Raw genomic sequence first — 115,343 nt, 5'->3', positions numbered from 1 at the left:
CGGGGGAGGGAGAGGTGTTGGCGTAGAGCTTCCAACTGTTGCCGGTGTGGCGGTAGATGATTCGACTGGGGCAGGGGTTGGCGTTGATGTACCTGTTGCGGTTGCTGTGGCAGTGGAGGCAGGTGCATTGCCTGAGATCAGGATCTGCCATGCAATTTCCAGGTCGCCCGATGCAACCACAGGGAATTCCGGCAAATTGCTGAGAGCCAGGTCTAGCCGTTCGAGAGCTTTTGCCAGAACCACATCTTCTTTCTCTGTTTGCAGTTCAACGAGCAGATCACGCGCGGTTTCCACATCCGTTTTTGCGAGCCCAAAGTTGCTTTGTGCCAGATACAGCCGCGCACGGGCAAGGATATCGAGTGCGCGGGCAAACATCATTTCATGTTTCAGTTCGAGCAGAACCGCGTCGTTATTTTCCTGCATTTGGGTTTCAAGTGCGGCTTGCATCTCTTCCAACTTCGCGATCGACTCTGTATGTGCTTCGATCGAACCTTCAAGTGCGGTCACACGCGAGTTCATTTCGTCGAGCTGGGCTTGCAGTGTGGCGATCTCTGTTTCCATTTTTTCGATCTGCGCGGTATTCTTTTCCACCGGCGCAATGAACGTGTTTTGCATGTAGGGCAGTCCGTAATAGAACATGGCGCCGACTGCCGTGAATAAAATTGCCAGCATGATCAACCGCAGCAAGGCGATCATAAAGGCTTTGAATGCCCGCCCCAACCGCTTGAGGAGTGAGTCCTGCCCTTGATCTGCATCTTGTGCAGGCGGAGTCCTCTCTATCACTGCGGGCATCGCCTCCTGCTCCACCGGAACCATGGCGCTGCTTTCTGAGACGTTTTCCTGCGCCTTGGCAAAGGACTCCAATTTCGCGAGCAGAGATTTGCCCATACCTTTGACCTTCAAGCAATCTTCCGGCGCATCGAACGGACGCGCCGAAATGAGATTCCCTGCAAGTTGGCGGGTTACACCCGGAACTTGCGTCAGTGTGTTGAGGTCTGCAGTATTGAGAAATTCTAGAAAGCGGCTCATGGGATCTCCTGTGAGGTCATTGTACAACAAAAGGCATCGGTGAGATTCGGGTTCAAGGCTCAGGAAACAAGCCAGGGTGGGGAAAGAGACGGGCAAACCTGTTATTTGAACAGCCCGTTAAAGATCCATGTCAGACGTTGGACGAAGTCGGGGTTTAAGATGCGGAATGATTCAAGGTTGCCGGAATATGAAATGACCAGGCTGACAGTAATAGTATGGAGCAGGAACAAAGTCGCAATAATGATAAAAGCTTTTTTATTTTTGATGATTTCAAAACCGTGCCAGAAGCCGACGACGGTTAGCAACACAAGGCTGGGGAGGGCATCCAACAGATAGCGCATGGCAACGAAGAAAAATGCTTGCAGTGTGAAAAATACAGCGACAAAGGCAAGGGTGATGGATGCCGTGACCCAGCGTAACTCCTGCCGTGGTTTGATGAATGCCAGCAAGGCAAACAATATAAATGGACTACTGATAAATAACCCCGTAATGTTCTCGGTGAAGGTCAGGTACATTTTGGGTTTGTAATTTGTCAGCCATTCGGGACCTGCCCAGCGTGTGGGAAAGATGCGGGGAAAGACCTCGCGCTGTTCGAGCGGATTGAAAAGAGTCTTGTATAAATTCGGCGGGATGTACTCAACAGCGAAGGTTTGATCCATCTTTTCGTACAGGTTGTAGCTGGTGAGTTGATAGCTATAACCGAATTCTGTAAAAGAACCGAAGCGGGCGTAGTTGTACCCGGCATAGGCGGCGCCGCCCATTGCAATTGGGATTGCGAATGCCAGTAAAACAGGCAGCATGCGCTGGCGTTGAGTCTGAAATGCCCAGATCAGTATAACGATCGAAACCAGCCCGACCGCAGGCAGGATGGTCGTGCGTGAGCCGATCGAGAGAACGAAGAACGCCCCGGAAAGTGTCAGGCGTGGAAGGCTGGGTTGCGCAAAGGCGGGCAGTAGAAAATAAAAACCGCCCACCAGAAAAAATTGCGCGGCAATGATGGCGGCTTCATAGACGCGCCCTTCGACGAGCACATACGGCATTGGGTTGACCAGTCCGGCAAAGGCAACTGCTGCAAGCACTGCCCAATGAGGTATGTGTGGGAAGTGTCTTCGCCAAAGCTCGAGGATGGTCAGGTTAAGGAAGAGGAGTGTGCCGACTAGAAATAGCAGCCCAAGGAGTTTATCGCCGACATCCGGCTTATGGAAAAGTTTGACTACTGTTAGCACAAGCGCAGGGGTGGGTCCCCAATAGAGGTAGTATTTTCCGTTATAGAGTGTGGCATCCCATAGCACAGGAATACCGATGCGGTTTTCAGGTTCGTACAGGCTGGTGTCTGTGAATGCAAGCAAGGCGGGGTCAGGTTGAATGTCTAATTCCAACTGACCTTTGGCGAAGGCATTGGCTTGCAGGTCAAAGTAGTTGGTCTCGCTGGGCATGGACTTTAGCATTCCGGTGGTGGCGAACCACAGGTAGATGAATACCATGCCAGCATTCAGGATCATGAGGGCAACGTAGAAGCGCCCATCTGCCGAATGGAGGATTTTGCCGATGAAATTATCTTCGCGGTAGAAGAGGGTTGTCACCAGCAAGAACGCGCCAATGAGTAAGATCGCCGACCGACGTACCCCCCAGGAAGGGAAACTTTCCAACCCCAATTGATTTGCAAATATCATCAGAAGAACGGCGGCAGTGCCAACAAGCCCGCCTGTGATTCTCAGCCAGTGAGTACGCATAGGTTGATTTTATCATTCTCGAATGTGAGGCGCGGCGTCGCCTTTGTTTGCTATAATCCCAGCCATGATCTATCTTGATTATGCCGCCACCACTCCTGTTGACGAACGTGTGCTCGCGAAGATGATGCCTTATTTCCGCGAGGCGTTCGGGAATCCGTCCTCCATTCATCGCTTTGGTCAGAAAGCCGAATCCGCAGTGGACGAAGCGCGGGAGAAGGTTGCTGCAGTGTTGGGCTGCCGCCCGGATGAGATCGTTTTCACCTCCGGCGGCTCTGAAGCGGATAACCTTGCTTTGCGCGGGGCTATGCTGGCACGCAAAGAGTCCAGTAAGTGGGTGCTGACTGCCAGGACGGAGCATCCTGCCGTGAGTAAGACGGCGATCCAGCTCGAAAAGGAATATGGTTTCCTGCTCGAATGGCTGGATGTGAACGAGTACGGTGCCGTCACAGTTGAGGCGCTGGCGAAAGCGGTTTGCAACAACACGACCATGGCGTCGGTGATGTATGCCAATAACGAAATCGGTACCATCAACCCGATCGCGGATCTTGCCGAAGTGGCAAAGACAAATCACATCCTGATGCATACCGATGCAGTACAAGCTGCAGCATACCTTGATGTGAACGTTTCAACACTTGGCGTAGACTTAATGTCGCTTGGCGGGCATAAATTCTACGGACCTAAAGGGGTGGGGGCGTTGTACGTTCGTAAAGGCACGAATGTGTTGCCTCACCTCACGGGTGGAAGCCAGGAGTTCAGCTTGCGTGCCGGGACGCACAACGTGCCATATATTGTTGGCTTTGCTGAAGCGTTGCAGCTTGCTGCACAGGAACGGGAAGCACGCATTGCGCATGTCAAACCGATGCGAGATCATATTATCGGTACAGTCCTTGAAACCATCTCCGATTCGCGGCTGACAGGGCACCCTGAACAGCGTCTGCCTAACCATGCTTCGTTTGTGTTCAAAGATGTCGATGGCAACCTGCTCTTGCAGTTGCTTGATGCGGCAGGCTTTGCCTGTTCTTCCGGCTCTGCCTGCAAGACCGGCAACCCCGAACCCAGTGACGTTGTGAAAGCCCTCGGGTATTCCGACGACTGGGCATTAGGTTCATTACGCATCACCCTCGGGGCGGGGATAACTCCGGAACATGTCGATTCATTCTTGAAGACCTTACCCTCATTAGTTTCAAGAGCCAGAACCTTGAATCACTAGTGACCATTCAATCAACCTTTGAAAACTAAAATCATCACCCTCGAGTCTCACGATGACCTCATCTCTGTCCGCGATAAATTGTCGTGGGCAAAGACGCCGCGCATTTTGTTGGTGTGGCCCAAATATGAAAAAGTGACCCTGCGTTTGCTGGATTTAAAAGTCTTGCAGCGCCACGCGGATTCACTTGGGGCGCAATTGGGGCTTGTTACCAGAAGGATGAAAGTGCGGCGCGATGCGGAATCGTTGGGCATTCCGGTCTTTTCCACCACCGCCTCGGCTCAGAAGGATGTTTGGGCTGAAGCAGCGCCCAGAACCCAGCGCACCCCGCCGCCCCCGCGCCGCGACCTGCGCTCTGTCCGTGACGAGATTTACCTTAAAGAAAGCCCCTGGCGCACATCCCTTTTGGGGCGGGTGCTCACATTTACAGCGGGGGTTATGGCTGTTTTGGTCATGGCAGGCTTGTTCATCCCGCGTGCGGCGGTGGTTTTGAATCCTGAAGCGCAAGCTGTTTCCATCGTCATCCCTGTTAATGCGAATCCGGCAACCACTGCAGTGTCGTTGAGCGGTGAGATCCCTGCGCAGGAGATGTCCATCGTCGTGAATGATGAGCAGACTGTGACGATATCCAGCCGGGTTCCCATTCCCAAAACGAAAGCGACCGGTGTGGTGCAATTCACGAATTTAGGTTCAGATGAACTCCTCATTCCGGCAGGGACGCTGGTTGCCACCAATACACTCATCCGCTTTATGACCTTGAATGATACGCGCCTGCCAGCGGGCGTGGATGAGATCGTTGAAGTTAAAGTGGAGGCGGTTGAGATGGGGGCGAAGGGCAACGTCCGCGCGGGTGAGGTGAGTGTGATCGAGAACGCATTGGGGCTTTCTGCCAAAGTGAGCAACCCAGACCCCATGATCGGCGGCAGCGACGAAGATGTGATCGGCGCTACCGAAGAAGACCGCATCACACTGCGAGACAAAGTGATGATCGCGCTTTACGAAAAAGCCCGTGGACAGTTCCAATCTAACATTGGGGCAGATGACCTGCTGATCGCGGATACCTTGTTCATGAAAGAGATCAAACGCGAAGAATTTTCTCCATCTGCGGGGCAGGCAGGCGCTGAGCTGGTATTTTCCGTTGAAGCGGAGTTTACAGCGCGGTATGTTTTGGCGGAAAACCTCAAAGCCTTGGCTGTTTCGTCGGTCACGGCGTCCATTCCGCAGGGATTTTCTCCATCGGGCGAAATGACCTTTAGTCCGTTGGAAGCGCCCATCACAGATGCTTCGGGGATTACCCGTTTTCCATTACAAGCTACACAAGCCACTTTACGCAACATCGACAAGTTACAACTCTATAACCTCATTCGCGGGCGTACTGCGCAAAGCGCCGCCGCTGCTGTAAAAGATACCCTGTCCTTGCAAAATGAGCCGCAGGTAACGGTGACTCCATCCTGGTGGCCCTGGCTGCCGTTGATCCCTTTCAATATTTCAGTGGAAGTTAAGTAGACGATATGATATCGTCATGAATCACTATGAGAATTCTTGCAGTTGACCACGGTGAAAAACGCATCGGTCTTGCCTTGAGTGACCCGACTGCTACGATTGCCAGCCCGTTGAAAGTTATTCAGCATGTATCACGTATGATCGATGCCGCCCAAGTAGCGGATATTGCCGCACAGAACGAAGTCGGTTTGATCGTCGTTGGGCAGTCCTATGATGAAGACGGCAACCCCAACCCGGCTGGGCGCCGGGCCGGGCGTTTTGCCGATGAACTTCGCAATCAGACAAATATCCCCATCGAAATGTGGGATGAATCCCACAGCACTCAGATCGCCCGTGCTGCCCGGATTGAGCTTGGCGTCTCCCGCAAAAAACGTGCCGGGCATCAAGATGAATTTGCCGCAGTGGTTATTTTGCAGTCGTATCTTGAAGCACGGCGTAATGTGTGACCATACCAAAAATAGAAAATCCAAAATTGTAAATTGAAACCCTGATGCCAAAATTTTTTCGACGTTATCAATATTATTTTCTCCTCGCAGCCCTTGTTCTTATTGCCTTTGCCTGTGTCTTCGCATTCTTCTATTACCTCCCCGCACGGGCTTCATTGTTGTATGGTCCACCTGCAAAAGACCTTTCGATCCCAAACCGCATCGAATATTCCACCCGTTTACTTTCCTATGGAGATGAACTAACCACCCCGTTGGATGTGAACGGCGCCGAACAGCCCTTTCGGGTTGAGTCTGGCGAGTCGGTTGCATCCATCGCAGATCGGCTGGAAGGCTTGGGCTTCATTTCCAATGGGCAGGCTTTCTTCGATTATGCTGTGTATACTGGCATCGATCTCACCATTCAATCCGGCGATTTCACCCTCAGCCCGGCACAATCCATTATTGACATTGCTCGGTCACTCCAGAATTTTTCCCCCAGCGATGCCACACTCGTGATTTTGCCCGGCTGGCGGATGGAAGAGATCGCCGCTTCGCTCCCGACCTCCGGCTTGACCATTGCTCCCGAAACGTTTCTCGCTGCTGCAAACACCCCGCCCCAAGTCCTTTCCTTCGCTGCACCTGCCACCATGGAAGGCTTTTTCTTCCCTGATACATATACCCTGCCGCGTGAAACCACCCTTGATCAGTTGCTGGATATCATCGGACGTAACTTTGCCGCCAAGCTAACCCAAGACCTTCAAAATGGATTCGCCGCCCAGAACTTGAGCATCTATCAAGCCGTGACCCTTGCCTCCATCGTTGAGCGCGAAGCTGTGCGCAAGGAAGAGTCTGCAACCATCGCATCGGTGTACCTCAATCGCATTGCCCTCGGCATGAAATTGGATGCAGACCCCACCGTCCAGTATGCGCTTGGCTATCAATTTGATACCGGTTCATGGTGGAAGAGTCCGCTCGCTTTGACAGATTTGGAAGTCATCTCTGCCTATAACACCTATCAGAATATGGGGCTGCCGCCCACGCCTATTTCCAACCCCGGTCTCGAAGCATTGATGGCTGTGGCGTATCCTCAGACTACATCCTTTTATTACTTCCGCGCGGCTTGTGATGGCTCTGGCTCACATGTCTTCGCTGCCACCTTTGAAGAGCAGATCGCCAACGGATGCCCATAACGTGAACGTTCAGGAATTGGAAAAACGTCTCGAAGAAGAAGCTTGCAGCCGGTCCCATTACTCTCTCGGCAAGCGTTACCCCGGCGGCGCATATTGCCTGGTCCATGAAGATGGAAAATGGCGTGTCCTTTACAGCGAACGTAACCTCGACGACGAGCCTCTCTTCGAAAGCGAAAGCGAGTCGGAGGCGTGCGCCTTTTTCTTCGAATACATGACCACGCGCATCTTACATACACATTTGGTGGGGTATTTTATTTCGTTAAATAATGCCGAGGCATTGGCTGAGAAGTTGGCGCAGCAAGGCATCTCTACGCATCGTAATGACGTTCCCTATCATGGCTGGCATGACCCGCGTTTTCGTGTGTTCGTAACGGGTAAGGATATTTTCAAAGCGCAGGAACTTTTAGGTGAATTACCCGTCCGCGACCACCGGGATTAAGGAGAGGAAGTTCTAAAGCCATCCCAAAGCGCAAGAGCAGGTTTGGCTGTCCCATCGAATTCGCGTAAACCCGTGTAGGCAAAATTACCCAGCATCGTTGCGTCGTTGCTGCTAGTCATGCCTTTTGTGTATGAGTCCAGGTTGAAGTCGCTCAAGAGAGTATTGACCCAGAACACCATGCGTGACCCAAGCTGGGTGTGAATTGCATTGAGATAGGCAACTTGGTCTTCAGGCGTATGCGTGAACTGGTTGAAGGCAACCGTAGAGAATCCACCTTCAGCAACCGCGACCGGTTTCAAGGTCCGCGAGAGAAGCGGGGAATAATAATCTGCAGGGATGTCTGTGCCAGTGGGGAAGATAAAGTACGGGTAGGTCGAGATCACCCAAACATCCAAGTTGGGCTCAAAGGCTTCCATTTGTTCCCAATTGGGTTGAAGTTTTTGCCGATTGCCTTCTTCGGGCTGGGGAAACATATTGTTTAGATCATCCCATTGAAAGGTGACAAAGACCTGGGTTTTTGGCGATTCTGCCTTGATCAGCGCATAGATCTCATGATATAGGCTGATGAAATTCGGTGCATCTTCGGGGTGAGCATCCATATATGTATTGATCTCAGATGCAAGACCAAGATAGCGCGGTTTGAAATTTTGCGCGACCCAAATGGCATAATTCTTGTATGCCATGCGGACATCCGGGTTGGCAAAACTTGCCTCCCAGCCAAAGGGCAAACCATCAAATTCGCGGCGGTTGAGTCCATTTAATGCATCGAGCACAAAGATGGTGTCCAGGTCATTTTGACGCGCGAGAATGACTTGATTGATGAGGTCTGTGCGTATCTGAGATTCGCCATCTACGCTGTTGACGAAACTTTCCCACTCTATATTCTTTTGAATGAGGACGAAATCACCGTGCTGGGCAATGTCTTTGAAGGTTTGAAGAACACTTTCAAATGTCACTTCAGGCGGGGCAGGGAAAAAACCGTAGGCGGTCTGTGTTGAATCAAATATGGATGTCTCTGGTGTAGGCGGTGGGGTGGGGGCTCCGCCACAAGCCAGAGATGTGATGATCAATATGGAAAGGAAAATAAAAATTCGCCGCATGTGTGCCTCCATAACATAGTACATGTAAGAAGGACAAAAAGTTGCGGCGAATTTTTCGATTTTATTTCTTTTTATTTATAAAATATCCGGCTGCGAACATTCCGCTGTCGATAATCGCGAGGGTCAGTCCTTGCCATAAAACCGGGGTGAGCTGTGCCCGAACCATGACGGCGGCAAAGTCACCAGTGAAATCTGCGAGGAAAGACGGCAGGTAATTCGGCAGGCGTTTTGTCAGGACACTCTCCAACACTGCCCTCAATATGGGCGTACCAAGAACGCCCATCAAAAATGTGATGAACCCCGTGATCCCCAGTGCAATACCCCACCAGGTCAGCCAATCGTTGGGGGAGCGTACGGCAACGAGTGTCAGCCCAAGCAGGAATATCAACGGCAGGATCGGGCTGAGGCGCATGAAGAATCGAATGGTTTGCAGCCGTTGGCGTGGGTCGTTTTGAGGCGGGGCGGTGACGAGAGTCAATCGATCGGGGATGATGGTTGCGGTGGCTTGCATCTGTCCTTGAATGATTGGCATCAACATCGGCAGTACATTCTCAGGTGGGTTGCATAATTGGACCTGATCGCCAGTAAACATGCCGAACATGATCAGCGCAGATTGTTCAAGGGTACAGGCAGGCAGGGTTCTCAACAGGGCAATCGCCGCTTGTGTGCCCGTCTCACTTCGCATGCTTGTTTTGACCGGGGCAAGATCGACCTCGATTGAATCGCTTTCCATGTTGATGTATGCAAAAGTCGAAATAAGTACGTCATCGCCAAGAGGTTTTAGCACCTCCGGTGGAAGCAGCGTGCGCATGAAACTTTCCCATGTTTCTGTGCTCATGCCTTGCATCCCAAGCGGTTGTTGAGCCGGGTCTGTGCTGGATGTGATCGACTGCGCCAGAAGGCTGGGAATTTTGTTATAAAAATCTTCGCGGGCAAAGGCTTGCTGATAGGTCTCAGCGGTGAAGGCACGCCGGTCAAAGTTAAAGAACAGCAAAGCCATCACGGCGGTGACGACGAATGCAATGGTAAATAATATTGCGATAGGTTTTCGATAAGTGGTCATTGGATTTATTGAAGTGGCAGTCACCTTCAAGGTGACTGCCACTTTGTCTATTACGCGGTCAGGATCTCAATGTAATCCTGTGTTACAGGTTCGGCATGCCCTACACCAAGCAGGTCCAGCAACTCACGAACAAGGTCTGCTTTAAGATCGGCATCCTTACGGCTCCAGGTGCGGCTCTTGATCTCAAGGAAGGTTCCCATTGCGGGTTGTTTCATTTCATCCAGATTAATGAAGAATTCGGTGTTCTTGTATTTGATATGCCAGCGCAAGCGGTCTTTTTCCACAGAAACTTCCTGCGTCGGTTTGAAGTATTCACGATAGAAACGCAGCGATTGTGTGGCGGGCGCCAGGAAGCGGCTGCGCGAGAGCAATACTTCTCCCATTTCGTCCTCACGTTTGACGCCGAGCAGGGTCAGGCGTGAGCGTACATTTTCTATGTCCCCTTTTTCGTTGATTAGACTGTCTTCACGATAGCGCAGCCGTCCTTGATTGGGATCATCGAAAAGGAAATATTCATCAAATTGACGATAATGCTTGTGGGCATTGATCTCGATCTCTTCGCGCTTCACATTCTGGACGATGAGACTGGGGTCTTCGACCTTGACCTTAACCTGCACCTCGAACGATTCCTCTTCCATCGAGCCGCCGAGGGCAATGAGCTTCGAGAGTACAGACTGTTCACGCTCGGTCAGGAAGGCGTCGATCTTGGTGGCAAGTTCGCGGGCTTGAGCAATCAGTTCTTTTTCGTTCAAAGTCAACAGGTTGTGATCGCGCATTAACCATTTGCCGTTAACCATCACGTCTGTAACATCGGTGGACTTGGACGCATACACGAGTTGGGAGTACGCATTTAGCGGATCACGTTTGAAACGCGGCGTGTTGTGCAGGGGATTGGTATCCACGAGGATCAGGTCAGCGCGTTTGCCAACTTCCAATGAGCCGGTGATATGACCGAGATGTAGTGCCTGTGCGCCGAGGCGTGTAGCCATTGTCAACGCGGTGGCGGCGGGGATAACGGTCGGGTCGTTCGAGGCAGCTTTGGCGACGAAAGAGGCGAGGCGCACTTCTTCGAACATATCCAAGTCATTGTTGGATGCGGGTCCATCGGTGCCAATACCCACGTTGAGTCCATCCGCGAGCATTTTGGCAACGGGTGCAAAGCCCGAAGCGAGTTTGAGGTTTGAAGAGGGGTTGTGTGAGACGCCCGCATTGGCATGTTGCAAGGTGCGGATCTCGCCCGTGTCAATGTGAACACAATGTGCGGCAATGACCTTGGCTTCGAACAGACCAAGTTTCTTGACGTACGGAATAACCGGCATGCCCTGTTCCTTGCGCATGTTTTCCACTTCGAATGCGGTCTCTGAGATGTGGATATGCAAGGGCACATCGAACTCTTTGGCAAGGTCCACGCAGGCACGAATAATTTCGGGGTTGGTAGAGTAAGGCGCGTGCGGTGCAATGGCGGGGACGATGAGCGGGTGCCCCTTCCATTTTTTGATGAACTCGCGCGCATAGGCGAGTGAGTCGTCGTAAGAGGGCGCATCAGGTGCGGGGTATTTCATGACCGACTCGCCGCACACAGCGCGCATGCCTGCATCCGCAGTGGCTTGGGCGATATCGTCTTCGAAGAAGTACATGTCGTTGAAGGTGGTCACGCCGCTGCGGATCTGTTCGGCGCAAGCGATGAGCGTGCCGAGGCGCACAAATTCCGGCGAAACGAATTGACGTTCCACGGGCAGCATATAGCCCATCAGCCAGACATCGAGGCGCAGGTCGTCGGCGAGACCGCGCACGAGAGTCATGGGTACGTGGGTGTGCGCGTTGACCAGACCCGGCATGAGCACCTTGCCGCCGCAGTCGATGGTTTCGGTTGCAGAATATTCTTTTTTGAGTTCGGCTTCACTTCCAACCGCGACGATGGAATCACCTTGGACGGCGACCGCGCCGGGGTCGTATTGAGTTAGTTTTTCATCCATCGTCAATACGATGGCATTGATAAAGAGGGTATCTATTTGTTGGGTCATTCAATCTCCTTTTTCGTTTTGTTATTGTCACCCTGAGCGGTAGCGAAGGGTCTCTGAGATTATCGTAGAGATGCTTCGCTATCGCTCAGCATGACATAGACCGAGTCGATTATCTCCAATTCAACAGGACTTCCAATGCTTTTAAATTCTCATCGAAATCAGTGAACTTGTGGGTCGAGAGTTCCATATCCACAGCGGTGATGCCGAGTTCAACGGCGTAATCAGCAAGGGTCCCGGTATAAACACAGCCCGTGTCAATGGGGGGGTAAGGGTAGCCGGTTGCCTTGGCAAGTGCTTTCGAGAATTTCTTCGAATCTGCTTCCCACGGCACACCGCCAGGGAAAACGCCCAATGCTGCACTGTGATAGCTGATAAGCGTCTCTACATTGTGCGATTGCAGGAAATACATAACGGTGCGTGTTTCTGGTTCGGAGCCGGGTCCTGTGCCGCCGGTAGTGGCTGTGAGACTCCAGCAGCCCTCACGGTCCCAAGTCTTTGCCCAGTTGGCAGGGAAGTTGCGGTTCAAGTCCACGCCGTGGTCGTTGACGCGTCCGTCGATGCCATGGTCACGTGCGTCACCGTCCGGGTTCATGTTGCGCAGAATGTAAAGGGTTACGTCATCTGGAACGATATCAGGATTATCAAAAATGTGCTGGATCAATTCGTCTGCCAGTGCAATGGTGTTCCATTCGTAGCCGCCGTGAATGCCTGCTACGATCATCTTTTCATGCTCGCCGTTTCCAAATATATATACTTCAATGGGCCTGCCGGAGACAGAGTATCCTACTGTGGCTACGCTGGCTCTTCCCGCTGAACCTACATTTTGAAGGACAAAGGGTGTTGGAGATTGTACGACGATCATGGTAGAGCGCGGGTTGGGCGTGATGGTCGGCAACACCAGCGATGGCGGATTCGGGGTGAAGGTGGGGGGCATGGTGGCCGTGAACACGACTCTAGGTTCCTGTGGCGCAGCATGTGCGGGTTTCAATGCCAAATAGGCAACTGCTACAAGTGCAACGGCGCATAAACCAAAGATGTTCAAGCCCCAGGCAAGGATGACTAATGGTGTGTCATTCTTTTTACGCGGCTTGGGTTTCGCCATTAGTCCATTTCCTCAAGGGTGGTGCGCAGCCAATTCAAGGCGAGGTTCATGCTCCAACGCGGCAGGCTTCTTGGCGGACCACCGTATGTAATACGGTGGGTCTTTTCGCCGCCGGGTGTGATCAACACCATTTCTGCGGCACGTTCATCCATATAAACGGAGACACCAAGCGCAATATCTTTTTTTGAGTCGGCTCGAGCGGCACGCAAAGCGTGGGTCAATGCATCAAGCGTGAGGTTGGGAAGTGAGGCGCTGTGTGGGATCTTACGTGCCAGCAGCCCGTCCAGTCCGCTTTCGATGGCGGTCAGGGTCAAGCCGCGTTTGGCAAGCAGGTTGAGCACCACATCTTCAAGTTTGTCTTCATCGGCGCCAAATACGATCGTACCAAGACGTTCGCGCACCTGTGCTTCAACCTCGGCGATCATTGCACTCGCTTCGGCTTCGCTTTTTGCTTTTGCCGTGATGCGCACATCCACCACTCCTGTATGCGCTGCAAGACCCACTGTGGGGTTGCTGAGCGTTTCGAGGTCGGCGATCTTTTCGTCGATCATGCCCTCACCGAGACCTGCACAATGCAACACACGTACTTTGATGATTTCATCAAGCCCAAAGCGCTTTTGCAAATACGGAATGACCGATTCGTGCAATACATGTTCCATTTCAGCTGGAACGCCGGGCAGCGAGATGACCGCGTTCTTTTCGGTTTCCACAATGAAGCAGGGTGCCGTGCCGACCGGGTTTCTTAACCCGATCGCACCCTGCGGAACATAAGCCTGTCGCTTTTGATTCTCAGAAGGCTGACGTCCATAACGAGCAATGGTTTCAACAACTTGCTGCCAGAGGTCTTCGCGAAACTCTGTTTTTACACCCACGGCAAGCGCAACGGCTTCGCGGGTGGGGTCATCGATCGTGGGACCCAGCCCGCCAGTAGTGATGACGATGTTCGCGCGTTCCATGGAATCATGGATGACGCCCGCAATGCGCTCGACATTGTCGCCGATGGTGACGGTGCGATACAGATCCACGCCCAGCCCGCGCAGGGTGAGGGCGATGTGACGGGTATTTGTATCCACGATCTCGCCGAGTAATATTTCTGTTCCGATTGTGATGATTTCTGCTGAGGTCATATTCAATTCCCCCCTCTCTGTTGGGAGAGGGGTAGGGGTGAAGTTAAACTACATTGTACTCTTTTATCAAACGACCCTCTGCGAAGCGTTTCAGGTCAAGCATTGAAACATCCACGCTTGAAAATTTGCCATCCAAAATATATTCGCTCATTAACTTCCCAGAGATCGGTCCATGCATAAAGCCATGCCCCGAAAATCCCGTGCAAAGCAGAAAGCCCTTCACCTCGGTCGCGCCATAGATCGGGTGCGCATCTGGAGTCACTTCGTAAAGCCCTGCCCAATGGGAGGCGCGGCTTGCGCGTTCGATCAAAGGCATGCGCTCGATCGCCGTTTCTAAATTTACCAGTTCAAAGTCTTCATCCACGTTCTGGTCGAAGCCCGGCTTTTCGTTCTGGTTGCTCATGCCGATCAATAGACCTTCCCCTTCGCGATGATAGTACAGCGACTTCGCAAAATCGATCACGAACGGGAAATCCTCAGGTACTTCTTTCAGTGGATTCGTTGTGAACATTTGCCTGCGCAACGGCGTGACCGGGATTTGAATTCCCGCCATGGTACCGATCAGACTTGACCACGGTCCCCCTGCATTCAGAACCATACGCGTCTCGACCGTGCCCAGGTTTGTTTGCACTTCCCGAACCTCTCCGCCGCCGACGGTGACTCCCGTCACCTCCGCGCCTGTGAGCGCGATCACACCCATTTTTTGCGCCGCGTTGACATATCCCATCACCACGCTGTTCGGGTCCACCGTGCCGTCCTTTTGGTTGAAGGTACCTGCAATGGCATCGTCGAATCGCATGAGCGGCAAACGCTTGCGGACCTCGTCACCGCTGAGCAGTTCGGTTTGCACACCGAGCCGGTTTTGCAAGGCAACGTTCCACTTGAATTCCTGCTCATCTTTTTCGTTCGTAGCCACCAGTAAATACCCACACTTGCGGTAGCTCACATCCTGACCAAGCTCTTCTTTGAAGCGTTCGATCATGGGCAGGCTTGCCATGGAAAGCTTCACGTTGACTTCAGTGGAGAATTGGTATCGTACTCCACCGGCACATCGGCCCGTCGCGCCGGTGCCGAAATGGCTTTCTTTTTCAAGCAGGAGAATATTCTTTACTCCGCGTTTGGCCAGGTGATAGGCGGCACTTGCACCCATGACCCCTCCGCCAATGATGACAATATCTGCTGATTTTGGGAGTGTGTTCATAATGTTGTTATTTTACAAAAAAACCCGCTTTCCGCCAAAGGCGTGAAAACGGGTTTTTCGTTTATCACGATCTTGTTTATTCGATGCCCAGGTAGGTTTTTTGAACCATCTCGTTCTTTTTGAGCTTGGCTGCGTCATCGGTAAGAACGATGCCGCCGGTTTGCAGCACATATCCACGGTGTGCAATGGAGAGCGCCATAAGGGCATTCTGTTCCACAAGCAGGATGGTGGTGCCTTTGTCGTTCAAGCGTTTGATGGTATCAAAGATCAGATCTACCAGCACAGGTGCGAGACCCATCGAGGGCTCATCCAGCATGAGGATGCGCGGGTTGAGCATCAGTCCGCGCCCAATGGCGAGCATTTGCTGTTCACCGCCGGAGAGCGTTCCGCCGAATTGGGTGATGCGTTCCTTCAAACGTGGGAACAACTCAAAGACCAATTCGAGGCGTTCTGCGATCGCCTTCTGATCGTTCACAGTGAAGGCGCCCATTTCCAGGTTTTCGTACACGGTCAGCTTCGGGAAAATACCGCGCCCTTCGGGGACGTGTCCCAGCCCCATGCTTACAACAGTGTGGGGTTCAATGTGAGTGATGTCTTTTCCGTCAAAGTTCACGCTGCCTTCGCGGGCGTGAATGATACCGGAGATGGTACGCAGAGTGGTGCTTTTGCCTGCACCATTGGAGCCGATCAATGTGACGATCTCGCCTTCATTGACGTACAGGGAGATGCCTTTCAGGGCGTGGATATGTCCGTAATAGGAATGGACATTGGTGAGTTCAAGAAGTTTTCCCATGAGAGATGCTCCTATGCCTTTTGCTCGTGCGCAACCGCCGCGCCTCGTCCGAGATACGCTTCGATCACGCGCTGGTTCGAGCGGATTTCCTGCGGCGAGCCTTCTGCGATCTTTTCGCCATAATCCATGACGGAGATATGTTCAGAAATACCCATCACCACGCGCATGTCGTGCTCGATCATCAGGATGGTGATGCCTTTTTCGTCGCGGATGCGGCGGAAAAGTTTGATGGCATCTTCAGATTCATTTGGGTTCATGCCTGCGGTGGGTTCATCCAACAGCAGCAGGGTGGGGCTGGCGGCAAGGGCGCGGGCGATCTCGATGCGGCGTTGCCCACCGTAAGGCAGGTTGCGCGCAAGTTCATTGCCGACGTTCTTTAAGCCAACGTATTCCATCAATTCCTTGGCTCGCTGTTCGGCGTCCTTTTCTTCCTTGTGGAAGTTTCTGGAGCGGAACAGGGTGTCGAAGGCATTCTGCTTGAGCTGAATGTGCATGCCGACCAGGATGTTCTCGATCACGGTCATGCTGCCAAACAGGCGGATGTTCTGGAATGTACGGGCAATTCCCGTCGCCGCCACTTGATCCGGGCGCAGCCCGATCAGAGGTTTATCTTTGAACAAGATTTCCCCTTCTTCGGGTTTGTAAATGCCGGTCAGGCTGTTGAAGAAAGTGGTCTTGCCTGCGCCGTTCGGACCAATGATGCTAACGATTCGCCCTTCATCGACAGAGAAGGTCATCTTGTTGACGGCTGTCAAACCGCCAAAGCGCTTTACAACGTTTGTAGTTTTAAGTAAGGACATGGTTGCAGCCGCCTATTCTTTGTCTTCAACTAATTCGCGTTTACGGCGCTCGGCAGGGATCAAGCCGGAGGGGCGGAAGATCATCATCACGATCAGGATGATACCAAAGACGAGTTTTTGATATTTCGCCGGATCCAATTGATTGGAGAGGTTCTTCCATGCAAAGTTGATGACAGGGATGACCGCGTCGCTTTGACGAAGTTCACTCAAGTAGAGCGAGAAATTCTGAAGAACCTGGATGTTCAATAGCACAACTGCGGCTGCGCCAAAGATCACGCCGGGGATGCTTCCCAAGCCGCCGAGGATGACCATGGTCAACACACCAATGGATTGCAGGAAGGAGAAGGTTTCAGGGCTGACGAAGGTTCGGTTCGCAGCGTAGAGCGCTCCCATAATGCCTGCAAAGGAGGCACCAGCGGCAAAGGCAGCCAGCTTCATCTTGACGAGGGGAACGCCCATGGCGATGGCAGCGGTTTCATCTTCACGAATGGCTGTCCATGCGCGTCCGATGCGGGAGTCTTCCAGGCGGGTCGCCACTATGATTGCGACCATGATGATGACCAAGGCAAGGAAGTAGAAGAAAACGTTATAGAACTCAGCATCTGTTGGCACATGCCCCACCACTGGAGCCAAAATATTCCTGAAAAATTGCAGGATGGGTTCAGGTGGCAAAGACGGTCGCTGAATGGGGGTGATCCCTTGAGGTCCGTTCGTCAGGTTGAGCGGTTTGTCCAGGTTAAGTGCCAGCACACGAATCACTTCACCGAAACCAAGGGTAACGATCGCGAGGTAATCGCCTTTTACGCGCAAAACCGGAAGACCCAGCGTAATGCCAGTAAGAGCTGCAAGCCCAACACCCAGGAAGAGGAATAGCCAGAACCAATCAGGTGCAAGTGTAAATTGTGCATCTGCTGGCGCTGCCCCAGGGATGGAATGCAGCAGGGATAACTGTTTTGAACCAAAAATCGCCCAGGCGTAGGCTCCAACAGCGTAAAACGCCACATATCCCAAGTCCAACAAACCTGCCATACCGACCACGATGTTCAAGCCCAGTGCAAGAGCTGCGAACACGGCCATCTGGAAGATGACTTCAAGATAGAAAATGTTGCGGATGCCAAGGACCGGGAAGATCACGACGATCAAAAGCAGACCAATGAAGACCTTGACCTTCATGTTCATTTTCATGAAGTAAAGAAGGAGCGGGCAGATCATCAAAGTAAGGAAGGCAGATAACGACCTTGGGCTTTGGTAAACGCTTAACGTTCCAACGAGCAAAAATGCGAGTGAGATGACAATGGGCCAGGAACCTGTATTGGCTTTCTGGAAAAGATCGTTGAATAATTTTTTCATGGGTACCCTTTCCTGAGAAGGCTAAGCCTTCTGCCCAACAGTTTGTCCGAGCAAACCGGACGGCCGGAAGATAAGTACAATGATCAGGATGGCGAAGGCAAAGATATCTTTATACTCTGCACCAAACGCGCCGTTTGTGAACATCGAAAGATAGGACGCGGCAAAAGATTCAAGCAGACCTAGAACCAACCCGCCGAGCAATGCGCCAGTTAGGTTGCCGATACCGCCGAGAACCGCCGATGTAAACGCTTTTAAGCCGGGGAAGAAGCCGACGAATGGATCCAACTTCGTAGCTTTCAACGCGAACAATACACCTGCTGCTCCACCGAGTGCGCCGCCGATCAAAAATGTAATGGAAATGATCAAATTGACGTTGATTCCCATCAGGCTTGCGGAGGGGCGATCTTGAGCAACCGCGCGGATCGCTTTACCGATCTTCGTGCCGTTAACCAGAAAGTTCAACGCTACCAGCATCAATACCGCAATGCCCACGATGATGACTGATTTGATCTGAATGCGTAGCGGATCAGCCATGCCGGGGACTGCCAGTTTCCAAAACTCATCGAAAGTTCCAAATTTTGGAAGAATGACATTGAACTCGCCGGTGGTGAGGCTGAGGATCAAGCGGACCGCATCTTGAAGGAAGAATGACATACCAATGGCAGAGATGAGCGGTACAAGTTTTGGTGCTCCACGCAACGGTTTGTAAGCAACCCGCTCCACAGTGACGGCAAGGGAGCCGGATATTACGATCGCTAATAGAATGGCAAGACCGATCACCAAATATTGATTTAGCGTTGCAAGGATCCCAAGATGCTCGAAATATGCCATCAACTGTACGCCTACAATACCGCCCACCATAAAGATCTCACTGTGCGAAAAATTGATGAATTCCAAAACACCATACACCATGGTGTACCCGAGGGCGATGGTGGAATATACAAAGCCAATGGTCAAACCGTTGATGATGACCTGCGGCAAGATCAGAGCTGACCTTTCCACGAGGTCATAATCCGTTACATTGATTTTAAATACTAGAGAAAGGAGCATGGTGACCAGCGACAGGATCACGCTCGCCCCCAACGCAAATATAATGATCTGCCCGATTGGAAATAGGATGAATTTATAAACGGGATTTTCGGTGAGTTGCTTCATTTCATCAATCCTGTCCTTTTTGAAAATGAGCCTCTCTCCCGTACGGGAGAGAGGCTTGTAGAGCAGTTTAGGATTATTTGCCGGGGGAGGCGAGATCGAAGGAATCGATGATTTCGTTGGTGCCCCATGCATCCTTGGTGGAAGCGTTCACCTTGATGATGAAGTACTTGGCGAGGGGGAGGTCACCGATTTCATCGAAGGTGATGGTGCTGGTCAGACCTTCGTAGCTGACAGCGCGGACGGCTTCAGCAACCTGAAGGCGGGTGGGCTTGCCACCGGCAGCTTCAGCAGCAGCCTTGATCGCGGTCAAGCAGACGCCCATGGAGTCGTACGCCTGAGCGGCGTAAGCTTCAGGAGCACCACCGAACTTGGCGGTGTAGTCAGCAACGAAAGTGGCAGCCTTGGGGTAGGCGCCGGCAGGTCCTGCAACGGTGGTGTAAGCCATGCCGCCGCCGGTGGTGAGAGCATCACCAGCGATGTCAGCGAGGTCGGAGGAGTCCATACCATCGGTGCCGAGGAAGGTGCCTTCGTAACCGGCATCGCGAGCCTGCTTGAAGAACACACCAGCCTGGTTGTAGATACCAGCGAAGAACACAACGTCGGGGTTGGCGGCGATCAAAGGAGTAACGATCGCATCGAAGTTAGCGGTTTCTTCGGTACCTTCGAAGCCCATCACCTGAATACCATCTTCTTCAGCAGCAGCGCGGAAGAATTCAGCAACGCCCTGACCGTAAGCGGTCTTGTCGTGGATGATGTAGACGGACTTGGCGCCGAGGGTTGTGAACGCATATTCTTCAGCGGCAGGAGCCTGGACATCATCGCGACCCACAACACGGTTCACTTCGAGGTAACCACGGGTGGTCACAACGGGGTTGGTGTTGGCGGGGGAGACGAAGGCGAGGTTGGCGGTGTGATATTCCTCGGAGGAGGGGATCATAACGCCGGAGTTCAAGTGACCCACACCGCAGAGGATGTCGGTATCAGCAACGATGTTCTTGGCATTCGCAACGCCGACGTCAGGGGTGGCCTGGTCATCGTACGGGGCGAGCTGGACATCATAGCCCATGGCAACGAGGTCGCCAGCGAGCTGTTCGAGAGCCAATTCAGCGCCCTGCTTGATAGCAACGCCGAGCAAGGACTGACCGCCGGAGAGAGGGCTCTGGGTAGCGATCTTGATGGTGCCCATGGATTCGGCAGGGGCAGCTTCGGTAGCAGCGGCTTCAGTAGCGGCAGCTTCGGTAGCAGCAGGGGCTTCGGTGGCGGCAGGGGCGCCGCAGGCGGCGAGTGCCATGCTGGCAATCACCAACAAGGACAGTAAAGCGAGTAAACGCTTGTTCATTATCTTACTCCTCCAAAATTTACAATTTTTTATTTGATTCCCGCAAAATGCGGGTGGCGACAAACAGAGCAGACCATGCGCGCTTAAGTCGGCATCACCTCCTTTTAAAGGATTTAGTTTATATACAAAGAAAGCCTAAAAACCCTGACGTATGGATTTTTATGGCTTGATTGATGAAACTTTGACAAATACCAATACACTCAACGCGAATAGCTAATGATACGTCGAATTCTAGCTTCGGTCAAGCATTTGTGTCTATACGTTTCAAAAAAATTAGAGGAAATTTGTCCTTATCAAGAATATGGCTACTTGTTTTCCGCAGGTTTATAAAGAAGCTGTTCACGGATGCGCAAGTCGGTGTTGCGGATCTTCATGGCAAGGTCCGCAGCCAGGTTATACATCAAACGATATCCAAGCTGTGGGTACGTCTCGCATAACATCACGATCTTATCGCGTGGGATAACAAGCAGGCGTGTATCCTTCTGTGTTGCTCGTGCCGATGCAGACCTGAGCCCTTCATCAACCAATGCCACTTCGCCAAACGATTGCCCCCGTCTCAGCCGTGCGACGACTGTTTCTGATTTACCGAGTGAACCTGTCATACCGCGATTGATGAGGATATCCACCTCCCCCTGTACGATCACATACAGTTCCTTACTACTACTGTTCTCTTGAAAAACGACCTGATTCGCTTCAAACTCAACTTCCTGGCACAGATTGGCGACCAGCTCAAGTTGGGTGGGCGTAAATTGATAGAAAATATCACTCTGTTTTAGGAAGTTAACTAGGTTGCTCATGTCAGAAAGTTTAGCATAATCACGGATGAAGTGCAACGCCCCATTCTTCTTAAGGGTAAGGCTGATTTAACCAATCAAGCGGATCCACCTGGACGCCGTTTACCCATAACTCCCAATGCAGGTGTGCCCCGGTTACACGTCCGGTCCCGCCCACCAACCCGATCACATCCCCTAAATTAACAGACTGCCCCACCTCCACCTGCATCGCAGACTGATGCCAGAAGCCGCTATACACTCCCCAGCCATGATCGATCACCGTTGCGTTTCCGCGCACAGTTAAGGGTCCCGCGAAGATCACTATCCCAGAAGCCGGAGCCGTGATGGGCAAACCGTCGCCGCCGCCGAAATCCAATCCCGTATGAAAACCCTGTACAGATAACTCAGTACCCTGACCAATATAGGTGCGGCGGTTACCATATCGGGAAGTGAAATAGGTTGATTCGGCATATGCAATGGCAGGCGAAATAAAATCACCGACCCAATATTTGGTGGGAGTGGCAGGCGTTGTAAGGGAAATTAATTGTTGAGACTCAGGTTCAGTCGAAGCTGGGTCGATTGTGGCGGGATCTACATAAAGGAGCGGATCTTCGGGGTAGTTGCCTGAAACGATCAGAATCAGCTGTTCGTACGATTGTGTACTGCCATCGGGAAGAGTTGCATCCAAACGCAGAGGGTAAACCCCAGGCTCAAGCAATGCATGCACACCCTGTAAAGCGACCAGAGTCCCACCCTGACTTGGAAAAAATTGAAGTTGGTGATCCACCAACAAACCACCAAGTTTTACCCCGGGCTGCGCTGTAACAGTGATCACGCCTGTGCCGCCTTGTTTGATCGGAAGGTCCCGTATCTCAGCGCTGATGAATGCCGAAGGCAGCCCACTGGCATTATTTTCACTGGATTCGCCTGGAGCATATAAAGTGTCTCCCGGCAATGCTGCCCATGAACCGTCCAATTGGTTGATGCTGTTGAGTGACCAGACATCCGTATTATTTTTTACCGCCAGCTCCAACATAGACTCGCCCGTAGCAGGAGAAACACGTTTGCTATATTGGGTTTGATCCTGAAGGGGAACGATCATGTTCGTGCCCACATAAAATTCACTAGGGCTGACAACATGGTTGAGTTTACGGAACAGAGCATCAGGCACCTGGGTCTGGCGCATCAGCCCACGATAGGAATCGCCGAAGTTGATGAACTTCGTATCAAGGATGCCGGAGACGCCATCCAAGCCGGGGATGATCAATTGCTGCCCGGCTGCCAGAGAGTTTGGGTCGGCAATGCCGTTGGCTGCCAGAAGGTCATCCAGACTGATGCTGAAACGAGCTGCAATGGAATATAGACTGTCGCCTGGCTGCACAACATAGACAGGACCCGTATCTTGGGCAAGCGCAGGTTTGAAAGGGATTAGAAGCGTTACGGATAGTAGAACTGTCAGAACAAGTTTACGCATTTTTGAATTCAACTTTGTCGCCAATCTCATAGTCCCCCCAGCGGTCTGGGTGTATTTCGAGGGTATAACGTGCTGCTGCTTTGGGTGCATACGCCGGCTTCCATGACTTGGCGATGACCTTATCCACCACTACCATGTCGGAGTTGATCCAGAATACTGCCAGATCAAAAGGGACGAAGAACATATGGATGGATGTGTCGAGGCGTGAATCACGCTTTTCAACGAGGAGCAATCCATCGTCCGGGTCGAGGCGGGGGCGGAACATCAGTCCGCGCAGTTTAGATAGGAATGTATCGCAATACCCCACCAAGGCGGGCTTTGCGAGAGGTCGGTTTAAATTGGCAATAGTGATGGAGTCGGGCATGTTATTTATGAAAATGGGCGGCGTATTCGCCGCCCGCATTAAAAATTTTACTTTTGTTGACTTAGGACTTTTTCCACGCTGTCCATTAATTCCTGCGGACTGAAGGGTTTGGCGATGTAGTCATCCACTTTGGCGATGTGTAAGCCGAGAACCTTATCAATGTTCTGCGCTTTGGCGGTGACCACGATCACGGGGATGTCTCGCGTGGCGCTGTCGGCTTTCATTTGTTGGTATACTTCCCAGCCATCCATATCCGGCATCATAAGATCAAGCAAGACTAGGTCCGGGGGATTTTCGCGAATAAGGCGGATGCCTTCCACGCCCCCTGCTGCACCTCGTACATTAAACCCTTTCCGAGAAAGGATCAACCGGATAAGGTCGATCATTTCGGGTTCATCTTCAACGCACAAGATGTTTTTTGCGATTGTTTCATCCATAATATTTTGCCTTCCGAGCAAGTTTACCATAAAGGGACGGGTCAACTTCGTATGAATATCATTACGTGGAATGTTAATGGAATCCGCGCTGCGCTAGGTAAGGATGCACTTGATTGGGCGTTCGCGCGCAATCCCGCAGCATTGTGTTTGCAGGAAGTAAAAGCACGCCCTGAGCAATTGGATGAAGAGCAGGCGGCTCAACTTAAACTGCCATATATCTGGAATCCCGCTGAGCGGGCAGGGTATAGTGGAGTGGCTACCTTTTTTAAAGACAAACCTGATGAGGCTAAACTTGGTTTGGATGCGCCTGAATTTGATGTGGAAGGGCGAGTCGTTCAAACCCGTTGGGGGAATCTGCGGCTCTTCAATATATACTTCCCGAACGGTCAACGCGGTCATGACCGCGTTGATTACAAACTTCGCTTTTATGCGCGTTTGCTTGAATTGTGTACCACACTCCATTCAATGGGGGAGCTGGTCGTAATTACCGGCGACTTCAACACATCACACATGCCCATTGATTTGAAGAATCCCAAAGCCAACGAAAAAACTTCCGGTTTTATGCCGGAGGAGCGTGAGTGGGTTCAGAAATACCTTGATAACGGCTTTGCAGATGCCTACCGACGTTTATACCCGGAACGCGTCCAATATACCTGGTGGACGTACCGCCTCAACGCTCGCGCCCGTGGCATAGGCTGGCGCTTGGATTATTTCCTCGTCTCTGAGGCGCTCATGCCCAGGATAAGGGACGTCATCATTCACGATGAGGTTCTGGGGTCCGATCACTGCCCGGTGGAACTAGTGCTGGATTAAGGTGTGATAAATTCCGGGCAGAAAAAGGCTGGAGGTCTTTTTGACTAGGTTTCGGCTAAAAATTGAGGCGTGTTAGAGAATCATAATAATAAAACCCCAGTTCATCGCGTCTAGGTGGGTGGCTTGGTATAATGCCATAGTTCGTCAATTTTGGAGGATTCCGTGAATTCCCGTAGTCAATCAGTTTTTGTGTATTTCTTGTTGCTTGTTGCCATCGGAGCTATGATCTACGTTGGCTTAAAGGACAATTCCAGCGCGACCGAACCGCTCACTATTAGTGAAGTGGCTCGCATGATCCAGGGCGGACAGGTGGCGCGCATTATTATCGATAGTGACAACACCATTCGTGTGGTAAAGGTCAATGGGTCTGAAGAAACCGCGCTCGAATCACGTAAAGAGTCGGATACAACCCTGATCGAACAACTCCGCGATTATGGCGTCACCCCTGAACAGCTTGCCGAGATGAATGTCGAAGTGAGCGCTCCTTCTGTGTGGGGCGGCGTTTTGAGCGGCGCGTTGTACCTGTTGCCGGTTCTGTTCATGGGTGGTTTGTTGTGGTTCATCTTCCGCCAGGCGCAGGGCAGCAACAATGCTGCCATGTCGTTCGGAAAGAGCCGCGCGCGCATGTTCAGTGGGGAGCATCCCACTGTGACCTTTGCCGATGTGGCGGGTGCAGAAGAAGCCAAGCAGGAACTCGCGGAAATCGTCGAGTTCTTGAAAGAACCGCAGAAGTTCATCCAACTTGGTGCCCGTATTCCGAAAGGCGTTTTATTGGTGGGTCCTCCTGGAACCGGTAAGACCTTGCTCTCCAAGGCGGTTTCCGGCGAAGCAGGCGTGCCTTTCTTCTCCATTTCTGGTTCTGAGTTTGTGGAAATGTTTGTGGGTGTGGGTGCAAGCCGCGTGCGCGATCTGTTCGACCAAGCCAAACGCCATTCCCCTTGTATTATTTTCGTAGATGAAATTGATGCTGTGGGTCGCCAACGTGGTGCGGGTCTCGGCGGTTCACACGATGAACGTGAACAAACCCTTAACCAAATGCTCGTTGAAATGGACGGTTTTGACACCGACACCAACGTCATCATCATCGCTGCCACTAACCGCCCCGATATTCTGGACCCGGCTTTGCTGCGCCCCGGTCGCTTTGACCGCCGCGTGACGCTTGACCGCCCAGATGTAAAGGGACGCGAAGCCATCCTCAAGGTTCACGTCAAAGGTAAGCCGTTGGAACCTGCTGCCGATCTCGCCTCTGTGGCGCGTGGCACACCCGGTTTCGCAGGTGCTGACCTTGAAAACCTCGTCAACGAAGCGGCGATCCTTTCTGCCCGCCGCAATAAAAAATCCATCGGTCAATCCGAATTGGAAGAAGCCATCGAACGCGTCGTGATGGGACCGGAACGCAAGAGCCGTCTCATTTCGGATGAAGAGAAGCGTATCATTGCCTACCATGAGGCTGGTCATGCCATCGTAGCCAATGCCATCGCGGAAGCCGACCCCGTCCAAAAAGTGACCATTGTTGGTCGCGGACAGGCTGGCGGTGTGACGTGGTTCCGCCCCGATGAAGACCGCATCCTCATGTCTCGCAAGAAGATGCTCGCAACCCTTGCCATGGCACTGGGTGGGCGCGCCGCCGAAGAATTGATCTTCGACGACATCACCTCTGGCGCATCCGGCGACATCGAACAGGTGACCCGCATGGCTCGTTCCATGGTCACCCGCCTCGGTATGAGCGCCGAAATGGGAACTCTTGTGTATGGTCAGAAGGAAGAGTTGATCTTCCTCGGACGCGAAATTTCCGAACAGCGTGATTACTCCGAAGCTGTGGCTGAACAGATCGACCGTGAAGTCCGCAAGCTTGTCGAAGACGCCTACAAGCAAGCCAAGGCGACCGTGAAGAAATACCGCAAGCAGCTGGATCTTGTTGCCAAGAAACTGCTGGAAGTGGAATCCATCACTCGTGAAGAGTTTGAACAGCTCTTCCCGCCGCCCTTCGGCAAAAAGAGCGGTACTCCGCAGTTGATGTAAGCAAGTAAATCACAATCTATATATGAAAAGAGCCTCTCGAAAATCGAGAGGCTCTTTTTGTGCAGAGTTATTAATTGACCCTTACTTCGCGCCTTCTTTATGCTGCCTTACCAACTCACGGCGTAGGATCTTTCCAACCGTGGTCTTGGGCAGTTCACCGCGGAATTCAATGTAACGCGGAACCTTATATGGTGCGAGGCGCTCTTTGCAGAATTCCTTTAATTCGTCTTCGCTCAAGCTTTCGCCGGGTTTGAGCACCACCCAGGCTTTGACCGTTTCACCACTCTTCGGATCAGGGATGCCGCCCACGCCCACTTCCAAAACCTTGGGGTGATCCATGATGGCTTCTTCCACTTCACGCGGCCACACCTGGAAACCGCCCGGTTTGATGAGTTCTTTCTTGCGGTCGACAATATAGAAATAACCGTCTTCATCCATGCGGGCAATGTCACCGGTGAAGAGCCAGGTCTTGCCATCCTTCAACTGGCGCAGGGAATTGGCAGTTTCGGTTGGCATATTGTGATAGCCCTTCATCACCTGCGGTCCATTGACGACGATCTCGCCAATCTCGCCGAACGGAACTTCTGTTTCGCCGTCGTCAAGGCTGATGAGTTTCATATCCACATCGGGTAGGGGCATGCCGATCGAGCCTGTCTTGTTCGCGCCATTGAGCGGATTGCAAGACACAGCGGTGGGTGCTTCAGACATGCCGAAGCCTTCGAAGACCTTGCCGCCTGTCAAACGTTCGAACTCTTCCTTTGTTTCACGCATCAGAGCCGCCGAACCGGAGATACAGGCTTTGATCGATGAGAGATCATATTTACCGGCTTTCACATCCGGATGATTGTTGAGCGCGTTATAAAGCAAAGGTACGCCGGGGAAGATGGTTGCCTTGTACTTGCTGATGTTGTCGAGCACGTCCTTAAAATCACGCGCATTCGGTATCATCACCATCGTCGCACCAGATGCCATGGCAAAGCTCATGCCCGCTACCATGCCATACACATGGAAGAGCGGAATGCCCATCAACACCACTTCTTTGCCTTCTTCCAAACCGGTCATCCATAACTTGATTTGTAAGGTGTTTGCCACGACGTTACGGTGCATGGCAACTGCACCTTTCGGTACACCGGTCGTACCGCCTGAATATTGGAAGAGTGCCGTATCGTCAGGTTGAATATCAATGGAGGGCTTGGGAGAACCGGCATGTTTCTTGAGCAGGTCCTGCATCCAGACATCGGAACTTTCAAGCTCATGCAGGCGGTCGCCACCCTTCTGTTCTCGAAGCAGGGTATACAGCACACGGGTGACGGGAGGTAGGGCTTCCTTCAAATTCGAAACGATGATCTTCTTAAGGTTCGACTTGTTTCGCACTTCCTTGAGCGTGTTATAGAAGCGCGTCAGAGTGAACATGACTTCGATGCCCGCATCGTTCACAGGAGTGAGCACTTCTTCCACTGGGTAGGTGGGGTTTACAGCAACCACAACACCGCCCGCTTTCAAAATACCGAAAAAGGCAGCTACGAATTGCGGCAGGTTCGGCATGAAGATGCCAACCCGGTCGCCTTTTTTGACTCCCATTTCCACCAGTGCCGCAGCCATGGCGTTCGACTGCTCATTCATTTCCCGATACGAAATGACCGCACCCTTGAATATTGTACAGGCGCGGTCAGGATACTTGCGCGCAGCTTCTTCCAAAAAGTGGAACAGCGGCGCTTTCGGGTAGTCAATCGTTTGCGGCACACCCTTATCGTAATGTGCCAGCCAGGGTTTGTTGCTCATACTTCCTCCATTGGTTTGTTGGACTTTTGAAGCTGAAACTTAAAAAGAAGTATATACGTGAAGATATTAAAAGTCAATTACAACACCCCATTTTTAATTGAGTTACGGATTAGAGTTTCAATTTCATTGAGTAAATTTTCACTTGCTGGATGGAACCAATGAATGCTTGGGTCAGACTCTTTGAACCAATTGGACTGTCTTCGCACAAAGACGCGTGTAATGCGCCTCATTTCGACTTTGGCTTGCTCCACAGTCATGGAGCCTTGTGCCACACTGACACATTCCCTGTACCCGATCGCGGACATGCTTGGCAATGTGGGGGCGTAACCCTGTTCAAGCAGATCCTTAACCTCATTCACGAATCCATCTGCGAACATCTTATCGATGCGTTCATCCACACGTTGATACAGCTCGGCACGTGGGCGGGTCAAGCCGATGGTGATCAAATGATACGGCGAATCACCCACGCCGCGCTGCGCTGAAAACTTTTTCCCTGTTGTGAAGATCACTTCCAGCGCACGGATCGTCCGGCGGACATTTCTCAGGTCAATGGCTTGAGCCGCTTGCGGGTCAAGTCTAGTTAGTTTTGCGTATAGCCATTCTTTGCCGTGAGTTTCTGCCAAATGTTCAAGGACAGAACGTAAGGCATCATTTGGCGTTACTTCTGGCGGACTCCACCCTTGCGTCACTGCGCGGATATATTGCCCCGTACCTCCAACCAGGAGGGGTAGGCGTCCACGCTCGTGAATGCCTGCAATAATCTCTTGTGCCATTTGTTGAAAGACTGCCAGGCTTAGTGTCTCATCCGGGTTGACGATATCGATCATGTGGTGCGGGACTCGCGCCATTTCTTCAGTGGATGGTTTGGCGGTGCCAATATCCATGCCGCGATAGAAGAGGCGTGAGTCGACGGAAATGATCTCACCTTGCATTTTTTCTGCGAGGCGAAGCGCCAATTCTGTTTTGCCGACGGCGGTGGGACCTACGATGAGGATGACGGGAGGTTTGGTCATTCTGTGGACTATTTCTTTTTCCTATTAAAGAAGAAACCTGTTCCCATTGCGATCCCCAAACCAATGACCAGATCAAGGATGAGGAAAGGCGGGTTAAGGGTACTGTGATATGCGAATCCGCCTTGCTCAAAGAAGACAAATGGGAATCCGAGACGCGAGATGGCGTCGGCGCAGCCACCCAGCCCAAAGAGTGCTGGCAGACCGCAGTCAGAGAAAAGATGCGCGGCAAAGATGTTTATCAAAATAACGACCAAAAGACCGATCAGGAAGCCTTTGAAAAAGTGTTTATTTAGGGTCATATCAATTCTGTTTCCATTCCGGTTCAGGCTTATGTTTCTGGTAAACTTTTGCAACAATCCAATTTTAACACTACCGAGGATGTCTCTATGATCAATTGGCAGGAACTTACCATTGATATGTTCGTGGAACAATTACGCACGGCATATCACCGTTCGTATGGCGATATCAAGCCGGAGTATGGGAATATTGTCAGCTGGGTGGGGCGGCTTTCCTTGGAAAATATTTCGAATTCAGATGCGTTGTACCATGATATTGACCATACCATCATGGTTTCGCTGGCGGGGCTATCGATCATTGAAGGCAAGCATTTGCGCGAAGGCGGTATAACCCCGGCGGATTGGATGCGTTACATGGTGGCGGTTCTTTGTCACGATATCGGGTATGTGAAAGGGGTTTGCAAGAACGATACAGAGAACATCTTCGCCACCGGGGTGGGGGATGAAATGGTGAGTATTCCGCCCGACGGAACCGATGTGGCACTGACTCCATATCATGTGAATCGCAGCAAGTTGTTTGTGCAGGAAAGATTTGGTTCCGGCTTGCTTGAAGATATGGAAACCCATCTCAATGCTGATTTGATCTCTTCCTATATTGAGATGACGCGTTTTCCCTCACCCAAGGATGATTTTTATAAAGACACCAAAGGACTGGGCGGATTGGTTCGCGCGGCTGACTTTGTCGGTCAGCTTGGCGACCCGGATTATTTCCGCAAGACACCGGCTTTGTTCTATGAATTTGAAGAGTTGGGGGTGAATGCCCGGCTTGGCTATAAATCTCCGAACGATATGCGCAAGAACTATGCCAGTTTTTATTGGGAGCAGATTAACCCTTATTTGCAAGATGCGCTGGTTTACCTGCGCCTGACGGAAGATGGAAAACAATGGGTAGCGAACATGCACTCGCATGTATTCGACTCGGAGCATGCATACCGATAAAAAGACTGCCGCAGGGTTAACCTGCGGCAGTCTTTTTATAAATTTTGAGCAAACTTCGTTCACCGCAGTTGGAACAGCGGCGGTAAAGTGCTTTTTCTCCATACGCTTTCCAACGGATGCCCCCCATACCCCAGACCGAGCGTTCGTGCCCGCAATTATTGCATTTGACCTTCCATGCCCTCGATTCTGTTTCCATTGAAGAGAAAATCTTTTCGGAAACAAAAAACTTGGTCAGTTTTTGTATGCTGGAAAGTTCGTTCATTGCGTTTCTCCGTTTAATATTCCCGGATGTGGTCGGTTACTTCATCCAGCCGGGCGACTTCGTCCTCGGTCATGCGCCAGCTTGCGCCGCCTGCATTATCTTCTGCCTGTCTGGCGTTCTTGGCGCCGGGAATAGGCAAAGCACCTTTGCAAATAGTCCAATTCAACGCCACCTGTGAGACGGTCTTTCCGTGAGTTTGCGCGATTTCCTGCAGGGTTTTGATGACGGGCGGCAATTTCTTGAGAAGCTCGGCGTAGTTCGAACCGCGCACACCTGGAGGGGGATTTTCGATGGAATACTTGCCGGTAAGAAGACCCTGAGCAAGAGGGGAGTAGGCAATGAAGCGAATGCCGAGCTCTTTACAGCGCGCCAGTGTGCCATTCTTTTCCGCATCGCGTTTTAGCAGGCTGAATGGCAATTGATTCGAAGCCAGAGAAATCCCTTTTTGAGCCAGTGCGGAATATGCGCGCAACATACGCGTTTCCCAAAAGTTTGAAACGCCCACAGTACGGGTCAAACCTTCTTTAACACATTCTGCCATGCCTTCCATCAAGGTTTCCGGGCTCATGATCGGCGAAGGCCAATGGACTTGGTATAAGTCAACTGAATCCAAGCCCATACGTTCGAGGCTTGCTTTCAAGGCGCGCGGAATGAAGCCCTTGCTAAAGCGCCAGGGCCATGGGAAGAATTTGGTTGCCACCAGAACGGGTTGATCAGTTTCTTTTATGAACTGTCCCAGAAGTCGTTCCGAGCGACCACTGCCGTACACTTCCGCTGTGTCAATAAAACGAACACCCATGTTGAGTGAAATATCGAATGACTCTCGAATGCCTTTGTCTGACTCCCCCGGCTGGTATCCCCAAACTACACGGTCTCCCCATTGCCACGCACCCAACCCCATCTCGACTGCGTGTAAGAACCTGTTTTCATTGCTGACCTCGTTCATTTCGTCTCCTTTGGGGAATTTGGACGATTTTATCTTAAAATATCACTCCCTAAAAAGATTCGGGTTACAATTCGGCTCGCTAAAAATCTAATAGGAACTCATGGAACGAGATCTCCTCACTTTGGAGGTAAGTGGATATCGCTCCCGGAGTTCCGGGAGGTTCCCGTGACAAACAATGCACAAAAGCGGGAAGTGGAATCCGCTGCCAGCCTTAACGACAGGCTGGGCTTGTCCTTTTCCAACTTTTCCCTGCTAACAAGAGCCCTGACCCATCGTTCGTACGCCAATGAACATCAGGATGGGACCATGGACAACGAACGCCTGGAGTACCTCGGTGATGCTGTGTTGGATTTCATCGTAGCGGAATGGGCGTATCGTCATTTTCCAGAACTGCCTGAAGGCGACCTGACCAAGATCCGCGCCCATCTGGTGCAGAACGATCATCTTGCCTCGTTCGCGCGGCAGATCAACCTTGGCGCGGCGCTCGCCTTGGGCGCGGCGAGAAGACCACGGGCGGAAATCACCGTGATAGTGTGCTTGGCTCCACCTTCGAAGCCCTGCTTGGCGCGATCTACCTGGACTCGAATTTTGAAAAAGTAAAAAACTTTGTATTACCTTTTGTCCACCCGTCGCTGGATACGATCCTGGAAGAGATTAACGATCCGAAAAGCCAGCTTCAGGAACAAACACAAGCAATGAAGCTAGGGGCCCCAGTCTATCGTGTAGTCGGTACGAATGGACCTGATCATGCCCGTACCTACGACGTGGAAGCCGAGATTGCCGGTCAGGTTAAAGGGCGTGGCACAGGCTCCAGCAAAGCCAATGCCGAACGTGAAGCCGCAAGGGATGCCCTGAAGAAAATTTGAAAACGGTCCTGAGCGTCGATTACCAAAAATCTGAAATCATCAATCGAAAATCTGAAATCACCACATGCCTCTTCGTCTAAAATCACTTGAACTGCAAGGATACAAAACCTTCGCCTCGCGCACAACCTTTGAGTTTGCCGCGGGTGTGACTGCCATTGTCGGACCGAACGGTTCGGGCAAATCGAACATCGCCGACTCGCTGCGCTGGGTGCTGGGCGAACAGTCCTATGCCTTGTTGCGCGGCAAGAAGACCGAAGACATGATCTTCTCCGGTTCTGAGCATCGTGCTCGTGCGGGTTTGGCGCAAGCCACCATCAACTTCGACAACACCGACCAATGGCTGCCGCTCGACTTCACCGAAGTCTCGATGGGGCGCGTCGCCCACCGCGATGGTCATAACGAATACATCATCAATAACCAGCAAGTCCGCTTGCGCGAGATGAATGAATTGCTCGCCCAAGCCGGTTTGAGCGAAAGAACCTACACCATTCTCGGTCAGGGTTTGGTGGATGCCTCCCTCGCCCTCAAAGCCGATGACCGTCGTCGCCTTTTTGAAGAAGCTGCCGGTGTGGGCTTATACCGCGCCCGCCGTGATGATGCGCTTAAACGTCTCAACGACACCGAACACAACCTCGAACGCGTGCTCGACATCATGTCTGAACTTGAGCCGCGCATCCGCAGTTTGGAACGGCAAGCAAAACGCGCCATTGAATTTGCCCGCTCCCAAGCGGACTTGAAAGTGATCTTGCGCGAGTGGTATGGCTATCACTGGCATCGCTCTCAACGCGACTTAACCGACGCACGCGAATCCGTCCGCACTCAGGAAGTCCGCGTGAATGAAACGCGTGTGATGCACGAGAAGTCACAAGCAGAGTACAACTCTTTCCGCGAACGCCTCTCTGGGTTGCGCGCGCATTTGAATGAATGGCACCGCAAAGCTGCTGAGTTGCACACCCAACGCGAGTCTCTTAGCCGTGACCTCGCCGTGCTCGAAGAGCGTCGCCGCTCACTGACTGCGCAACAGGCATCGATTCTTTCTGATCAGGAAAGCGCGATGAATGAATTGCATCTCGCGCGCGAACGCTATCAAGCCGCCGAAGCGGACATTGCCCGTGTGCAGACTGAGTTTGACGAAGCCAAAACGCAAAACGAGAATGCACAAAATGCATTGTCTACTCGTCAGTCGGAACGTTCGGGCATCGAAGAGCAAATTAATTCGATCCGGAATCAGATCGAAACGCTGACTCAACAACGCGCCGAAAACAACGCCCGCCTCGATGAACTTAAGTCTCGCATTGAAGCGCAGAGTCAAAAGATTGCACAAACTCAATCTGCGATTGCCAATGCCGAATCACAAACTGAAAAGGCAAAAGCGCAATACGAATATGCCCGCAAGAATCGCGAAGGTATTGCCGAAACCTTGCAACGTGCCGAAGATAAAGCCCTCGCCAAACGCGCCGAAGTGGATCGCCTCGATGGCGAACGCCGCGCCGCGCTTGAACGCCGCACGAAGGAAGAATCTGAACATTCGCGCTTGAAGGCGCAGCTCGAAGTGCTCGAACAGTCCGAGCAGTCGCTGGCGGGGTATGCCGAAGGCGCGCGCTTCCTGCTCGATGCCGCGCGTCAGTCACGCCTCAATGGCGCACGCGGTGCGCTCTCGTCCGCGCTGGATGTGCCTGCCGAACTCGAAACTGCCATTGCCGCCGCGCTCGGTGACACGCTCGATGCGGTGCTGATCGATGCAAGTGAATTAGAAAATGCTTTGCAGTTACTCGAGTCCGATGAAGCTGGTCGTGCTGCTTTATTGCCAGTCGATCAGATTTCCGAAGTCTTTAAGACTTCGGAAATCTCTGATGATATTTTAGGTGTTGCCTCCGAACTCGTCAACGCGCCGGAAGAACTTCGCAGTGCGGTGCGACTCACGCTTGGTCAGACTCTCATCGTCCGTGACCGCGCGACGGCCCGCAGATTGCAAGCGGACCTGCCGACTCATGCTCGCGCCGTGACTCTGCGTGGAGAAGTCTTCCGCGGTGACGGTTTGGTCATCGCTGGCAAAACCGCCTCTTCCTCAACCTTGAGCCGGGGACGCCAGAAACGAGAATTCGACTCCGCCTTGAGCGGACTCGTCTCTCGTCTCGCCGAGTCGAATGACTTGGTGGAACGCTTGTCGAACGAATATACCGAAGCGCAACGCGAACTGATGCAAATCGAATCGGATGCGCGCGAAACCCGCGTCAGATTAGGGGAAGCCCAGGAGACTGAGCAACAGGCTGGGTTGGAGTCTGAGGCGATGGCTCGGACGTTGGAATGGCAGAAGAGTCAGTTAAGTCAACTGCAGGGAGAGGCTGAAGAGTCGACATCCCTTCAAGGAAAGATCAGTGAGTCGTCGGTGGAGGTTGAAGAACAATCTTCGCAGGCTCATGCGGAATTGAAAGTGGTTGCGGCGAAACTCGCGGAACTGGAAGCGGGGGAGTTGCAGGAACAAGTCTCGTACTGGACGATGCGCGCGGCGGTGGCGGAGCAAAGCCTGAGCGCGGCGCAAACGAAATTGAAGGAACGCGGTGATGAGATCACGCGTTTGGATTCGCGCCGTGTGGAATTGGCGAACCGCCTGACGGAGTTGGACGGCGGCTTGCATAGTTTGGATGCCGAGAAGGCATCCCTGCGTGAACGTGAGTCTGCGCTGAACGTGCAGATCGAAGAGATGCGCATTCAGATCGAACCGGCGGAGAAGGAACTCGCTGCGGCGGAACAGGAAGAAGCGCGTTTGCAGGAATTGGAAAATAATGCCCAGCGCGGCTTTGCAAATGCCGAGCGCATGTTGGGGCAGGTGCAGTTGGAGCAAACCCGCAAGCAGGAAGCGCTCGATAATTTACAACAAAAGATCAGCGACGATTTTGGTTTGGTGATGTTTGAGTATGCGGCGGATATGACCGGACCCGTGCCGCTGCCTATCGAAGGCATGGTGGAGCAGTTGCCGATCGTCACCGAACTCGCGCCGGACTTGGAAGAACAGTTGACGCATAACCGCGCGCAATTGCGCCGCATGGGCGCGATCAACCCGGATGCGAAAGCGGAGTTTGAGCAGGAAAAAGAACGCTACGAGTTCATGAAGACGCAGGTCGAAGACTTGCACAAAGCCCAGGCAGACTTGAAGCATGTGGTGGCGGAACTCGATGAGTTGACCAAGCAGGAATTCGTGAAAACTTTCGACGCTGTCGATAAGCAATTCCGCGAAACCTTCGTGCGTCTGTTCGGCGGCGGCTCGGCGAGACTTGCACTGACCGACCCCGAGAATTTGGTCGAAACCGGTATCGAAATTGAAGCCCGTCTGCCGGGGCGACGTGAGCAAGGCTTGGCATTGCTCTCCGGTGGGGAACGCAGTCTGACCGCGATCGCGTTGGTGTTCGCCTTGTTGAAAGTGTCGCCAACCCCCGTCTGCGTGATGGACGAAGTGGACGCCATGCTTGACGAAGCCAACGTGGGGCGCTTCCGTGACCTGCTGGTGGACTTGAGCAAGGATACGCAGTTCATCGTCATTACGCATAACCGCAATACGGTGCAAGCCGCAGATGTGATCTACGGCGTGACGATGGGGCGCGACTCGGCGAGTCAGGTGATCAGTTTGAGACTCGATCAGGTGACGGATGATATGTTGAAGCGGGGATAGGGGACGACTGACCGCGGACGATTGACGATGGAAAGCCCTGTCCCAGTTTTGGGGCGGGGCTTTTTTGTTTTGGAGTAGACGATATAATTTGTACTACCTAATATTGAAACCTTTTATGTTCTGAATAATATATTCCCCCCTGTGTTTTGAGAATCCTCATGCCTAATAAATTAGAAGTGCTTCTTTCCCAGTTACAAGAACAAATTGAACCGGCGCAACGTTTGCAGTTGCTCAATGATCTGAGCGAGGAATACGCAGACATTGATTATCTTAAAGCGTTTGAAACCGCGGAGGAGATGTATCAACTTGCGTTGAGTCATAATATTGACCATTTCGTTGCACAAGCACTTAGTCAAAAGGCGTGGCTTCATACCAGTTTTGGAAATGTACATGAAAGCTTTGCATTTGTTTCTCAAGCTCAGCGGATTTATACCCGGCTCGGCGATGAAAAAGGACTAGCGCAGACTTCTTTACATGCATCGGCGGTCTTGCGGCGTTTGGGGGATTATCCAGGTGCTCTAGAGGAGGCATTGACCGCTTTGGATCTTTATCAAACATATAGAGATCGGCAGGGTGTTGCGGAGACAATGGCGAGGCTGAGTTACTTATATGTTCATCTTGGGGATTATGAACAGGCAGAAATTTATGGATTGAAAGCGTATAGTGAGTTTGAGGTAATTAAGGGATCAGGTGGAATTTATAAGTTTTCCATTCCTAATAGTTTGGCTATGGCGTATTTTCATCAAAATAAACCCATCGAAGCGATGAATATCTTTTTAAGAGAAGTCGAATTCCTTCGAAGACAAAATAATAAATCGGATTTGGGAGTTGCTCTTAACAATCTAGGCACGGTTCTTTTAGAACTTGATAGATTGGCAGAAGCAGAGGAATTAGTTGCTGAGGCACTACTGTTGGATGTGGAAACCAATCATCGGTATGGCGAAATTAATTGTTTATTTACCTTGGGTGAGATTGAAGAAAAAAAGAAAAATTATGAAGGAGCAATTTTATATTATAGCCAGTCTTTAGAGAAAGCCATTGCAAATCATGTCGAACAGATCGTTTATGAATTACATGATCGCTTGGCTGTTGTATATGAATGCGTTGGGCAAGTCGAAATGGCATTTGATCATCTTAAGAAGTATCGAAAAATAAGAGAGCCTCTTTTTAAAACAGAGTCTTTGGATCGTATACGTGGTTTGAGGATTGTTCATGAGACGAAACAGGCAATAGAAGAAGCCCGACGTAATGCTGAAGTTGTGTCACAACGAAATCGTGAAATTGAATTATTGCAGAAGACACTGACAACTACGAGCACATATCCTGAAAGACGGCATATTTTGGATGTTGTCTGCATGGAAATGTTAAGCACACTTAAATCTACTCTGAGCATGGCGATCACTATTGATAGCGATCAGCAACACGGAACCATTGAGGCGGGGTTTCATGGAGATAATAAACTTGATTTACTAGATCTTAAACTAAGCGAATTAATAGACCGAGATTCTCAATTAGTTATTAATATCCTTGATAGTGGGCGAATCGAAATGATCCGCGATGTCGATTCTTATTTTGGAAGTACATCCCGCTTGGCTGCTGTTGTAAAGAAAATGGGTATTTCTAGTTTGATTGCCATGCCCATCATAGTTGATAAAAGAACTGTCATGGTTTTGGTCGTCGGATTTGATACCAAACGAGAATTCACAGACGCGGATATCAACCTCGCCACCACCTTGGCTGCCTCACTTAGTCAGATTTTCGAAAATGCACATCTTTATCAAAGCCTGGTAGCGGCTCACGATACCCTGTCCAAAGCATATGACGCCACTATAGAGGGATGGGCAAAAATACTGGAATTGCATGATCTGGAGACAGAGGGACATGCGCGTCGTGTTACTGAGCAAACCATCAAACTTGCCCAAGCCTTTGGTGTAAGCAACGACGAGATCATCCATATTCGACGTGGCGCGCTTTTGCACGATATTGGCAAATTGGGCATCCCTGATCAAATTATTCTTAAGAATGGAAGTCTAACTGAAGAAGAATGGGAGATTATGCGTAAGCATCCACAGTTTGCTTATGAAATGCTTGCGAATATTGAATATTTAAAACCTGCCTTGGAAATTCCTTATTGTCATCATGAAAAATGGGACGGAAGCGGGTACCCACAAGGGTTAAGGGGTGAGCAAATTCCCTTAGCGGCACGTCTTTTTTCTGTGGTTGATGTGTGGGATGCGCTTCGCTCTGATCGCCCATACAGAAAGGGATGGAGTGATGAAGAAGTGTATGAATATATTCGATCATTGTCAGGCAAACAATTTGACCCCAAGGCGATGGAAGCTTTTTTGACTATGATGGGACAATGAAAGTTTAATTGGAATACTTATTCTTTTAATAAAGGAATGTTTAATGACTATAACTTACCGCTCTTTCCTGCAAGACCAAGATAAGCAATTGATGATCGACCTTGCTGGTCAATTCCAGACAGACCACTTGCACGTAGTTGACCTGCCGTATCGGCTCAGTTCGTGGGGATTGGACGATAAGGAAAATGTCCGCTTGTGGTTTGATGGGGAGAATCTGGTCGCTTGGGCGGTGCTGCAAAGTCCGTTTTGGGGGATCGATTATGCTTGCGATGCTGACTATCAAGACTTGTTCAAGGAAATCCTTGCATGGGCAGATGGACGTGCTCGAGCCGTGATCGGTACGCCGTACGAGCGTTCGGCTTGGTTCGTCAATGTGTTCTCGGGGCAAGAGTCTCGCAAAAAAGATTTGGAGTCGCTGGGCTTTGCCTGTCAATCTGACGTGGGGGAGGATTCATGGTCGAAGGTGTTCATGAAGCTTTCACCTGAGCCCAAGCTATATGAACCGCCTGCTGGGTTTACTGTCCGCCCGCTGGGTGGGGACGTAGAGAAGTATGTGGCGTTGCATCAGTCTGTGTTTGAGAGCAAGAACATGACGATTGAATGGCGCGGGCGCACGCTGCAAAGTCCGCTTTATAAGCCGGAACTGGATCTCGTGGTCGAGTCACCGACGGGTGAGTTGGCGGCGTTTTGCATTTGCTGGTTCAACGAGAAACTGTCTGCGGGTCAGGTCGAGCCGTTGGGTGTGCATGCGGATTATCGTCAACTCGGGTTGGGCAAGGTGGCCTTGTCGCATGGCGTGAGTCGACTCCGCTCACTGGGGGCGAAGGATATTTTTGTCGAAACCGATAATTATCGCAATGAGGCGTTTAATCTCTATCAGTCTTATGGATTTGAAGTGATTCAGGATGTGCTTGTGTATCGGAAAGATTATTTATAGTGATAATGATAGAAGGAGAGAATATCATGTTAGCGACCACACAGAACCAAGTCAAAGATGGTGATCAATGCGAAGTCATCAAGGGAACCCATGCGGGCAAATCGGGAACTATCCGCGATATCAAAACGAGTAAGACGGGTCAAGTCACCATTACGGTGGTACAGTCAGATGGGGAAAGATTTAAGACCCTTGCTAGAAATGTTGTTGTCAAAAAAAGATAGGAGCCCATATGACAAACCCGGAAGAAGCAGTCATCATCAACTCGCTTATGCGGCAGGCGTTGGTCTCGATGCAGGAAGTGATGGGGGAAAATGGCTTGAACGCCGTTTTGAAATCGTGTGGCTTGGAAAGATTCGCAGGGAATTTTCCCCCGAATAACCTTGAGCCAGCCATCAAGACTTCACAGTATGCGCAATTAAACCAGGCAATCGAAGATTTTTATGGGCGCGGCGGCAGGGGCATGTTGCAGCGAATTGGCAGGGCGTCGTTCCAATATGGTGTGCGGGAACAAGCGGCATTACTGGGAATTGCAGGGGTGGCGCTCAAAGTGCTGCCAGAAAAACAGCGCATCAAGTTCATTTTAAATGGAATGGCAGATGCGTTGAAGAAAAGCAATTCGCAAGTCAAGGCATGGCTGGACGAAAGCGGTGATAAACTCGCCTATGTGGATGCCACTTGCGGCGTTTGCAACTCGCGGCATAGCGACCATCCCATTTGCCATCTCTATATTGGGTCCGTTTCTGAGGCGGTGAAGTGGGCGACCGGGAAGGATTATGAAGTTACCGAAACACACTGCACCGCGAAAGGCGATGAGTATTGCCGGTTTGAGGTTGGGGAGTTAAAAGAACAGGCGACATAGTTCCTTCTCATTGGAACGATCCGTTTCACGGCAGAATGAAAAAAACATAATTAACCCCGAACATAATTTGGACGCAGAAAAGGCAAAGAGAGTGTTTCTTAAAAGTTGCCGCCTTCAAGGAGTACGCGTTAAGAACTTAACGCAAAGATGCAAGGTCGCAAAGAAAACCCTTTAAATCTTAGCGACTTTGCGTTAAACATCTCGACCAATTTCAAAAGAATATGCAAGGTAGCAACCAGCGTTTACACCGCACTTGCATTCGGGGCAAGTGTCCGCGCTCTATTGCTCTTAAAAATAAACTCACCCGCGAATCCTTAAATTCGGGGTGAGTCATTTTTTTGTTCTTAATGTACTTGTACTTTGTTATTACGGTTTCGGCGTTTCTGTTGCATTGTTGGCCGCATCGAGGGTCGAAACTGATTTTGCCTGTGCAGTCTTTTGGGCATCGGCGGCGGCGGTGGCGGCAGTGATGAAGTTCGGTTCGGTGGGAACACGCTGCTGCCAGACATCGAAGGTTTCAACGCCGTATTCATCATGGAGGGAGGTGAGCCATTCCTGGAAGACGGTGTCTTTGGCAGTTTGGAACTGATCTTCGGTAAGCGGGCGTTCCTGGCGTGCGATCAACTGAATGATGTGAAAGCCAAAGCTGGATGCCACAGGTTCGGTGGTGAAGTCGCCGGGGGTTTCGAGCGCGTAGGCTGCGGTTTCGAATTCAGGCACCATGGCGCCTTTGCCGAACCAGCCGAGGTCGCCGCCCTGTTGACCAGAGCCAATGTCGGTGGAATTGTCGAAGGCAAGGGTGGCAAAGTCTTCACCAGCTTGCAGGCGGGCGATCAGGTCTTTGGCCGTCTGTTCATCCGCAACAAGGATGTGGCGCGCGCGGATCTGTTCTTCGAAGGGGCGCACGTCGGCGGTGATGATCTCCTGCATTCTTTCACGCAGAATGTTGTTGGTGAAGAATTCACGATAGTACTGTTCATCAAAGCCGTATTTGGTTAGGTTTTCATTCGCATCCGTGAGCAGACCTTCAAATGCCTCGCGGGTGAAGGGGGTGGCAGTAGGCAGGGGAGTGGATGTGGGTCCTGCGGTGGGTGTTGCTGTAAGTTCGAGTGTGGCTGTGGCGGTCGGCTCGAGTGTGGCGGTTGTTTGGGCGCTGCCATCCGTTGTCGCCTGGGCAGCAACCGTGGCGGTGGAAGCAGGCGTCGCCGTGAATTGAGGCGTGTTCGTCGCTTCGGGGGTGGCGGTGATGAACTTCAGCAATTCCGCGGGGTCGGTCGGCATGCTAATGGCGGTTGGTGTGGCGGAGGGGATGGGGGTGCCATCCGGAAAGAAGTTGAAGCCTTCTTCGACCTTGGCATTGAGTTCTTCTTCGCTGACGGTGATGCCGCGTTTTTCGGCTTCGAGGCGGATGAGCTGTTCGTCGATCATTGCATCCAGTACAGATTGACCAAGCACTTCCGGCAGGTTGAGCTGTGCATCAATGTTCTGCAGTTGGCTGCTCAGATCCATGCCAAAGTATTGCTGGTATTGCAGGTACTGGTTGTAGTTGTCGATCAATTGCTGGCGGCGCAAACGCACGCGCGGTTCAAGGTCTTTGACGAGGATCTTGGTTTCGCCGACCTTTGCAACGGTGCGATTGAGCTGCAGGTAGTTGATGTCGAGCCAGCCATAGATGAGCAGAAGCACGACCGCGCCAATGATGCCAAAAAAGGTATACATGATGAGGCGGGTCTGTTTTTGCTCGCGTTCGAGGCGGGCGACATGCTTTTTATGCAAAGCGGGCTTTTTGCCCGATTCGTTGGTCATGGTCATACTCCCTTTTACCGCAGCCTTCACATGGAAGGTTTAAGATTCTCGCGGTAATTTTTTGCGGTGATGGATAGATAAAATTTCGGGGCATGGAACCTGCCCATGCCCCGTGCGTTTTTGTTCGATGCCTAATCAACGCCGCGATTGGCGAAGGGCAGGAGCGCAACGTGGCGCGCCTGTTTCACCGCTGCCGCCACCAAGCGCTGGTGTTTGGCACATGCGCCGGTTTGGCGGCGCGGGCGTAAGTTGCCATCTTCTGTCACGTACTTGCGGAGAAGGTCAACTTTCTTGTAATCGATGGTCAGGGTCTTGTCGGCACAGAACTGGCAGAACTTGGGTTTCGCAAAGAATTTGCGATCACCGCGCTCGCCGCCTTCGCCGCCTGAACTGGATCGTTCGGGTCGTTCGTCACTCATGGTTTACTCCAATTTTGTCACTCTGCTTGCATATAGACGTGCGTTCTTCCATCCCTTTTCCATATTTCAAAAGGCTCTTGCACGCCGCCTCTCAGAGTGACATTAAGTATTAGAGGGAAATTCCTCTTCTGTTGACCCGTTCACGGGTTCAACAGCGGAGGTTTCTGTCTGGTTATTCGCTTCACGCCGGTCGCCGAGCATCATCATTTCATTGGCGACAATTTCCACGCTGGTGTGCTTTACGCCTTCCTTGTCATCCCAGCGGCGGGTTTGCAGGCGTCCTTCCACATAGACCTGCTGACCCTTTACGAGATACTGCTTGCATATCTCTGCCAGCGTTCCCCAAGCCACGATGTTGAACCATTCGGTTTCATTGTGGCGTTCGCCGTCTGCGCTGTTCCAGGTGCGGCTGACCGCCACCGTGAAGGTGGTTACCGGTTTACCGGAAGGGGTATAGCGCATCTCGGGGTCTTTCCCTAAATGTCCAATGATCTGAACTTTGTTAAGTCCTCGGCTCATGATTCACTCCTAAATAAGAATGCCGGGTAAAACTAGTTGCCAACTACAGAAAGCATATGGCGCATGATCGACTCCTGGTAACGCAGGTTGCGTTCCAGTGTCGATATGGCGGCGGGGCTCAAGGATACATTCATGAGAACGTATTGACCTTCGCGGTGCTTGTTGATCGAGTACGCCATACGGCGGCGACCCCAAACCTCAGCCTTATCAATGCTGCCACCAGATTCGGTGATCCAACCCTTCACCTTATCGAGCACGCCATTCATGGCGGTCTCATCCAGGTCGGGCTGAATGATGCACATCAGTTCGTAATTACGCATGTGGGAAAACCTCCTTTCCATGGGTTTGTTCCTGTTCAAACCGTGGGTTTGCCGGGAACGGAAAGGCACGTATATATGAAACGTACCTAAATTGTAGCGGGCGAAAGTTTACCACAGGATTTGGATTCAGGGGATGAGCCTTGCCGCTCTGACTCGTACCTGGGCTTGATACAGTTCTTCGGCATTTTCTACGCGGTATATTTTTTTCCTAACAAACCTGTAAATTCCGTAAAGAAAAATTTGCAATAAAATCTAAAAAATAAAAGCATAGGAGTGGGACATGCGAAATAGACACACCCCAAGATTCGAACCTGTAAAAATACTACTGCCTTGCTATTTATCAGATCGGTCATCTCCAGAAGGAAACAGGCTCACCACCCCGCGAATTGCCGGGCTTTGCTCAAAAAGAAAGGCTATCGTATCGTCGTCCGGGCTAATGACTGATCAGTTTACAGGACAAGGTCGCCAAGAAAAAAGGCAGAAAAAACTGCTGGAAGAGATGAAAAAGAGCCTCCGGAGACGATTTCGGAACTCCTCTTTGTGGACGAAGTCAGCCTAGATCTGGATCCTCCCTTGCATGCTTGCTGGATGAAGCGAGGACAGAAGGTTGTTCCGGCTTTACAGCCTGGCACCAAGCAACATCGCCATATCTTTGGAGCTTATTCATGGAATACAGATCGGATTTCTTGGCGATGTGCAGATTGGAAGAATAGTCGACGTTTTTGGGTTTGTTGAGTATTGTTGGTTGAATGTTATCCAACTGGACGCATTGTTTTGGTCATGGATAACGTTTCATATCATAAAGCGCTTCTGTTCTGGCGGCTTTGTCGTTATTCGAACATCGTCTTTTGGTGATTTGGCTGCCTCCTTATTCTCCAGAATTGAACTTGATTGAACGGTATTGGAAACACTTGAAAGAACTTGCTTGTGTGAATAAACTGCACGACTCAATTGAGGATGTTCTTGCTTCTGCTGAATATATGCTGACGCAACAAAATGATCCAACCAGCATTTTTAGAATGTCTTTTTCTAAACTATTATGAACGACTACTTAACAAACCTGTAAATTCCGTAAAGAAAAATTTGCAATAAAATCTAAAAAATAAAAGCATAGGAGCGGGGACATGCGAAATAAACACACCCCAAGATTCAAACCTGTAAAAATACTACTGCCTTGCTATTTATCAGCTCCCATCTCCAACGCGAACATCCTGTGGGGTGGGGCAGCGACCGCCCTGCTGGGAGCGACCCTGGCGGAGTGGCAGCGCAAGCGAGCGGAGGAAGAGATGGCGGTGGCAGGACGAATGCGGGGCGCAAGGCGTACCAAGCCATGATACAGGAGAAGCGCATTGTGGGGTCCTTGCAGGCAGAACAGAATGCGAAAGCGGCATAAACGCATTACCTGCCTGTTCGAATGCGAGAGCTTCTGGAGTTAAAAAGTTGGATTTACTGCTAGCTTTGATAAGATTAGTAATTCATATATCATAAAGAAATAATAGAAAGGTATAGCTGTATGAGTTCAACCGATGAAAGAGATGTTAATCCAATTCAAGAAATAATTAACTTGGTTGAAAATGTTTCATGACTAAAAACTTTCGGCTTTCTTAGAAATTTTCAAAAAGTAGAAACCAATATTGTTATATATAACTCAGAGCAATGCCGGGTGAAAGTAGTTTGGGGAGGATGGGATCCCTCAGCGGGTAATTCAATAAGCATCTATTATGGCAGACTTCACGTTTTAGATGAAAATATAAAAATGATATGGAATGAAGAGGAATGCCATTGTTGGCATAGGTTTGAGCATGTTATTCACTTTCTAAACGGTGTTTCTCCAGTTGAAGCAGCCAAACTAGATTATTCCACACCTATAACAAGTAATTATTTTATTGATGAAGTTAGAAATAAATTTCATCGCCGCCAACCGGAATGGTTGATGCACATGCATATGGATGTATGGAAACATTATGGCGCTAATTTTTTTGAATTATTTGACCTTCGCCGACCAGATTTATGGGAGAGCTATAGAAAATTTCTTAAGGAAATGTATGATATTCAAGGGCGTATTCCATTCATCAAACCGCCGATGGATAAGGTCTGCTAAACCTAATGTTCTTAAGGTGACAGTCACTTTTAAAGTGACTGTCACCTGGCTGGGGAGGAGCAGAGATTACGATAAATCCACCGCTGCCAATGGATAGCCCATATATTGTTGAACAAATTATTGTGGAGGTTTTACCATGAATAACTATAAACAATCTGTCTCATTGCAAAATCTAGTACGCCTGATTCAGGATCACAAAATTTTTTTAGATAGACTTTCGCCTCAGATTATCGAAGCTGTTAAAAAACTTGGTGCTTATAGAGAATTAATAGCAACCGAATTTGTATGGGTAATGAATTACGATGATAAGGATGAATTAGTCAAAAATCTACAGGAATTGAATGAATTGGGTTTTCTTTTTGCAGGGGGAGGAGTGGGCTGGACAGCAGCTGATGTTTTTGGCGACTTAATTGAGAAACAGGGAGTAAATATAAACTTCAAAGAAGTTAGATGGCGCGGACCCAGCGACTGTTTCATTATTGAGAGGTAGTTGGGTTTGGTTTGCTTGGTGACTGAGAAATACCACAGTGGATACAAATTCTATTTGAAATGAAGTTGATTCAAGTTCATCTTAATAAATTTATTGTAGAATTAATTTACAAAGGAGATGGGAAATGAAAATAGGTTACAAAAAAGTATGGGGAATTCTATGTCTTATGCTGAGCGGTCTTTCTTGTTGTTTGGTAGTGGCATTCAACCAAACAGGTGAAGCAATTCCCCCCGCTATTGTGGGTGTCTTTTGGTTGTTTTTTGTCTTGGGAATATTACTTCTGACACGCAGTTATGTTGAAGTATGGAAAGAGATTCTGATTATCAAACCTTTGATCGGGTCAGGTGTGAAGCGTTATAGCTACCAGTCTTCAAAGGATTTTTCCATCGAAGAGGATGAAGTGCTTTTGATCAATAACGGTACTCGTCAAAAATTACCTGTTTCAAAATGGCTGGTAGACAAACGCGGCTGGACATCCTTTCTTGAGTGGATCAAAGCTGGTCAATAGGGTTGAGGGTAAAATGCAAAAATATTTACCAACTATTTCCATTTTGCTCTTGGGCGTCACGCTGATTTCATTTGTGGTTTATCCAACAATCAGCCCGGTTTTAGCGATAACTTCCCTACTCCTCAGCCTCACCTCTCCACCTACACCATCTCCACTAAACACAAAGGGACCGAACACGCCCGCGCCAAAATCCTCAAAGAGGTGGGCGTGATGGTACTCACACTCGTTATCATATTCTTCATCGGTGGGATAGCGTCCATGCTGGCGAATGTCCAAGTGGGGATGCGATGGGGCACTATGGCGGGACTCGTGTCCGCGATTGCGGCGAGCTTTGTGGTGGGATACCTTGTCCGCGTGGGGATGGGGGCGGGTATAAGGTAGCCCATCCCAAGAAATGGTGGCCCACTCCATGCGAGCATCCTGTGGGGCGGGGCAGCGACCGCCCTGTTGGGAGCGACCCTGGCGGAGTTGTTTTACTTCACATAAATGGGATTGCTATAGATCCAGCCGCGTCGTTTGCCTAGGTAATTGTGATAGGCTTCCACACGGTAGACGCCGGGCTCGGTAGTGATGTGAGTGCAGGCTTGCTGGTTCTTCCAGCTTTGGAGGGGCAGCCCGTCTTTGTAAAGAATGATCTCGGCGGGGAAGGGCAATTTGGTTTGCAAGGTCACACCCCCTCTGGCGGGAATCTCATCCCCCATGATGACGGAGTCATCCCGTCCCTGGGCGGTAAAACGGAATCCCTTGGTGGGGGCGGGTAGGTCATAGCCCACAAAACAATGCCCGGCGGCAAACGCTTTATAAATGAGGGCACGGTCACTGGTCACGTCCCCAGTGAGCGGTTCAGGAAGAAGCGCGTGAGTGTTTACGGTGCGGAAGTGGAATTCATAAGGGAAGATGATGCGGTGGATGGGTCCCATATGCATGTCCAGCGCGTGCGCATCCGAGCCGCCGATGGCGACCACCTTGTTGCCTGTGGCAAGAAGCTCATCCCATTTGGCGAGCGTGTTGGGAATGGGCTGGTTGGCAACAAAAGCGGGGAAGAAGGCATAGAATGCGCCGTGTAATTTGGTCGGCACCACGGTCTTTAGTTCACTGAGAGCATTCCACAATTCGATGCCGGTGTAGTTCTGAACCGACCAGTCTTCCCACGAAATGTCGGTTTCGTTGAAGGCTTTAGCTTCGGGGTCGTCGGGGTGGGCAAGGAAGGCGAGTCCGCCGGTTTCGCGCACCTGATTGATAAGCTGTTGCGGATTCTCGGCAAAGGTTGCCATCTCGCGGTTCGCCCCGAAGACCAACAGGTGATTCTTTTGCGGGTCACGTGCCTGGTCATGCACTTCTTCCCCGATCAACATCAGAAGCTTTTTGTTCTTATCTTTGTAATAGCCTTCAAACCCCTGCACAAGAATATTGTGATCGGTAACGATGACCACATCCACACCGGCTTTGAGCCCGGCGGCGGCAATATCTTTGTGAACGCCGCTGCCATCAGAGTAGCGGGTGTGCATGTGCAGGTTAACGATGACTTCGTGCATGAGTTTCCTCTTTTGTAATAGACCTGACGGGTTTCTAGAACCTGTCAGGTCTAAAGTTATATTCAGTGTGAGAGCTTTTTAAGCTCGTTTGACGATTCACTTCACGAACAGGTATAATTTGCCCGCTAAATTCTAGGAGGCACATTCGCATGTCAAACGTTTTGAATATCGCATTAATTATAACCTCAGTGGGTTTGATCCTCAGCGTGATCCTGCAGAGCAAGGGTGCAGGCTTGGGCGGTCTTACCGGCGCGGACACCGGCGGTGTGTTCACTGCCCGCCGCGGCATTGAGCGAATTCTTTTCTGGGTGACGATCGGACTGAGCGTTATTTTCTTCGCGCTCGTCATCACCATCATCATTCTTGGACAATAATTCCACCACCCTTGAAAGGTCCGCCTGGATAGTTTGCCCGGTCTTCGGGCGGGGCGGTCCTTTCTTTTTTCCCCAAAACCAAACATTATGAAACGATTACGCTGGCAGATCCTGGTCGTAGCAGTGACCCTTGTGATCGTGGCATTGCTGCTGCTCAGCCAACAGCCGGTGACGACCATCACCCTGCCCGAAGCGGCACCCGGCGGCATTTATACCGAAGCGCTCATCGGTTCGATGGGACGCCTCAACCCGATGCTGGATTGGAACAACTCCGCTGACCGGGATGTGAACCGCCTCATCTTTAGCGGGCTGGTCAAATTCGATTCCCGCGGCTTGCCCCAGCCAGACTTGGTAGAATCCTGGGGCGTTTCTGCAGACGGCAAAGTGTATAACTTCTCCCTGCGTCAGAGTGCGGTCTGGCATGACGGTCAACCCGTGACGAGCGATGATGTGATCTTTACCATCGAAGCCATAAAAAGCTCCGGCTCGCTCTTCCCGCAGGATATCAAAGACCTATGGACGCAGATCGAGATCAAACGCCTCGACGACAAGACTTTCCAGTTCACTCTGCCTGAGCCTTTTTCTCCCTTTTTAGATTACGTCACCTTTGGCATTCTACCCAAGCACCTGCTTGAAAATATTCCCGCAGACCAACTTCCCAATGCAGAATTCAACTTGAAGCCAGTGGGCACCGGTCCATATAAATTTGACCGGCTGCTAACCAGCGGCGGACAGATCACGGGCGTGGTGCTGACCGTCAATCAAGAGTACTTCCTCGGTCCGGCATTTGTGGAGCAGGTGGTATTTCGATATTTTCCCAATTCTGCCACTGCCCTGGATGCCTACCGTCAGGGTGAGGTGATGGGCGTCAGCCAGTTGACGCAAGATGTGCTGGATGCCGCCCTTCAAGAGCCGGGTCTGTCTGTGTACACCAGCCGCCTCCCGCAAATGGGCATGATCTTCCTTAACCTGAACAATCCCGCCGTTGCCTTTTTGCAGGATGCGAACCTGCGCCGCGCGTTGATGTTGGGCGTGAACCGTACCGTCATTGTCTCGCACATCCTCAAAGGGCAAGCCATCATCGCGGATAGCCCCATCCTGCCAGGCTCGTGGGCTTATTACGATGAGATCGAGAAATTCCCCTACGATCCTGAAGCCGCTACCCAGATCCTCAATAAGGAAGGCTATGTTTTCACTGCCGGAAGTACGGTCCGCTCAAAGGATGGGCAGCCGCTGGCATTCACTCTCGTTCACCCGGATGATGCGATCCACACTCAGATCGCTGCCGCCATTCAAGCAGATTGGGCATTGATCGGTGTGCAGCTTAATTTACAGCCCGTCTCCTATGACGCCCTGGTCAATAACCATTTGGCAACCCGCAGTTACGAAGCTGCCCTGGGTGACTTGAACACCTCGCGCACACCCGACCCTGACCCCTACCTCTTCTGGCATCAAGCCGAAGCCACCGGCGGACAGAACTATTCCCAATGGGATAACCGCACTGCAAGCGAGTTCCTCGAAACCGGTCGCACCGCCGCGGATTTTAATGAACGCGCACGCTTGTATAAGAACTTCCAGGTGGTCTTTGCCAAGGAATTGCCTTCACTGCCCTTGTATTACCCCGTTTATTCCTACGGTGTTGATGCGCAGGTTCAGGGAGTGCAGGTCGCTCCGATGTATGACGTCAGCGACCGGCTTGCCTTGATCAACGAATGGTATCTGGTCACCCGCCGCGCCCTCGAAGAACAGCCTGAAACTGCCCCGACGACCGCTCCATAAGACGACAACAGCCTCCCGGGGTCGGGTCGAAAATAACCTTGTCATTACATTGTTAGGAGTACAACATGTCCAACTCACAGAAAGCGCTCGAATATGTCCGCTCGAACCGAGAGCGTTACTTAAACGAACTGAAGGAGTTCGCAGCCATTCCTTCCATTTCTACGCTGAGCGAGAATAAAGGCGATATGCAGCGCGCCGCTGAATGGGTCGCTGCACAGCTTCGTTCCATTGGCATGGATAAGGTTCAGATCATGCCCACAGCTTTGCACCCGGTGGTGTATGGCGAATGGATGGGGGCGGGCAAGTCCGCGCCGACGGTGATGATCTATGGGCATTATGACGTCCAACCCGTCGACCCGATCGAGCTTTGGGAGTCCGATCCGTTCAAGGCGGAGGTCCGAGGCGAGTATTTGTTTGCGCGCGGCACTTCTGATATGAAGGGTCAGGTGGTGGCATCCATCAAGGCGGTGGAAGCCATCATGAAGAATGACGGCAAACTTCCGGTCAATATTAAATGGCTGGTGGAAGGCGAAGAAGAGATCGGTTCTGAGCATCTGGGGGATTTCATCAAAACCAACAAGAAGTTGCTTGCTGCAGATTATTGTTTGAATCCTGATGCCGGCATGATCGGTTCTGATAAGCCGACGATCACAACGGGTTTGCGCGGGCTCGCCTATTTTGAGCTGCGCGTCTTTGGTCCGAATAAGGATTTGCATTCCGGTCTGTTCGGCGGCACGATCCACAACCCTGCTCAGGCATTGATAGAACTTGTAGCTGGCATGCACGACAAGAATGGAAAGATCACCCTGCCGGGCTTTTACGACAAGGTCCGCAAGGTGAGCAAGAAGGAACATGAGGATTTCAAGCGCCTGCCTGTGAAGGATAAAGATCTGATCAAAATGACCGGCGTACCCGCGCTGTGGGGGGAACCGCAATTCCTTCCAGCCGAACGTACCGGCGCCCGCCCGACATTGGAGATCAACGGTTTGCTTTCTGGCTTCACGGGACAGGGTTCAAAGACGGTTCTGCCTGCCTGGGCTATGGCAAAGATCTCCTGCCGCCTTGTGCCAGACCAGACCCCGGAAGAAACCGAAAAACAAATGCGCGCCTACCTCAAGAAGAACGCGCCCAAGACCATCAAATGGGAATTGACCAACCTGCACAATGCCGGTGCGGCTCTCACTGAAACAGACTCGGCGGGAGTGCAAGCTCTGGCAAAGGCACTCGAAACCGTGTGGGGCAAGCGTCCCTACTTCAAGCGCGAGGGTGGCTCCATCGGTTCGGTCGTTTTGCTGCAAAAATACGTCGGCGCGGATTCGCTCTTAACCGGTTTCGGCTTGCCAGATGACAATGCCCACTCACCGAACGAACACCTGCACTTGCCGACCTGGTACAAAGGCATCGAAGCCTTTACACACTTTTTTTATAATTTCTAACAAGGAAGAAAGAAACCTGACAGGTCTTCATGACATGTCAGGTTTATCAAAAATTATGGAAGATCGAATTATCACTTACGGCGGTCAAGCCGTGATCGAAGGCGTTATGATGCGCGGGCAGAAAGCCTATGCCGTTGCCATGCGCGCGCCTGACGGCAGCATTGCCGTTCACACTGAAAAACTGGCAGAGGTGTATCGATCCGGTATCACCAAAGTCCCGTTTTTGCGCGGCGTTATTTTGTTGTGGGATGCACTTGGTCTTGGGATGCGCGCCCTGACCCTTTCCGCAAATACCCAATCTGGCGAGAATGAAAAACTGGAAGGACCGGCTCTTTACCTTACTCTGGCTTTTTCGCTCACAGTCAGCATTGGTCTTTTCTTTCTGCTTCCGGCAGGGATTGGCGGCTGGGCAGAGCATGCACTGGCACAAACCACCTCCGCGCTTTGGATCGGGAATTTGGTCGAAGGACTCCTGCGTCTGCTAATTTTGATCGGCTATATCTGGGTGATCGGTTTCATGCCCGATATCCGCCGGGTATTCCAATATCACGGCGCGGAACATAAAACCATCAACGCTTTTGAAGCCGGTGCAGAGTTGACCCCTGAGGTCGTGGCGAACTATCCCATTGAACATCCGCGCTGTGGTACGGCATTCTTGCTGACGCTGGTTCTGCTATCCATTCTGGTCTTCACCGCTCTGGGACCGATGTCCATCGTTTGGCGTTTGGTTACACGAGTCCTATTCATTCCCATTCTCGCGGGCATTGCTGTGGAATACATCCGCTGGACGGCGAATCATTTGGGGAACCCGATCGTTAAGATGCTGATCAAGCCGAATCTGGCATTACAACTTCTAACCACCCGCCCGCCCGATCTTGCCATGCTTGAGGTGGCGATCGCATCGTTCCAATCCATGCGCAAAGCGGAGGCAGAGATCGCGTAACTGATCTTTTGATCGATCTCAAAAAGAGACAGGCAGCCCCTGTCTCTTTTTTGTTTCCTATCGGCTGATATAGGGGCGAATCTCATTTATTCAATCGCAACTATTTTGCAACATCGCGGCAACTCACCTGCAACGCTTATTTCATCCTCGTAACAATAGAATGTAACTGGCATAAAAATTATTCATTGACGCGTGTGCGCCGCACTGCGGCAGTCTGGAGGACATACGAAAAATAGATGCTTTGTTTTGGGCTGTCTAAGTCCATATCTAACACCTTGATCCAATAAAGGAGAACACAATGAAATTCAAGAACTTCATCCGTGTTGCAATGCTGCTTGCAACACTAGCCAGTGTCTTTGGCACAGGCTCCCAGGTGTATGCCCAGGGAAGCTCCACCAATACCCTTGGCGCGCAGATCATTATTCGCAGTACTACGTTTTGGGATGCGGTCTTCAACGGAACCGTGAATGCGAACCGTTATGAACGCTGGTCGCTCCAATTGGTTGAAGCTGAGAACTTTACCATTTCGATCATCACCACGTCTGGCACACTCACCCCCGATATCTACCTGTTGGATGGCAACGAGAACCAGATCGCTGTTGCCAATGGCACCCTTTCAAGCGCCGCATTAACCACCAATCAGCTTGCGGGGGATTACTTCATTCAGGTTCAGCCGCACTCTGGTGACGGCACCTATCTGATGGAGATCACCCGCGTGGAACAGGTCGTGGAGCCGACTGCTTCTGTGGTCTTGAATCCTGCGGTTGTATCGGTGGGGGGAACGTCCACTGGCACGCTCATGCTGAGCAACATCCCGGCTCAAGGCTATGCCAGCGCTGAATTCACCTGTACCTATGACCCCGCTTTGGTTCAGATCAGCAACATTGCCGACTCGGGCCTCTTTGGCTCCGACCCCGCCATTGCCGCGAATGGACCTGCGAACGGTTCCTTCGTTTTCGCAGTCGCTGGCAGCAACGCTCAACGTGCCACCTCTGATGGTGCGGTCTTCACCTTTACTGTCACTGCACTTGCGGCAGGACAGGCAGAGATCAATTGTACGGCGCGTGTTTCTGCAGGCGGTTCCTTGAGCACCATTGCCTCCGCCCCGGCATCTCTGGCCATCGAAGAATTGACCTCCACTCTCAACGGCACCGTTCAAGCCACCAAGACGGTCACTGTCACCCTGTACAAACAGGACACCACCGTTGAAACCACCGCCACCGCTGACGCAAATGGAAATTTTACGCTGACAGCTCCGGCAGGCACATATACCGCTGTCGCATCGGCACCCGGGTTCCTCAAAGCCCAGGGCACCCCGGTCCTCAGCGCTGGTGCTACGAAGACCATGCAGACCATCTCGCTCCTCGCCGGTGATATTGACGGCAATGATGTGATCGACCAGTTCGATGCCCTTACCATTGGCATGAACTATAACCTCGCCGCTCCCGCTGCAGCCGACCTCAATAACGACGGCACGATCAACGTCCTCGACCTTGAACTTCTCGCTGCGAACTACCGCGAGGCGGGTGCGCTCGCCTGGCAATAACGAAAGACGGCAATGCAAGGACGCGTCGGTGTCTCCCACTGGCGCGTCCTACCTTGGAGACTACAATGAAAAAAATTGCACTGACCTTTTTGGCACTCATCTGTTTTTTTATTGCCGCCCCCGTAAAGGCGCAATCTGCGGAATCCATTTGGATTACCGCCAGTACGAACAGCTTTAAGACCGGCGAGACCCTCATCGTCACCGTCAATGGTGCCTCGGCTTCTCCCATTCAGGGGCTAACGTTTCAGATTAAGTTTGACCCGGCTTGCTTACAACCCGTTAATGCCGCCAGCCCCATCTCCGGTATGAATGGTTTATCCCTTCCGCAGATTACCGGACTTGTCGATGCGTCTTTTGCAAGTACCACTCCCCAAGTCGCCAACGGTGTTCTGGCGGAAGTTCGTTTTATCACTCTTGGCGCCTGCCAAACCAATGTGACCCTCGAAAGTGCTGCGCTTGTCATCAAGAATGAATCCGGTTTCGCAGCACCGCTGCCCGGAGTTGCTCTTGGGGAAAAGACGATCGCACTTGCCGTCAGCGCCGAAAAAGGATCTTCGCAAGATGCGCCTCTTTTGGGCACTCCGCTTCCTCTCGGTACCGAGCCTGATCCGGCGGCTTCATCCCCTGTCTCCACTGGAACCACGGTCATGTTTGCTGTGATCGGTATTCTCCTGCTTGCAGGCATCGTCATTCTGATCCGAATCCTGCGCGGAGAGAACACGCGCGGTTAATCCATACTTTGTTGAGCATCGCCGCCTAAATAGGACATAGTGCCATGAAATTAAAAACGTCAAGCAGGCTGTTTCTGATCGTCGCGATCATCCTCGCTGCCATTCCAGCGGGCGTATCCGCAGATTCCACACCGCCGGTGGATATGTTCCAGCTCCCTTGGGAACAGGGCAAAGCCTGGGTTTCATACGACGGACTTGATAACGGCTTTCGACGTTCCAACACCAGTCCGCATAACTATAATCAAGGCGGCGCCATCGATTTTGCCCCACATGCCAACATGGTCGTCGGGGAAGATACCTCGAACGCCTGGGTGACAGCTGCGGCGGCCGGAACCATTTCTCAAGTTGGTTCCTGTTTTATCAAGATCGACCACGGGAACGGCTGGATCACGGAATACTGGCACCTCGATAAGATCCAAGTTACAACGGGCAGCAAGGTTAGCCGTAATCAAAAGCTGGCGATCATTCATAACAACAAGACTCAACAAGTTTGTATCGGCAATGAATATCCCGGTCCGCACTTGCATTTTGTTTTTCGCCCCAAAGTTCTGGATACCCGCTTTGCCGGTTGGACGGTCAACTACAATGCCTTTACCAACCGCACTACCTATACCAAGAATGGCGTTACGGTTCCCATTCTCCAGCCTTTGATGAATATTCCCGACCTACAGACCGTTTCACGCGGAATCATTGACTGGAACGTGAATTACACTGGCAGCGTAGATACCTACCGCCGCGAACGCTGGACGCTTATGCTGATCGAAGAAGCAAAATTTGAGATCAACGTCAGCCCGGCAGCGATCGGGCTTGTGCCAGTCATCGTCCTCTTAGATTCGAGCGGAACGGAACTCACCCGTGCCAGCGGTACGCTTAGCACCACCCAGCCTGCTGGTTTTTACTATGTGGAGATCCGTTCTGAAGCGGGGACGGGTTATTACAACATGATCGCGACGAAACAGGAGTCGGGCGGAGCAACGGTCACCCCTTCTCCAACGGGAACGCCCACCCCAACCGGCACGTTGGTCGGCTCTGAAACGCCTACTCCAACCGGTACATTGACCGGCTCCGAAACGCCCACCCCAACCGGCACATTGACTGGCTCTGAAACGCCTACCTCCACACCAACACCGTCACTGTTTACCGATACTCCGACGGCTACCGAGACGCCCGTTGCAACCTTTACACCTACACCCTTCAATGCCAACACCGATACGCCAACCGTAACAGCGACTTCAACACCAGATCTGACTCAAACGGCGAACGCAGCCACTCTCACTGCGATCTCCAATGACACAACCCAGACTGCCATTGCCACAACACTGACCGCCATTGCGGACTCTGGTACACAAACGGCAATAGCCGCCACGCTGACTGCCAATGCTGCCACGCAAACTGCCAATGCCGCTACGTTGACCGCCATGGCAGACTCTGGCACACAGACCGCGATCGCCGCCACACAGACCGCAAATGCAGCAACGCTAACAGCCATCTCCAACGACACAACCCAGACTGCCGTCGCCGCGACCTTAACTGCCAACCCAGTGATTCTGACCGCGATTGCCGCCACCCAAACCGCAAATGCCGCGACCCTGACTGCCGTCTCAAACGATACAACCCAAACGGCGATCGCTGCAACTCTGACAGCCAATCCCGTGATTCTGACGGCAATCGCTGCCACACAAACTGCGAACTCTTTAACTATGACCGCAGCAGCAGCCACGCCGACTTCTTCCGCGACGGCTGTTGTTACGCAAACAGCTGTTCCAACACCCACCGGACCTTATGTCCTCGTGGATGTGATCCAATCCACGCTCACGGCGAACCAGACCAGCCTTGTGAACGTCAGCTTGAATAACGTGCCGTTGGAAGGCTACACAAGTGCAGAATTCGTTTGTAGTTATGACCCCGCCATTGTGGAAGTCAGCGGCATTCTTGCAGCCGAACTCTTCGGTGCAGACCCTGCTTCTGCATTGAGTGGACCTCAAAATGGACAGTTCATTCTTGCCATCGCGGGCAGTAACGGTCGGAAAGCCACCTCAAGCGGAACAGCCTTCACTTTCAGCGTCCGCGGATTGCAGGTTGGTCAGACACCGGTTCTGTGTACGGCGCGTGTATCGATGGGGCAGGGCAGTCTCCAGTCGATCGACTACATCCCAGATGTGGTTACCGTCTTCGATGCGAGCGTCTCGCCTACACCAACACAGCCTGTTTCATCGATAGTGTCTGGTCAGGTTATTGCAAGTAAGCCGGTGACCATTCAATTATTTGATGCGAATAACTCGTTGGTCGTGTCTCAAACTGCTGATCCAGATGGAAAGTTCATCCTGCCTGTGACCGGTGGTACCTATACCATTATCGCTTCAGCGCAGGGCTTCCTCAATGCGCAAGGGTTTATAACCCTTACTAATGGAGGCTCCACCGTCATGCCGACCATCAGCCTGCCAGCCGGTGATATTGATGGGAACAGTGTCATTGACCAATTTGATGCCCTCACGATCGGGATGAATTACAGCGCCGCCGCCCCCACTGCAGCCGACCTCAACAACGACGGTGTGATCAACGTCCTTGACCTTGAGCTGTTGGCGGCAAACTATCGATTATCTGGCGCGCTTTCTTGGTAATAAAAAACTGTAGGGGCGACTCGCGAGTCGCCCCTACTCGCGAGTCGCCCCTACTACAAAATTTAAAATTCAATTTCCCCAATTTGCTCAAAGTTGATATCGAACAGCTCTTCGACTTCTGTCTCTAGTTCCACATCCAACCCATCTCCTGCGCGGACTCCGCGGTTGCAGTACGATCTATAAGGGCAGTAAAGGCAGCGGTTGGAATCTTCAGTTTTCGGGTAGGAGGAAGCGGAATTAATTTCCTCTGCAAAACGGGTGAGGGCATCCCAATCCCGTTTGAATTGATCTGCATGGTAGGGGAAGCGTGCCGGGTCGTTGGGAAAATCAGAGAACCAGTAGATCATCTCGATCTGTTCGGGGGCAATGGGTTTGCCGTTGTTGAGAAAAGCACCCGCTTGAACCAATAAGGCACGGTACACACGGGTTTGCAAACGTATGGCGAGGAACTCGCTCTTGGGTCGTTTGCGGTAGGTCTTCCAATCGTAAATGTAGAATTTTTGCCCATCCGTGGCGACTAGATCATATTTGGCGACGAGACGAAACCCACCCAGCGGTGCGGACAACGTCACCTCAGTCCGGATGCCGGATAGATTTTTTAGACCCGTCACATCTTTATTTGTAATGAAATTATTCCACCAATTTTCAATCGTATCGGTATTGGCTGTTTTTGCAATTTGCTGTTCTGGAATGCCGATGAAGTATTGCTGAACCAGTCGATGAAAATATTCGCCTTCACGCTGATGCTTCTCATTCTCAAGTGCAGGTTCTGTTTCAATGGCAGGATATGCCAGGTGTTGAAGATAGCGCAGTTCAAAACGACGCGGGCAGTCGTTGTAATCCTGCAAGGACGATTGGCTGAGCGAGTTCAGTTCAATGGGCATGTCTTATTTTGCCACAGAATTTTGTCCCTATGCTATACTTTTGCCAAAATACGAGGATGGATAGGGAGCAAAACCCTACCATGCTCATTAGAATTTGGAGTTTTATGGGACAGGAAACACAGGTAGCCGTCTTTATCGACTACGACAATATAGAAATAAGTGTGGAAGAAACCTTTGGCAAAGGCACCGATGTGGATTGGGGGCGTGTCTTCAATTATGCTTCACAGATCGGGCGCGTGGTTTTGCGCCGCGCTTATGCCGATTGGGCTGAAGCTGCCAGCAAGCAGCGCCAACTACTGAACATGGGTGTGGAGTTGATCCACGTCAACAGCAAACGCGGCAAGAACGCCGCCGACATCCGCATTGTGTTGGATGCGCTCGAATTGTTCTACAACGAAAAAGAATCCTTTTCACACGTCTTGCTGGTCTCCGGCGACGGCGACTTCACCGAATTGGTGCATCGTCTGCGCGCACACGGCAAGACGGTCATTGGGTTGGGGGTCAGCGGTACAACAGCTGACTTCCTCGTGAGCGCCTGCGATAAATTCGTTTATTACGATAAGTGGCAGGGGGTTGGCAAGTTTAAGAAAGAAACGCCGTCGAATGGTGGGCAGAAACAGCAAACTGCCAAACAGAATAACCCGCCTGCTCAGAAACAGGAAAAGCCTCAACCACAAGAGAAAGCGCAGCCGCAAGAAAAACCTGCACCCAAACCCGCTGTGCCGATCTCGCCTGAAAAGCGATTGGAGCGTTATCTCAATATTCTCATCGCTCATAAGATCCGCATGACGCCCAGCACCCAACGTCCGTTGGTGATCTATAAACTTTATGACCTCGTGAAAGAAAACCCCGGGATCACCTTCAATCAATTGAAGGAAAAATCGCAGACCTTTTTTTCGACCGCCGCACCTCAGATCGAAGCCCAACTTGCGCTAGACACGGTTCATCAGCTTTTTCACACCTTCTGCTTCGAGTTTGATCAAAGCTCCGGGGCGCGCATCATGGACTGCCCCATGACCCTGCCCGAAGATACAAAAACACCTGCTGACCTGCTCAACAAATGCGATGGAAAACTTCTTCACATGATCGCGGGTGACCTGGGTGCTTCTGAAGTGCTCGATAAAGAAGCCGCTGCCAAAATTCTATATGGCGGCATACGCAACCCCAAAGTGCTTGACCATATTCAAGAATTGCTCGAAGCGGAAAATTAGGTATAATCACGACCATGCTTTACATCATCAGCGTAGGCAAACCCCTTTTTGCAATGGCGATCAATGGCTTCGATAACGCCGTTCCTTGTCGTATTGCGCCTGTACGCTGAAAGTTTTTACTTTCACACGCCGCAGGCATCGCCTGCGGCGTTTTTATTTAATTTTTACCAATTACGGAAAAAACCATGATCCAAATTCAACTCTCCAACATCACACTCGTCCTCGGTGCCAAACGCATCTTTGAAAATCTCAACTGGGAGATCCAGCGCGGACAACGCATCGGTCTGATCGGTGCGAATGGCGCGGGAAAGTCTTCGCTGTTCAAACTCATCGAAGGCGAACATGCTCCCGAACTGGGCGGAAGCATCACCCGCGCCCGCCCTTCGACAGGCTCAGGACAACGCCTCATCACTACGGGATACCTGCCTCAACACCCCGAGCTTGACCTCACACTGACGGCGCTCGACGCCGCGATGGCGGGCAATCCGCGTGTGGGGGAGGTGCATGCGGAGCTTGAAAGAGTTGAAGCCAGTTTGGGTGACCCTGAAGTCTATGGCAATGAAAAGAAGTTGGAGCGTGCGCTGGAGCGACAGCATCAACTCATTGAAGAGTATCATGCCCTGGGCGGTGACTCGTACCCGGAGCGGGTTAAGAGCATTCTGCTCGGGCTGGGACTCGCTCAAAGCGAATTGGACAAGCCTCTCTCCGTGTTGAGCGGCGGGCAGAAGAAACTGGTCGGGTTGGCGCGGCTGCTGTTGCTGAATCCAGACATCTTATTATTGGATGAGCCGGATAATCATCTCGACCTGCCCGGCAAGATGTATCTTGAAAAATTGATCCGTGAATACGATGGCACAGTTGTTATCATCTCGCATGACCGTTATTTGCTTGACGCCGCGGTGACACATATCGCCGAACTCGAAGATGGCAAATTAACTGTTTTCACCGGCAACTATACAGATTTCATGATCGACAAAGAAGAACGTTTGGCGCGGCAGGAGGAGCTATATCAGATCCAACAGCGCAGCCTTGCCCGTATGGAAGTGGCGATCAAACGCTATAGGTTGTGGGCGCAGTTCAACGATAAATTTGCGACGCGCATCCATGCCATGGAAGCGCGCATGCAGCGTGTGGATAAGATCGATAAACCGGTCTTGGATCGTCGTCGCATGGAGATGCAGTTGAATGGCTGGCGCGGCTCGAATAAAGTTTTAGAGTTGGAGAATATTTCAAAATCATTTGGCGAGCGTACCGTCTTTTCGAAGGTCAACGAGATCATTTGGCATGGCGAGCGTGTGGGCTTGATCGGTGCGAATGGAGCGGGTAAGTCGGTGATGCTGCGTATGATACTCGGTGAAGAGACCCCTGATACTGGCGAAATAAAGATCGGACCCAGCATCTCCATTGGGCATTACGCACAGGAACATGAGACACTCGACTTCAACCAGACCGTTTTGGATGCTGTCCGCTATGCGGGCGAGATGAGCGAATCAAAAGCCACGGCATTTTTGTTGCGCTATTTATTTACGTACAAGCAGGTCTCGCAGAAGATCGGTGAACTCTCCGGCGGGGAGCGCAGCCGTTTGCAGTTGGCGTTGGTCGTTCTCTCTGGCGCGAACTTCTTGTTGTTGGATGAACCCACCAACAATCTCGACATCGCTTCTGCCGAAGTGCTGGAGCAAGCCCTTGAAGATTTCGAAGGGACGGTCTTGGTCATTTCGCATGACCGTTATTTCCTTGACCAAACCATGCAGCGGCTATTGGTGATCGAGAATGGTCAGCTTGCCGGGTATGCAGGTGGATACAGCGATTACCTGACGGCGCGAAACCCGAAGTCCGCAGGTTAAGCGACAAACTTATAATAATAAAAAAACCATCGAAGGAGAGAGAGAATGATAAACCGACGTGACTTTTTGAAAGCCGCAGGCATGGGCATTGCTGCCACAGCACTGGCAGCCTGTGCCGAGCCTGCCCCCGCTGCGGAAGCATCCGCTTCTGCCAGCGATTTACCCGAACTTGATTGGCAGATGGCAACCAGTTGGACCCAAGGCTTGGACGTGCTTTTTGGCACGACGCAAGCCTTTGCGGACCGTGTCGCTGCACTCACGAACGGAAAGTTCAAGATCACCCCGCGGGCTGGCGGTGAGCTTGCCAAAGCCACCGAAGTGTTGGATGTAGTTTCTTCAGGTGCGGTGCCCATTGGGCATACGGCTTCGTATTATTACATTGGCAAGAGCTGGGTGATGGCGTTCGGTACTACCATGCCCTTTGGTCTAACATCTTCCCAGCAGAACGCCTGGCTGTATTCCGGCGGCGGACTTGAACTCTTGCAGGCTTTCTATGCCAGGACCTTCAATGTCATTCAATTCCCGGCGGGCAACACCAGCGCGCAAATGGGCGGCTGGTTCCGAAAAGAGATCAACACCGTGGCAGACTTGCAGGGATTGAAGATGCGTATTCCCGGCTTGGGCGGGCAAGTCATGTCTGCATTGGGTGTGCAGGTGCAGAACATTCCCGGCGGCGAGATCTTCCAGTCTTTGGAAACAGGCGCGATCGATGCGGCAGAATGGGTGGGTCCGTATGATGATGAAAAACTCGGTTTGAACAAGACTGCCAAATATTATTACGCGCCGGGCTGGTGGGAGCCGGGTCCGACCGTGGAGTTGCAGATCAATCTGGATGAGTGGAACAAACTGCCCGATCAGTATAAAAATGCCATTCAGGCAGCGGCAGCGGAAGCAAATCTCAGCATGGCGGCAAAGTATGAAGCGGCAAATGGCGAGGCGTTGGAACGGCTGGTGGCGGGCGGCACGGAACTCCGTGCATATAGCGATGAGATCATGCAGGCAGCCCGTGAAACAGCAGCGGAATTGTTCGATGCCAAAGCTGCTGAAGATGCCGATTTCAAGGCGGTCTACGAGCAGTGGAGTACTTTCCGCGCTCAGGTGCAAAAATGGAGTTTTGCGAACGAGTTTGGGTTGATGAAGTTTATGGAGAAGTAGTTCGATCGTCGCGTAGTCTGATAGTTGGATAGTCAAAACCCCAGCCGATGTATCTCGGCTGGGGTTTTTGTTACGGCAATGTTTTTGCCGAAAGGTCTATGAGCCACGTCACCGTTTGCGGAAAGGCGAGGACGATAAGGAGTGTAATCAGCTGCAACGCCATGAAGGGCAATGCGCCTTTGTGGATGTCGGAAGTGGGAACTTCTTTTGGCGCAGTGGTTTGTAAATAGAAAAGCGAGAAGCCAACAGGTGGAGAGATGAAAGCGGTCTGCAAGTTAATTGCAAAGACGACGGCTAACCAAACCATGTCTATGCCCAAGGCTTGCGCGGCAGGGACAACCAGTGGCAGGGCAATGAAACAGATCTCTACAAATTCCAGAAAGACGCCAAGTAGGAAGATGGCGATGTTCGCAACGATGATGAACGTCCAGTAGCCGCCGGGGAGATTGACCAACCACTCGGTGATGAGGCGTTGTCCGCCGAGCCCATCGAAGACCACGCTGAATAACGACGAGCAAAAAAGGATCGTGATGACGAGCGCCGTCAGTTGCGCTGTGGATTTTGCCGCATCTTGGATTAGTTTGACGCTGAAGCGTTTGTTCATCCACGCCAGCAGACAGGCACCTGCTGCGCCAACACTGCCTGCTTCGGTGGGGGAGGCAAGCCCAAAGAAGATGCTGCCCAGCACCATGAACACCAGCAAGCCCGGCGGCAGGATGACACGCACGGCTTGGCGAAACATGTCACTTCCAGAGCTGCTTAAGGCTTCAGGCGGCAGAGCAGGCGCGAGGTCGGGTTTGAGGCGGGTGATCACAATGACGTAAAGCATGTAGAGTCCGGAAAGTAAAAGTCCCGGAATGATCGAGCCGACAAATAGATCCCCAACTTGTACGCCGATCTGGTCACTCAACACAACCAATACGAGGCTGGGCGGAATCATTTGTGCCAGCGTACCAGATGCCGTGATGACGCCGGTTGCAAGTTTTTTATCGTAGCCTTGTTTAAGCATTGCGGGCAGGGCGATCATACCCATCATGATGATGGTGGCGGCGACAACGCCCGTGGTGGCGGCAAGGAGTGTCCCAACGAGAATGACCGCCAATGCCAACCCGCCTCGGACTCTACCGAGCAGCCTGCCGACTGTTTCAAGAAGCTCTTCTGCCAGCCCTGAGCGTTCGAAGACCGAACCCATGAAGATGAAAAATGGGATCGCCAGCAGGGTAAAGTCGGACATGGTGCCGAACCAGCGGCTGGGCATGAGCTTGAGCAAGTTAAGGTTGAACGCGCCAAGAGCATAACCAATACCGCCAAAAAGAATCGCTGTGGCGGCAAAAGAGTAGCCGACGGGGTATCCGCTCATGATGAAGGCGAAGAAGCCGACGAACATGAAGATGGCGAGCCATTCGTAATGCGTCATGCTTCACCTTTAATGATCGCAACGTTTTTGATGATCTCAGAAATGGTTTGCAAGAACAACATCCCAAATGCAGCCAGAAGCATGGATTTGATCGGGGCGCGGGGCAGACCGTCTGGGTCGGGGGAGAGTTCCCAGGTGCCGAAGGAGCCATCTGGCAGCAGGCCCCACGATTGTAAGACAGGGTGTGTAGTGACGTACATGCCGATGATACAGAAGATGCTGAGGAAGAGGGCATGCCCGATCAGGTCAACCCCGGCTTTGGTTTTTGGTGACCAATTGGCGTAAAGAAAATCCACACGGACGTTGAGTCCGTGTTTGAGGACGTAGGAAAACCCGAGCAGAAAGGTGAGGGAGAAGAGATACCACTGTAATTCAATGAAGAGGTTGCTGGTGAGTTTGACTTCGATGAACCTGCCAAGATAACGCGCCATCACATTATAGAATCCGACCGCGACGGTGAGTATCACGCAAATGGCAGAGGCATGACCAAGCTTGTCTGTAAGCGCATCAATGGTGCGGGAAAATTTGAGAAAGGTCTGCATGGATTGGCGGATGATAGCATAAAAACTTAATATTGCTTGTGCTATACTGGGTACTATATTTCACAAACATGAAAGGGAATCTACCATGGCGAAGAATATCGTGTTAACTCTGACGGGCAAGGATAAGATCGGGTTGGTTGATCATGTCACCAGTCTGGTGGTGAAGCGCAGCGGGAATGTCGAATCCAGCCGAATGGCTCATCTTGGCGGTGAGTTCGCCATGTTGATGCTGGTCACAGTATCAGACGCGGAGTTCTCGGGTCTTGATAAAGATTTTCAGACCTTACGCGGCGAGGGATATCAGGTGGCACTGGTGCAAACCGAGGGGGATGCGAAGAAATATGCAGGCTGGCTGCCCTACGAGATCGAAGTGACCGGTGCCGACCACGAAGGCATCATTCATGAAGTGTCACATCACCTGGCTTCGCAGGGTATCAACATCGAAAGCATGGATACCAGTGCAACGCCCGCGCCGATGAGCGGCACGCCGCTTTTCATGATGAAAGGCGTCGTGCTTGTTCCTCCCAAATTGAATTTCCATGAATGGAGCGACGCGTTGGAGGAAGTTGGCGATAAATTGAACGTGAATGTCAAAGTGGAAGTTGTGAAGTAACAAAAAAGGCGGGCAGCGCGGGACGCTCCCGCCTTTTTGATTCTCTTTTATAAAGATCCACCTTGCAATTGAAAAACATTTTTTTTATTTTTCGTAACAGGGTGATAAATTCGGGGTTATCTACCTCATGAAAATGCAATTCCAAGAGCAATTGGATCACGCCTGGCATTCCCCGGCGTTTTCTTCTTTACTAGCCAATCGCCGTGACCTGATGTTTGTTGCGGCGTTTGGGGTTTTGCATATTGGTTTCAGCATGGCTGGAATCACGTTTTGGAATTGTCCGATCCGGGCGGCTACGGGAGTTCCATGCCCTGGCTGTGGTCTGACGCGTGCCAGCCTTGAGCTTTTGCACGGCGACGTTTCCGCCTCTTTTCAAACTCATGCCTTTGCCTCGGTTGCTCTGGCAACCGTCTTTCTGATGCTCCTTATTTTAATTTTGCCTGAGAGTCTGCGTGAAAAATGGGTGACAGCGATCAGGAACTTTGAGACCCGTTCTGGCTCCACAGCATGGATAATATCTTTTCTTTTTTTCTATTGGGCAATTCGGTTGTCGGGCATTCTGCCTTTTCCAACCGATTTTTAATATCTATCGATAATTACAGGAGAGTGAAACATGGAATTTCTTGGACCAATTGTGATCTATATTGCGGGTATCGCAGTCGTTATTAAAATGTTCCAAAAAGAAGGCTTGCTTAAGGGACTTTTGGGGCTTTTCTGCCTGCTGTATGCTTTCATCTGGGGCTGGCAGAACACCAACGAAACAAGCCTTGGTCTTCCCGTTAAGACCTGGATGTATATCTGGACAGGTGCCTGGATCCTGGGTCTTGTCTTGAATTTCGCTGCTTCCAGCGGCGGGTAATTCTTTCATTATTGCTCTACAACCGAATTGCACAAAAACAGCCGGGAATATTCCCGGCTGTTTTTGATATGAGGAGATATTTCCTCATACCTGAATCTTGCAAACCCAATAGAGAAGAACAAGATCGCAAAACCAAGCAAGACATCTAATGACGGAAAACTATGACTGCCGTCCGCTATTTTATTTATGCTATTCTTCCGTATTTCTTCAGCAACTCTTTCACGTCTGCTTGTGGTAAAGCCTTGGCGCTGATCTCATGACCGGTCATATCTTCCGCAGCGACCAGGGCATTGAGGATGGCTTCTTCGGTTGCGTATGCAGTGGCGCCGAAGATCGGGTCGAGGTGATCGTTAGGCAGTACCTCGAGCTGCATTATTTTTCCACCACGTGCGGCATCGGCATTGGCGGTCGAAAATGCAAGGAAGATATCACCAGAACCATTCCCGCCGATGGAGCCGGTTCGTGCCATCCCAAGCGAAACCCGTTTCGCTACGCGTTTAAGCTGATGCGGCATAAGCGGAGCATCAGTCGCAACAATGACGATCAATGAGCCATCGTCCTGCCGAAAGGGATTTTCTCCATTGGTGGCAGGCGAGTCGTCCTTTAGATGATTGCCGATGGGGACTCCTGCGATCGTTAATTGATAGCGCCTGCCAAAATTGCACTGTGCCAGGACGCCGACGGTCCAACCGCCTAATTTTTGCGGCAACTTGCGGGAGGAGGTTCCTGTGCCGCCTTTGAATTCATAGCATAGCATCCCCGTCCCGCCGCCAACATTCCCTTCGGCGATCACCCCGGAGTGTGCCGAGTTGATCGCTTCCAATACATGATGCTCTTTAACAAAAAAGCCATTCATATTGTTCAACCAGGCATCGGCGGTCTCTGCAACCACAGGCAGCATCCAATGTTGGGTCAGTCCGTGATGCTCCACCTGCCATTTGATCAATGCATGGTGGACAACGCCAACGCTGTGCGTATTGGTCAGACCGATCGGTCCCTCAAGAATACCGCCTTCGTCAACCCATGCTGCACCGGTCATCTCCCCATTGCCATTGAATGAATGCACTCCTGCCAATGCAGGTGTGGGATCATCCATTCCGCGCGGGTGAATGATGGTCACGCCGGTACGCGCATCAGATCCCTCAATAATGGTGGAGTACCCGACTGTAACCCCTTCTACATCTGTAATGGTGTTATTTTTTCCTGGCACCCCTTCAAATGGAATTCCCAAGTCTCTTGCGCGTAACTTTTTCATACATACTCCTTGAGAGGCTTTATTCTACGACTGGCGAGGATTATAGCCGAAGGAAATAGATCAAAAATTGAGGGGGAGATTTTTTGATCGCAGACTTTCAGTAAAGGTTTTCACTGGTACAATGGGCGCATTAAATTTCGAAAGGATATAGTATGGCACACGATAAAGTAAAAGACGGGCTGGTTGTTTCCATGGAATACAAACTGACCGTGGACGGTGAAGTTCTGGACTCTTCTGAAGAAGCGGGTCCATTGCAATTCCTGGCAGGGTATGGCAACATCATCCCCGGCTTGGAAAATGAAATGATGGGCATGAAGATCGGCGACAGCAAGAACGTCACCGTTCAGCCTGCCGATGGATATGGCGAATTCGAGGAGGATGCCTTTATGGAAGTTCCCCGTACCGAATTCCCTGCCGATATGGAACTGGAAGAAGGTATGGAATTACACGTCACCGATGATGATGGCAATCATCAGGCAGCGTATGTTGCTGAATTCGATGATAAGAATGTAACACTTGATTTTAATCACCCTCTGGCTGGCGCTGTGCTCGAATTTTCCGTGAAAGTTGTCGCTCTGCGAGAACCGACCGAAGAAGAACTCGACCATGGGCATGTCCATGATGGCGATGGGCACCATCACTAAGATCGTTCAAAAAAGACCGTCACTTTCAAGGTGGCGGTCTTTTTATTATTAATTTTGAATTGCCTGTTCTGTGGCGTGAGTCCTTCCAGATTGGCGCCTTGCCAGCCAGATGCCTGCGCCAATGATCACGGTACCCAGTACGAACCCGCCAAAGTTGCCGATAAATTCATACACCAATTCCCATTGGGTGCCGAACATATATCCCAATCCGCCGTAAAGTATGATCCATGTTATTTCCCCGAGGATATCGTATAACATGAAGTGCTTGAACTTGTATCCGCTGCCACCGGCGATGAGGTTGGTCGGGATTGCCAGCGCAGTTACCAGAAAGCGAGTGAGAAATACTGCCGCCCAGGCGCGTTTATCAAAATTTCCTCGCGCATTGATCCAGGTTGGAGATTCTCCAAAGCGTCTTTCCACCCAGTCTTTGCTGTAATGTCCCATACCATAACTGAGCATATCGCCAAGCCCGGCACCTAATAGCCCAAGAATTGCCATCCCTTTCCAATCAAAATATCCTTGCTGCGAAAATGCACCCACAGCAATGACCATCAATGAAGCACCAACGGGTAATCCAACAGCACCGAGGAATAAGGTCAATGCAAATAGAGGTGCGCCATAGTTGATAACCTGTGTGAGGAAGAAACCAGAGATTGTGTCGCTCATGGTGATTTTGTTGATAATGAGGAAGACTCTCCCGGTATTAATGGCTCTGGCGGGTGAGTTTCGTTTTGGAATGCCTTTATTGAATCCTTCACCTGGGTCAGGATCACGCCAGGCTGATCTGGAAAATACTCTTCATTTAGTTGCAGCAGACTTTTTTTGCCATTCTTTTTTTCCAAGGGGATTCCCAGACCAAAAAAGAGGGCGTCAGGTGGAACTTCGTAGGTTTCTGAAATATATGGAATGGTCATCCAATCGCGGATGAGCTCCACATCCGTTTGATTGGCGGTGGGTGGTTTCCCATGGAATGGGTTGTGTCCATTCATGCGCTTGAACGACCGGATCATATTCATTCCAAAAAAAGCCACCACTACCATACCTACCAGAATCAGCCCAAATGTAAGGATACGCTGTTTTTTCATACCTTAATTTTATCTCTGCTTTCAATTCAATTGTAAAGAAACCATGTGGAATTAAAAAGAGCGTACCTTTACTGTTGGTAAAAGTACGCCCCATATCATGGCTGAAACCTCTGATCTATTCCTGCCACTCTAATTCGAAGTCACCGACAAAGACCGTGTGCCCGTCTTCAACACCTGCTTCGCGCAGGGCTTTATCCACACCGAGTTTTTGCATCATGCGTTGGAAGCGGCGTACGGATCCGTAATGTTCCCAATACGTCATCTTGGCGGCACGCTCGATCGCCACACCAGAAACGCGCCACTTATCTCCGTCTTCGCGGTGGATGCTGAACTGGTTCGGGTCCACTTCCGGCTTGTAGACGGGAAGCGCCTCTTCCTCAAGTTGTTCTGGCGGCAATTCCTGCAGCAGCTTATACGCTGTGAGTAAAACTTCGCGCGTGTTGGTGCGAGCCATTGCCGAGGCAGTGACAAGCTCCACTTTTTTCTTTTTAAAACTGGCTTGAAGTTCCTTCAAGCGCGCCTGTACATCAGGCTGGTCGATCTTGTTGATGACCACCACCTGCGGTTTCTTGCCGAGCTTCGTATCGAACAATGAAAGTTCGGTGTTGATCTGGCTGAAATCGGCGAGTGGGTCTTCTGAGAGTCCATCGATCATATGGATGAGGATGCGGGTGCGCTGGATGTGTCGCAAAAAATCATAGCCCAGCCCGGCGCCTTCATGTGCGCCTTCGATCAGCCCTGGAATATCTGCCAATACTACAGTGGCTTCTTCGTCGATCTTGGCAACACCAAGATTCGGCTCGAGGGTGGTAAAGGGATAATCACCGATCTTTGGTTTGGCATTCGTCAGAACCGAGAGCAGGGTCGATTTCCCAGCGTTGGGCAGACCAATGATGCCGATATCCGCGATCAGTTTAAGTTCGAGGCGCAGCATCTTTTCTTCATGCGGTTCGCCGCGTTCGGCAGTCCGCGGGGCTTGGTTTCGTGAAGTGGCAAAGTGCTGGTTGCCGCGCCCGCCGCGCCCGCCCTTGCAGACGATCAACTGCTGTCCGGTTTCGGTCAGATCGCCCAGCAAGTCGCCTGTTTCCGCATCGTAGATCACTGTCCCTGGCGGGACGTGGACAATGAGGTCTTTGCCGCCGCGCCCGGTCATTTGTGAACCACCGCCATTTATGCCGGGGTCTGCCGCGAACGATTGGTTGGGTCGAAAGTGGGAAAGGGAATTCAGGATCGGTTTTACTTCAAAGATGACATCGCCGCCTTTGCCGCCATCGCCGCCGTCTGGACCGCCGCGCGGTTCGTACTTCTCACGGCGAAAATGCACCATACCGTCGCCGCCTTTTCCGGATTTTACATGAATATTTACCTGGTCAATGAACATCCTTACATTATAACGGGAATAGTTATCAGGGTTCAATTATTCATTTAGTCCGTTTTTAGCTGCCCACTCATCTCAAATACGCCATCAAAAAATTTGTCATGTCTTTATTATGATTAGCTTGCTCGTTGCGGGGATAATCAGGCTAGGTGTGTTATGAATATTGAAACAGGCAAAGACCTGAGTACTACCATCCTGATCGTTGAAGATGAAGTTGCAATTCGCATGGGGCTTTCTGCTGCGATGAGTCGCCACGGTTACCGTGTGATCACTGCTGAGAATGGGAATGATGCGCTTCTGAAGGCGGAAGAACATCACCCCGACCTGATCATTTCTGACATTTTAATGCCGGTATTGGACGGCTTTGAAATGAAGAAGAAAATGTGCGATGACCCGGCGCTGGCTTCCATCCCGTTGATCTATCTGACTGCTCGTACTGCCGTGGAAGACCGCATCGTTGGCATCCGTGGCGGCGCTGATGATTATGTAACCAAGCCCTTCGATGTGGAGGAATTGTCGGCACGGGTTGAGGCGGTCTTGCGGCGCGTGCGTAGGGAACGCGAACGCGGGCATGAACAGGCGAGAGAGTATGACCAGGAAGACCTTGAAAAACTCCGCCGTGAACTGATGCAGAACTTTCACCATGAGATCCGTACGCCGCTTAATAATGTATTGATGTTCCTGGAGATAGTAGCGACGCATAAGTTCGAATCGCTCGAGGAACAAAAGGAATTCGTTCGGATCGCCCGCTCCAGTGGAGATCGGCTTGATTCGCTTATCTCAGATATCATCCTGCTGACAGACTTAGACCATGGGGCGATCAATAATATCCGGCAGCCGATCAATGTGGATGTGCAAATCTTGGAGCCGATTCGTCGCAGGTTAATGCGGTACGAGAATAAAAAACTGCATTTTGTACCGATTCTTTCGATCACACATGAGATCAAAGCCCCACGAAACGAATTTCCGCGGGCGGTATTGCATTTGGTAGATAATGCATTTAAATTAAGCCCGCCAGAAGGGACCGTCATTTTGAAAATGACTTCTGGAGTAAATGGCGGCGTGACGCTCGCAATCGAGGATCAGGGACCAGGTATTCCTGTAGCATTGCATGAGAAGGTCTTTGAACGGTATTATCAGGTTAGTCAGGGTTCTGTGCGTGAACACCAAGGTTTGGGGCTTGGGTTGACGCTTGCCCGTGCCGTCTTTCGTTCATTGAACGGCGATGTGAAGGTCATTGACAGTGCTCAGGGGTGCTGTGTGCAGGCGGTGTTGCCTGACGTTTCATTGGATGATCTTACTTATGGATGAGAAGATCTTGTCTGCCAGGAGATCTTCAGCCGATATGGACAAACAGGGTGGGAGACTATGGAATGGGGAGCTGGATTATCGTGCCCTGTTCGAGCAAACCGGTGATTGTGTTTTCATTGTCAACCTAGATCTAAACCTGGTAACGCTTAATCCACAAGCCGCCCGCCTACTGGGATATTCAAATGGAGAGTATTCCGCTGCTTTGGCTGGAGATCTATTTAATTTAAGCGACCCTTCCCGTCGGCGGATAATTCTGGAGAACCGCTTGAGCGTTTTTGAGCATGTGCTGCGCCGCAAGGACGGCACCCTGCTTCAGGTTGAATTAAGTTCGTCATTGGTGCATGATGTCAAAGGTGAGCCTGCCTATATTCAACTTATTGCGCGTGATATTGGTGAACGCAAGAAGAACGAACGACTGCTCAAACGGAATGTACGCGCCCAGTCCATTATCGGTGAAGTGACTGCTGTGCTTTTTCGGTCTTCCAATATTGAAGGAAGCATGCCGGAGGTTCTAGAGTCACTTGGGTATGCGGTGGGGGTATTTAGTTGCGTTATCTTTGAGGCGCGGAATTCGACCCTGAGAATAAGACATAAATGGGTGGATCCAGCCGTCCCTGAATTTGATGCGGAGACGGTCATCATGCCATTCCTGGATTCGCTTTCAAAGTTTCCAGACCGGGTCTTCTCTGTTCCAGATGTCCCTGAAAAAGTATCAAGCACACCTAAGACCTCCATGCTTGCAATTCCCATTCAAGGGGCGTTGGGGATGTGGGGATTCCTGGGGCTGTTCGATAAAGATGATCACCTCTCGTGGCTGCCTACCAGTTTTGATATCGTACAAACGACTGCGAATCTATTGGGCGCTGCGATCGAGCGGATGCACTATGAAGAGACCTTACGGTTAAGCGAACGGCGAAACCGCATCATTGTGGACGCATTACCCGATTTGTTGATCCGGGTGGATCGTTCGGGACGGATCTTTGATTACAACGCAAATCCGTTGCACCCGCTTTATATGGTGGCAGGCGCCGCGGTGGGTAAGAATTTATATGAACTATGGGATCAAGAGATTGCCGGAAAACTTTTGCCGCGCATTCCTGATGAAACTCTTTTCAACCTTCCGAGAACTGTGGAGAATTTTAAACTGCCAGGCAAGGAAGGCGTTTTTGAGGCACGCCTTTTTCCGCTTAGTAAACTTGAAGCTTTGATCATCGTGCGGGATATCACGGAACAGGCGCGTCTGAATCAGATGAAATCTGATTTTGTGAATTGGGCTTCACATGAATTGCGAACGCCGTTGACCGCAGCCATCCTTATGACTGAACTACTCAGGCAGAAGTGTACCCCGGAAGAAACAGAGGAATACCTGGGTACGCTGACGAACGAGTTGAATCGCCAAAAGAATTTGATCAATGAGTTATTGATGGCGGGGCGGCTTGAAAATGGAAGTTTAAGAATTGAACATGTCATGCTTGATCTTCTTCCGATATTAAAGGATTCGATCTCTGCCATAACACCGATCGCGAAAAAAAGAAATATTCGGTTGGCTTTTGAGCCAACCGAACGAGCCTGCCAGGTTTGGGGGGATGTGAGTGCCCTTAAGCAAGTCTTTGTTAACTTGTTGAGCAATGCAGTGAAATTTTCGCCTGACGGCAATGTGATTGAGATCGAAATGGAGTGGCAGGAAGATACCGTGAGCGTCTCTGTAACAGACCATGGGCTGGGAATCCCTGCCGATGCCATGCCGTATTTGTTTGATCGTTTCTATCGTGCCCGAAATGTCAGTGCAGCGGAGATACACGGTAATGGTATTGGTTTGTTCATTGTCAAATCCCTTCTCAAAGAATTGGATGGGTCCATTTCGGTCGATAGTAAAGTTAATGAGGGGACAACATTTACTGTGATTTTGCGAAGTAAATGAAAATCGGGTGAACTTTTCACCCGATTTTCATTTACTCACAGAATCCTTCTTCCAAATTGTTACCCTATTCCTGCCGTCATGTTTTGATTGATACAAGGCTTTATCAGCTTTAATTAACAGTTCATCGGCTTTTTTTCCATGGGTTGGGCAGGCCGCAACCCCTATGGATAATGTGATGGAAAGTTCCCTGTTTTCATATGGAATGCGAATTCCTGCACATAACTGTCTGAAATGATCAGCACGTTTGAATGCAGAACTTGCAGTTGTACCAGGCAGGATAAGCAGGAATTCTTCGCCGCCATACCGATATGCAAAATCTGAATCGCGGATATTCTTTTTGAGAAGATCAGCGATGGAGATAAGGAATTTATCCCCCGTCTGGTGCCCGTAGGTATCATTGACCTTTTTGAAACGGTCAATATCCATAATGACCACACTGGCAGATTTTCTCTCCCTCTGTGTGCGGCTTATTTCCTTCTCCAATGTTTCGGTAAGGTGACGGCGATTGTATAAATTAGTAAGGGGGTCATGCAGGGCTTGCTCGCATAGTTTTGTTTGAAGTTCTTCAATCTCGGAAACATGAACCCTCATCTGAGCGTAAGCCTGTTCCAATGCCAGATCTGTCTGTTTACGGTGGGTGATATCACGATTGCTGCCGCGTATACCAAGGTAGGTTCCGTTTTCATCAAAGACTGGCTGGCACACGTGACTGACCCAAACTATATTCCCGTTTGGTTGGATGACTCGAAACTCGATCTCGCCCACAACCTTGTTCTTGGTGGAGTAATGTATATGGGATTGAAACCAGGCAAGGTCTTTTGGGTGAATAATATCTTCAATTAATTTCGGCTGGCTTGCAAATTCTTCTGGAGAGTGCCCGGTTATGTTTATACAGGATGGAGATGTATAAATGAATGTACCTTCGGGGCTTTGCCAGAATTCCCAATCGCGAGTGTTATCAGCCACGGTACGGTATTTCAATTCATTCTTGCGCAGTTTTTCTTCGATTTTCTTGCGTTCTTCAACTTCTCGCCGGGTACGCGCCAACGATTTTTGAATAATGCGAATGACGTAAAATGCCAGGCTGGCAGTGCTTGCGAATAGAAAGGTGTATGCAAACCATTGGAGACATGAGTTTGAGTAATTTGGCGTGGGAAGAAGCCCGGCATTTTCTGCGGCGATCACACCTGCAATTGCCAGCGAACTGGCAATGCTTGCAATGAGAATTCCACGCCATTTGAAGAACAGCCCCGCCAAAATGATCATTGCAATGTAAGTGGAAGAAGCAGGAGTGCGGATCGTCCCCTGACTGGCGTTTATGGATGTGATCCAAATATATAGAAGAATGGTTAATGCATTTCCTGAAAAGATGATCTTGCCGCGTTGTAAGATCAAATACAATAGCAGCATACACGCCAATACCGAGGCGTTAATGAAGATGGTAATTCTGGGAACCGTTCTACTTGTCCATGAGAGGGGCAGTGCTAGACTTAGGTATATGATCCCCAGAATTATCCCGATGCGCAGCCAGAGATATCGATGCGTAGATTCTTCATCTTCCAGTTTAGGAAAAGCAAGCCATTTACGAATCCATGCGGGCATATGGAATCCCAATCCAATAATATCCAAATAAAAGTATATCCTATCTGGAGCGATAGAACAAAAAAAACGGGTGATTTTCACCCGTTTTTTTTGTAAACTATTCCATTCTTACTGGATTTCTCGGAATTAAGAATGCTGACTAAATTTCATCAATATAAAAACGCAGGCGGTTCAATTCAGTCCATTCGGTGGTCTCGTTTTCGTATTCCACTTGCACACGCTCACCGTCCACACCAAGCACGACCACGTCGTAATACAGTCCGTCATTGGCAGATTTGCATTCCACTTCTTCGTCAGGTTCCACAAGAAATTCCTCGAGGTAGTCTGAGCTTGTCCATTCTTCTTCACCGGTATCGAAGCGGATATAAATATCATCACCGTCAATTTTGACTATTGTGGCAGGATAAAAATATTCATCTTCATCGAAGAATGCGAATGCACGGTTGCCTTCGTTCCAGTATTCCATTTTATGTCCTTTCAAACTTGAATTGAAAACCATTATAACAAAAGACATTCCGCCTTTCTTTGTGTGCCTGCTATAATCTCGCGTATTATGAACTGGTATAAAACCATGCTCGAAATATCGACCTCAGGGAAGGGGCTTTTGGATATCACGTCATCTGTTCAGGCGCAGTTAAAGGAATGGCAGGTGCAGGGAGGCATGTGCTTTTTATTTATTCAACATACCAGCGCCTCTCTTACCATCAGCGAAAACTGGGACTCCACTGCCCGCGCCGATTTGGAAACCTTCATGGAACGCCTCGTACCCGAACGGGATAGCTGGTACACCCATGACCTTGAAGGACCCGACGACGCCACCTCTCACATCCGCTCCATGCTGACGGATAGCAGCCTTACAATTCCTATTGATAATGGCACCCTTTCGTTAGGTACCTGGCAGGGTGTGTATGTCTTTGAGCACCGTGCCCATCCGCATCGAAGGAAGGTGTTGATGCGGGTGCTTTCAACTGAGTGATCTTGTAAATGAAAGATGGGTTAGAATTATATAAATCATAAATTCTCAACATGAATTACCTTTTCCCGGAACTAGGCACCTTGTTTAGCGGTGTATCTGTAAAAGATACAGATGTAGTTTTGCGCGATGCAAAATTGACAGGGTTGGTCGAGAAGAGATTGTTTGCAGGCGGGTATGCAGTAATGGTATTTTCCAGCGGAATACCGGGGGTGGCTTATCACATTGAAGGCGAAACTGTAACTCCATTAACGATTTCAGAATTTTCAGCTGTTGGTGCCGAACAAACCGTTGAGGCGCGTGTCATTAAATTGCCTGATGTTGCTGGGCGGCTTTCAATGTTAGCGTTGGAATCCAAACCGGATGAAGGCATGATGATCCAGAATGAGAATGAATGGAACATCCATATTGAATCCTGGAGGAAAAATAGGCGGAATGCGCTGCTTGAGGTCAGGTCTGGCGAAATGTATGGGGTCACCCTCATCTGGCAGGGAGAATTACAGGCGAGCGATATGATTTTCACTACCTCCTCAGAAGGCATCGTTTTAAGCCTTCCTGATTTTGCTGCAACTCGCGGTTTCCCGATGGACGTAATGCTGTATTCTTTATCCGATTCGTCGCAGGCATATCAATATGCGGTACTCAGGCATGGTGTAATGGAGTGGATGAGTATGATGCTTGCCCGCTATAAGGAATTAGTGGGGAGCAAACTCCTTTTTACAATGGAACAGGAATTGAATAGCCAGATCCACCCCTGGGGTTGGAAAATTAATTTGAACGGCACTCGGATGAGTGATGCTCACTTTTTTCTTCGTATGAAGGAAGCAGAACAGGCGTATCGTGCTTTGTTTATGTCCATGAGCATGTTAATGGATATTGTGATCGGGAGCAACTTGACCTTGCGGCTATTAAACGAAACTTATGCTCAACTTCCCCCTGAAGAACAGGCGGTTTTGCATGCAATGCGCTTGATACCAGTGGCTTTTTCGGAATAGTGGCGAATGAATAACCTTAAATCAACCAAAATCTTAGGATTGTCTCCTCAATGGGTTTTGCGGCTGGGATATTTCCTTGCTTTTACTATGCTTTCCCTAATGGTTAGGGAATATTACCTCCCTTCACCCGATGAAAATGAATCAGGGACAGGCACCTTGATTATTAATTACATCAGCCTTGTTTCTGCCATTGGTGCAGCAGTTATCGCCAGTATGGTGGCAGGACAATTTTCAAAAGGCGAATCTCCGCACCGGATCTGGGTTTTGTTCTCTGTCGGACTTTGGTTATGGGTTGCTGGTGAAGTAAGCGTGATGGATTACAGCTTTTTTCCGGCGGACAATATTTCACCAGACTTTGAGATGGTGGATGTCTTCTGGTTGTTGGGATATCTTTTCCTCGGGTTGTCTCTATTTTTGCAATTGCTGGCAGCTTATGGAGTGAAACATAGACGTAGAATTTATTTATTTTATGTTGGTATGGTGGCATTTGCTGTGTTGGTGGCAGCGGGTTTGACGATCCTTATTCGTAACCAGAATCCAGAGGGCGATTCGTGGTTGTTTTTGTTTGTCACCCTTTTGTATCCGGTTTTGGATGTTTTCGAAGGCGGCACCGCTCTTTGGCTTTCATTTCTCTTTGCGCGTGGGCAATGGAGCCGACCATGGTGGGGCTTGATTTTATTCGCCATTACAGACGGTATCGATGCCTTTTATTGGAGTGGCGGCTACAATCTTGTTCCTGTTTCTTTTCAAAATATTCTTGATTTTGTATCGTTAATTACATACCCTTCAAGTTATATGATCGCCGGGTTGGCGTTGCTTTCCAATTTCTTCATCCTTCGCTATGGCATGAATAGCGGACTATTAACCGTTCCAAAAAAGAAAACACTTTCGAATTTGGGTAAAGGATAAAGCAGGCTTCTTGCATAAGCGCTCTTGCTGCCTTGAGCAGGGTGAAAAATGGACTTTTGCAAGAAGTCTAGTATAAAAAATAATAAAAGCCGGGCATGTGATTGCTCGGCTTTTTTATCTCTATTTTTTTCCAAACTTCTTCATCAACACAGCTTTCAACGTAGGTACGCTAATTTCCTGCAATTCATAGCGGACTCTTTTCCTATATCTCTCCCCATATCATCACTCTGTTCCTTCCATTTTCCTTGGATTGATAAAGTGCTTTATCTGCTTTGAGGATCAAATCTTCTGCCATCTTTGTATGATTAGGGTAAGTGGCAATCCCTACCGAGACCGTAATATTTATACTCTTGGTTTCGTACTGAATGTAAATTTGGGTGCATTGCGTTCGAAATTGTTCTGCACGGTCGTAAGCGGCTTGGGTTTCTATTCCTGACATGACCAGTATAAATTCTTCACCGCCATAGCGGCAGGCAATGTCTGAACCGCGACTGTTGGTCTTTAGAAGATCTGCAATGGCGATCAGGAATTTGTCGCCGGTTTTGTGTCCATACGAGTCGTTGATATCCTTGAAATGGTCAACATCCATCATTAGTAAACTGATCGGGATATTCTCTCGTTCTGCACGATTTAACTCATGGGCGAGATATTCAGCAAGATAGCGGCGGTTGTAAAGCCCTGTCAATGGATCATGGATGGCTTGTTCCTGTAACTCCATGCGAAGCAGCTCGACTTTCTTCACGTGGTTATGCAATTCCTGATTTGCTTGCATCAGCAGGCGCTCATTTAATTTCCTTTCTGTGATGTCTCGTGAGACGCCATATACCTCTAAATGAGAGGTGGCTTCATTGATATGGAAACTTGTCGTTGCCTCTGTCCATATAGTGCTTCCGTCTTTGCAGGGTTGTTCCACTTCGTTAACGTGAAATCCAGTATTCCCATCCAGGTATTCTTGAACATAGGTTGGAAGTTTTTCCTGGAGTAATTGGAATGACTGTGGTGTGAGAGCCTCTGAAAGGCTTTGCTGAAGAACTTCGTCCACGGTGTAACCACGTAGTTTTTCAATGGATGGACTTACGTATCGAAAACGCATGATATGAACGTCGAGGATCCAGATCACATCTGAAATATTTTCCGCCAGAAGTCTGTACCTTGTTTCGCTGGCTTTTAATGCCTCATTGATCTGCTTATGATCGGTCACATCGTCGAATGTCGTATATACCTGATAGGGTTCTTGCTCGTCATTTTTAAATTGTGGTACAGCATGGACATTGATCCAGCGGTAGTCGTTGACCTGCGGATTGAAAACCCCCATAACGACGTTTCGAACTTCCTGCCCGGTGCGTAATGCGATCATGGCTGGATGTTCCTGCCCTGGGAGTTCACTGCCATCTTCATGGATCGTTCTCCAGCGCGGGTCCATGGACGTGCGCCCTTGCATTTGGTCGCTGGTGAGCCCCAGAAGATGTTCGGCGGCAGGGTTTGCCAGTACCACCTCGCCGCTTTTGGATTGAAATACAACCCCCTGCACCATGGTTTCAAATAGCAATCTGAATCGGGCTTCGCTATCGTGCAGAAGTTCTTCAGCTTTCTTGCGTTCACTTATGTCCTGCATGAAAACGATGATATGAAGCGAGTCTTCGAATCGATAATAACTAAGCTTGATATCTACTGGGATTTCTCTGCCATCTTTGTGTTGAGCGAGCAGGTTGACGCCAGTTCCGAGCTGACGAATAAAGGGTTTTTCGTTATACCCATGGCGGTGCTCGGCATGGGTATAACGAAAACGATCTGGCAATAATTCGTCCACATTTTTTCCAACAAGTTCATTGTTGGAGTATCCCATGAGGGTGGATGCCTCTATATTGGCAAAGTTGATCGTACCATCCTGATCAATACCAAAGATCAAATAAGGCGCCGAGTCGACCAATTGACGGATGCGTTCTTCGCTGGCGAGTAACGCTTCTCTCGCCCGTCTTTTTTCGTTTATGTTGCGCGAGACACCATAAATTTCAATATGCCCATTTTCAGGATTGATCTGAAAATTTGCCGTAACTTCGGTCCAGACTGTAGAGCCATCCTTGCATATCTGTTCCAATTCGTCCACATAAAATGCCTGTTGTCCATTTTGAAAATCCTTCAATCGCGACGCAATCGATTGTTGGACGTATCGGAACGAATCTGGCGCTAGAGCGCTTTCCATGTTCCCTGCAATGACTTCTTCCGGGCTGTATCCTCTTAACCGTTCCACGGATGGACTGATATAACGGGTGCGATTTTCAATTATGTCGTATATCCAGATCACATCCGAGACATTTTCTGCCAACAGACGGTACATTTCCCTGCTTTGCTTTAGTGCTTCTTCCGTTTTTTGCCTTTCTTTAAGTTCTATTTTCAATTGGGTATTTGTATAATCGAGATGCTCTATCAAAAGATGGACAACTACATTGGAAATAATGATGATAATGATCAAAATGACATAGTCGAATACTGTTGCATGCATGTTGATTTGCGGAATGTATAACCCGTAAATATCCCCAAATGTCAACCAGGTGATTCCTGCAAGTGTTAATCCCGTTGCAAAGATCATACCGCGGCGTTTTTGAGCCAGCCCGGCGAACATGATCATGACGGGATAAGCAATCAGTGCGTAGTCGTGAATCCCCTGTCCCAGAGTTGCGGCGATGGTGATAAAGGTTATATAGATGCCAGCCGTTGCCAGACTGCTTTTAGAAAGTTTTCCTTGACGTAGAAGCACCATGGGTATGAGTTGCAGGACACAACCTGAGGTAAGTAAAAGCCAAAGAGAGCCATCACCCCATACCAAATCCATAAATAGGATAATGCCACTTCCCACCCAATAGATCAGGATATTAATCAGCAAGATTCGTCCCAATCTCTTTTCTTCTTCCCCTTGAGTATTATGGTGTAACAACCATTTGTTCGGGATAGTTGACATGAGATACGCCTAATGTGAGAGATTTTTTTTCTTGACAGGATTATCCTTAAGTTAATTGTAGCAAGAAAGTGCCTCAATGTGCATGGGCTGGTTGTTTAATAAAAGTCGGTTTGCCTCTCGACAAACCGACTCATCTTTTATTTCTTCATTCCAAACTTCTTCATCAACACATCTTTCAATGTAGGCACGCCAATCTCTTGCAATTCATAGCGGACTCTTTGACTCGGCTTGTTGATCTTGATGACGCGGCTCAAGTCGATCGGCGTACCGATCACAACCATATCCACATCCGATTTGTTGATGGTTTCTTCCAGTTCGCGGGTCTGTTTTTCACCATAGCCCATCGCAGGAAGGATGGCACCGGTCTTCGGGTACTTTTCAAAGGTCTTGGCGATCGAACCGACCGCGAACGGACGCGGATCCACGATCTCTTTGGCTCCGAAACGACGAGCGGCAACATAGCCTGCGCCATACGCCATCTCACCATGAGTGAGCGTCGGTCCATCTTCTACAACCAATACGCGCTTGCCGAAAATGGCATCTGGGTCATCCACAAAGAGGGGGGAGGCGCCTTCGATCTGTACGGCAGTTGGGTTCAACTTGCGGAGTGACTCGCGCAGCTTGATGACGTTCTCTGCATCCGCCGTGTCCACTTTATTGATGACAAAACAATCTGCCATGCGCACATTGGTCTCGCCGGGGTAGTACGTCGATTCGTGCCCAGTGCGATGCGGGTCTGCGACCACGATCTGATAATCAGGCACATAGAATGGGAAGTCGTTATTGCCGCCGTCCCACAAGACAATGTCCGCTTCCGCTTCGGCTTTGCGGATGATCTTCTCGTAATCGACACCGGCATAAATGATCACGCCGCTGTCAATATGCGGTTCGTATTCTTCGCGTTCTTCGATGGTGCATTCGTATTCATCAAGGTCATCATACGATGCATAGCGCTGCACTTCCTGCGCGACGAGATTTCCATACGGCATTGGGTGACGGATCGCGGCGACTTTGTAGCCCATCTCTTGCAAGACAGCTGCCACGCGCCTCGTCGTCTGACTTTTGCCTGATCCCGTCCGAACGGCACTGATCGACACGACTGGCTTCGTGCTCTTGATCTGCGTGTTCTTTGTGCCCATAATGCGGAAGTCCGCACCGGCGGCGTTGACCATGCTGGCTTTGTGCATCACATATTCATGCGGCACATCGCTGTACGAAAAGACAACTTGTTCCGCGCCATACTTCTTGATGAGGTCGAGCAGTTCTTCCTCGGCTCGGATTGGGATTCCGCTCGGGTACAAGTCACCAGCCAACTCTTTCGGATAGAGGCGTCCTTCAATGTCGGGGATCTGGGTGGCGGTAAAAGCTACAACTTCGTAATCCTTATTCCCTCTGAAAAATGTATTGAAGTTGTGAAAATCGCGCCCTGCGGCGCCCATGATGATGGTTTTGATCGGCATAGGAAACTCCTGTGCTTTCCGCATCGAGGACCATGTCCGAGCAGACTCGGCTTGGGATTTGAGCCAACTCGTTTTTACCCAATGCGGTCTTATTAATAAGATTAAACAAGAAAACAGGCTGGACGCCAAGATAACGTTCAGCCTGTTTTTGATGTGACACGCTTCTTTCCCCGCTCGAACCTGTATCTGTTACTGAACCATTCTCCACGCCGACGGTAAAGCAACACCCGCCGCAACCATCTTGATGACATCACCGATGATAAATGGCAGTAAACCCAATTCAATGGCTTTGCCAAAACTGCCAACAACGGTGCTTAACCATGTCACACCGAAGGCGTAGATGATGACTGTACCGACCAGGAAAGGCAGGACGGAAGTCTTGAAACTGCGTTCCATACCACGTTCAGCCAGTAAGCCGACAACATACGCCGCCACAATAAAGCCAGCCAAATAACCAGCCGTTGCACCGGTGAGAATGCCAATTCCGCTGGCACCGCCTGCGAAGAAGGGCAGCCCTGCCGCACCTTGAGCGATGTATGCAAGCATGGCAGCCGCTCCACGTTTAGAGCCAAGCAGCGCGCCAACGAGCAACACGGCGAAGGTCTGTCCCGTAATAGGAACGGGGGAGAAGGGCAAGGGAATTTCAATTTGAGCCAATAGCGCAACCAACCATGAACCAAGCAAGATCAAAGTGACGTTGCGCACAGCGCTGGAAACATGCGGGAATGAACGTTCGTATATTGTAGGGGCAAGTGTGGTCATTAAGAGTCTCCTATGTAAAATGATTCCGAAATAATAACCCCTAAACTTGCTGTTCGATTTGCATTAGACCATTGTCCATCGTCCATGGTCTATCGTCTAATAAAAAAACAGACCAAGCTTCACAACTTGATCTGTCTCCACTTTCTATCTATTTTCTTTTCCCTCTTTCATCCACTACATCACATCCGGCGACTGAATATCCAAAAGCCGCAGGGCATTTGCCACCACCTGCTTTGCCGCTGCCACCAATCGCAGACGGGCATTCTTTACCTTTTCATCATCATTTTGCAAGACAGGCACGGCATGATAGAACGAGTGGAAGGCGTTCGCCAGATCGTAGGCATACATCGCCATCACGAGCGGACGATACTCTTCTGCCGCCTGTTGCACTTTCTGCGGGAACTGTGACATCTGCTCGATTAACTCGATCTCCTGCTTTGTAAGATCATAATCAAACGTGGCGCTCATCACACTGCCAGCCTTTTTCAAAATGGAGTTTGCACGCACATGCGCATTCTGAATATACGGACCAGTCCGTCCGTCGAATGAAAGCGCTTCGTTGATGTCGAAGACAATGTCTTTATTGTTATCCACCGAAAGCATCGAATAGACCAATGCGCCTAAACCGATCTGCTGGGCGATCTGCTCGCGTTCGTCAGGTGCGATCTCCACGCTCTTTTCGGCATTCACCGAAAGCACGCGCTTCACGGCTTCGTCATACACTTCTTTAAACAAAACCACACGTCCCTTGCGGGAAGACATGGCACCTTCAGGCAAACTCACAAAACCGTAGCCGAGGTGATGACACTTCTCCGATTGCGGGAAGCCCCACAACTTGAGAATGGCAAATGCCTGTTGCAAGTGCAATGCCTGGCGCGAGTCAACGACATAGATCGAACGGTCTACGTGATACTGTTCGAACTTCACTTTGGCTAATGCCAGATCTTTGGTCAGGTAAAGCGTCGTGCCGTCTCGGCGCAAAATGACGTTAGTGCGATACTTCTCCTTGGTCAGCCCAAGTTTCTCGTCGATCTTAACGATGACTGCGCCGCCGCTTGGGCGTTCATCATCTGCGATGTTTTTGGCGATCAATTCATCCACGATCACCTTCGAGGGCTCATCCACTTCAGACTCGTAGAACCACACATCCATTTTTACATCGAGCATGTGCAGCACTTCGCGCAGTTCTTCCAAGCTCCACTCACGGGTCACACGCCATAACTCGCGCACATACTCATCGCCCGCGTCCCACTTGCGATACATCTCGCGGCGTTCGGCTTCGTAAGCTTCGCGCTGCGCGGTCTGCTCGGGTGTTTCGTTTTCTTTCTTTTCCAACAACTGATTGGCTTCCACGTACAACTTTAAGAGCCATTGCCCGCGCTCATGAACGCCTGCAGGTTCCTGTCCCTTGTATAGTTTTTCATAGATCCACATCACCGTGATGACGCCCAGACCCAAGTCACCGGGGTATGAAGCACGGATGGTTTTAAAGCCTGCAAACTCAACCAGCCTTGCCAACACTTCACCCAAGATTGTATTGCGTGCATGCCCAATATGAAACGAATGATGTGTATTCGGCTGAGCATATTCGACCATCACAGTCTCAGCCTTCGCCGCACCACGCCCAAATTCAATTCCATTGGAGAGCACTTCTTCCACAACGCGACCCGCATACTCAGATGTTTTAAAGTAGACGTTGAGATAGCCTTTCACCGCTTCGATGTGACTGATCCCAGCTACGCTTCCCAACTGCGCCTTGACCTGCTCGGCAATTTCTTGAGCCTTTTGCGGCACCGGAAGTTTGCTGCCTCTACCGAGTTTCGCTTCGTTGGCGGCAGTCTGAAAGAAGGAAGTAGCAAAACCCCATTCACCCGAGAAGGGGATGGGCTGCCATTTCAATTCTGCCAGCGCAATGTCGTTGGCTTTGCAGAACTCTTTTACTTTTTCTTCGATGAGTTGTTGTTCTTTTTGAAACATAGGCGTAGCGATCCTGTGGATAGATAATTTCGATTATATCTACTTTCAATGCCGAAACGAAATGAATGTAGGTTGGGGGCTTCTCAACGCCGAAGGCGTGAAATGATTATAGATTTTTGGGTTATATCATCCCAACCCCGAAGGGGTGATATAGGTTTTATCGTGCTACGACACCCCTTTGGGGTTCATGTGACGATTTGTTTGTTGCTAAAATCCTGTTATCCCATCGGGATTAGACTTTTGAATGCTATTGGCGGAGACTTCAATCGTTCAATGACCTTTTCAGCGCATTCTTCGGTCGTCAATGTGGCAGTGTCGAGTTCGAGGTCGTATTGAGCGTATTTATGAATAACCTCATATTGCAGTCTGGCTTGACCGAGGGTACGGTCTTTTCTATCTTTTTCGCGTTGTTCCAAAATTTCCAGTGGACAGGTCAGCCCAATGAGGTAAGTGTTCGTTTTGGCAAACAATTCGGCGCACTCATCCACCCAGGCTTTTTCGACGAAAACATGGTCAGCAAGGACGTTGTTTCCGCGCGAAGCGGCAGCGGCGATGGCGTGGTGCATGCCCGAGAACAGCGACCAGCCCACAGGTCCAGCATGAAGCGCTTTTCCAAGGACCTCATCCCAAAGCGGACGGTCAAGATAGCGGCTGGGCAGCATCCAAATGAATTTGTCGATGCCCATATCCAGATATGGATCGGGTAACTTTTTCTGCAAAAGTTTCAGCAGAGAAGTTTTTCCAGAGGAGGATGTCCCGTTGATAAAGATGACAGTGGGCATAAAGTACCCGTGAAGGGTAAAACAAAAACGGGAGTCTTGCGACTCCCGCTGCTGTTCGAGTGCTAACTTACGCGCTCTTTTTGGTCAACGCTGCAAGGGCTTTCATCAAGCGGCTCTTGCGACGCGCGACCGTGTTCTTATGGAACACGCCTTTTTCAGCTGCCTTATCCAAAGCGCTGATGGCTTGCATCACAGCTTGCTTGGTTTCAGGGGTCTCGCTGGAAATGGCTTTGCGCGCGGCGTTATCGGCAGTGCGGGCGGCGCCACGGACATTGCGGTTACGCAGACGGCGCTTCTCGTTCTGACGATTGCGTTTGATTTGTGACTGAATGTTAGCCAAGGTCTTCCTCCAAAAAATTCTTGCCTTACTTTTACGACGGCGACATATTTTACATGGCGGGGGCGTATTTGTCCAGTAAATCGAAAAGAAATCCGCGGGCAATTTTGCCCGCGGATCATTGGTTATGGGGTCGCCGGTGCAGCGTTGATGGGGGTGTAGGTGGCGGTGGGGAGAACCGTACCCGGACCCGGTGTAATAGGCGTGCTGGTTGGCGGACGAGTGGCGGTGGCTGTCACAATATTCACCGGAACCAACAGAACCTGCCCAACAAAGAGGGCGTTCGGGTCGGTCAGAGAATTTTCTTTCATGATTTCTTCGATGGTGCTGTTGAACGTATTTGCGATCGCACCCAGCGAGTCACCGGAAGCAACTACGTACTCCAATTTGGTTCCGCGCGGGAGGTTAGGTGGAATAGTTGTCGCGGTCGGAAGCGGCATATCTGGGTTGGGCAGCAAAATGGTCTGACCAGGAACGACATTTAGTGTAGTTGGGTCGATCCCTGTAGCGAATTTGGTCGGATCGGAAGGGGTTGCATAAGGATTCAGGAGCAACATGAGCGGAATGGCATTTTCACCCAATGCGAACTTTTCTGCAATTACTGCCAGAGAGTCGCCATCCTGCACGGTGTAGGTAAACGGCGCCGAGAACGTAGGCGTTGATGTGATGGTGGGTGAAGGTGTTTCTGTAAACGTGGGTGTTGGCGTGTTCGTGTTGGTTGGCGTGTAGGTCATGGTAGGGGTGGGGGTGTCCGTAGCCAACAGAAGGTTGATCGGCTTTCCGGGCAGGGTAAGCCAGTAGATCAACAGTGCCAGCCCTCCCAGTAAAAGTACACCAGCAGCGATCACGATCGTGTTTTGCCTGCCGCGGTTTCGTTTGCGATAGGAGCCGATCGTTCCTGATGGGGGGGAGCCTGTAGGTTTGATATTCATTGAGACATTCCTTTTTGCACTACTTTCTTGATGTATTTTCCAGCCAGTAGCAGTGTGATTTAATTCTACCTGAAAAATTGAATTGCGTAAGTCGGGAGGAATAGCCCTCCCAGTTCAGCACGAGTAAAAAATTGGTGTAGATCTCATAATGATTGACTCCGGAGTAAAAACGAAAAGATATAGAAAGACCTCTGCATGATAAGCGCAGAGGTCTTAGGGGGTGTAACAATGAGAGGCAATTATCGTGCCATATGCTCTTTTAAGTATTTTCCAGTGTAAGAACCCTTGACCTTCATCACTTGTTCCGGCGTACCTTCGGCGATCAATTCGCCGCCACGGTCGCCGCCTTCGGGACCGAGATCGATCAACCAGTCGGCAACCTTGATAATGTCTAGGTTGTGCTCGATGATCAACACCGAATTGCCAGTATCGACCAGTCGCTGCATTACTTCGATCAATTTGTGAACGTCTGCTGCGTGCAAGCCGACGGAGGGTTCGTCGAGCACGTACAAAGTTCGTCCAGTTGCGCGGCGAGACAACTCTTTCGATAACTTTACACGTTGCGCCTCACCACCAGAGAGAGTTGTAGCAGGCTGCCCCACACGCACGTAGCCCAAGCCAACTTCCTGTAAGAGCTTCAGCTTATTCTGCATCTGCGGATAATTCTGAAATTCTCCCAGCGCATGCTCAACGGTCATATCCAACACATCGGCAATTGAATATTTATCACGGAATAAAACCTGCAAGGTCTCGCGGTTGAAGCGCTTGCCATGACAAACATCACAGGGCACGTACACATCCGGCAGGAATTGCATTTCAATACGTAATTCGCCCTGTCCCTGACAGGCTTCACAACGCCCGCCATGCACATTGAAAGAGAAGCGCCCGGGTTTGTATCCGCGCACTTTGCTTTCGGGCAGTTCAGCATACAGCTTGCGAATTTCATCGAACAAGCCGGTATACGTACCCGGGTTCGAGCGCGGTGTGCGCCCGATGGGTGACTGGTCAATGTTGATGATCTTGTCGAGATGCTCGATCCCTTCGATCTTTTTGTGTTCGCCGCCTTGGGTGCGCGCGCCCATTAACTTTGCGGCGAGTTCGTTGTATAGAATATCGCTCATCAACGTGGATTTGCCCGAGCCGGAAACACCAGTGATGCAAATCAACTTTCCAAGCGGGATGGTGATATTGAGGTTCTTGAGATTGTTTGCAGTTGCGCCGAGGATTTTGAGATTCTTCCCATTACCTTCGCGCCTCTTCTTCGGGACTTCAACCTGTTTCCGCCCCGAGAGATATTGTCCAGTGAGTGACTTTGGGTGCGCCAAGATCTGCTTGGGCGTGCCTTCTGCAATCACCTGTCCGCCATGTTCACCGGCGGCAGGACCCAGATCGATGACCCAATCTGATTCAAGGATGGTTTCGTCATCGTGTTCAACGACCAAGACCGTATTGCCGAGATCACGCAGACCTTTGAGCGTTTCCAGCAGACGTGAATTATCACGCGGATGTAAACCAATGGAGGGTTCATCTAAAACGTAGAGCACGCCCACGAGACGTGAACCAACTTGCGTCGCAAGGCGGATGCGTTGAGCTTCTCCACCAGAGAGAGTCACAGCTGAACGGTTCAATGTCAAATAATCCAAACCGACGTTGACGAGGAAGTTCAAGCGTTCGTGGATTTCTCTAATCACTCGTTCGGCGATGGCTTTCTGTTTGGATGTAAGCGGCGAATTTTTGCCCGCGATCTTTTTCACCCAATCCAGCGTTACCAGCACGGGCCATGAGTTGGCTTCCACGATGTTAACATCGTCCACGGTGACGGCTAATGCGGCGGGATTAAGTCTTTTTCCCTTACAACTCGGGCAGGGACGGTCGGACATGAACTCTGAAATTTTTTCGCGGATGTATTCCGAGTTCGTTTCACGGTAGCGGCGTTCGAGGTTGGTGATGACGCCTTCGAAGGCACGGGTAAATTTGAACTCATTGCCATTCGCGTTCTGATAGGTCATCTGAATTTGTTTGTCACCCGTGCCGTACAAAACGATCTTTTGCTGTTCTTTGGTCAATTCATTGAAGGGTTTATCCAGATCAAATTTGAACGCCTTGGCGGCGTTAACCAAACTCTGCCAGTAATAGCCGCCTTCTTCCTTCGGTCCACTCCACTCCATGCTGATGATCGCTCCATCGGTCAGAGACAAGCTATCGTCTGGGATGATGCGGTTGGGGTCAATTTCCAGTTTGGAGCCAAGTCCCTGACAATCTGGGCAAGCGCCTTGGGGCGTGTTAAAGGAAAAGGTACGCGGCTCCACTTCAGAGATGGTCGAACCGTGCTCGGGGCAGGCAAGATGCTCAGAGTAGGCGATGTCTTCCTTTTTATCCACGAGGTTTACGGTGATGTATCCCTCGCCGAATTTGAGAGCCGTCTCTACTGAATCGGTCAGACGGGTAAGCGCCGCTCTTTTATCTTCCTTTGAACCTTCCTGCGAAATGACAAGACGGTCAACAACCGCTTCGATCGTATGTTGTTTATAACGGTCGAGTTCGATCTCATCGTCGAGCGAGTGGACGGTTCCATCTACGCGAGCGCGGGTAAAGCCTGCCTTGCGGATCTCATCAAAGACAGCTTGATATGTGCCTTTGCGTCCGCGCACCAACGGGGCAAGCAGAATGATGCGCGTGCCTTCAGGTAAGTTTGCGATCTTATCCACGATCTCTTGAGCTGATTGTTTCGCCACGACACGTCCGCAAACCGGGCAGTGCGGAATGCCTGCACGCGCAAACAAAAGACGCATGTAATCATAGATTTCGGTTACGGTGCCGACGGTGGAACGCGGGTTGTGGCTGGTGGATTTCTGGTCGATGGATACGGCGGGGGAGAGCCCGTCAATGTAATCGACATCGGGCTTGTCCATTTGACCGATGAACTGGCGCGCATACGCCGAAAGTGACTCGACATAACGTCGCTGTCCTTCGGCGAAGATGGTATCGAACGCCAGTGACGACTTGCCCGACCCCGACAAGCCGGTGATGACCACGAACTTGTCGCGTGGAATTTCTACGGTGATATTTTTCAGATTATGGACGCGCGCGCCCACGACACGGATTTTGTTGGAAGACATGAGACTCCTGTTTGGGAGGGATGATTATAGCACAGGCGTTCTGTTAATTGAATAGTCTCGGGAGTTAATTGAAAATAATTATTCTTATACAAGACCTCCATATTTTCGGTGAAAACGTATTCGTATTTGTATATATAAAAGCATCCGTCGAATATTCGACGGATGCTGAAAGACCAAAAAGCAATTGAAATTAGGGTTTGATTTCACAAAGGGCTGGGAATTTTTGGCAAATATTCACAAGTATGATGCCACCGCCCCCTGATGATGGTGAAGAAGGCGATGAACCATCATCCCCTGCTTCTTCCGAAACACCAGCTACGGGGCAGCCCAAGGGCTCGGTGCCAGTTGGGACAAAACCCACTGGGACGCGGCAGGAGTTGTCGATACCAGCAATGTTTTTGATCGGGTACAGACTGTTTTGTTTGTCCGGTGACCCGGCAGATTCTTCTGTTGTTGTGTCATGTAAATTGAACTTTGTAGTATCAAATGGGGTGGCACTTGCCCAAACCGACCACATAAAAGTAGGGGTAGAAGGAAAGATGACCTTGTTGAATGCAATTTGAATGGAAGGAGTTTCACCGTTCACAAATCGTACCCATCCCAGATCGGGGTTTGCTCCCTCTCCACTATCAAACATGAGTTTTTCGTAGCCATCGCCCGTGTAATTCGTATCACTGCGTTTTGCGTCATTGCCGCCAATATCGCCATTGTCATCAGCGTAGATTTGCACACCATTCGTGCTCCAGTCACTTCCAAATGTTGGGTTGGCAACGATCAACAATTCGCCGCGTCCGTCAATGTTGCTGTCTAATTCAATGGCGTAATGACCGCTGGGAGCTTGGCCAGCAGCAGCCAATCCGCCCAAATTTAGGGTGACATAAAAGAAATTATCATCTTCACCAATTGAGAAATTGACAATGTCAATTTCAGGTAAATATGCTCCCATGTCCGCAGTAAATGGACGTTCATATCTGTTTTTCTTAAAGTCATCGCCAAAATTTACATCTTTATTTTCAGCAGAATTGATTTCATCATTGTCTGAAGCGTTTCCTATAGTTTCGGCTGGTTCAGAAGGTATCGTCGTGTGAACGATCGGTGCTTCAGTAGCTGGTGCTTCTGTTGCAACTGGTGAGTCAATAGCTGGTGCTTCCGTTGCATCTGGAGTGGCGCCTCCAAAATTACAAGCAGATAGCATTAACACCATTAGAATTGCCAACAATTTCGATAGATTTGATTTCATAACTTCTCCTATTTTTTTCTTCATAAAATAAATTTGTGACCTGCGTGTCTGATATTAAACTTTTTCATGCACCTTGAAAATCACCCTTTCGTGGCATGACTTTTGTATGAAAGTTTTTCACCGTTCATTGGGGAACATTTCTTCAAAATAAACGTCTCCGTTCATTTTGAAGAAAAGACGGCATGGTAAAAGCCTCAACGGATTTTTATGAATGCGCTAAAAGATATCCAATATAAATTCGGAGAAGTACAAGGGCTTTTATTGTTTCTTTTTTTATAACCCCGCATACTTTTCTTGCAAACTTGCTTGGGAACGGTGTTTAAATTCGGGCTCTAGAATTGATATTCCCTTTCTTGGGGCATTGAGCTGGTTTGTGCATCGGCATTATCTTGAACGAGGCAGTTTCGGTCGTTCGGGGTAACCCTACTATTTTTCTACGCAAAATATAGGAAATTGGTCATGTTATACTGAGTGCAACTTCTCAAATCCGGCGGTGTTCTTATTTTTAGTTCCGCCGGTAAGGTTTTTAACTTGTCCGATACGGAATATCACGAAGAGGAAGTGCTCGCCCGCGCCTCCCAAGGCGATAAGGACGCATTTGGCGCACTGTACGAACGCTATGCAGAGCGCATCTTCAACTATGTGTACTATCGCACTGGGAACCAGCATGATGCTGAGGATTTAACCGCGCGTGTATTCCAGCGGGCGATGAACCACATCCGAAATTACACGGATCGTGGAGTGCCGTTCTCGGCATGGCTTTACCGGATCGCTCACAACTTGGTGGCGAACTGGCATCGCGACCGCAGCCGTAAGCAGGAAATCCCTATTGATGACCTGCCCATTCTGCCGACCAAGGGTGACCACCCTGAAAGGAATTTGGTCCGTTCGCAGGAGCAGGATGCGCTGTTGAAAATGATCCGCAAGCTTCCGCCGGAGAGGCAGAACCTGTTGATCTTGAAATTTGTCGAGAACATGTCTAACGCTGAGATCGGTAAGATCATGGGTAGAAGCGAAGGAGCTGTGAAGAGTCTTTATCATCGCACTCTTCTGGCACTTCGAGATCAATTGGAAGATCAAAATCTTAATCTTGAAGGAGAATAAACCATGGCATTACGTATCGTAACCGACGGCGCAGTAGACCTTCCAACAGAGTGGTACAAGGAATACGACATTCAGCGCATTCCGATCAACGTGCATTTTGGCGAAGAAAAGACCTTCATCCAGGATGTGGAACTTGACCAGGACGGGTTTTACAAACTGGTGAACAGCAAGACCCTCCCTCATCCCAAGACCTCCCAGCCTTCTCCGCATCAGTTTGTGGAATTCTACAAAAAGATCGCCCAACCCGGCGATACGATCCTTTCCATTCATATCACCAGCAAACTCTCCGGCACATACGCCTCATCCGTTTCGGCGGCTGAGGAATTAAAGGGCACTTACACTGTTGTGCCGGTGGATACGTTATGCGGAACGATGGGCACGGCTTTTATGTGCCGCGCTGCCCGCCAGATGGAACGTGCTGGCAAGAGCGTCGATGAGATCGTGAAATTCATCGAAGGTGTTCGTAGCAAAACCCATGTGGTTCTCACTCTTGAGACCCTTGAATACGCTCGCCGCAGCGGACGTGTCGGCGCGCTTTCGGCAGCGCTCGCATCTGTCTTGAACGTCAAACCGATTGCTTTATTGAAAGACGGGCTGATCGACATGGTCGATCGCGTTCGCACGCGCAAGGCTGCCATTGAACGTGTGCTTGATCTTGCAAAAGAAACCGTTGGCGATGCACCTGTTGCAGTTGGAGTCGTTCATGCCAATGATGAAGCATCCGCACAGTCACTGCTGGACGAGGCAAAGAAACGTTTCAACGTTAAGGAAAGTTTCCTGACCGACCTATCGATCTCGCTTGTCATCAATTTTGGACCCGGCACAGTTGGCTTGGTGTTATATCCTGCTGAGTAATTAGACCCAATGAACGCACATCAGACTTCCTCCACAAATAATGAATTGCAATCCCTCGAAACGCATCTCTCGCGGACGTTGAAACGGGTATCGCCTCCGAACGGTCTGGTCGAACGCCTGCGCGGACGTGTTCAAATGCCAACCCGTTCCGAGATCACTCTGCGGCTGACCGACTGGCGCAAGTTGTTCATTGTCTTTGGCGGAGTAATGTCTGGTATGTTGTTATTGGTTACGCTGGCGCGCATGTTCTACTACCTCACCGGTCGTAGAGACGCAATGTAAGTTTGTAAAAAAGAATAAACCCCTAAAGGAAAACCTTTAGGGGTTTTTGATTTAACCGGGTTAATTCTTCAGCAACCAATTGCACAATGCTTTTGATTCGGCGATCAGGTCGGCATTGATCGGGAGTTTGAATTCTTCGGTAACACGCAAGGTCAAATGGTCAGCAGCCAATTTCAAGTCGGGGGGGAGAAGCGTTTCTTCTTTGATGAAATTAAGCAGGTCATGGGCGGAACGGCTTGGGAGGCGGGTTCCTTTGCGGGTCAGGTAATCCCGGATGGCGATGCCAGCAGCACGGCGCGCACACACCCGCGCCTGTCCTTCATTGTGATTGGCTCTTGCCTGTGCAGCGGCTTCAAACTCATGTTGGATTTCGTTGGCAGGGTTGGTCATATTGTGATTATAAGATAACCTGTTGCTGGATTTAAGACCGCACTGGGTATAATTTGGGAAAGTATTGAGGAGGCTGAAGATGAAAAATAAATTGTTATCGGTATTTATTTGGAGCGTAGTTCTAAGTGTGATGATCAGTGCGTGCGGCGGAGTGGCGCCGGTTGGTGCGCCAGACGCAGCTGTAACAGAGGCTGCCGAGCCTGTGTCAGAACCTGCTTTGGAGGCGCTTCCTTCGGGTGATGGTCCCACGGTAGTGACCGGTAAGGTGGAATATACAGACTTGTTCTTTACCATGGGCGTCGCTGAGCCTGTGATCATTTTGGAAGATCAGGGTGGGTTCGTTGCCCGAAATCGCAAATTCATTATTCCGGTCGAGTCGCAGGTGATGGGGCAGATCACGTCCGATTTTTATACCTCGCCGTTCACCTATAGCTTGACCCTGCCTGCCCAGCCAAAAGGGACATTGAATGATGTCGATCATGACGGGCAGCAAGATACTGGCGTGATGGTCTTTGCTGTGGCGTATTGGACGAATACCTGGGGTGACCCTTATCTTGAGAAGCGCGATCAAGGCGGCGGCGGATGGTCAGGGGCATATGCCTCCACTCGGGTAAGCGATTCTAGCGATTCTTTCCTTGAAGTCTATGGTGGGCAATATGTAGTGTATGCACCGGACGAGGATCAGCAATTCCCCTCCGATTTTGGTGCAGATAAAAAATTATTCACAGACGATGACCCGCTTGTGAGTTTGCCTGTTGGTTGGTCTGTGGTGGATATGGACCAATCTCCATTTGCGATCGACCGCTCGGATAACCCGACACTTAATTTATATGAGCCGGAAAGCTCCGCGTTGGATGATTTTTCGCAAATGTCTTACACCGAGGCGTTCGACGCCATGTTGGAAAAATTCCGCAAGGAATACGCCTATACGGAATTTAAGAAGGTGGATTGGGACGCCCGCGAGGAGGAATTCCGTCCCCGTTTTGAAGAGGCAGAGAAATCCAAAGATTCTCACGCGTATGCTCTGGCATTGCGCGATTTCCTTTGGTCTGTTCCTGATACTCACATTGCTATGGATATCTCTGCGCTTAATGATGATTTCTCCGCTGATATTTCGGGAGGGATAGGTCTGGCGCTGGGAGAAACCAGTGATGGCAAGATCGTTGCTCGTTATATCACCCCGGGTGGTCCCGCGGAAAAATCGGGCATCGAATTTGGCGCTGAGATCATTTCCATGGATGGGAAGCCGATCGATGATATTGTCTCTGTTGTGGTGCCATGGTCTTCGCCGTTTAGCAACCCTGAGATCAAACGATTACAGCAATTGCGTTATGCTACCCGTTTCCGAGCAGAGAAAGGGCAGGTGGAGGTTGCATTCGTGAACCCAGGTGGAACGGCGCAATCGGCTGTTTTGGAAGTGGTCGCTGAGCGTGATAGTTTTAGTGTTACCTCTTTTGCCTTTGGTCAGCCTGCCACTTCATTACCCGTGGAATTCAAAGTCTTACCAAGCGGTTATGGATATATCAAGATCAGCAGCTTCTCCGAAAACGAAGTTTTGAGCATTCAAGCCTGGGAATATGCTTTGCAATATTTCGTTGATAATAAGGTCCCCGGTGTGATCCTGGACATGCGCAATAACAGCGGCGGCAGCGGTTGGCTTGCAGATCAGATGGCAGCCTACTTCTTTACACAAGAGGTTGTTTCTAGAAAAGGATCCACATACGATGAAGTTTCGGACGAGTTTTATATCGACCCTGCCAGTGAAGCGCTCATGATCCCGCCGCGGGAAGGGTTGCAATATACGGGTCCGGTGGTGGTGATGGTGGGTCCGGCATGTGTTAGTGCCTGTGAGTTCTTCTCCTATGACATGACCATCAATGACCGCGCCACCATTGTGGGGCAGTATCCGACCTCTGGCGCAGGCGGGGGTATAGAGGCGTTCATGATGCCGGAAAGTACCTATGTGCAGATGACTGTAGCGCGCCAAATGGATGCTGATGGCAACATCCATATTGAAGGCGGTGGCGTAGCCCCTGATGTGCGTGTACCTGTAACCGTGGAATCATTCCAGCGCGTTTTGGCTGGGGATGATGTGATCCTTGAGGCGGCGGAGGAAGTCATCGGTCAGCCTATGGGAGCCGGGGTTACTCCATCTGCTTCACCGAAACTTTCTACGAAGGAAGAAGCGGAATCTGCTTTGTCTGCCGGCGCGGAATTTCTTGATGCCAAAGCGCGCGAGCAGTATCCGCCCGAAGAGGCATCTGTCCCTGGTGAGTTGACTTATACAGTTCCACTTGAAAAGTCTGAAACATTGATCTGGGCGTATTACTGGTGTGCGTCTACCAAGGAGACGCTGGCGCAGAATTTCAGCCAGATCAACGTCACCTTTGAGATGAATGGAGAGGTAGTTCCCCTCGACCAATTCGCCGTTTCTGAGCTGGAATCGGGCGGGAATCAGTGCCGGGTCATTTATACGGCTCTTTCAGACTGGCAGTCTGGGGAGCATCATCTGACAACATCAGTTACTTTCAAGAGTGCGATCAATGATGGGATGGGGGATTACCCGGCAGGGGACTATATTTCCAAGTACTCTGTCTTTGTACCTTGATCTTCAGGAATCCCGGGTCGGGAGAGACCCGGGATTCCCTGTTCTTGTAAGGGTATTGCAGACAAAACTTATAAAAACTAAGTATAATTATCTTAATGGTTGAGGCGCTGAAGATGTGCCAAATCATCCCATTTACGGAAACGACTGGAGAACCCATGAAAAAATCATTGTTAATTAGCATTCTTGCCACCATCCTGGTGACGGCATGTGCTGCCCAGCCAGCCCAGCCGACTCTTTCTGCTGAAGATCAAAACGCCATTGCGGTTGCTGTGGCAATGACCACAATTGCCGAGAACAGTGTTGCTGTTGAAAACGCTCCGGTCACAGTTGCCGAGGCTCCGGCGATCCCAACCGAACCTGTGGTGATGGTTTCTGTTGATAATCCCACGGCTATGCCGAATGTTACAGATGGGCTTGCCTTGCAGACAACTCCTGAAAGTGTGGTGGACCCCTGTGACAAGATCTTGAAGACTTCTGAAGCTGGTCCGCTTACCAATGTTCGCTTTAAGAACAAGACCGGTGGACAGGTCAGTTTGGGTGTTTTCCTCTGGAAAGAAAATGCTTATGGGCAATGCGGATATGTAGTTGGAAATCCCATTAGTATTGCCAAGAACCAAAGCCGCTCTCTTAGCTTGCCGCAGGGCGCTTATTTTGCCTGGGCATGGGTTACTTTCGAAAACGGTGAGACGAGTTCTCCTCATGGCAACTTCTTCAACAATGAATCCTCCGATCCCAATCTTTCTGCCAGCGCCCGCCCCACCATGGAAGTGATCATTAAGCGCCTTGAGATCATTCCTGGCTAATTTATCATTTGCAATAAAAAAGACACCGGCATGCCGGTGTCTTTTTTATTTGTATATATTGGAGGTTAGTCCACGAAACGATATTTGATCAGCGCCCAGACTGCCTCGAAGGCATCATGAAGTTTGATCTTCTTTCCCTGTGTGTAATCACGTGGATTAAAAGTGATCGGCACCTCATAAATACGATATTTGCGTTTGAGGATCTTGGCGGTAAATTCTGGCTCAAAGTTGAAACTGTTGGCACGGATAACCATTCCTGCAATTACCTCTTTGCGGAAGACCTTGTAACCGGTTTCCATATCGGTCAGAATGGTGTCATATAGGATGTTGGTCATCAAGGTCAATGACTTGTTTGCCACCATGTGCCAGAACATGGTCACACGATGCGCCCTACCGAGGAAGCGTGAGCCGTATACAACATCAGCCAAGCCTTCTTCGATGGGCTTTATCAGTTCAGGGTAATCGCGCGGATCGTACTCAAGGTCGGCATCCTGAATCAGGAGGATATCCCCCTGAGCGGCATTCATACCAGTACGCACGGCAGCGCCCTTGCCTTTATTTTTTTCATGTAAGATGACGCGCAACCCATTTTTTCCATCCAGGGTACCCAGAATGTCGCGCGTTCCATCCTTCGAGCCATCGTCCACAAGTATGATCTCATGCGCCAATTGGGTCGCCTGGACGCGTTGAATGATGGTCTGGATGCTTTCAACTTCGTTGTAAACGGGAATTATGACAGAGAGTTTCATAGCGGCTGGATTATAAACGAAAAGAAGTATAATCGGACGCACGTTCGAAATTTTCCACTCTGGATACGGTGACCCTTATGGTAGTAAAACAAACTGGACAAATTCCCCCTGCGCCTTCTGGCGGGTTTACTCCGCCGCAGATCAATAGCCTTGAGGATACGGGGCTTTCCACCCTCTGGCTTCAAGATCTCATTTTAAAGGTGCTTTACTTTCGTGGGTATTTGTCTGGCAGCAAGATCTCTGATGAGATCACCCTGCCCTTTGCCGGTGTGACAGACCAACTTTTAACCACCCTTAAACAGGAAAAATTGATCGAAGTCAAGTCGTCTCAGGGCGGCTTGGGTGAGGGGTCCTACACCTACGGCATCACCAGCGCTGGAATTGTCCGCGCGCGTGAAGCGTTGGAACGCAGTCAATATGCAGGACCAGCCCCGGTTCCTTTCGAAGTCTATAATGAATCCATTCGAAAGCAAAAGAGCGGCAGGGTTGCTGTTACCACTCGTAGTATGCGGCAGATTCTTTCGCAAATGGTGATTTCCGAGGCGTCTTTTCAGCGTCTTGGTCCTGCTTTGAATTCCGGAACATCCATCTTTATGTATGGACCTCCCGGAAACGGTAAAACCAGCATTGCTCGTGCTTTTGGCAACCTGGTGCTTAGCCAGAATATGTACATTCCGTATGCTTTGTATCTGGATGGGCAGGTGATCAAGGTATATGATGCGGTCAGCCACAGCCTTGCACCGGATAATGACACTGGTTCTCCCAACCCAACCGGTACATTGCGCTCCAACAACCGCCGCGACCCACGTTGGGTTAAGATTCGTCGACCATTCATTGTTGTCGGCGGCGAGTTGACGTTGGAAGGTCTTGACCTCGTATTTGATGACACCACAAAATTTTACGAAGCGCCATTTCAAGTAAAAGCCAATGGCGGAATTCTGCTTATTGACGACTTTGGACGCCAGCAGGTTCGTCCGCGTGACCTGCTCAACCGCTGGATCGTTCCACTCGAAAACCGGGTGGACTTCCTGCGCCTGCATACCGGGCGCAAAGTGGAAGTGCCCTTCGATGTCTTGATCGTCTTCTCGACCAACCTGCCGCCAAAAGACCTTGTGGATGAAGCCTTCCTGCGCCGTTTGCGACACAAGATCGAGATCGGCGATCCATCCTTTGAAGAATATCGCGAGATCTTTAAGCGCGTTGCCCAAGACAAACGCGTTGAATATAACGATCAGGGATTGGCTTATCTTCTGCAGGAATGGTACATCAAACGCAATCGAAAGCTGCGCGCCTCCCATCCCCGCGACCTGTGCGATCAGATTCTCGACATCGCCTCGTACATGTCGGTTACGCCTACCATGTCGCGTGAAATGATCGATCGCGCTGCCAAAGCTTATTTTGTGGACATTTAAACCCGCCTCACCATACCGCCTCAACCTGACTCATCATGCTTGATCTTTTCCCACATCCCATCCTTCTCGCTCATCGGGGCGATCTGGCGCATGCGCCGGAGAATACACTCCCATCTTTCACACAAGCTATCCAAAAAGGCGCCGATGGCGTGGAATTGGATGCCAAACTTACCGTCGATGGACATGTAATCGTCATCCATGATGAAACCGTGGACCGCACCACGGATGGCAAGGGAAAAGTCGCTTCCTTTACCTTGGATGCGATCCGAAAATTGGATGCAGGTACCTGGTTTAACCCGAAATTTGCAGGCACAAAAGTCCCTTTGCTGGAAGAAGTCTTTGAGACTGTTGGCAAGGATAAACTTATCAACATCGAATTGACGAATTATTACTCCCGGCATGATGGTCTGGTGGTAAAGGTCTGCGATTTGATCAAACGCCACAACAATGCCAGCCAGATCATTTTTTCTTCCTTTTTTGCTTCGAATTTAAAGATCGCCCAACAGACTCTGCCTGAGATCCCGCGCGGATTACTCGCTCTGCCCGGACTGATGGGGTTGTGGGCGCGTTCCTTTGGCTTCATGTTCGGTGACTATCAGGCATCTCATCCGCACATTTCAGATGCCAGTCGGGAACAAATTCAACGCGCGCATCGTGTGAAACGCCGGGTACATGTATGGACGGCAAACTCTCCCGAGGAGATTCAGCGCCTGCGTGATTGGGGTGTGGACGGACTCTTCACGGATGACCCTGGCGCAGCAATACAGGCTCTTGGCAGGGCGAAGTGAAGCTCTCCGAATGCCGGGAACAAGCCCGGGCGCAGATCGAAGCGGAAATCCAATGGCGTCGTTCAATGAACGGCGTCCATTTTGTCTTAATAGCAAGTTGTGTTATAAAAGTGCATCCATGCGCCTGATCCGTGTCCTTCTTCTTTTTGTTTTTATTTTTTCCCTTGCACCGGGTTCAACCCAGGCGCAAACTGCCACGCCGCCCGCGGCTGTGCGGCTTGTGATGGATTCAATGACGCCCGAAGAGCGTGTGGGACAGTTGTTTTTGGTAACTTTTAACGGGGTTGATACCAGCAGTGAGTCGCAAATTTATGATCTGATCGTTCGCCGCCATGTGGGTGGAGTGGTTCTGCTGGCAGAGAACGATAACTTCAGTGCGGAGAATACACCACAACAGGCATTTCAATTGATCGAACAGCTCCAACGCATGGAGTGGGAAAACTCTATTACACCTGTGATCGACCCGGTATCTGGAAATTCACAACGCTTCGCTTATGTTCCACTGTTCATTGGCGTCTCGCAAGAAGGGGATGGATACCCGACCGACCAGATATTGGACGGGCTGACGCCTTTGCCTAGTGAAATGGCAATCGGTGCTACATGGAACACTGACCTCGCAGAAGAAGTGGGTGGGGTGCGTGGTAGTGAAATTTCATCATTGGGTATCAACCTTTTCCTTGGACCTTCATTAGATGTACTGGAGACCCCGGCTGAATCTGGCGGAGACTTGGGGACGCGCGTTTTCGGCGGTGATCCATTTTGGGTGGGCGAGATGGGTCGCGCCTATGTGAGGGGCTTGCATACCGGTTCGGCAGGCAGGATGCTTGTGGTTGCCAAACATTTTCCAGGCGCAGGCGGGGCAGATCGTTTGCCGCAAGTGGAAGTTTCTACGGTTCGTAAATCTCTTGAGCAACTGAAACAGGTGGAGTTTGCACCTTTCTTTGCGGTGACGGGGAATGCCACGACCCCTGAAGAGGCTGTGGATGGTTTGCTCGTATCGCACATTCGTTATCAGGGATTTCAGGGCAATATCCGCGCTACGACCCGCCCGATCAGTTTTGACCAACAGGCGCTTACGCAAATTTTGGCTTTGCCAGAATTTGCGAGTTGGTATACCAACGGTGGATTACTTGTCAGTGATAATCTTGGCACAACGGCTGTGCATGATTTTTATGTCACGGGCGGCGGTCAGTTCCAGGCACGAGTTGCTGCGCGTGATTCCTTCCTTGCCGGGAATGACCTCTTGTATTTGGGAAACATCAAAGGGGATGATGCTCCTGATAGTTACACATCGGCGGTTCGCACCTTGGAATTCTTTGCGCAAAAGTATCGTGAAGACCCCGCTTTCGCCCAGCGGGTGGACGCTTCTTTAGCACGTATCATTGCTGCCAAGCTGCGTATTTACGATAACTTCATAATTTCCAACGTTGTCTTGCCGAACCCCGAATCTATTGGGAATGGGACGATCTTGGAATCCACCGATACGAACTCGGATATTACTTTTCAGGTTGCCCGAAATGCTGCCACACTTGTAAGCCCCAGTCAGCAGGATCTGGCTTCTATTTTGCCGTTACCGCCCCAGCCAAATGACCGAGTCGTGTTCATCACGGACCCAGTCAGCGTGGCGCAATGTTCAGATTGTTCACCTCAATCTTTCCTTGCATTCGATGCGCTGCAAAATGCAGTCCTGCGCTTATACGGTCCACAAAGCGGGAATCAAGTGGAAGAGTTTCGCTTGAAATCATATTCATTTGAAAATGTGCAGGCATTGCTGGACCTGCCAGATGACAATCAATTTGTAGCGGATGATCTCGATAATGCCGATTGGGTCGTTCTTTCCATTAATGACTCAGCGAAGGGGCAGGCAGAATTGATCAGCCGCTTGTTGCGCGAACGTCCCGACCTGCTCTTGAATAAACAATTGATCTTGTTCACATTCGGCGCACCATATTATTTTGACACAACCACGCTTTCACGTTTCACTGCTTATTACGCACTTTACAGCAAACAGCCCGAGTTTGTCGATGTGGCTGTACGCCTGCTATTTCAAGAATTACCGCCATCCGGTGCCTCGCCTGTTTCCATCCCTGCTGTTGGATATGAGCTGATCAGCGTTACGGCTCCAAATCCGAATCAGATCATCCCGATCTTTCTGGACCTGCCGCCCGCGCCGACTACCCCAGAAGCTTCAATCACTCCCGAGCCGACCCTGACTCCGCTCTTCCGTATTGGTGACACCATTTCGATTCGTACGGGCATAATTCAAGATCACAATGGCAATGAAGTCCCCGATGGGACGGTGGTGCAGTTTTCCATGCTGCTCACTGGCGAAGGCGGCGGTATTTTACAACAGGTCGAGTCTGTTACGAAAGACGGTGTTGCGCGCGCTGCATTCGGGTTGGATAAGCCCGGTCTGCTGGAAATTCGTGTGGCGAGTGAACCGGCGGTCATCTCCGAAGTTCTGCAACTGGATGTTTCCCAGTCTGGAGCAGTGGCAGTGACCGTGGTCGTGCCGGAACTGACGCAATCTTCCGAGCCGACGCCTGCTCCGCCGGTGCAGGCAGCACAGGATGCCTTCGTGACGGGGGAGGGCTACCCGCGTGTTTCCGCTTGGTCACTTTCGATGTTGTTCGTGCTTTTGGCAGCCGGAGCTTTCTTTGGCATATCCTCCCGCTTCCTAAAACGGACGTTTGCCATGCGCCTGTCCTTGGGAATGCTGTTGGGCGGTTTGTTGGCATATAACCTGCTCGCGCTTGGTTTTTTCAACGTGTCCGACTGGTTGAAGGATGCCGGAGTCACCGGCGTGCTCTATGCCACCATGGCGGGGCAGGTACTGGGGCTGGCAGGCGGGTGGGTTTGGTCTCGTTCGAAAAAATAGTACTTTCAAACCATATTAATTTCTTGAAGCGTTCATCCCCCTTGTGGGATAATACCCCTCCACCGAAGTGGTTAGGAGATTATGGATCATGGAATCGAACAATAAAGCCGGTAAAGTAAAAAACGTTAATAAGGCAAAACAACCGCCTATTTTATTTGAGAAGACTCAGGCGATCATTAAGCAGCTGACGAAGGAGCTTGGCGGCACACTGGTCACCTATTTTAACAATCCGCGCGGAAGTGTCTGTCATGATGATGTATTGGCATTATTCGAATTACTTGAAAAGATAGGGCGGCAGGAGAAGATCTATCTTTTCATAAAATCCAGTGGCGGCAATGGGCAGGCCTCCCTGCGGATCGTGAACTTGCTGCGGCAGTATTGCGATGAGATCATCGCTGTCCTGCCCTTAGAGTGTGCCTCTGCTGCCACAATGATCACGCTGGGCGCAAACGAAATTCACATGGGACCCATGGCGTATCTCACTTCTGTGGATACATCTTTGACACATGCCCTCTCACCGATCGATCGCGATAATGACCGCGTGAGCGTCAGCTTGGATGAATTGAACCGCGTCGTTCGGCTGTGGCAGGCTCAAAAGTCTGATTCGAGCGAAAACCCATATCAGCAATTATTTCAGCATGTACATCCCCTTGTCATCGGTGCAGTAGACCGAGCAGAATCCCTTTCGATTATGTTGTGCAAGGAACTGTTGGCTTATCACATTAAGCAAGAAGAAGTTGCCGAGAAAATTGCCTCGACCTTAAACTCGAAATATCCTTCACATGGGTATCCGATCCTGTTCGATGAAGCCCAACGTATTGGGCTCAAGGTCAACCGCCTTCCGGCTGCGATCAACTCACAGTTGCTCGAGCTAAATGAGCTTTATAGTGAGATGGGGCAGCGCGCAACCACGGATTTTGATGATACCCATGCACACGGAAATGAGATCCTCAACATCTGGGAATCAACCGATGTGCTGGTCTATTATCAACAAGATAAAGACTGGTTCTATCGTACAGAAGAGCGTCGCTGGATCTCGCTTAACGACAACAGCAGTTGGCGGCGGATGCACAGAAAAGGCAGCAAGGTGGAAAAATCCATCTTGCACATTTCGTAAAATTTTGAGGCACAGCACCCGCTGTGCCTCTTTTATTGTGGGCGAGGTGGTAAAACTAATCTGTTGCAAAACCTTTGCAAAACCTTTGCATTGTGTTAGAATATTTCTATTCGATTTTGTGAAAAGGTACTCATGGCAAAGAACTCTCAACTCAAATTTAATGATCTGGCTCCCGACTTGACCCTTTTGAATGGGAATGGCAACCCTGTGCAACTTTCCTCTCTCTGGAAAGAGCATGTAGTCGTGCTTGCATTTACTCGTCATTTTGGATGCCCGCAGTGTAAGGAAATGATCGACCAGTTGATCGACTCGCATCAGACCCTGACCGATAATGGGTTGATGCTTACGATTATTTCCCACGCCTCGCCCGAATCTGCAAATAAATTCTGTGAACAGCGTGCCCCGAATGCGCTCTGTCTTGCCGACCCCGATCGGGCTGCCTACCGTGCCTACGGACTGTACCGTGGCACCCTTTGGCAGACGCTCATTTCGCCGCGTATTTGGAAGTCTAATCGCAGGTTGGCACGTGAAAAAGGCATCAAGCCCGAATTGCCGCTTCCGGGTCAGGATGCCTATCAAATGTCTGGCACCTTTGTCATTGGCACAGATGGAAAGATTCGCCTGCCGTATTACTATGAAGATATCGCCGACCATCCCCCAGTAGACCTACTCTTGCATGGCATTATGGGTGTGGATTGGAAAAAGCCGTTTGACTCAAAACCATTGGCATAGGAAGTAGAAGGAAATGAATAATCTCTTTATTGCAACGTACCTTGCGCTCAAGGAAGTCATCCGCAACCGTGGACGCTTTCTCCTTGTTGCGCTGGTGATTGCGTTGATCACTGTACTTGTGTTGTTTATTGCTGCGCTTGGCGAAGGTCTTTCAGATGCCAACCGGCAGTATGTTGCCAACCTCGATGCGCAACTGATCGTGTTTCTGGAAAAATCAGATTACAGTATTACCGCCAGCCGCCTGGAGACAAATACCATCAAAACGGTTCGACGTGTTGAGGGTGTAGCAGATGCGGGCGCGATCTATACCTCGAATTCCGAGATCGTGTCTTTGCCTGAGCCGCAGAAGATTTCCATGTTAGGTGTGGATGCTGGTCACCCTGGCATGCCGCCCTTGATCGATGGACGTTACTTCCGCGGTGGGGAAGCGCGCGAAGCCGTGATGGATATGAGCGTGGCGCAGCGTACCGGCTTGCAGATCGGTGATGAGATCGAGATCCGTTCCACACAAGGGACGGAAGATGAGTTCTACACATTGAAGATCGTGGGGTTGGTGGATAAACAGGCTTACTTCTTCCAACCGACGATCTTTGTTCCGGCAGCCACATGGGAGTTGATGCGACCCCAACCTGAAGCTGACTTAAACAGCGATACGCCCTACCCGAACATTATCGCCGTCAAGTTGGAAGACCCCGCCCAGGTGGAGATAATCAAACAGCGTTTGCAGGAGCAGGTTCCCAATATTGAAGTCGCGGATATTGAGACCACCATCAATAATATTCCCGGCTATACCGCCCAACAGGGAACCGTACAGACTCAGGCGGTATTCACCTTGTTGATCGGCATCCTGGTGATTGGCGGTTTCTTCCAGATCCAAATTTTGCAAAAGGTTCCACAGATCGGCGTGTTGAAGGCGATCGGTTCTTCCAATTTTGTGGTTGGGCTGTCTGCCGTCATTCAGATCATTATCGTCACTGCCATGGGTGTGGGCATCGGCGCCACCCTGAATTATCTGTTCTCGCTGGGGCTGCCGCCTTCCATTCCTTTGGCATTCAATGGAACACGCTCCCTGATCGCCATAGCGTTGCTCCTGTTCATTGGTCCGTTGGGTGGGATGGTATCCATTATTTATGCTGTTCGTATCGAGCCGCTTAAAGCGCTCAGGTTAGGTTAGAAATGTCAGATATTGCATTGGAAGTTCGTGATCTGGTTAAGTCATTTTCGTTGGATGGCACAACCATCAACGCAGTGGACAAAGTATCGTTTCAGGTGAAATTCGGCGAGTTCGTGGCATTGGTCGGACCCAGCGGTTCAGGCAAGACCACCATGCTTTCCATCCTTGCCGCGCTCCTCACTCCCACCAGCGGACAAGTCCTGATCGATGGACAGGATCTCGCACAGATGAGTGAGACGGAGCGTGTGAAACTGCGCCGTGAAAAGATCGGTTTTACCTTTCAGTCGAATAACCTGATCCCTTTCCTTTCGGCGCGTGAGAATGTCGAATTTATGCTGCGTTTGAACAGCAAACTGGATCATGCCAGCCGCATTCGTTCGGATGAACTGTTGGCGCGTCTGGGTCTGGCTGAACGCTTGCATAACCTGCCTGCGCAAATGTCCGGCGGTCAGCAGCAGCGTGTTGCGATCGCCCGAGCGTTGATCCACAACCCTGCGCTTGTACTTGCGGATGAACCCACCGCCTCCCTTGATACGGAGCGTGCCTTCCAGGTCGTTGAAACCTTTGCGAACCTTATCCATGAGAATGGGCGCGCGGGCATCATCGTTACGCACGACCTGCGCATGTGTCAGTTCGTGGATCGTGTATTGCAAATGCAAGACGGTAAACTCGTCCGGGTGTATGAAACCAAGGAAGAGATCATGGAATTGGCAACCGCCACGGTACATTGATCTTATCCCTTTGAATCAAAAGAGCGCAGGAGTTTCTATGCCTGCGCTCTTTTGATTCGTGAGTCGGCTCTTTACGAGTCTTTGTGAAAGAACTTGTCCATTACCGGTGCAATATTCTTTGGAATATCTTCGTTCCAGGCTCCGCCGTCGATCTGCTCGCCGGTGGGTTCTCCGGCATCATCCAATTTGAAGTATACGGGAATGAAATCAAATTGGAAGAACTCCACCTTTCCGTTGTTCCAACCCCATTCGTCCACATCCAATTTTATGATGTAAGTACCGGCATAGGCGTTCAACATTAGTTCGTCTTCCGCTTTGATCGCCGCATCGATCGCCTGACAGGGTGGGCACCAGGTGGCGTCAAATTCCACTACAGGCATCTGACCCAGCGCAGCGGCTTTCTGTGCTTCTTTTGCCAGCATGGCGGCTAGATCTCCATCGTTTGGTCTGAGCCGCACAATGGTAAACCCGGCATGCACAGCTTCAGGCGTTTGTTCTGTAGTTGATTTTGTCCCATCAAGCGTTGTGGAAGTCTCGTTGGCGATGACCGGGTTGATGGCTTCCTGCGGATTTGGCGTCAGCGCTTTGCAGGCGAGTGTGACAACAAGGGTGCTTAAAATCAAAATAAATTTTTTCATGGTTCTCCCATCTTGGTTGAATTAATGCGAAGCCGCTTTTCCGGGAATACGAATTGCTAGCTCCTGTCTGATAACAGGAGCTTTGCAGCCATGATCTGAGCAAGCCATATACGTGATTTTTACTGTATCAGCTGTCCAGGTTTTTCCGGGGGGAAGATCGATCGGGAGGCTTAATGTGACAGTTCCTGCCGGATACACTAAAAGGCTTTTGGGCTCGAACTCTGGGACTTGAGCAGATACACTTTCGATCAAGTCACCTTTCACGCTGTACTGACTTGTGTCGCCAGCCTCCACTAAAGTGGGGCGACCCAGCCCATCTACCCCTGTGATGGGCTGGTCTTTGCTATACAAATGCAGCCCTTGTTCGGGGGTGAATGTAGCAGAGAGAAAATATCTCGCATCATTATCTTTTTCCAAGCGGATCAGGACGCTCACAGAGTTTTTGGTGAAGGCTGCCAGCTCAAGCGGATATGTTCTACTTTGCGAGCATGCACTGGATAGCAGGAGAAGTAAAATGGCAAAAGCCAGATTCTTTTTCATTGAAAATGATTATATGACAAAGCAGATTTCAGGGAATAATACAAAACGGCATCCAGAATTTTCTGGATGCCGTTTTGTTGCTATGAACCGTTCTTACGCAGTTTCCAAATAACGCTGAATTTCAAAGTCAGTCACGCGCAGGCGGAATTCGTCCCATTCTTCCCACTTGGCGCGCATGTAGGCTTCGAACAGGTAATCGCCGAGCGCTGACTTCAACACATCGTTCTTCTCCAATTCATGCAAGGATTCAGCCAGCGAGCCAGGGAGTTCGGTTACGCCGAGCTTGGTGCGTTCTTCCTTGTTCAGGTGATAGAGATTGATGTTGTTCAACGGCTTGGATGCCTTCATGTTCTTGTCGATGCCATCGAGCGCGGCGGCAAGCATGACGGTGAACGCCAAATACGGGTTGGAGGATGGGTCGGGGAAACGCAACTCCGCGCGGACTGCCTTGTCGCGTCCTTCGGTGTAGCGCGGAATGCGGATGAGCGCCGAGCGGTTCTGCTGTGCCCAGCCGATGTACACGGGGGCTTCATACCCCGGCACGAGGCGCTTGTAGGAGTTCACGGTCGGGGCAACCACACCAGCAAGGGCGCGGGCGTGTTCCAACTGACCCGCAATGAAGGAATAAGCCAATGGGGAAAGATGGGCTTCATCCTTTGCATCGAAGAACAGGTTGTTGCCGGTCTTGGTGTCGAATAGCGACTGGTGGCAGTGCATGCCGGAGCCGTTGATGCCATAAACGGGCTTGGGCATGAACGAAGCGACGAGACCGTGCTGGGCGGCGATCGCCTTCACCGTGTACTTAAGCGTCAGAACGTTGTCGGCAGCTTTGAGCGCGTCTGCGAAGCGGAAGTCAATTTCATGTTGACCCAGCGCCACTTCGTGATGACCAACTTCAACGTCGAGTCCCATCTGATCAAGCGCTTCCATCAATGCGGTGCGAACCACAACGGCTTCATCAAAGGAGGAGAAATCGAAGTAGCCGCCCAGATCGTGGGGGACGGGGTGAATGCCGTTCGTAGTCGCATCTCCCTTGAACAGGAAGAACTCCGGCTCAGGACCGATGTTGAATTTCCAGCCGCGTTCATCGATCTTTTTGAGAATGCGTTTCAACGCGCCGCGCGGGTCGCCTTCGAAAGGCTCGCCGCCGGGGGTGTAGATGTCGCAGAATACACGCGCACGACGGGAATCGGGCGAAGACCAGGGCAGCACCACATAGGTATCGATGTCCACTTTCAGGCGCATATCGCTTTCCTGAATGCGGGCGAACCCTTCCACTGATGAGCCGTCGAACCATGCGCCATCCTTCAGCACATCTTCGAGGTGACGGATGGGCATATCCACGCTTTTGACAGCGCCGAGCACATCCGTGAACTGGAGCGAAAGGAACTTGACGTTATCTTCCTTCACTCGCTTGAGCAATTCTTTTGAATCCATGTTTATCTCCTTTTGTTTTAGCTTGCACAGTTTTGAATACTGATTACCAACTCTTGAAAACTTGCCTCTTATTCAATTTCTTCAGGGATTGCCAACTCATTTTTAGGAACAGGTTTGGAATTTCTTGAAAGGTTGATCATGATCACCGCCCCAATGATGATCACCGATGAGACCGCGATCCGTGCGTTCAATTCCTCACCTGCGAAGAGCCAGCCGAGAAGGACTGCAACCATTGGGTTTACATAAGCATAAGTGGATGTCAGCGATACGGGGGCGTTTTGGATCAACCAACCATAGGAGACGAACCCGACCAATGAACCGAAGGTGATCAAGTAGACCAGACCCCACCAGGAGCGCATCGAGACTTCGTCGAAGTTGAATCCTTGCAGTTCACCGGTTGCCACGCTGACGATGAACAGCGACGCCGCACCTGCCAACATTTGCATCCCTGTTGACATCAGGGTGGATTTGGGCATGTCTGCACCGCGTGAATAGATGGACCCCATCGACCATAAGATCGGCGCGAACATAAGCAGGATCAGACCGCTGGTCTTGAATGCATGTTGTGAGCCTGCGATCTCTCCCGGACCCACCAGCACAAATACGCCGCCAAACCCAAGCAGCAAGCCAACGATCGCCTGCCAGGAAGGTTTTGTGCCGCCTGACCGCAGTGACTCAAAGAGTACCAACCAGAACGGGGATGTGGTGATCATAAGCGCCGCGATCCCGGAAGGCACGCTTTGTTCGGCAAGGCTGACGAATCCGTTACCGCCTACAAGAAGCAAGGTCCCAACAATGGCGGCGGCTTTCCAGTTGCTTTGGGTGGGTCTCGGGTCACCTGCCAGGTGACGCCACACAACAAGGATCGCGCCAGAGACCAAAAAGCGCAGGGAGGCATGTAAGAAAGGCGGGATGGTTTCTACGGCAAAACGAATGGCTAAATAGGTGGAGCCCCAGACGATCCATAAAGCTAGTAGTGCGGTCCAAAGTTTTGTTTTCATTCTTTTCCTTCAATGTAGGTGTCAAAAGTAAATTAGTCTGCCCCAACCAATTCTCTTGCGAGGATGGCTTTTTTGCGGGCGGTTCCATAAAGATAATTGCCGAACTCTCCGCTCTTGCGGATGACCCGGTGACAGGGAATGAGATAGGCAATGGGGTTGTCGCCGACGGCGCTGCCGACTGCCCGAACGGCACGCGGGTTGCCGATATTCGCAGCGATATGTTCATATGTGGTCAGCGCGCCGGTGGGGATGGTGAGCAATGCCTCCCAGACCTTGATCTGAAAATTCGTTCCGCGCAGATGAAGCTTGAGCGGTGCATCTGTTGCCGCACCTAGAAAGATGCGGTTGACCAGTGGGGCGGTGCTTTGGTAATCCTCGGTCATGCTGGCATGATTCCAATGTTCCACCAAGCCGTCTATGGCTTTGCCTTCACTGCCATCCACAAACCCGAGGTGACAAATGCCGCGCTCGGTGGTGGCGATGAGACACTTCCCGAACGGGGTGGGATGAATGCCGTAGTGGATCGTAACACCTGCCCCGCGCGATTTGTATTCGCCGGGAGTCATCGCTTCGGTGCTGACAAAAAGATCATGCAGCCGCCCCAGGCTCGATAGTCCGGTTTGATGCGTGGCTTCCAGCAGGTTTTCGGACCGATCAAGGATCTGCTTTGCCTGTTCCTTTGTCAGAAATTGCATAAAGCGTTTGGGGCTGATGCCCGCCCAGCGGGTGAACAGTCGTTGAAAGTGATACTCGCTCAAGCCAACTGCTGAGGCGATCTCTTCCAACTCCGGCTGTCTTTTCACGTTGGTTTCAATATATTGAATGGCTTGTTCGATCAGCCGATAATGTTGTAAAGGTTCAGGGTCTTGCATTTGTTGGTTCATGGGTTCCATTTCAATCTCCTTTTTCTTGATGGAGATTGTATTTTGCGTTTTGTTTGCTGACGACCCGTTTCTTGCTCATTTTTTTATTCTACCCCCTCTCCAAAATGGGAGAGGGTAGGGGTGAGGGCAAACAAAAAACAGGCATGCCGGACATGCCTGTTTTGATACGGTTTGGTATTAAAACAAAATGCCCTTCCAGCACAACAGACATGCAAAATTGCATGTTCACTGCGTTCGCATTGTCCCATTCGTCGCCGTACGGTTTTCTGCGAGGGCTGCCGCCCGAAACGCTTTCTTTGGAAGGGAGAAGGAAGCCAGTGACCTGGCTTCAGAGGCATCCGCTGATCTATCCGATTTTCTCACCTCACCCCAACCCTCTCCTAAAGGAGAGGGGAAAGTTTGGTAATTAGCGTCCCGTTCGCACGGGAGAACCTCCACCTCGTGATCTCGTTCGTACTGAGACCCAGCCGCTTCAACTCCGTTATTCAGTTGGTTGCCCCATACGATTGCGGCATTGTACACGTTAGGGACTGGTTCCGTCAAGCAAGTGGTCTAAACCAGTAAAAAAGCGAAATGTTCCGCTGGGAACATTTCGCTTGGGATGGCGTACCCCGCCTGTGCCGTGTACTGCTGGGTTTTGAACCTGCTATTGCAGGTGGGTCCTGACCGGGAAACGCCGCCTTGGCTCAGGCCTATCGCGTTATTTCCATGAAGTTAAGGACCCTTTTAGGGGGTATTGGCTCAAAACGTAAGGGCAATATCACGAGCACCGCAGGGTATGATTTTTATACCATACTCCATGGCGCAAGGAAAGAAAATCATTAATCTAAGCCTGCTGTGAAACAATTGATTTTCCCTGCAATTTGTGCTAGTCTGATAAGAGCGTGGTCTTTTATCCATATTGATGTACGAACCAAAGGAGCTGACAATGAATCTCGTTCATGGTGTTGATGTAAGTTACTGGGAACCACGTATAGACTGGCAGGCGCTGCGCACGCAGAGCTTTAAATTCGCCCTGATCCGCGCCACTTCTGGGGTGGGGTATGTGGACCCGAAATTTAAATCGCATTGGGAGGGTGCCCGCAAGGAAGGGCTTTTGCGCGGCGCGTATCATTACTTGATCGCAAACCAGGATCCCAAACAGCAGGCGGATCTCTTCATTTCCACCATCAGCGCAGACCGCGGCGAACTTCCGCCGATCATTGACCTTGAGGATAAATATAACGAGAACGCTTCGAACTCGCTCATTATAGATACGTGCAAAGCCATTCTCGACCGGGTTGAAAAAGCTTTTGGTGTGAAACCGATGATCTACTCACGCACCCAATATTTGAACTTGCATGTTTCACGCAATGGCAAGGCGCCATCCTGGGCAATGGACTATCCCCTTTGGGTGGCACAGTATCCGTACGTCTTTTCTCCTGATACCATGCCCAATAAGAATATGCCCACTCAGGCGGTTGGCTGGCAGGATTGGAAGTTCTGGCAGTACTCCGAATCCACATTGGTGGACGGCGTCACCAACGATAATGGCTCGCCAACAGAATGCGACCTGAACTGGTTCCGCGGCACAGAAGCCGAGTTGTATGCCTTTGCGAATGTTAAACCGAAGGAGCCGGTATCGTATACCGTCAAGAGCGGCGATACTTTCAAGTCGATCGCTGAGAAATATAAGATCACCGTGGATGAACTGCTGATGGCGAATCCGCAGCTGCTTGCCGAAGGTGCCAAACTCACCATCCCGGTTCCAACCATCTCCAAGCCCATTGTCAGTGATAACAGTACCACCAACAATGCCGCTTCTTCAACGCGCAAGCATACTGTTAAACAGGGTGATACCGTTGGCTTGATCGCCCAAAAATACGGCGTGACCGTGGAAGCCATTCAAGCCATTAACCCCAATTTGACCAATCCCAACCTGATCTTTGTGGGGCAGGTGATCGTTATTCCGTAATGTCACCCTGAGGGAGCGTTCTTCGCGACCGAAGGGTCTCTCGGGGTGGGCGTAGAGATCCTCACCAGCACTGCATCCGCATCGCGGTGCATGTGTCGCTATCGCTCACGCGTGCCTGCTGCACGGTGCAGGCAGGATGACATTATTAAGATGATTTGTATATAAAAAACAGGTAGACAGTTTTACTTGTCTACCTGTTTTACTTGTTTACTTTCTACATCCGATCTACGGATAAATCCTTTTGATCGTGCGTGGGAACGGAATCGCCTCGCGGATGTGTTCGATGCCGCACATCCAGGCGGTGACGCGCTCGGTGCCCATACCGAAGCCCGCGTGGGGGACGGAGCCATATTTGCGAAGCTCCAGATACCACTTGAAGGCTTCTTCGGGCAGACCTTCCTTTTGAATGCGCGCCAACAATTTATCAGGGTCACTCATGCGTTCAGAGCCGCCGCAAATTTCGCCGTAGCCTTCGGGCGCGAGCAAGTCCACAGACTTGCAGACTTCGGGGCGGTTCTCCCATGGTTCCATGTAAAAGGCTTTGACCGCGGACGGGTAACCATAGACAAAGACTGGCTTGTCGTATAACTTGGTGATCTCGGTCTCGTGCGGAGCGCCGAAGTCCATGCCCCATTCGAATTTGAGCAATTCTTTGCGCTCGGGGTCGGTCTCTTTTTCGTAGAGGTCGATCAGATACTTCGCCGCATCGTCATAGGACATGCGCGGGAAGGGACCGGTGATACTTTCCAGTTTGCTCAAGTCGCGCCCGAGGAACTTCAACTCGGCGGAGCAATCCTTCAACACGGACTGGGCGATGTGGGTGATAAGACCTTCTTCGATGTCCATGAGCTGGTCAAGGTCGCAGAAAGCGATCTCGGGTTCGAGCATCCAGAACTCGGTCAGGTGGCGACGCGTTTTGGACTTCTCCGCGCGGAAGGTGGGACCGTAGCAGTAGACTTTTCCGAAGGCGAAAATATTCGCCTCGTTATAAAGTTGACCGGTTTGCGCGAGGAAAGCGGAGCCTTCGTCGAAGTATTCGGTCTCGAAGAGAGTGGTGGTGCCTTCGGCGGCGGCGGGGGTCAGGATGGGGGTGTCGAGGTTGAAGAAGCCCTGACCATCCAAATACTCGCGGACAGCCGACATGACCCGCACGCGCACGCGCAAGATCGCCCATTGGCTCTGCATACGGATCCACAGGTGACGGTTGTCGAGCGCGAAATCCACGCCGTGGTCTTTGAGCGCCATGGGGTAATCAAGCCCGGCGGCTTGGACGACCTGTAAATCCTTGATGCCGACTTCGAACCCGCCGGGGATGCCGGGCGCGCGCTTATCCTCGCGGACGGAGCCGGTGATGATCACCGACGATTCCTGCGGCAGTTTGGAGATGGTCTCGAAGAGTTCGGGCGTCAGGTCACCTTTGAAGGCGACGCATTGGATGAAGCCCGAGCCATCGCGCACGAGCAAAAAGACCAGCTTGCCCTTATCCGTGCGATTGTAGACCCATCCCTTGAGGACGACGTCTTGCCCGATGTAATTTGATATTTTTGAAACGCTGACGTGTTCGGTCATG

General features: G+C 50.7%; 104 protein-coding genes and 1 other RNA gene (1 of these 105 running past the window's edge). 51 read left to right on the top strand and 54 right to left on the bottom strand.

Annotated elements, in window-relative coordinates; translation table 11 throughout:
• A protein-coding gene (locus IPG80_RS05515) for a helix-hairpin-helix domain-containing protein (RefSeq protein ID WP_345103558.1) crosses the window boundary here: on the bottom strand, positions 1–1,029 show its 5' portion. It extends 27 nt beyond the left edge of the window; the window shows 1,029 of its 1,056 coding nt (coding positions 1–1,029); the start codon lies at positions 1,027–1,029; its stop codon lies beyond the left edge, outside the window.
• Positions 1,030–1,130: 101 nt separating this feature from the next.
• Positions 1,131–2,762 (bottom strand): hypothetical protein, encoded by a 1,632-nt coding sequence (locus IPG80_RS05510; protein ID WP_345103555.1) that lies wholly within the window; start codon positions 2,760–2,762, stop codon positions 1,131–1,133.
• Between the two features lie 64 nt (positions 2,763–2,826).
• Between IPG80_RS05510 and IPG80_RS05505 the strand changes: the two genes are divergently transcribed.
• From IPG80_RS05505 to IPG80_RS05485, 5 genes are read left to right on the top strand one after another with little or no spacing between them, the layout of a single operon-like run.
• Positions 2,827–3,972 carry a cysteine desulfurase family protein gene (locus IPG80_RS05505; protein WP_345103552.1) on the top strand — a complete coding sequence of 382 codons (1,146 nt, stop codon included), beginning with the start codon at positions 2,827–2,829 and terminating at the stop codon, positions 3,970–3,972.
• 18 nt (positions 3,973–3,990) lie between these two features.
• Positions 3,991–5,475: a baseplate J/gp47 family protein gene (locus tag IPG80_RS05500; RefSeq protein ID WP_345103550.1), complete on the top strand. Its 1,485-nt coding sequence runs from the start codon at positions 3,991–3,993 to the stop codon at positions 5,473–5,475.
• Between the two features lie 26 nt (positions 5,476–5,501).
• Entirely contained in the window at positions 5,502–5,918 is a 417-nt protein-coding gene (gene ruvX / locus IPG80_RS05495; RefSeq protein ID WP_345103548.1) for a Holliday junction resolvase RuvX, read from the top strand.
• 44 nt (positions 5,919–5,962) lie between these two features.
• On the top strand, positions 5,963–7,087 hold the full coding sequence (mltG, locus tag IPG80_RS05490; protein ID WP_345103547.1) for an endolytic transglycosylase MltG: 1,125 nt from the start codon (positions 5,963–5,965) through the stop codon (positions 7,085–7,087).
• A gap of 1 nt (position 7,088) precedes the next feature.
• Entirely contained in the window at positions 7,089–7,526 is a 438-nt protein-coding gene (locus IPG80_RS05485; protein WP_345103545.1) for an SPOR domain-containing protein, read from the top strand.
• On the opposite strand, the gene IPG80_RS05480 is transcribed toward IPG80_RS05485, so the two are convergent.
• The 15 genes from IPG80_RS05480 to IPG80_RS05410 all read right to left on the bottom strand — a co-directional run bounded on the left by IPG80_RS05480 (position 7,523) and on the right by IPG80_RS05410 (position 23,628).
• Positions 7,523–8,626 (bottom strand): hypothetical protein, encoded by a 1,104-nt coding sequence (locus IPG80_RS05480; RefSeq protein WP_345103542.1) that lies wholly within the window; start codon positions 8,624–8,626, stop codon positions 7,523–7,525. The two genes, IPG80_RS05485 and IPG80_RS05480, sit on opposite strands and share 4 nt — an antisense overlap.
• 61 nt (positions 8,627–8,687) lie before the next feature.
• Positions 8,688–9,689, bottom strand: coding sequence for a hypothetical protein (locus IPG80_RS05475; RefSeq protein ID WP_345103539.1), 1,002 nt, complete (start codon positions 9,687–9,689; stop codon positions 8,688–8,690).
• A 50-nt stretch (positions 9,690–9,739) separates the two neighbouring features.
• Positions 9,740–11,713: an amidohydrolase family protein gene (locus tag IPG80_RS05470; RefSeq protein ID WP_345103536.1), complete on the bottom strand. Its 1,974-nt coding sequence runs from the start codon at positions 11,711–11,713 to the stop codon at positions 9,740–9,742.
• A 109-nt stretch (positions 11,714–11,822) separates the two neighbouring features.
• Complete coding sequence (locus IPG80_RS05465; protein ID WP_345103533.1) at positions 11,823–12,815, bottom strand: M14 family metallopeptidase; 993 nt, start codon at positions 12,813–12,815, stop codon at positions 11,823–11,825.
• A complete protein-coding gene (locus IPG80_RS05460; protein WP_345103530.1) occupies positions 12,815–13,942 on the bottom strand; it encodes a CinA family nicotinamide mononucleotide deamidase-related protein in 1,128 nt (375 codons plus the stop codon). Before IPG80_RS05460 ends, IPG80_RS05465 begins: the two co-directional genes overlap by 1 nt.
• A 43-nt stretch (positions 13,943–13,985) precedes the next feature.
• Complete coding sequence (locus IPG80_RS05455; protein WP_345103527.1) at positions 13,986–15,143, bottom strand: FAD-dependent oxidoreductase; 1,158 nt, start codon at positions 15,141–15,143, stop codon at positions 13,986–13,988.
• Between the two features lie 76 nt (positions 15,144–15,219).
• The gene (locus tag IPG80_RS05450; RefSeq protein ID WP_345103524.1) at positions 15,220–15,936 is read right to left on the bottom strand and encodes an ABC transporter ATP-binding protein; all 717 of its coding nucleotides are present in this window, start codon (positions 15,934–15,936) and stop codon (positions 15,220–15,222) included.
• 11 nt (positions 15,937–15,947) lie between these two features.
• Positions 15,948–16,736, bottom strand: coding sequence for an ABC transporter ATP-binding protein (locus IPG80_RS05445; RefSeq protein WP_345103521.1), 789 nt, complete (start codon positions 16,734–16,736; stop codon positions 15,948–15,950).
• Between the two features lie 12 nt (positions 16,737–16,748).
• Positions 16,749–18,086, bottom strand: coding sequence for a branched-chain amino acid ABC transporter permease (locus IPG80_RS05440; protein WP_345103518.1), 1,338 nt, complete (start codon positions 18,084–18,086; stop codon positions 16,749–16,751).
• 21 nt (positions 18,087–18,107) lie between these two features.
• Complete coding sequence (locus tag IPG80_RS05435) at positions 18,108–19,241, bottom strand: branched-chain amino acid ABC transporter permease (RefSeq protein WP_345103515.1); 1,134 nt, start codon at positions 19,239–19,241, stop codon at positions 18,108–18,110.
• 73 nt (positions 19,242–19,314) lie between these two features.
• Complete coding sequence (locus IPG80_RS05430; RefSeq protein WP_345103512.1) at positions 19,315–20,580, bottom strand: branched-chain amino acid ABC transporter substrate-binding protein; 1,266 nt, start codon at positions 20,578–20,580, stop codon at positions 19,315–19,317.
• Between the two features lie 305 nt (positions 20,581–20,885).
• Positions 20,886–21,377 (bottom strand): cyclic nucleotide-binding domain-containing protein, encoded by a 492-nt coding sequence (locus IPG80_RS05425; protein ID WP_345103509.1) that lies wholly within the window; start codon positions 21,375–21,377, stop codon positions 20,886–20,888.
• Between the two features lie 49 nt (positions 21,378–21,426).
• Positions 21,427–22,827, bottom strand: a complete 1,401-nt coding sequence (locus IPG80_RS05420; RefSeq protein WP_345103506.1) for a peptidoglycan DD-metalloendopeptidase family protein — start codon at positions 22,825–22,827, stop codon at positions 21,427–21,429.
• A complete protein-coding gene (locus IPG80_RS05415; protein WP_345103503.1) occupies positions 22,820–23,191 on the bottom strand; it encodes a DUF192 domain-containing protein in 372 nt (123 codons plus the stop codon). The genes IPG80_RS05420 and IPG80_RS05415 overlap by 8 nt, the downstream gene beginning before the upstream one ends.
• A 47-nt stretch (positions 23,192–23,238) precedes the next feature.
• A complete protein-coding gene (locus IPG80_RS05410; protein WP_345103501.1) occupies positions 23,239–23,628 on the bottom strand; it encodes a response regulator in 390 nt (129 codons plus the stop codon).
• Between the two features lie 51 nt (positions 23,629–23,679).
• On the opposite strand from IPG80_RS05410, the gene IPG80_RS05405 reads away from it, so the two are divergent.
• Together IPG80_RS05405 and ftsH are read left to right on the top strand one after the other, a co-directional pair.
• Positions 23,680–24,441: an exodeoxyribonuclease III gene (locus IPG80_RS05405; protein WP_345103499.1), complete on the top strand. Its 762-nt coding sequence runs from the start codon at positions 23,680–23,682 to the stop codon at positions 24,439–24,441.
• 162 nt (positions 24,442–24,603) lie between these two features.
• Entirely contained in the window at positions 24,604–26,463 is a 1,860-nt protein-coding gene (ftsH, locus tag IPG80_RS05400; RefSeq protein WP_345103496.1) for an ATP-dependent zinc metalloprotease FtsH, read from the top strand.
• An 81-nt stretch (positions 26,464–26,544) separates the two neighbouring features.
• On the opposite strand, the gene IPG80_RS05395 is transcribed toward ftsH, so the two are convergent.
• The 3 genes from IPG80_RS05395 to IPG80_RS05385 form a co-directional block, all read right to left on the bottom strand.
• On the bottom strand, positions 26,545–28,245 hold the full coding sequence (locus IPG80_RS05395) for a long-chain fatty acid--CoA ligase (RefSeq protein WP_345103493.1): 1,701 nt from the start codon (positions 28,243–28,245) through the stop codon (positions 26,545–26,547).
• Between the two features lie 77 nt (positions 28,246–28,322).
• Positions 28,323–29,258, bottom strand: a complete 936-nt coding sequence (gene miaA, locus IPG80_RS05390; protein ID WP_345103490.1) for a tRNA (adenosine(37)-N6)-dimethylallyltransferase MiaA — start codon at positions 29,256–29,258, stop codon at positions 28,323–28,325.
• A gap of 8 nt (positions 29,259–29,266) precedes the next feature.
• Positions 29,267–29,557, bottom strand: coding sequence for a hypothetical protein (locus IPG80_RS05385; protein WP_345103488.1), 291 nt, complete (start codon positions 29,555–29,557; stop codon positions 29,267–29,269).
• Between the two features lie 87 nt (positions 29,558–29,644).
• Between IPG80_RS05385 and IPG80_RS05380 the strand changes: the two genes are divergently transcribed.
• Positions 29,645–30,493, top strand: a complete 849-nt coding sequence (locus IPG80_RS05380) for a metal-dependent phosphohydrolase (protein ID WP_345103486.1) — start codon at positions 29,645–29,647, stop codon at positions 30,491–30,493.
• A 16-nt stretch (positions 30,494–30,509) separates the two neighbouring features.
• On the opposite strand, the gene IPG80_RS05375 is transcribed toward IPG80_RS05380, so the two are convergent.
• Both IPG80_RS05375 and IPG80_RS05370 read right to left on the bottom strand, forming a co-directional pair.
• Positions 30,510–30,755: a hypothetical protein gene (locus IPG80_RS05375; RefSeq protein WP_345103484.1), complete on the bottom strand. Its 246-nt coding sequence runs from the start codon at positions 30,753–30,755 to the stop codon at positions 30,510–30,512.
• A gap of 13 nt (positions 30,756–30,768) precedes the next feature.
• Complete coding sequence (locus IPG80_RS05370; RefSeq protein ID WP_345103482.1) at positions 30,769–31,701, bottom strand: aldo/keto reductase; 933 nt, start codon at positions 31,699–31,701, stop codon at positions 30,769–30,771.
• 165 nt (positions 31,702–31,866) lie between these two features.
• On the opposite strand from IPG80_RS05370, the gene IPG80_RS05365 reads away from it, so the two are divergent.
• From IPG80_RS05365 to IPG80_RS05335, 7 genes are all read left to right on the top strand, one after another.
• Positions 31,867–32,301, top strand: a complete 435-nt coding sequence (locus IPG80_RS05365; protein ID WP_345103480.1) for a ribonuclease III domain-containing protein — start codon at positions 31,867–31,869, stop codon at positions 32,299–32,301.
• A complete protein-coding gene (locus IPG80_RS05360; RefSeq protein WP_345103478.1) occupies positions 32,235–32,567 on the top strand; it encodes a putative dsRNA-binding protein in 333 nt (110 codons plus the stop codon). Before IPG80_RS05365 ends, IPG80_RS05360 begins: the two co-directional genes overlap by 67 nt.
• A 64-nt stretch (positions 32,568–32,631) precedes the next feature.
• Positions 32,632–36,237, top strand: coding sequence for a chromosome segregation protein SMC (gene smc, locus IPG80_RS05355; protein WP_345103476.1), 3,606 nt, complete (start codon positions 32,632–32,634; stop codon positions 36,235–36,237).
• A gap of 158 nt (positions 36,238–36,395) precedes the next feature.
• Positions 36,396–38,603 carry an HD domain-containing phosphohydrolase gene (locus tag IPG80_RS05350; protein WP_345103474.1) on the top strand — a complete coding sequence of 736 codons (2,208 nt, stop codon included), beginning with the start codon at positions 36,396–36,398 and terminating at the stop codon, positions 38,601–38,603.
• A 43-nt stretch (positions 38,604–38,646) separates the two neighbouring features.
• Positions 38,647–39,540 carry a GNAT family N-acetyltransferase gene (locus tag IPG80_RS05345; RefSeq protein ID WP_345103472.1) on the top strand — a complete coding sequence of 298 codons (894 nt, stop codon included), beginning with the start codon at positions 38,647–38,649 and terminating at the stop codon, positions 39,538–39,540.
• Positions 39,541–39,566: 26 nt separating this feature from the next.
• Complete coding sequence (locus IPG80_RS05340; protein WP_345103470.1) at positions 39,567–39,761, top strand: KOW motif-containing protein; 195 nt, start codon at positions 39,567–39,569, stop codon at positions 39,759–39,761.
• A gap of 8 nt (positions 39,762–39,769) precedes the next feature.
• Positions 39,770–40,399: a 4-vinyl reductase gene (locus IPG80_RS05335; RefSeq protein WP_345103468.1), complete on the top strand. Its 630-nt coding sequence runs from the start codon at positions 39,770–39,772 to the stop codon at positions 40,397–40,399.
• Positions 40,400–40,765: 366 nt separating this feature from the next.
• Here the strand turns inward: IPG80_RS05335 and IPG80_RS05330 are convergent, their stop codons facing one another.
• The 4 genes from IPG80_RS05330 to rpsF all read right to left on the bottom strand — a co-directional run bounded on the left by IPG80_RS05330 (position 40,766) and on the right by rpsF (position 43,463).
• Complete coding sequence (locus tag IPG80_RS05330) at positions 40,766–42,205, bottom strand: peptidylprolyl isomerase (RefSeq protein ID WP_345103466.1); 1,440 nt, start codon at positions 42,203–42,205, stop codon at positions 40,766–40,768.
• 131 nt (positions 42,206–42,336) lie between these two features.
• On the bottom strand, positions 42,337–42,624 hold the full coding sequence (rpsR, locus tag IPG80_RS05325) for a 30S ribosomal protein S18 (protein WP_345103464.1): 288 nt from the start codon (positions 42,622–42,624) through the stop codon (positions 42,337–42,339).
• A 102-nt stretch (positions 42,625–42,726) separates the two neighbouring features.
• Entirely contained in the window at positions 42,727–43,143 is a 417-nt protein-coding gene (locus IPG80_RS05320; RefSeq protein ID WP_345103462.1) for a single-stranded DNA-binding protein, read from the bottom strand.
• A 32-nt stretch (positions 43,144–43,175) separates the two neighbouring features.
• Positions 43,176–43,463 carry a 30S ribosomal protein S6 gene (gene rpsF / locus IPG80_RS05315; RefSeq protein WP_345103460.1) on the bottom strand — a complete coding sequence of 96 codons (288 nt, stop codon included), beginning with the start codon at positions 43,461–43,463 and terminating at the stop codon, positions 43,176–43,178.
• 1,124 nt (positions 43,464–44,587) lie between these two features.
• Here rpsF and IPG80_RS05310 point away from each other — a divergent pair.
• From IPG80_RS05310 to IPG80_RS05295, 4 genes are all read left to right on the top strand, one after another.
• Complete coding sequence (locus IPG80_RS05310) at positions 44,588–44,797, top strand: hypothetical protein (protein WP_345103458.1); 210 nt, start codon at positions 44,588–44,590, stop codon at positions 44,795–44,797.
• A gap of 329 nt (positions 44,798–45,126) precedes the next feature.
• Positions 45,127–45,564 (top strand): hypothetical protein, encoded by a 438-nt coding sequence (locus IPG80_RS05305; RefSeq protein ID WP_345103456.1) that lies wholly within the window; start codon positions 45,127–45,129, stop codon positions 45,562–45,564.
• Between the two features lie 136 nt (positions 45,565–45,700).
• A complete protein-coding gene (locus tag IPG80_RS05300) occupies positions 45,701–46,054 on the top strand; it encodes a hypothetical protein (protein ID WP_345103454.1) in 354 nt (117 codons plus the stop codon).
• A gap of 124 nt (positions 46,055–46,178) precedes the next feature.
• Positions 46,179–46,562: a hypothetical protein gene (locus tag IPG80_RS05295; protein WP_345103452.1), complete on the top strand. Its 384-nt coding sequence runs from the start codon at positions 46,179–46,181 to the stop codon at positions 46,560–46,562.
• A 473-nt stretch (positions 46,563–47,035) separates the two neighbouring features.
• Here IPG80_RS05295 and IPG80_RS05290 read toward each other — a convergent pair whose 3' ends face one another.
• On the bottom strand, positions 47,036–48,097 hold the full coding sequence (locus tag IPG80_RS05290; RefSeq protein WP_345103450.1) for a CehA/McbA family metallohydrolase: 1,062 nt from the start codon (positions 48,095–48,097) through the stop codon (positions 47,036–47,038).
• Positions 48,098–48,246: 149 nt separating this feature from the next.
• Between IPG80_RS05290 and secG the strand changes: the two genes are divergently transcribed.
• The 7 genes from secG to IPG80_RS05255 all read left to right on the top strand — a co-directional run bounded on the left by secG (position 48,247) and on the right by IPG80_RS05255 (position 57,527).
• The gene (gene secG, locus IPG80_RS05285) at positions 48,247–48,471 is read left to right on the top strand and encodes a preprotein translocase subunit SecG (protein WP_345103448.1); all 225 of its coding nucleotides are present in this window, start codon (positions 48,247–48,249) and stop codon (positions 48,469–48,471) included.
• A gap of 87 nt (positions 48,472–48,558) precedes the next feature.
• Positions 48,559–50,250, top strand: coding sequence for a peptide ABC transporter substrate-binding protein (locus tag IPG80_RS05280; protein ID WP_345103446.1), 1,692 nt, complete (start codon positions 48,559–48,561; stop codon positions 50,248–50,250).
• A 65-nt stretch (positions 50,251–50,315) separates the two neighbouring features.
• Entirely contained in the window at positions 50,316–51,686 is a 1,371-nt protein-coding gene (locus tag IPG80_RS05275; protein ID WP_345103444.1) for a dipeptidase, read from the top strand.
• Positions 51,687–51,741: 55 nt separating this feature from the next.
• Positions 51,742–52,629: a DUF1385 domain-containing protein gene (locus IPG80_RS05270; RefSeq protein WP_345103442.1), complete on the top strand. Its 888-nt coding sequence runs from the start codon at positions 51,742–51,744 to the stop codon at positions 52,627–52,629.
• Between the two features lie 298 nt (positions 52,630–52,927).
• Positions 52,928–54,175, top strand: coding sequence for a carboxypeptidase regulatory-like domain-containing protein (locus IPG80_RS05265; RefSeq protein WP_345103440.1), 1,248 nt, complete (start codon positions 52,928–52,930; stop codon positions 54,173–54,175).
• Between the two features lie 65 nt (positions 54,176–54,240).
• Complete coding sequence (locus IPG80_RS05260) at positions 54,241–54,906, top strand: cohesin domain-containing protein (RefSeq protein ID WP_345103438.1); 666 nt, start codon at positions 54,241–54,243, stop codon at positions 54,904–54,906.
• 44 nt (positions 54,907–54,950) lie between these two features.
• Complete coding sequence (locus tag IPG80_RS05255; RefSeq protein WP_345103437.1) at positions 54,951–57,527, top strand: peptidoglycan DD-metalloendopeptidase family protein; 2,577 nt, start codon at positions 54,951–54,953, stop codon at positions 57,525–57,527.
• Positions 57,528–57,589: 62 nt separating this feature from the next.
• Here IPG80_RS05255 and IPG80_RS05250 read toward each other — a convergent pair whose 3' ends face one another.
• On the bottom strand, positions 57,590–58,411 hold the full coding sequence (locus IPG80_RS05250) for a PD-(D/E)XK nuclease family protein (protein ID WP_345103435.1): 822 nt from the start codon (positions 58,409–58,411) through the stop codon (positions 57,590–57,592).
• Between the two features lie 104 nt (positions 58,412–58,515).
• On the opposite strand from IPG80_RS05250, the gene IPG80_RS05245 reads away from it, so the two are divergent.
• The 3 genes from IPG80_RS05245 (at position 58,516) to dctP (ending at position 62,624) form a co-directional block, all read left to right on the top strand.
• Positions 58,516–59,622, top strand: a complete 1,107-nt coding sequence (locus IPG80_RS05245) for an NYN domain-containing protein (protein WP_345103433.1) — start codon at positions 58,516–58,518, stop codon at positions 59,620–59,622.
• A 185-nt stretch (positions 59,623–59,807) separates the two neighbouring features.
• Positions 59,808–61,469 carry an ABC-F family ATP-binding cassette domain-containing protein gene (locus tag IPG80_RS05240; protein WP_345103431.1) on the top strand — a complete coding sequence of 554 codons (1,662 nt, stop codon included), beginning with the start codon at positions 59,808–59,810 and terminating at the stop codon, positions 61,467–61,469.
• A 48-nt stretch (positions 61,470–61,517) separates the two neighbouring features.
• Positions 61,518–62,624, top strand: a complete 1,107-nt coding sequence (gene dctP / locus IPG80_RS05235) for a TRAP transporter substrate-binding protein DctP (protein WP_345103844.1) — start codon at positions 61,518–61,520, stop codon at positions 62,622–62,624.
• A gap of 70 nt (positions 62,625–62,694) precedes the next feature.
• Here the strand turns inward: dctP and IPG80_RS05230 are convergent, their stop codons facing one another.
• Positions 62,695–64,041 carry a TRAP transporter large permease subunit gene (locus IPG80_RS05230; RefSeq protein ID WP_345103429.1) on the bottom strand — a complete coding sequence of 449 codons (1,347 nt, stop codon included), beginning with the start codon at positions 64,039–64,041 and terminating at the stop codon, positions 62,695–62,697.
• Positions 64,038–64,583, bottom strand: a complete 546-nt coding sequence (locus IPG80_RS05225; RefSeq protein WP_345103427.1) for a TRAP transporter small permease subunit — start codon at positions 64,581–64,583, stop codon at positions 64,038–64,040. Before IPG80_RS05225 ends, IPG80_RS05230 begins: the two co-directional genes overlap by 4 nt.
• 85 nt (positions 64,584–64,668) lie before the next feature.
• Between IPG80_RS05225 and IPG80_RS05220 the strand changes: the two genes are divergently transcribed.
• From IPG80_RS05220 to IPG80_RS05210, 3 genes are all read left to right on the top strand, one after another.
• Positions 64,669–65,196, top strand: coding sequence for an ACT domain-containing protein (locus IPG80_RS05220; RefSeq protein WP_345103425.1), 528 nt, complete (start codon positions 64,669–64,671; stop codon positions 65,194–65,196).
• Between the two features lie 127 nt (positions 65,197–65,323).
• Complete coding sequence (locus IPG80_RS05215) at positions 65,324–65,779, top strand: DUF2752 domain-containing protein (protein ID WP_345103423.1); 456 nt, start codon at positions 65,324–65,326, stop codon at positions 65,777–65,779.
• A gap of 30 nt (positions 65,780–65,809) precedes the next feature.
• Complete coding sequence (locus IPG80_RS05210) at positions 65,810–66,055, top strand: hypothetical protein (protein ID WP_345103421.1); 246 nt, start codon at positions 65,810–65,812, stop codon at positions 66,053–66,055.
• Positions 66,056–66,239: 184 nt separating this feature from the next.
• Here the strand turns inward: IPG80_RS05210 and IPG80_RS05205 are convergent, their stop codons facing one another.
• Positions 66,240–67,310: a P1 family peptidase gene (locus IPG80_RS05205; protein ID WP_345103419.1), complete on the bottom strand. Its 1,071-nt coding sequence runs from the start codon at positions 67,308–67,310 to the stop codon at positions 66,240–66,242.
• A gap of 152 nt (positions 67,311–67,462) precedes the next feature.
• Between IPG80_RS05205 and IPG80_RS05200 the strand changes: the two genes are divergently transcribed.
• Positions 67,463–67,954 (top strand): peptidylprolyl isomerase, encoded by a 492-nt coding sequence (locus tag IPG80_RS05200; protein ID WP_345103417.1) that lies wholly within the window; start codon positions 67,463–67,465, stop codon positions 67,952–67,954.
• 48 nt (positions 67,955–68,002) lie between these two features.
• On the opposite strand, the gene IPG80_RS05195 is transcribed toward IPG80_RS05200, so the two are convergent.
• From IPG80_RS05195 to obgE, 3 genes are all read right to left on the bottom strand, one after another.
• Positions 68,003–68,620: a VTT domain-containing protein gene (locus IPG80_RS05195; protein ID WP_345103415.1), complete on the bottom strand. Its 618-nt coding sequence runs from the start codon at positions 68,618–68,620 to the stop codon at positions 68,003–68,005.
• Positions 68,617–69,039, bottom strand: a complete 423-nt coding sequence (locus IPG80_RS05190) for a hypothetical protein (RefSeq protein ID WP_345103413.1) — start codon at positions 69,037–69,039, stop codon at positions 68,617–68,619. The genes IPG80_RS05195 and IPG80_RS05190 overlap by 4 nt, the downstream gene beginning before the upstream one ends.
• A gap of 115 nt (positions 69,040–69,154) precedes the next feature.
• Positions 69,155–70,420 (bottom strand): GTPase ObgE, encoded by a 1,266-nt coding sequence (obgE, locus tag IPG80_RS05185; RefSeq protein ID WP_345103411.1) that lies wholly within the window; start codon positions 70,418–70,420, stop codon positions 69,155–69,157.
• A gap of 153 nt (positions 70,421–70,573) precedes the next feature.
• On the opposite strand from obgE, the gene IPG80_RS05180 reads away from it, so the two are divergent.
• Positions 70,574–71,728, top strand: coding sequence for a hybrid sensor histidine kinase/response regulator (locus IPG80_RS05180; RefSeq protein ID WP_345103409.1), 1,155 nt, complete (start codon positions 70,574–70,576; stop codon positions 71,726–71,728).
• The gene (locus IPG80_RS05175) at positions 71,721–73,649 is read left to right on the top strand and encodes an ATP-binding protein (protein WP_345103407.1); all 1,929 of its coding nucleotides are present in this window, start codon (positions 71,721–71,723) and stop codon (positions 73,647–73,649) included. The genes IPG80_RS05180 and IPG80_RS05175 overlap by 8 nt, the downstream gene beginning before the upstream one ends.
• Before the next feature lie 27 nt (positions 73,650–73,676).
• On the opposite strand, the gene IPG80_RS05170 is transcribed toward IPG80_RS05175, so the two are convergent.
• Together IPG80_RS05170 and IPG80_RS05165 are read right to left on the bottom strand one after the other, a co-directional pair.
• Positions 73,677–75,251, bottom strand: coding sequence for a diguanylate cyclase (locus IPG80_RS05170; protein WP_345103405.1), 1,575 nt, complete (start codon positions 75,249–75,251; stop codon positions 73,677–73,679).
• A 139-nt stretch (positions 75,252–75,390) separates the two neighbouring features.
• Positions 75,391–75,717: a tudor domain-containing protein gene (locus tag IPG80_RS05165; RefSeq protein WP_345103403.1), complete on the bottom strand. Its 327-nt coding sequence runs from the start codon at positions 75,715–75,717 to the stop codon at positions 75,391–75,393.
• An 87-nt stretch (positions 75,718–75,804) separates the two neighbouring features.
• Here IPG80_RS05165 and IPG80_RS05160 point away from each other — a divergent pair, with 87 nt between their 5' ends.
• From IPG80_RS05160 to IPG80_RS05150, 3 genes are read left to right on the top strand one after another with little or no spacing between them, the layout of a single operon-like run.
• Positions 75,805–76,227 carry a secondary thiamine-phosphate synthase enzyme YjbQ gene (locus IPG80_RS05160; protein WP_345103401.1) on the top strand — a complete coding sequence of 141 codons (423 nt, stop codon included), beginning with the start codon at positions 75,805–75,807 and terminating at the stop codon, positions 76,225–76,227.
• Between the two features lie 50 nt (positions 76,228–76,277).
• Positions 76,278–77,219 carry a hypothetical protein gene (locus tag IPG80_RS05155; protein WP_345103399.1) on the top strand — a complete coding sequence of 314 codons (942 nt, stop codon included), beginning with the start codon at positions 76,278–76,280 and terminating at the stop codon, positions 77,217–77,219.
• Positions 77,220–77,258: 39 nt separating this feature from the next.
• Positions 77,259–78,128 carry a hypothetical protein gene (locus tag IPG80_RS05150; protein WP_345103397.1) on the top strand — a complete coding sequence of 290 codons (870 nt, stop codon included), beginning with the start codon at positions 77,259–77,261 and terminating at the stop codon, positions 78,126–78,128.
• Positions 78,129–78,330: 202 nt separating this feature from the next.
• Here IPG80_RS05150 and IPG80_RS05145 read toward each other — a convergent pair whose 3' ends face one another.
• The 9 genes from IPG80_RS05145 to IPG80_RS05105 all read right to left on the bottom strand — a co-directional run bounded on the left by IPG80_RS05145 (position 78,331) and on the right by IPG80_RS05105 (position 91,696).
• Complete coding sequence (locus tag IPG80_RS05145; protein WP_345103395.1) at positions 78,331–81,087, bottom strand: PAS domain S-box protein; 2,757 nt, start codon at positions 81,085–81,087, stop codon at positions 78,331–78,333.
• 137 nt (positions 81,088–81,224) lie between these two features.
• Positions 81,225–82,547 (bottom strand): cyclic 2,3-diphosphoglycerate synthase, encoded by a 1,323-nt coding sequence (locus tag IPG80_RS05140; protein WP_345103393.1) that lies wholly within the window; start codon positions 82,545–82,547, stop codon positions 81,225–81,227.
• A gap of 189 nt (positions 82,548–82,736) precedes the next feature.
• Positions 82,737–83,309: a biotin transporter BioY gene (locus IPG80_RS05135; RefSeq protein ID WP_345103391.1), complete on the bottom strand. Its 573-nt coding sequence runs from the start codon at positions 83,307–83,309 to the stop codon at positions 82,737–82,739.
• A gap of 174 nt (positions 83,310–83,483) precedes the next feature.
• Positions 83,484–85,286 (bottom strand): arginine--tRNA ligase, encoded by a 1,803-nt coding sequence (gene argS / locus IPG80_RS05130; RefSeq protein WP_345103389.1) that lies wholly within the window; start codon positions 85,284–85,286, stop codon positions 83,484–83,486.
• 218 nt (positions 85,287–85,504) lie between these two features.
• Entirely contained in the window at positions 85,505–86,068 is a 564-nt protein-coding gene (locus tag IPG80_RS05125; RefSeq protein WP_345103387.1) for a zeta toxin family protein, read from the bottom strand.
• 67 nt (positions 86,069–86,135) lie between these two features.
• On the bottom strand, positions 86,136–86,408 hold the full coding sequence (rpsT, locus tag IPG80_RS05120) for a 30S ribosomal protein S20 (protein WP_345103385.1): 273 nt from the start codon (positions 86,406–86,408) through the stop codon (positions 86,136–86,138).
• A gap of 122 nt (positions 86,409–86,530) precedes the next feature.
• Entirely contained in the window at positions 86,531–87,337 is an 807-nt protein-coding gene (locus IPG80_RS05115) for a LysM peptidoglycan-binding domain-containing protein (protein WP_345103383.1), read from the bottom strand.
• 239 nt (positions 87,338–87,576) lie between these two features.
• Positions 87,577–90,456 (bottom strand): excinuclease ABC subunit UvrA, encoded by a 2,880-nt coding sequence (uvrA, locus tag IPG80_RS05110; protein ID WP_345103381.1) that lies wholly within the window; start codon positions 90,454–90,456, stop codon positions 87,577–87,579.
• Positions 90,457–90,646: 190 nt separating this feature from the next.
• Positions 90,647–91,696: a hypothetical protein gene (locus tag IPG80_RS05105; protein ID WP_345103379.1), complete on the bottom strand. Its 1,050-nt coding sequence runs from the start codon at positions 91,694–91,696 to the stop codon at positions 90,647–90,649.
• Positions 91,697–92,227: 531 nt separating this feature from the next.
• On the opposite strand from IPG80_RS05105, the gene IPG80_RS05100 reads away from it, so the two are divergent.
• The 3 genes from IPG80_RS05100 to IPG80_RS05090 are packed head-to-tail and all read left to right on the top strand — an operon-like array spanning position 92,228 to position 93,937.
• Positions 92,228–92,800 carry a sigma-70 family RNA polymerase sigma factor gene (locus IPG80_RS05100; RefSeq protein WP_345103378.1) on the top strand — a complete coding sequence of 191 codons (573 nt, stop codon included), beginning with the start codon at positions 92,228–92,230 and terminating at the stop codon, positions 92,798–92,800.
• 3 nt (positions 92,801–92,803) lie between these two features.
• Entirely contained in the window at positions 92,804–93,655 is an 852-nt protein-coding gene (locus IPG80_RS05095) for a DegV family protein (protein WP_345103377.1), read from the top strand.
• Between the two features lie 9 nt (positions 93,656–93,664).
• Complete coding sequence (locus IPG80_RS05090; RefSeq protein ID WP_345103375.1) at positions 93,665–93,937, top strand: hypothetical protein; 273 nt, start codon at positions 93,665–93,667, stop codon at positions 93,935–93,937.
• A 60-nt stretch (positions 93,938–93,997) separates the two neighbouring features.
• On the opposite strand, the gene IPG80_RS05085 is transcribed toward IPG80_RS05090, so the two are convergent.
• Positions 93,998–94,327, bottom strand: coding sequence for a hypothetical protein (locus IPG80_RS05085; protein WP_345103373.1), 330 nt, complete (start codon positions 94,325–94,327; stop codon positions 93,998–94,000).
• 79 nt (positions 94,328–94,406) lie between these two features.
• Here IPG80_RS05085 and IPG80_RS05080 point away from each other — a divergent pair, with 79 nt between their 5' ends.
• Both IPG80_RS05080 and IPG80_RS05075 read left to right on the top strand, forming a co-directional pair.
• Positions 94,407–96,935 carry a S41 family peptidase gene (locus IPG80_RS05080; RefSeq protein WP_345103371.1) on the top strand — a complete coding sequence of 843 codons (2,529 nt, stop codon included), beginning with the start codon at positions 94,407–94,409 and terminating at the stop codon, positions 96,933–96,935.
• Positions 96,936–97,090: 155 nt separating this feature from the next.
• Entirely contained in the window at positions 97,091–97,738 is a 648-nt protein-coding gene (locus IPG80_RS05075) for a hypothetical protein (RefSeq protein ID WP_345103369.1), read from the top strand.
• Between the two features lie 65 nt (positions 97,739–97,803).
• Here the strand turns inward: IPG80_RS05075 and IPG80_RS05070 are convergent, their stop codons facing one another.
• Complete coding sequence (locus IPG80_RS05070; protein ID WP_345103367.1) at positions 97,804–98,487, bottom strand: glycosyltransferase family 2 protein; 684 nt, start codon at positions 98,485–98,487, stop codon at positions 97,804–97,806.
• A 77-nt stretch (positions 98,488–98,564) separates the two neighbouring features.
• On the opposite strand from IPG80_RS05070, the gene IPG80_RS05065 reads away from it, so the two are divergent.
• From IPG80_RS05065 to IPG80_RS05035, 7 genes are all read left to right on the top strand, one after another.
• Positions 98,565–99,899 carry an ATP-binding protein gene (locus tag IPG80_RS05065; protein ID WP_345103365.1) on the top strand — a complete coding sequence of 445 codons (1,335 nt, stop codon included), beginning with the start codon at positions 98,565–98,567 and terminating at the stop codon, positions 99,897–99,899.
• 35 nt (positions 99,900–99,934) lie between these two features.
• A complete protein-coding gene (locus IPG80_RS05060) occupies positions 99,935–100,687 on the top strand; it encodes a glycerophosphodiester phosphodiesterase family protein (protein ID WP_345103363.1) in 753 nt (250 codons plus the stop codon).
• 118 nt (positions 100,688–100,805) lie between these two features.
• Complete coding sequence (locus IPG80_RS05055) at positions 100,806–103,565, top strand: glycoside hydrolase family 3 N-terminal domain-containing protein (RefSeq protein ID WP_345103361.1); 2,760 nt, start codon at positions 100,806–100,808, stop codon at positions 103,563–103,565.
• 88 nt (positions 103,566–103,653) lie between these two features.
• On the top strand, positions 103,654–104,682 hold the full coding sequence (locus tag IPG80_RS05050) for an ATP-dependent Clp protease proteolytic subunit (RefSeq protein ID WP_345103359.1): 1,029 nt from the start codon (positions 103,654–103,656) through the stop codon (positions 104,680–104,682).
• A 132-nt stretch (positions 104,683–104,814) separates the two neighbouring features.
• On the top strand, positions 104,815–105,414 hold the full coding sequence (locus IPG80_RS05045; protein WP_345103357.1) for a peroxiredoxin-like family protein: 600 nt from the start codon (positions 104,815–104,817) through the stop codon (positions 105,412–105,414).
• Between the two features lie 13 nt (positions 105,415–105,427).
• Positions 105,428–106,588, top strand: coding sequence for an ABC transporter permease (locus IPG80_RS05040; RefSeq protein ID WP_345103355.1), 1,161 nt, complete (start codon positions 105,428–105,430; stop codon positions 106,586–106,588).
• Between the two features lie 2 nt (positions 106,589–106,590).
• Complete coding sequence (locus IPG80_RS05035) at positions 106,591–107,319, top strand: ABC transporter ATP-binding protein (RefSeq protein WP_345103353.1); 729 nt, start codon at positions 106,591–106,593, stop codon at positions 107,317–107,319.
• A 71-nt stretch (positions 107,320–107,390) separates the two neighbouring features.
• On the opposite strand, the gene IPG80_RS05030 is transcribed toward IPG80_RS05035, so the two are convergent.
• From IPG80_RS05030 to ssrS, 6 genes are all read right to left on the bottom strand, one after another.
• Positions 107,391–107,957, bottom strand: coding sequence for a thioredoxin family protein (locus IPG80_RS05030; RefSeq protein WP_345103351.1), 567 nt, complete (start codon positions 107,955–107,957; stop codon positions 107,391–107,393).
• Between the two features lie 21 nt (positions 107,958–107,978).
• Positions 107,979–108,497, bottom strand: coding sequence for a hypothetical protein (locus tag IPG80_RS05025; RefSeq protein WP_345103349.1), 519 nt, complete (start codon positions 108,495–108,497; stop codon positions 107,979–107,981).
• Positions 108,498–108,590: 93 nt separating this feature from the next.
• Entirely contained in the window at positions 108,591–109,934 is a 1,344-nt protein-coding gene (glnA, locus tag IPG80_RS05020) for a type I glutamate--ammonia ligase (RefSeq protein WP_345103347.1), read from the bottom strand.
• 68 nt (positions 109,935–110,002) lie between these two features.
• Positions 110,003–110,935: an EamA family transporter gene (locus IPG80_RS05015; protein ID WP_345103345.1), complete on the bottom strand. Its 933-nt coding sequence runs from the start codon at positions 110,933–110,935 to the stop codon at positions 110,003–110,005.
• Positions 110,936–110,967: 32 nt separating this feature from the next.
• Positions 110,968–111,828 carry a methylated-DNA--[protein]-cysteine S-methyltransferase gene (locus IPG80_RS05010; RefSeq protein ID WP_345103343.1) on the bottom strand — a complete coding sequence of 287 codons (861 nt, stop codon included), beginning with the start codon at positions 111,826–111,828 and terminating at the stop codon, positions 110,968–110,970.
• A gap of 595 nt (positions 111,829–112,423) precedes the next feature.
• Positions 112,424–112,600, bottom strand: a non-coding RNA gene (gene ssrS, locus IPG80_RS05005) — 6S RNA.
• A gap of 147 nt (positions 112,601–112,747) precedes the next feature.
• Between ssrS and IPG80_RS05000 the strand changes: the two genes are divergently transcribed.
• The gene (locus IPG80_RS05000; protein WP_345103341.1) at positions 112,748–113,773 is read left to right on the top strand and encodes a GH25 family lysozyme; all 1,026 of its coding nucleotides are present in this window, start codon (positions 112,748–112,750) and stop codon (positions 113,771–113,773) included.
• Positions 113,774–113,998: 225 nt separating this feature from the next.
• On the opposite strand, the gene asnS is transcribed toward IPG80_RS05000, so the two are convergent.
• On the bottom strand, positions 113,999–115,342 hold the full coding sequence (gene asnS / locus IPG80_RS04995) for an asparagine--tRNA ligase (protein ID WP_345103339.1): 1,344 nt from the start codon (positions 115,340–115,342) through the stop codon (positions 113,999–114,001).
• Between the last annotated feature and the right edge of the window lies 1 nt (position 115,343).

The organism is Candidatus Villigracilis vicinus, from assembly GCF_016702885.1.
GTDB classification, from domain to species: Bacteria; Chloroflexota; Anaerolineae; order Anaerolineales; family Villigracilaceae; genus Villigracilis; species Villigracilis vicinus.
Note: the sequence above shows the minus strand (reverse complement) of the source record. Positions and strands in the feature narration are given on the sequence as shown.

Excerpts from the sequence above, each read along its gene's own strand:
- uvrA (WP_345103381.1), bottom strand. The coding sequence starts at position 90,456 with ATGTCTTCCAACAAAATCCGTGTCGTGGGCGCGCGCGTCCATAATCTG.
- glnA (WP_345103347.1), bottom strand. The coding sequence starts at position 109,934 with ATGGATTCAAAAGAATTGCTCAAGCGAGTGAAGGAAGATAACGTCAAG.
- IPG80_RS05255 (WP_345103437.1), top strand. The coding sequence starts at position 54,951 with ATGAAATTAAAAACGTCAAGCAGGCTGTTTCTGATCGTCGCGATCATC.
- IPG80_RS05340 (WP_345103470.1), top strand. The coding sequence starts at position 39,567 with ATGTTAGCGACCACACAGAACCAAGTCAAAGATGGTGATCAATGCGAA.
- ruvX (WP_345103548.1), top strand. The coding sequence starts at position 5,502 with ATGAGAATTCTTGCAGTTGACCACGGTGAAAAACGCATCGGTCTTGCC.
- asnS (WP_345103339.1), bottom strand. The coding sequence starts at position 115,342 with ATGACCGAACACGTCAGCGTTTCAAAAATATCAAATTACATCGGGCAA.
- IPG80_RS05465 (WP_345103533.1), bottom strand. The coding sequence starts at position 12,815 with ATGGCGAAACCCAAGCCGCGTAAAAAGAATGACACACCATTAGTCATC.
- IPG80_RS05025 (WP_345103349.1), bottom strand. The coding sequence starts at position 108,497 with ATGAAAAAGAATCTGGCTTTTGCCATTTTACTTCTCCTGCTATCCAGT.
- IPG80_RS05510 (WP_345103555.1), bottom strand. The coding sequence starts at position 2,762 with ATGCGTACTCACTGGCTGAGAATCACAGGCGGGCTTGTTGGCACTGCC.
- IPG80_RS05050 (WP_345103359.1), top strand. The coding sequence starts at position 103,654 with ATGGAATCGAACAATAAAGCCGGTAAAGTAAAAAACGTTAATAAGGCA.
- IPG80_RS05330 (WP_345103466.1), bottom strand. The coding sequence starts at position 42,205 with ATGACCAACGAATCGGGCAAAAAGCCCGCTTTGCATAAAAAGCATGTC.
- IPG80_RS05460 (WP_345103530.1), bottom strand. The coding sequence starts at position 13,942 with ATGACCTCAGCAGAAATCATCACAATCGGAACAGAAATATTACTCGGC.
- IPG80_RS05260 (WP_345103438.1), top strand. The coding sequence starts at position 54,241 with ATGAAAAAAATTGCACTGACCTTTTTGGCACTCATCTGTTTTTTTATT.
- IPG80_RS05045 (WP_345103357.1), top strand. The coding sequence starts at position 104,815 with ATGGCAAAGAACTCTCAACTCAAATTTAATGATCTGGCTCCCGACTTG.
- IPG80_RS05080 (WP_345103371.1), top strand. The coding sequence starts at position 94,407 with ATGAAAAATAAATTGTTATCGGTATTTATTTGGAGCGTAGTTCTAAGT.
- IPG80_RS05425 (WP_345103509.1), bottom strand. The coding sequence starts at position 21,377 with ATGAGCAACCTAGTTAACTTCCTAAAACAGAGTGATATTTTCTATCAA.
- IPG80_RS05055 (WP_345103361.1), top strand. The coding sequence starts at position 100,806 with ATGCGCCTGATCCGTGTCCTTCTTCTTTTTGTTTTTATTTTTTCCCTT.
- IPG80_RS05010 (WP_345103343.1), bottom strand. The coding sequence starts at position 111,828 with ATGGAACCCATGAACCAACAAATGCAAGACCCTGAACCTTTACAACAT.
- IPG80_RS05225 (WP_345103427.1), bottom strand. The coding sequence starts at position 64,583 with ATGCAGACCTTTCTCAAATTTTCCCGCACCATTGATGCGCTTACAGAC.
- IPG80_RS05440 (WP_345103518.1), bottom strand. The coding sequence starts at position 18,086 with ATGAAAAAATTATTCAACGATCTTTTCCAGAAAGCCAATACAGGTTCC.
- IPG80_RS05015 (WP_345103345.1), bottom strand. The coding sequence starts at position 110,935 with ATGAAAACAAAACTTTGGACCGCACTACTAGCTTTATGGATCGTCTGG.
- rpsR (WP_345103464.1), bottom strand. The coding sequence starts at position 42,624 with ATGAGTGACGAACGACCCGAACGATCCAGTTCAGGCGGCGAAGGCGGC.
- IPG80_RS05380 (WP_345103486.1), top strand. The coding sequence starts at position 29,645 with ATGATCAATTGGCAGGAACTTACCATTGATATGTTCGTGGAACAATTA.
- IPG80_RS05200 (WP_345103417.1), top strand. The coding sequence starts at position 67,463 with ATGGCACACGATAAAGTAAAAGACGGGCTGGTTGTTTCCATGGAATAC.
- IPG80_RS05455 (WP_345103527.1), bottom strand. The coding sequence starts at position 15,143 with ATGAACACACTCCCAAAATCAGCAGATATTGTCATCATTGGCGGAGGG.
- IPG80_RS05345 (WP_345103472.1), top strand. The coding sequence starts at position 38,647 with ATGACTATAACTTACCGCTCTTTCCTGCAAGACCAAGATAAGCAATTG.
- IPG80_RS05170 (WP_345103405.1), bottom strand. The coding sequence starts at position 75,251 with ATGCCCGCATGGATTCGTAAATGGCTTGCTTTTCCTAAACTGGAAGAT.
- rpsF (WP_345103460.1), bottom strand. The coding sequence starts at position 43,463 with ATGCGTAATTACGAACTGATGTGCATCATTCAGCCCGACCTGGATGAG.
- IPG80_RS05275 (WP_345103444.1), top strand. The coding sequence starts at position 50,316 with ATGTCCAACTCACAGAAAGCGCTCGAATATGTCCGCTCGAACCGAGAG.
- miaA (WP_345103490.1), bottom strand. The coding sequence starts at position 29,258 with ATGACCAAACCTCCCGTCATCCTCATCGTAGGTCCCACCGCCGTCGGC.
- IPG80_RS05445 (WP_345103521.1), bottom strand. The coding sequence starts at position 16,736 with ATGTCCTTACTTAAAACTACAAACGTTGTAAAGCGCTTTGGCGGTTTG.
- IPG80_RS05060 (WP_345103363.1), top strand. The coding sequence starts at position 99,935 with ATGCTTGATCTTTTCCCACATCCCATCCTTCTCGCTCATCGGGGCGAT.
- IPG80_RS05160 (WP_345103401.1), top strand. The coding sequence starts at position 75,805 with ATGAACTGGTATAAAACCATGCTCGAAATATCGACCTCAGGGAAGGGG.
- IPG80_RS05155 (WP_345103399.1), top strand. The coding sequence starts at position 76,278 with ATGAATTACCTTTTCCCGGAACTAGGCACCTTGTTTAGCGGTGTATCT.
- IPG80_RS05335 (WP_345103468.1), top strand. The coding sequence starts at position 39,770 with ATGACAAACCCGGAAGAAGCAGTCATCATCAACTCGCTTATGCGGCAG.
- IPG80_RS05395 (WP_345103493.1), bottom strand. The coding sequence starts at position 28,245 with ATGAGCAACAAACCCTGGCTGGCACATTACGATAAGGGTGTGCCGCAA.
- IPG80_RS05115 (WP_345103383.1), bottom strand. The coding sequence starts at position 87,337 with ATGAATATCAAACCTACAGGCTCCCCCCCATCAGGAACGATCGGCTCC.
- IPG80_RS05090 (WP_345103375.1), top strand. The coding sequence starts at position 93,665 with ATGAACGCACATCAGACTTCCTCCACAAATAATGAATTGCAATCCCTC.
- IPG80_RS05215 (WP_345103423.1), top strand. The coding sequence starts at position 65,324 with ATGAAAATGCAATTCCAAGAGCAATTGGATCACGCCTGGCATTCCCCG.
- IPG80_RS05040 (WP_345103355.1), top strand. The coding sequence starts at position 105,428 with ATGAATAATCTCTTTATTGCAACGTACCTTGCGCTCAAGGAAGTCATC.
- IPG80_RS05370 (WP_345103482.1), bottom strand. The coding sequence starts at position 31,701 with ATGAACGAGGTCAGCAATGAAAACAGGTTCTTACACGCAGTCGAGATG.
- IPG80_RS05265 (WP_345103440.1), top strand. The coding sequence starts at position 52,928 with ATGAAATTCAAGAACTTCATCCGTGTTGCAATGCTGCTTGCAACACTA.
- IPG80_RS05105 (WP_345103379.1), bottom strand. The coding sequence starts at position 91,696 with ATGAAATCAAATCTATCGAAATTGTTGGCAATTCTAATGGTGTTAATG.
- IPG80_RS05245 (WP_345103433.1), top strand. The coding sequence starts at position 58,516 with ATGGGACAGGAAACACAGGTAGCCGTCTTTATCGACTACGACAATATA.
- IPG80_RS05310 (WP_345103458.1), top strand. The coding sequence starts at position 44,588 with ATGCGAAATAAACACACCCCAAGATTCAAACCTGTAAAAATACTACTG.
- IPG80_RS05220 (WP_345103425.1), top strand. The coding sequence starts at position 64,669 with ATGGCGAAGAATATCGTGTTAACTCTGACGGGCAAGGATAAGATCGGG.
- IPG80_RS05470 (WP_345103536.1), bottom strand. The coding sequence starts at position 11,713 with ATGACCCAACAAATAGATACCCTCTTTATCAATGCCATCGTATTGACG.
- smc (WP_345103476.1), top strand. The coding sequence starts at position 32,632 with ATGCCTCTTCGTCTAAAATCACTTGAACTGCAAGGATACAAAACCTTC.
- IPG80_RS05250 (WP_345103435.1), bottom strand. The coding sequence starts at position 58,411 with ATGCCCATTGAACTGAACTCGCTCAGCCAATCGTCCTTGCAGGATTAC.
- IPG80_RS05175 (WP_345103407.1), top strand. The coding sequence starts at position 71,721 with ATGGATGAGAAGATCTTGTCTGCCAGGAGATCTTCAGCCGATATGGAC.
- IPG80_RS05290 (WP_345103450.1), bottom strand. The coding sequence starts at position 48,097 with ATGCACGAAGTCATCGTTAACCTGCACATGCACACCCGCTACTCTGAT.
- IPG80_RS05295 (WP_345103452.1), top strand. The coding sequence starts at position 46,179 with ATGAAAATAGGTTACAAAAAAGTATGGGGAATTCTATGTCTTATGCTG.
- IPG80_RS05430 (WP_345103512.1), bottom strand. The coding sequence starts at position 20,580 with ATGAACAAGCGTTTACTCGCTTTACTGTCCTTGTTGGTGATTGCCAGC.
- IPG80_RS05450 (WP_345103524.1), bottom strand. The coding sequence starts at position 15,936 with ATGGGAAAACTTCTTGAACTCACCAATGTCCATTCCTATTACGGACAT.
- IPG80_RS05375 (WP_345103484.1), bottom strand. The coding sequence starts at position 30,755 with ATGAACGAACTTTCCAGCATACAAAAACTGACCAAGTTTTTTGTTTCC.
- IPG80_RS05095 (WP_345103377.1), top strand. The coding sequence starts at position 92,804 with ATGGCATTACGTATCGTAACCGACGGCGCAGTAGACCTTCCAACAGAG.
- IPG80_RS05405 (WP_345103499.1), top strand. The coding sequence starts at position 23,680 with ATGAATATCATTACGTGGAATGTTAATGGAATCCGCGCTGCGCTAGGT.
- IPG80_RS05145 (WP_345103395.1), bottom strand. The coding sequence starts at position 81,087 with ATGTCAACTATCCCGAACAAATGGTTGTTACACCATAATACTCAAGGG.
- IPG80_RS05140 (WP_345103393.1), bottom strand. The coding sequence starts at position 82,547 with ATGCCGATCAAAACCATCATCATGGGCGCCGCAGGGCGCGATTTTCAC.
- IPG80_RS05230 (WP_345103429.1), bottom strand. The coding sequence starts at position 64,041 with ATGACGCATTACGAATGGCTCGCCATCTTCATGTTCGTCGGCTTCTTC.
- IPG80_RS05410 (WP_345103501.1), bottom strand. The coding sequence starts at position 23,628 with ATGGATGAAACAATCGCAAAAAACATCTTGTGCGTTGAAGATGAACCC.
- mltG (WP_345103547.1), top strand. The coding sequence starts at position 5,963 with ATGCCAAAATTTTTTCGACGTTATCAATATTATTTTCTCCTCGCAGCC.
- IPG80_RS05320 (WP_345103462.1), bottom strand. The coding sequence starts at position 43,143 with ATGAGCCGAGGACTTAACAAAGTTCAGATCATTGGACATTTAGGGAAA.
- IPG80_RS05205 (WP_345103419.1), bottom strand. The coding sequence starts at position 67,310 with ATGAAAAAGTTACGCGCAAGAGACTTGGGAATTCCATTTGAAGGGGTG.
- IPG80_RS05415 (WP_345103503.1), bottom strand. The coding sequence starts at position 23,191 with ATGCCCGACTCCATCACTATTGCCAATTTAAACCGACCTCTCGCAAAG.
- IPG80_RS05270 (WP_345103442.1), top strand. The coding sequence starts at position 51,742 with ATGGAAGATCGAATTATCACTTACGGCGGTCAAGCCGTGATCGAAGGC.
- IPG80_RS05480 (WP_345103542.1), bottom strand. The coding sequence starts at position 8,626 with ATGCGGCGAATTTTTATTTTCCTTTCCATATTGATCATCACATCTCTG.
- IPG80_RS05240 (WP_345103431.1), top strand. The coding sequence starts at position 59,808 with ATGATCCAAATTCAACTCTCCAACATCACACTCGTCCTCGGTGCCAAA.
- IPG80_RS05385 (WP_345103488.1), bottom strand. The coding sequence starts at position 29,557 with ATGACCCTAAATAAACACTTTTTCAAAGGCTTCCTGATCGGTCTTTTG.
- IPG80_RS05350 (WP_345103474.1), top strand. The coding sequence starts at position 36,396 with ATGCCTAATAAATTAGAAGTGCTTCTTTCCCAGTTACAAGAACAAATT.
- IPG80_RS05135 (WP_345103391.1), bottom strand. The coding sequence starts at position 83,309 with ATGACCACACTTGCCCCTACAATATACGAACGTTCATTCCCGCATGTT.
- IPG80_RS05070 (WP_345103367.1), bottom strand. The coding sequence starts at position 98,487 with ATGAAACTCTCTGTCATAATTCCCGTTTACAACGAAGTTGAAAGCATC.
- IPG80_RS05000 (WP_345103341.1), top strand. The coding sequence starts at position 112,748 with ATGAATCTCGTTCATGGTGTTGATGTAAGTTACTGGGAACCACGTATA.
- argS (WP_345103389.1), bottom strand. The coding sequence starts at position 85,286 with ATGTTTCAAAAAGAACAACAACTCATCGAAGAAAAAGTAAAAGAGTTC.
- IPG80_RS05165 (WP_345103403.1), bottom strand. The coding sequence starts at position 75,717 with ATGGAATACTGGAACGAAGGCAACCGTGCATTCGCATTCTTCGATGAA.
- IPG80_RS05195 (WP_345103415.1), bottom strand. The coding sequence starts at position 68,620 with ATGAGCGACACAATCTCTGGTTTCTTCCTCACACAGGTTATCAACTAT.
- IPG80_RS05190 (WP_345103413.1), bottom strand. The coding sequence starts at position 69,039 with ATGAAAAAACAGCGTATCCTTACATTTGGGCTGATTCTGGTAGGTATG.
- IPG80_RS05210 (WP_345103421.1), top strand. The coding sequence starts at position 65,810 with ATGGAATTTCTTGGACCAATTGTGATCTATATTGCGGGTATCGCAGTC.
- IPG80_RS05035 (WP_345103353.1), top strand. The coding sequence starts at position 106,591 with ATGTCAGATATTGCATTGGAAGTTCGTGATCTGGTTAAGTCATTTTCG.
- IPG80_RS05065 (WP_345103365.1), top strand. The coding sequence starts at position 98,565 with ATGGTAGTAAAACAAACTGGACAAATTCCCCCTGCGCCTTCTGGCGGG.
- IPG80_RS05300 (WP_345103454.1), top strand. The coding sequence starts at position 45,701 with ATGAATAACTATAAACAATCTGTCTCATTGCAAAATCTAGTACGCCTG.
- IPG80_RS05420 (WP_345103506.1), bottom strand. The coding sequence starts at position 22,827 with ATGCGTAAACTTGTTCTGACAGTTCTACTATCCGTAACGCTTCTAATC.
- IPG80_RS05075 (WP_345103369.1), top strand. The coding sequence starts at position 97,091 with ATGAAAAAATCATTGTTAATTAGCATTCTTGCCACCATCCTGGTGACG.
- IPG80_RS05125 (WP_345103387.1), bottom strand. The coding sequence starts at position 86,068 with ATGCCCACTGTCATCTTTATCAACGGGACATCCTCCTCTGGAAAAACT.
- obgE (WP_345103411.1), bottom strand. The coding sequence starts at position 70,420 with ATGTTCATTGACCAGGTAAATATTCATGTAAAATCCGGAAAAGGCGGC.
- IPG80_RS05280 (WP_345103446.1), top strand. The coding sequence starts at position 48,559 with ATGAAACGATTACGCTGGCAGATCCTGGTCGTAGCAGTGACCCTTGTG.
- secG (WP_345103448.1), top strand. The coding sequence starts at position 48,247 with ATGTCAAACGTTTTGAATATCGCATTAATTATAACCTCAGTGGGTTTG.
- IPG80_RS05180 (WP_345103409.1), top strand. The coding sequence starts at position 70,574 with ATGAATATTGAAACAGGCAAAGACCTGAGTACTACCATCCTGATCGTT.
- IPG80_RS05435 (WP_345103515.1), bottom strand. The coding sequence starts at position 19,241 with ATGAAGCAACTCACCGAAAATCCCGTTTATAAATTCATCCTATTTCCA.
- IPG80_RS05085 (WP_345103373.1), bottom strand. The coding sequence starts at position 94,327 with ATGACCAACCCTGCCAACGAAATCCAACATGAGTTTGAAGCCGCTGCA.
- IPG80_RS05030 (WP_345103351.1), bottom strand. The coding sequence starts at position 107,957 with ATGAAAAAATTTATTTTGATTTTAAGCACCCTTGTTGTCACACTCGCC.
- IPG80_RS05505 (WP_345103552.1), top strand. The coding sequence starts at position 2,827 with ATGATCTATCTTGATTATGCCGCCACCACTCCTGTTGACGAACGTGTG.
- IPG80_RS05475 (WP_345103539.1), bottom strand. The coding sequence starts at position 9,689 with ATGACCACTTATCGAAAACCTATCGCAATATTATTTACCATTGCATTC.